Genomic DNA, 115,343 nt, shown 5'->3' with positions numbered 1-115,343 from the left:
GTTTTGTAAAAGGCCGGCGGCCTTTTTCGGGAAGGTCTGTCGTTCTTTTAAATATTCCTCTATCTTTCACCCGAAAGGCTGATCAATACAGGGATCTGACAACCGGGTGAAAGGTGAAGACCGGGGTGAAAACAAAACATCGCACTTTGCTCGACAAAACATTGCACTTTCGGAAGACCTTTGAACGGTTAGGAATTAACGCCGCCGGGTGATCAAGCGGAAGAGCTCGCCAACCCACAAGACCAGGGAGGTCGAGCCGAGGATAATGCCCCAGTCGCGCCAGCTAAGCGGCACCACACTGAACATCTCCCCACCGAACGTAACAATCAGGTATTGTCCCACCAGAATAAACAGGGCAACCAACAGGAACGTCTTGCTTCCCGGCAGATTGGCGAAGGCAGAGGTTTTCTCCAGGAAGGCTTTCGCATTAAACATATTCCAGAACTGGAGCATGACAAAGAAGGTGAAGAACCAAGACAGGCGATAAGGATCAAGCCCTCCGTTCATCCGGAAATACACCAGGATACCGACAAGCACAGCCACGAAGAGTATGCCGACACTCAGGATCGTATAGGCCATTGGGGTGGTAATAATAAAGTCACCGCCTTTCCCACTCTTGCGCGGCCGGTCTTTCATCACCTTCTCATTCGGAGGCAGCGAAGCCAGGGCGGCAGCGGCAAAGGTATCCATGATCAGATTGACCCAAAGCATCTGGGTGATCGTCAGTGGCGACTCCGTGCCCAAGAGCGAACCCAGCAGTACGATCAGGCAGGCGGCCACGTTGATAGTCAACTGAAACAATAAGAACTTCTGGATATTCCGGTAGAGCGAGCGTCCCCACATCACCGCCCGGGTGATGCTGGCAAATGAATTGTCGAGGATCGTAATGTCACTGGCTTCCTTGGCCACGGAGGTACCGTCGCCCATCGACAAGCCCACCTGGGCTGCCTTCAATGCCGGCGCATCGTTCGTGCCGTCACCGGTGACTGCCACTACGGCGCCTTTCTTTTGCAAGAGTTGCACCAAGCGCTGTTTGTCGGTCGGACGGGCCCGGCACATAATGCGTAGATCCAATACCCGGTCCAGGGCTTCCGTATCACTCAATGCCGCAAAATCGACTCCGGTAATCAGGTTGCGCTCCGTAGCCTCTTCATCCCAGATACCGATCTGGCGACCGATCTCTTTGGCCGTTCCGGGCGTATCGCCGGTGACGATCTTGACATCAATCCCGGCTTCCAGGCATTGTTCGACCGCCGCCGGTACGTCTTGCCGTATAGGATCGGAGATGGCCACGATACCCAGAAACACCAGATCGGTATCCTGCAAGCGTCCGTCGACGAAGAAGGCCTGTTCCGTCCCCTCGTCGATAAGCTGATAGGCAAAACCCAGGGTGCGCATCGCCTGGTTCTGGTAGGCCAGCAGTTGGGATTCGATCTTGTCTTTACAGGTTTCGGTGGGCACCTTTACGCCATCGATTTCGACCTGACGACAGTGCCCCAACACGATCTCCGGCGCCCCCTTTACATATAATACTTTTTGCTTCAATAGCGGAGATTCAACGATCGTCGCCATATACTTCCGCTCCGTGGAGAATGTCAGTTGCTCGACAACGGAAGCTTCTTCGCGCAGTTCCAGGTAGTTCACGCCCTGACCGTTGAGCCACAACAAGAGGGCGGCTTCCGTCGGGTTACCGAAAGACTTGACCTTCTCCTCGGCATAATCCAGGAAAGCGGTCGAATTGGCGGATATACCTTCTTTGATCAGGTGGCTCAGGCGGTCGTCGCCCAGCGTCTGGGCAGGCAGATTGTAGAAATTCGTTTGGTGTACCTGCATCTGGTTTTGGGTCAGCGTCCCCGTCTTATCCGTACAGATCACCGTGGCGGCACCCATCGTTTCGCAGGCGTGCATCTTGCGCACCAGGTTATTGGTCTTCAACATCCGGTTCATACTCAACGCCAAGCTCAGGGTGACGCTCATCGGCAGGCCTTCGGGCACGGAGACCACGATCAGTGTGACCGCGATCATAAAGATATTCAGGATATCGCCCACCAACTCCATCACGGGCACGCCTTGTGAAGCCAGTAATAACTTCGTGAGCAGAGCGACGAAAGTAAGTCCCGCCACCGTGTAGCCGGCTTTGCTGATCACGCCCGCCAATCCTTTCAACTGGATCTGTAGCGGCGTTTCGATCTGGTTATCGATCTGGGAACCTTCGTAAACTTTGCCATAATCCGTGGCATCGCCCACGCGGTCGACCTCAATGATGCCATGACCGTCGACGATCGTCGTTCCCCGCATCAGCATATTGGAGGGGTAAGTCGCTTCATCGTCAAAGTCCGCTTCGTCAGTCGTCTTGGAGATGATAGGCTCCCCCGTCAGGGTCGACTCATTCACCTCGAGCGAGACCGCCTCCAACAGATGGCCGTCGGCCGGGATCTCATCGCCTGTCTCAAGCACCACAATATCACCCTTAACAATCTCTTTCTTTGGAATCTGCGAGATGTTTCCGCCACGGATCACTTTGACGGATACATCATCATTGACCGTATTCAGGATATCAAACGCCCGGTTGGCCTTGGCTTCGAAAGCAAAGCCCACTCCGGTAGCCAACAGGATAGCAAAAAAGATCCCGATCGGTTCCAGGAAAGCCTTAAACCCGGACGCATCCGGTCCCCAGCAATGCACGCCGGCGATAACCATAGAAAGCAACCAGGCCACCAATAGGATCCGGATGATCGGATCGTTGAATTTCTCAAAGAATTGAGTCCATAAAGAAATCTTCTTCGGAGGGGTTAGTAAATTATCACCATAAAGACGTCTGTTTTCTTCTACCTGTTCCTTTGTCAACCCCTCATAAAGATGTTTCTTTTCCATATACCTAATTGTTTTATCGGGACAAAAATACGTAAACTTACTGCATTCACCCAAACTTTCGGGCAATACAATCTGATCATATAACAGTTGGGAAACAGATTTGCTTATTTAATCTGTATTTTCTTCACTTGTCGCAGAATCCGCCCGTCCGAAGTCAATCCTTCGAGTACGACGGAATAGGTGGTAGGGAAGTCGGAGGCATAAAAGTCAAAGGCTGCCTCTCCTTCTTCGGAAAGAATGATATCGGGCTTCCAATAGAGGGTGGTCCGATAGTCGGGATTAGTCAGATGCCGGGCTTCTTTCGTCTCATAGCGAGGCGCATAAAACTCTGCCGGCCGCTGATAACCCAGAGGAGTGTACAGGCTGTAATTATATTTCTCCCTGTCGCTTGCGCCTTTCCGGGTAGTAATACTAATGGCTCCACCCATACCGAGCATGCCAAAGATAGCCGCTCCGCCGTCGCGGGTAATATCAATACTCTCGACCTCGCGGACGGAGATCATCTCCAAAGGGGAATCGGCTTGGGTCTGCATAGTCTCAGGCCATCGGTAAAGTGTACCGTCAATAAAGACAAGAGGGGGTGTGGGCTTGAATGTGGGGGGGACAATCTCTACAAAGCCATTACCAGAGACTCGTACACCGGGCAGTTTACGAATCAGATCGGTAACGAACATGGGATGCGAATCTTCAAAGTCTTCCCGGCGTACGGTGATCTCAGCGCCTAAGTTCTGCCAGTGCTGCAGCCGGGCTTCTTCCCGTTTCCTTTGATAGCGGGAAGCGGTTATCAAGACCTCATTCAAATGAATGACTCGCATATCATCGTCGTATTGCGCACGCTGTTCGGCCTTTGTGATAAATAGATCTTCGGTTGATTCTTTGGCTCTAATTGCTTCCACCACCGGACTTTGCGGTGCATGAACCAATGCCGGATAGGATTCCAGCTCCAGATCGAGGTGAATCCAACTACTTCCCCGCTTACCCAATGCTTGAATAAAGTAAGTCGTGCTGTCGGGATACTCAAAACCCTGAAACCGGAAACGGCCTTTCTCGTCAGTAAAAGCCGAGCCATAGTTGCCATCGACCACCACGGAGATATGGCTGTCGGCCAAAGGTTTGGAGCGCATCAGGCTTGCCGCTTTTCCGGAGATCTCTTGCGTGGTCTGGAAAGGGATCTGCGGGTAAGCCGGATTCCCTTTGAGCGTTTGCGGCACATCATACCTTCGCCAGCCGTGCGTCAGCATCAGATAGTCCAGCGCCGTAGCCGCATACAGATCATCCTGCAGATAATAAGCCGGGTTTTCGATATATCCACGCAATTCGGAAGAGAGTAACAGGCTCGACAGAATGGTTGTCGCAGTATCAATTGCCAGGTCTTGGTCGTCCGTAATGGCTACCGACAGATGACCGGTCAATGGATTCCCTTCAATATCCGTTACAGAGAGGGAGGCAAGGATATTCTCCCGTGTTTCATACACCTCTTTATCGGTTTGCAACACCGTTTGGGTGCCATCATTATGTTTACTGAATACCAACCGTTCGCTCAACGGATTCATTTGTCCGTCGAAGAGTATAAACTGGATCACACCGGCGGGAAGTTGCTCTTCCGTGAATGTCAGGACCTCTTTATTCACATCCCAAGCAGAATAATAGAGCAGCAAGCCACGACAGTGCACAAATAGATAACAAGGGATGTCCGGACTCTGCTTTGCCTTTTGCACTCCGACCTGTAGTTTGCCGTTTCGCCACACGGCAGTCAACGCGTACGCCTGAGGATGGGCGACGGGCAATTCAAACGACTTCTCCATTCCGTGGGTATTGCTGCACTTCAGAAAATAACGCTTCCCTTCTACCGGGATATAACTGAATGCACCCATTCCGGCATGTAGTGTTTGAGCGGATAAGATCTCCACCCCGTCTTCGTCTACCAAGTGGCCCGAGATCATTTCCGGATAGCCGTTTTTATTCAATGTCTTAAACGCGACCTTGCAGGGTACGCCCGCCAACAGGTTGCCCCCTTCGGGGAAAAAAGAGACATCGTACTCCTCTTCCTGCTTTTCGGCTTTTTCTTTCTGCCGGGTTGGGGCAGGTTCTGTAACCGAGGATAATAGGTTAGCGATACGGATATTCTTCTTGAAGAAATAGTCATCACCCAGATTCTCCATATACCGGGTGTAAGCGCGAAGTGTATAATCCCCTTCCGGAATCAATTCCGAAAGAAAGAGGTGCCCATATAACAGTCCCTCATCCGTGGGTCGGATCATCACCCGGTTGACCAGCGAATCGCACGCATCGATCAACTCCACATACACATAACGACTGAAGGTTGCGTACTGATGGGTAGCGGCATCCGCAACGTATGCTTTGAACCAGATTCTTTCACCGGGTACATACAGATCCCTGTCGGTATGCAAATGGATCTTTTCCTGCGGATAAGTAATCAACTGAGACATCAGGCTCTCTTCCGCTTGCTGAAAAGAGGTATTTGTTTCCATCTGCCCCAATAACAGGTGCGGAAACAACACACAAAGTGATATGAGCCGGAGAATGTATTTCATTTGTCTACAAATATAAATAAACTCCCGACATAAACTTAAACTTTTCAACAAATACAATGTTATATTTATAACAAGAGAGGTGATGAATAGTTTCAAGATTCCCTCATTGCCCCAATCACTTTTACGGGGGAAGGGAAACGATTGCAAAACGTCAAATAAAAGGTATTATGAAAAGGTTAAAGTCTATGTTCTTCTTGGTTTCTATTCTATTGATCGGAGTTGTTCAACCGACGATGGCACAAAGCAAACAAGAGAAAAAAGAACAAAAGCAAAAGGAAGTAAAGGAACTACTGGAAAGTGGATATTATACGATAGAAGTGGAACGGGCGTTGCCCTTGAATGGGACGCCGGTCAACCTGACCTCGTCGTATACACTGGAAATGCGCGGAGATTCCGTGATCTCTCATCTGCCCTATTTCGGAAGGGCTTACAATATCCCGTATGGAGGTGGCGACGGCTTACGCTTTGCCAAATCCCTAACCGATAAAAATATCACGTTCGATGATAAAGGCACGGCGGATATCCGATTCGAAGTCCGGACGGATGAAGATAAATTCACTTATACGGTCAAGGTCTTCAATGACGGTTCGGCAACCATCTTCGTGCAACCGGTCAATCGGCAGAGCATTACTTTTCAAGGAAATCTGGAACTGTGATTCTAATGATTAAATGATTTACTATGAGTCTGCATATACAATATACTCGGGTTCATAGTAAATCATTTAATCATTAGAATCAAAGTTCAGACTTTCCTTGAGAAGTATCCCTTTCTTGTAAGCGTCGATTGACTTTGGCGGTAAACTCATGGTTCTTAAGTCCCCAGTCCGGTGCGATCAGTAGTTCTTTCGGCGACTGGGAGACAAAGCGTTCGACTACGATGGAAGGGTTCAATCGTTCCAGGAAATCGATAACCAATTCAACATAGTCATCGGCAGTGAACAAGGTGAAATGTTCGGGATATTCTTCATATTCTTTCCCCATGCGGGTCTGGCGGATCAGTTGCAACTGATGGAGCTTCAGTGTCGTCAGGGGCAGTTTGGATAAGACATCCGCGTGGTGCAGGATCTCTTCCCGGCTCTCTCCCGGCAATCCCAGGATAATATGCGCTCCGGTATAGATGCCGTTCGATGCGGTTCGGACAATCGCATTCCGGGCCTCTTCCCAACTATGTCCCCGGTTGATCCGTTCAAGGGTGACATCCGATGTGGTCTCCACCCCGTATTCCACCAGGATAAAAACATCACGGGAACGTTCCGTCAGGTACTGCAGTAAGTTATCCGGCATACAGTCGGGCCGGGTCCCGATAATCAACCCGACGACACCCGGAAAGGCCAGAGCTTCTTCATACTTTTGTTTTAGGATTTCCAGTTCACCATAGGTATTCGTGTAGGCCTGGAAATAGGCCAGGTATCTCATCTCCGGGTATTTGCGGGAGAAGAAAGCGACACCCTCTTCGAGTTGTTGGCTGACCGACTTCTCTGTCCGGCAATACTCCGGACTAAAGGTCTGGTTGTTGCAATACGTGCAACCGCCCCAGCCCTTCGTCCCGTCCCGGTTGGGACAGGTGAAACCGGCGTTAATAGAGATCTTCTGCACCTTAAAAGGAAACACCCCTTTCAGAAAATCCCCGAAATCGTTATAGCGTTTCATATTCAATTACGAATTACGAATTAAAAATTACGAATTAATTAGTCAATTACGAAGTAGCTATCTCATTCGTAATTCGTAATTTTTAATTCGTAATTGACTCTCTCAGTTCCTCCTTCAGGAAGCCAGCCGTAAAGCCGACTCCGCTTTTGACCAGTTCTTCGGGAGTTCCGGCAAAGAGCAGTTGTCCGCCGCGCCGGCCGCCTTCGGGTCCCATATCGATCAGGTAATCGGCGCTTTTGATCACATCCAGATTATGCTCAATGACAATGATGGTATTTCCTTTTTCCACCAAGCGGTCAAGGACACCCAACAACACCCGTATATCTTCGAAGTGAAGCCCTGTCGTCGGTTCATCCAACACATACAAGGTTTTGCCCGTATCTTTCTTGGCCAGTTCCGTGGCCAGCTTCACCCGCTGGCTCTCTCCGCCGGATAAGGTCGTCGAAGGCTGGCCCAGTTTGATATATCCCAAACCGACATCCTGCAATACCTTGATCTTGGAAAGTATATGGGGTACATTCTCAAAGAACTCAACGGCCATATTGATGGTCATATCCAATACATCCGCGATAGATTTCCCCCGGAAGCGCACTTCCAACGTCTCCCGGTTATATCGTTTACCGTGGCATTCCTCGCAGGGTGCCAATACATCGGGCAAGAAATTCATTTCGATAGTCTTATAGCCATTCCCTTTGCAGGTCTCACAGCGTCCGCCCGATACATTGAAAGAGAAACGTCCGGGTTTATACCCCCGCACTTTGGATTCCGGCAGTTCGACAAACAGATTCCGGATATCGGAGAAGACACCGGTATACGTCGCCGGATTACTCCGCGGCGAGCGCCCGATCGGCGACTGATCCACATTGACAATCTTATCCACGTGTTCAATCCCCTCTATGGATCGGTAAGGCAACGGATCCTCCAAGGAACGATAGAAGTGTTGCGACAGGATCGGCTGCAACGTATGATTGATTAATGTCGATTTGCCGCTACCCGATACGCCGGTCACACAGATCAATGTGCCCAACGGGAAAGTTACATCCACGTTTTGCAGGTTATTGCCCGAAGCGCCTTTCAAGACGATCTGCTTGCCGTTCCCTTTCCTTCGTTCGGCGGGAATAGCGATCTCCCTTTTGCCGTTCAGGAATTCCGAGGTCAAGGTATCCACCTTCAACATCTGCTCGGGCGTTCCTTCAAACACCACTTCTCCACCTTTTCGCCCGGCCATCGGCCCCATATCGACCACATAGTCGGCACTGAGCATCATATCTTTATCGTGTTCCACCACAACCACCGAGTTGCCCGTGTCGCGTAATTGTTTCAATGAATTGATCAGACGTACATTGTCCCGTTGATGTAATCCGATACTCGGTTCATCCAGGATATACAAGACATTCACCAACTGGCTGCCGATCTGTGTGGCCAAACGGATCCGTTGGCTTTCTCCGCCGGAGAGCGTCGCCGAAGCCCGGCTAAGCGAGAGATAATCCAATCCGACATCCAACAGGAAACTCAAACGGGAACGGATCTCTTTCAGGATCTCTACGGCAATCTGTTTTTGCTTGGTATCCAGTTGATCGTCGATCCCCTGCAGCCAGGCATAGAGTTCCGAGATATCCATTGCCGCCAGTTCCGCGATATTCTTTCCGGCGATCCGGTAGTGTAACGCTTCTTTATTCAGCCGTTGCCCTTTACATTCCGGGCAGGTATTCATCTTGATAAACTGGCCGGCCCATTTCTGTGCCGTCGCGGAGGCGTCGCTATCCTGTTGCATCATAATGTATTTGGCTACCCCTTCATAACTCAGGAAATAGTTCGTGCCTCCGATAGCCTCATTCTTGATCTGCAAACGCTCATCCGTTCCGTTCATGATCTCGTCGATCGCATCTTCCGGGATATCTTTTATCGGTGTCTTGATGGTCACACCGTGTTTCTCACAAAGCGCTTCGATCTGCCAGAAGATAAGCGCATTCCGGTACTTACCCAAGGCGGCGATCCCTCCATGGTAAATACTCAGGGAAGGATCGGGCACGATCTTTTCCATATCCAGGATATTGACTTGTCCCAACCCCTTACATTTGGGGCAGGCGCCCTGCGGAGAGTTGAAAGAGAAGTTATGGGGTGCCGGTTCGCTATACGAGAGTCCGGTCTCCGGGTCCATCAGGCGGCGGCTGTAGTGGCGCACTTCTCCGACTTCGCCATCCAGGATCATGATCAAACCATCGCCCTGCTTCATCGCGACCTTCAGGCTTTCTTTCAGGCGTCGTTCATCCGTGCGGGCGACTTTCAGTTTATCGATCACCACCTCTACGCTGTGCATCTTGTAGCGGTCGAGCTTCATCCCGTGATAGATCTCCTTGATCTCGCCGTCGACTCGCACATTCAGGTATCCTTTCTTGCGAAGCTGTTCGAACAGTTCTTTATAATGTCCTTTACGGTTACGCACGACCGGCGCCAGGAGGTAGATCTTTTCTCCTTCGTATTCATCCAGAATCAACTGTAAGACTTTCTCTTCGGTATATTTCACCATCTTCTCCCCGGTCAGATACGAATACGCCTCACCCGCCCGGGCATACAACAAACGGAAGAAGTCGTAGACTTCCGTCGTAGTACCCACCGTCGAACGCGGATTGCGGTTGGTCGTTTTCTGTTCAATGGAGATAACTGGGCTTAAGCCGGTGATCTTATCCACATCCGGACGTTCCATATTGCCCAGGAAATGACGGGCATAGGCCGAGAAGGTCTCGATATACCGCCGTTGCCCCTCGGCGAATATCGTATCGAAAGCCAATGAAGACTTCCCACTTCCACTCATGCCCGTAATCACAGTCAGTTTGTTCCGGGGAATAACGACATCTATATTTTTCAGATTATGCACCCGGGCGCCCAACACGATAATCCGGCCACCCTCGATATTTTCTTTTTCTGTTTCTCTATTCATTGTTCTTTAAAACTATCTACTAAACCCACTATCTTAGCTCCTCGCCTGACCAGGCGAGGGGACCATCTCCCCTTAAGCTCTCCTCCTTTTCAAAGGAGGAGAGCTTAAGGGGAGAGGGGGAGGTGGTTAGACTCTTTTATAATTCTTATTCACAAACATTTAAGGATCTAACCACCTCCCGGCTCGTACCTCGCCGTACTCCTCCTTTTCAAAGGAGGAGAGCTTTAGGAGACTTTTGAGTCAGTCCCAGCTGCATGGAATATCTACTACTTTATCAATTATCAATTATCAATTGTTGCCATCCACCGTCCACGCCGGGTTATGCACATACGTGTTCGGGGTTCGGTAATACATCTCTTCTTCGCGGGGGATTTGTAATTGGAATGTCTTTCCGCCGGTCACCAATTTACGGTCGCGCAGCCAGGGGTTGAAACGTTTCAGGTCGGCGTATGTTACTCCTTTCTTCTTGGCATAATCCGCCAGATCGGGGATATCGGAAGAGACCGTTACCGCATCGCACGCGATCGGTTTATACAGATCTTTGGCCCGGATCACAAAACCATACCGATACGGATTCTCAAAGATCAACTTCATTGCCATGATCCGGTAGATATAGCGGGTGGTTTCCTGTACGACCCAGAGATCCATACTGTGATCTACATACTGCTTCGTCAGTTCGCCCGAGATCCGTCCCATGCCGGCATTATACGCAGAGGCCACCGTTGCCCAATCGCCGTACTTCGCATACGCTTCTTTCAGGTACTTACACGCTGCAACGGTTGCTTTTTCCACATGGCAACGCTCATCCACGGTCGGAGTGATGGTTAATCCGTATTGTTTTCCCGTGCCTTCGAGGAACTGCCACATACCAACCGCCCGCGCAGGCGAGGACACCCGCGGGTCTAGATTGCTCTCGATCACGGCGAGGTATTTGAAATCATCCGGCACACCGTTGGCCTTCAGGATCGGTTCGATCACCGGGAAATAATAGTTCGCCCGCTTGAACAACAATAAAGTTGTGGAATGAAAATAAGTGAAACTGGTCAGTTCCCGATCGATCCCTTCATACATATTATAACGGGTCAGGTCGTACGCCGTCCCGCAAAACTCGATCGACGCCGGTGTCTCGGGTGTGACCGTCATTGCCGAAACGACCGGCCGCTTTTCGCGTACCTGGCTGGCATCATTCGAACCCAGCGACAACCACAAAAGCGAACAGATAAACGCTCCGGCCAACATCGCCACGATAGATTTACTCAATCCTTTCATCCTGTATGGTTTTTGAGCGGAGAATATTGATATCTCCGGACTTTTTATACTTCTTCCCGTCGGAGCCTTCCGCTTCTATCACATAGAAATAGACGCCCGGCTGCACATATTTGCCTCCTTTCTTCCCGTCCCATCCCTGAGCCGGATCCGTCCAATGGAACATCTGCACGCCCCAGCGGTTGAAGATCCAACCTTTAAACCGGGTGATCGACTTATACGCCACGCGGAACTCATCGTTCACCCCCGGCGTAGTGCCCGGAGAGAAAGCATTGGGTATCTCGATCCACGAATCGGCCACATCGATATCATATTCCACCGAAACGTCCGAACAGGTAGCCGTCCGGTCGGAGACCTCCAATACCGCTTTATACTTTCCGGCTTCCCGGAACGTATATTCCACTTCTTCGCCCGTATAGCGGAGCAACGGATTATTCACCCCTTCTTCATCATCCGTACGGTAAATGGTCCAGAGGTAAAAAGCGGCTACCGGATCATTCGCGATCGCCCGGAAAGAGACCGTCGCTGGAGCCGACAACCCATCACCCCCCGAATTCCCGCCCGGATAGTCATCCAGGATTAGGGTCGTATCCGCATGGGCTTCCACTTTCACGGCTGGGTAGACTTCCGTCGTGATCGTTTGCCCTTTTCCGAAATGGGTGGCAAACGCATCGCCCGTCAACTGGAAACCGGTATCACAAAGCGGAGCCGCCAATAAATTGTTCTTATAGGGATCAGCCACCGACAGATCGATGCGTTTCGCATGAAAGTTGCGGTCTGCCTCACTCCATTCCAACGTATTATAACTGATATCGAACGAACGGTTCACAGTCGCCGGGATCCCGCCCGGATTAATATAAACCAGATTGGGGATGGGCTGATCGCCAGAGAGTTGCACAAACGAACAGGGATTCGACGAGGTAGCCTCCAATTGGTTCACCGTATACCTATATTTACTGTAATCGATCAGCCAGACACAATACGAGGTGGGGATCGACTCCTGTTCCACAAAGTAACCATACCCTTCACTCAGTCCGGTGATCGTCGAGGTTGTCCCGTTCTGGGCCGATCGGCTGATCGGTTCATTTTCCAGGATACGGTTTTTATAGCGATACCACTTATGCGCCGTGGAGGCCGAGGTGTACGAGATCTCCACCCCTTCCATGCCATAGACAAGCCATACTTCGATCCGGTTCAGTTTATCCTCCAATACCTTCAGCGGACTGCCTTCGCCTCCCCTTACCGTATATTGGGCGAAGCATGCCAAACTCAAACACAAAAAGCACACCAAAACGCCTGGCTTTCTATATTTTTTCACTTGCATATACATTCTAATTAGCTTCCAAAATTAGTATTTTATACCGACATACACTATCTTTGTCCCCAATATTCCAAGCAAGTAATCATCATGATCCGTATATTTATACTGATATTTCTACTGGGGTGTCTGCCTTTTTCCCCTTATGCGCAGGTGAACAACCGGCAAACTACAAATACTAACGTTCAAGGGGATGATATATTTTACCATACGATCGAACGGGGCCAAACAGTCTATGCCATTGCCACCATGTATGGTGTCAGTGTCGAGGATATCTACCGCCTCAACCCCGGGAGCGAAAAAGGAATACGAACCGGCGACACCCTGCGCATCCCGCAGCGGGATATTGCCGTAACGCCTGCCGAAACCGACGATAACTACACCTACCACACGATCCAGCCCAAAGAAACACTTTATTCCCTCTCGATCCGATACAAGGTCAAAGGGGAAGATATTATCCGGGCCAACCCCGGCCTCTCGGTCGAAACCTTCCAGATCGGCAAGAACATCCGCATCCCCGCCATGCGCATCGAGACACTGCCTGTGACGGAGAAGAAGACCGTGCAGAAAGAAATGGAATATACCGTGCAACGCCGGGAAACCCTCTACCGCATCTCCCGAAAGTTCGATGTGCCCAGCTCCGAACTGATCCGGTTGAACCCCCAACTGAAAGACGGACTGAAAGCCGGCATGGTCATCAAGATACCGGTTGAAACCGAAGAGATCGTGACCGAACAGCCTAAAACCGCCGGCGAAAGGGAAACCAACGCCCTCCTGGATGAGCCGAAACAGATCAAACGGGTGGATCGCATACAGGTGGCCCTGCTCTTGCCGTTCTCTACCGGCGATGCCAAGGCTGCTGCCCGGTTTATCGAATACTACGAAGGCCTGTTGATGGCCGTCGACAGCCTGCGCAATACCGGCTGTTCATTGGAATTATCAGTCTACGACACCGGCGACGGAACGAGTAAGATACAGAACATATTAAAAGAAGAAGCTTTGAATCGGGCGAACCTGATTATCGGCGGTGTGCAGAACGACCAGATCAAAATGATTGCCGACTTCGCCCAGGAAAAGAATACGAAATATGTTATTCCTTTCACGTCGAAGAACGACGATGTACTCTCCAACGCCTTCGTCTATCAGGTCAATACGCCGCACTCCTACCTCTACGCCAGAGCGGCACAGGCGGCTTGTAAATTATTCAACCAGGACAATATCATCCTGATCGCCACGCCCGGATTGGAAGAGAAAACGGAATATATACAAACCCTGAAAGCCGAATTCGAGCAGCAACAGATCCCCTACAAAGAGATCACCCATCAAACGGAGACCTTTATCACCGATATGGAGCAGGTACTCGACCCGGAAAAAAGAAACATCGTCATTCCCACATCCGCCACATTGGAAGCCCTGAACCGGATACGCCCTCACCTGCGTACCCTCTCGGAGATCTCCACCGAAGAGCGTCCGGCCTACAGCATCAACCTCTTCGGATACCCCGACTGGCAAACCTATACGCAGCAGACCTTGGAAGACTTCTATGCCTTGAACACCTATATCTATAGTAATTTCTATGCCGACAATCTCTCGCCCGATGTGCAGTATTTCTATACGAAGTTCAAAAACTGGTACAGCAAGAATCTGATCAACTCGCACCCCAAATACAGTATCCTGGGCTTCGATACCGCCATGTTCTTCTTTGACGCCTTGCGCAAACAGGGAGCCAATTTCGAGAACAACCTGAACCGGATCCATTATAAGAGTGTACAGACCGGGTTCCACTTCGAACGCGTCAACAACTGGGGCGGGTTTATCAATACGCATATCTTTATTGTCCAATACCGGAACGACTTCACCGTCTCCCGAAACGAAATCTGATGATGTGATGAAGAACATAAGACGTTACACTTTCTTATTCGTTTGCCTGATCGCGTTTCTCGGGGTCCGGGCGCAGAACACTTTCCAACGGGAGTTTGCGGTCGGTTTTGGCGGAGGGGTGAATTTCTCTCAGATCGGTTTTACCCCCAAGGTAAACCAGGGCTACCTGCAAGGCCTGCATGGCGGGGTAACGGTGCGTTGGATCACCAATAAAAACCTGGGATTGACGGCCGAGATCAACTTCGCCCAGCAAGGGTGGCAGGAAGATTTCTCGGAAAGCACCGACGGCGCTCACTTCAACTACAGCCGTACGATCAATTACGTCGAACTGCCTTTTATGACCCATATCTATGCCGGCAACGGACGGGCGCGCTTTATATTTAATGTAGGGCCCAAGCTCGGTTACGCCCTGAGCGAATCGACCGACACCAACCTCGGTGGCGCCACCCCCGGCAACCACCGCAACGAACAACACGATATGCCGCTCGAGAACAAACTCGACTGGGGCATCTGCGGAGGACCGGGAGTCGAACTGCGCACCGGCCTGGGCACCTTCCTGCTCGAAGGCCGCATCTACTTCGCCCTGGGTAATATCTACGGCAACTCCAAAGCCGACTTCTTCCCCAAATCCAACGGCATGACCTTCTCTGCCAAACTCTCCTATCTGATTCGAGTGAAGTGATCTTTGGATCCCGCCAGCCCCCCCCTTTCCAAAACATTGCGCTTTGGCCGGAAAAACATTGCACTTTGGCCGACAAAACATTGCGCTTTGGCCGAGCAAAGTGCAATGTTTTTTTGAGAAGGCCTACACATAAAAGTTTTTACCCCGGTCTTCACCTTTCACCCTCCATCGAGATCCCTGTATTGATCAGCGTTTCGGGTGAAGGCTTGGAGGAGGATGGAGGCTCCCCAAAAAAGGCCGGCAGGGTTTTCCAAAAGGCCGCCGGAGTTTTCCAAAAGGCCGGCAGGGTTTTTCCAAAGGCCGCCGGCCTTTTCCGGGAAGGTCTGACGTTTTTTTAAGTATTCCTCTATCTTTCACCCGAAACGTTGATCAATACAGGGATCTGGCGACCGGGTGAAAGGTGAAGACGGGGGTAAAAACTTTTATGTGGTAATCGGATTTTCTTTGTAAACTTGCTAAAAACGTACACAGTGTTCGATACCGAACACTGCGTGCGTTTTGTTTTCTATTGACTCTTAGCGGTTTATCTGTTTGGCACGTTGTTTGCTTTTTGCAGGGCAGAATAAACATATACGTAAAATGGATAGAGAAATATCAAAAGACGTGCGCCGCAAAGAGGCGATCAAGCAGTGGTCGAAGGTGGGTATTGGCCTGGTGGCTGCCGTCGCGGTGATTGCCACTGTGCTTTCGGTGATGCAGACGTCGCTGAAACGCAAAGACCTGACGATTTCGAAAGTCGATGTCGGAACCATTGAAGTTTCCGCCAGCGCATCGGGTAAGGTGGTGCCCGCATTCGAAGAGATCATCACTTCGCCGATCAACTCCCGCATTGTGGAGGTCTATAAAAAGGGGGGCGACCACGTGGAAGTGGGCGACCCGATCCTGAAATTGGACCTGCAGACCGCCGAGAACGATTACAACAAACTTTTGGATGAGCAGGAGATGAAACGCCTGCAGTTGGAACAGTTACGCCTCAGTACGCAGAGCAAACTGTCCGAGATGGAGATGAAATTGAAAGTCTCCCGCATGACCTTGAACCGCAAGGAGGTGGAGCTGCGCAACGAACGTTACCTCGATGAACTGGGTGCCGGCACGACCGATAAGGTTTTGCAGGTCGAATTGGATTACAATGTCAGCCAATTGCAACTCGCCGAAGACGAACAGAAATACGAGAACGAGAAAGCGATGACCGCGGCCGATCTGAAAGTGAAAGAGCTGGAATACAGTATCTTCCAAAAGAGCCTGGCGGAGATGAAGCGCACCTTGAATGATGCGCAGGTACGCTCGCCGCGCAAAGCGATCCTTACCTATATCAATAATGAGATCGGCGCGCAGGTGGCACAAGGCAGCCGCCTGGCGATCGTGTCCGACCTGACACACTTCAAGATCGAAGGGGAGATAGCCGATACCTATGGCGACCGCATTGCTGCCGGCAGCCGCGCCGTTGTCCGCATCGGCAACGACCGTCTGAACGGCGTTGTGAGCGATGTCACGCCGTTGTCGAAGAATGGGGTGATCTCTTTTAGCGTGCAACTGGAAGAAGATAATCATACCCGCCTGCGTTCCGGACTGCGGACGGATGTGTACGTGATGAACGCGATCAAAGAAGAGGTGAAGCGCATCGCCAATAGCTCGTACTACCTGGGTAAAGGCGAATACGAACTGTTTGTGATCAACGGCGATCAACTGTTGAAACGCCGGGTGGTATTGGGCGACAGCAACTTCGAGTTCGTCGAAGTCGTGAGCGGCCTCGAGCCGGGCGACGAGGTGGTCGTTTCGGATATGAGCAGCTTTAAGGAGAAGAATAAATTAAAAATTAAAAATTAAGAATTACGAATTACGGATAAACGCTCTCCATTCGTAATTCGTAATTCGTAATTCGTAATTAAACTAACGAAGTTATGATAACAGTTTATCTCAAACAAGCCTGGCAGATGCTCAGGGAAAGCCCGTTGGTCAGTACGATTTCGATTGCCGGCACGGCGCTTTCGATCGCGATGGTGATGGTGCTTGTGTTGATCTATCAGATTCAACTGGCCAATTATGCGCCGGAGAAAAACCGCGACCGGATGTTGTATGTGTATGGCACCCGCGTGGAAATGGGAAACGGCAACAACCGCAATAACGGTACGATGTCTGCCGAAGTCGTCAAAGAATGTTTTTATGCATTGAATGGTCCCGAGGCGGTGACCGCCATTACGGAGTCGAGTCTGCCTGTCTCGCTTCCTTCCAAGCGATTGTATAAGGAATACCGGATGAAGTCGGTGGATACGGGCTTCTGGAAGATATTCGATTTCAACTTCCTATATGGGGAAGCGTTTACGGAAGCGGACTTCAACTCGGGTCTGCGCAAGGTCGTGGTCAGCGAGACCCTGGCGCGCGATATCTTCGGACAGACGGATGTGGTAGGCGAAACCCTGGTGATCAGCTTTAAGAACTATACGATCTGTGGTGTGGTGAAAGCTGTCAGTACGGCAGCGAAAGATGCCCATGCCCATGTATGGCGGCCATACACGACCGACAACACCTTGCTTTCTTCCCCAACGAACTACGGCGAAGGCATGACCGGCCCGTTCTATGTGTTGATGTTGGCGAACAGCCGGGATGATTTCGATGCGATCCGAACCGAATTGAAGCAGCGGACAGAGCAGTATAACGCAGGCAAAGTGGAGTATCGGGTTAGCTTCCCGCAAGGGATTATCACCCGCACGGAGATTGCCCTGGGCGCGAACGGATTCAACGAATTCGACCCCAAACCGGTCTATACCCGGATCGGCTTGTTATTGCTTTTCTTCCTGTTGGTGCCGGCGTTGAACCTGATGGGCGTCGTGCAGTCGTCCGTGCAACGTCGCCGGGCGGAGATCGGGGTGCGCAAAGCTTTTGGCGCGACGAAGAACCGTCTATTCAGCCAGGTATTGTCGGAGAATCTCGTCACCTCCCTGATTGGGGGCGTACTGGGCTTTGGCCTCTCTTTCCTGCTCTTGAACGCTTGTAAAAACTTCCTGTTGCCGGAAGAGCCGATGTTGAACGCGGATATGCTTTTCCAACCGGTCACTTTCCTTTTGGCATTGTTGATCACGCTGGTGATGAATGTCTTGAGCGCCATTGTACCCGCCGCGCGCATTGTACGACAGTCGGTAACGAACGCTTTGAAAGAGAATGAAGAGTGAGGAATGGCTTTGCCCAATTAATCATTAATAATTAACCATTAATAATTAGAAAACGTGTTTAAGCAAATCATAAAAACAATCTGGCACCAGCGCCGGGCGAATGGATGGATCTTCGCCGAGATCTTAGTGGTAACGGGGGTGCTTTGGTATATGGCCGATAATCTGTTGGTGGAGTATAGTGTGTACAATCAGCCCCTGGGTTATGATATCGAGAACTGCTGGCGATTGAAGCTGGCCAATCTGAATAGCGACGCGGAAGGATTCGTGCCGGCGGAAGAGTTGACCACCACGCAAGGGGAAGACCTGCGCACGTTGATGGATCACCTGCGGCGGGAACCCCTGGTGGATGGCGTATGTGCGACTTATTACTCCTGCCCCTATGCTTTCGGTAATTCCTGGACCTCCCTCGAACCGATGGATGGTGATACGGCGGTTGCGCGGACACAGAGTTATCACGTCCGCCGGGTGACACCCGAATATTTCGATGTCTTCCGGGTGAAAGACAAACAAGGCAATGCCATCACGCCGCAACTGCCCGCCGGCGAAGACTGCTTGGTGATCAGCAAAGATATGGAAACCCGCTTTTTCGGCGAAGGAGCCGAAGGGAAAGGCAAACGGGTGAAATACTATGCGGAAGGCGAGAGTCATCCGATCGTGGCCGTCTCCGAACCGATCCGGTATCATGAGTTCAAAATCAGTGAACCCTGTTACTTTCAGGTGCTTGCAGCCGGCAAGTATACAGAGAATGTCGAGATGTTCGGTGCCCGTAGCGCGGAGGTCTGTGTGCGTTTTAAGCGGGCGATGACACAGGACGAACTCTATGCCTTCCTGGAGTCGATGGGTGGAAGACTGACGGTGAACAACCTCTATGTCTACGGCGCTATGGCGCTGAGCGATCAACGCGAGATATTACTCTCGGACAAGATCAATACGGCAAAGATTCAAATCGCCCTGATCTCTTTTATGCTGATCAATGTCTTCTTCGGTATTATCGGCACGTTCTGGCTGCGTACGCAATACCGCCGGGGCGAGATCGGCCTGCGCGTAGCATTGGGCTCGAGCCGTCAGGGCATCTACCGCTATATGAATGAAGAAGGACTTTGCCTGTTGGTGTTGAGTCTTCCCGTATTGTTTATCGTGGCGGCGAATATGATCTACTTCGATATCCTCGAGAGCGTGCGCATCCCGATCACCCTGTGGCGTATCGTTTCGGTCTGCATCGGCTCCTATGTCTTGATGGGATTGATGATCTGCCTGGGTATCTGGGTACCCGCCAAGAAAGCCGCCGGACTGGCTCCGGCAGAGGCGCTGCGGTATGAGTGATGCCGGATGGCTCCCCTCTCGAGGGGGGCCGGGGGTGTGTGACGAGCCGCAGGCGAGCAAGAGTAAACAAAGAATTAAACATTAATAATTAATCATTAAACAGTAAAAAAGTCATGATTAAACTGACAAACTTAGAGAAGATCTATCGCACGAAAGAAATCGAAACGGTAGCTTTAGAGAACGTAAATCTGGAAGTACAGAAAGGGGAATTCCTGAGTATCATGGGTCCTTCGGGCTGTGGTAAATCCACCTTGTTGAATATCATCGGGCTGTTGGATACACCCACCAGCGGGATCATCGAGATCAATGGCATCAACACCATCAGTATGAACGACAAGCAGCAGGCGGCTTTCCGTAACGAGCAGTTAGGCTTTGTGTTCCAGAGCTTCCACCTGATCAATTCATTGAATGTATTGGATAATGTGGAACTGCCTTTGCTCTACCGCAAAGTATCCGCTTCGGAACGCCGCAAAGCCGCACAGGCGGTATTGGAACGTGTCGGACTAAGCCATCGTATGCGTCACTTCCCGACACAGCTCTCCGGCGGTCAGTGTCAGCGTGTGGCCATCGCCCGTGCCATTGTCGGTAATCCCGATATCATCCTCGCCGATGAGCCGACCGGTAACCTGGACAGTAAGATGGGTATCGAGGTAATGGATATCCTCCATACATTAAATAAAGAAGACGGCCGCACCATCGTCATGGTAACGCACAACGAACACCAGGCGAAACAAACCAGCCGCACGATCCGCTTCTTCGACGGACGGCAGGTGCAGTAACCATTATGATACGGCAATATCTCATACAAGCATTGGCTACGTTGAGGGAGAATCCGCTTCTTAGCTTTCTCTCCGTCGCGGGCACGGCATTGGCAATCGCTATGATTATGGTGTTGGTGATCTCTTTTGAGGTGCGCACAGCCAATTATAGGCCGGAGACCAACCGCGACCGGACACTTTATGTGACGCGGGGAATCTATGAGCAGCCGCACGGTCAGTCAAGCGCTTATTGTTCTTTTTCGCTGATCCGGGATGTCTTTTATCCGCTTCAGACACCGCAGGCGGTTACCGCCGTGGCTTCTGAGAATGCGATGCTGATCTCTACTCCTGCCGGTGAGAATGAATACAAAGCAGATGTGTCGTATACGGATGAACGTTTCTGGACGGTCTTCGATTTCCGTTTCCTTGCCGGCAAACCGTTTACCGAAGCGGATGTACAGAGTGGCATTAAAAAAGCGGTGATCAATGAAACACTCGCCCGCGGGCTGTATGGTACGATCGATGTCGTAGGCAAACCGGTCTTGATGAGTTATACCGAATATATCATCTGTGGGGTAGTGCCTGCGGTTTCGACGCTTGCCGAAGCGGCTTACGCGGAGGTCTGGTTGCCGCATACCACCACGACTTTCCCGGGGGATGTGGGAACTGAATATACGATCGGCAGTTTCAAATGTTATATCCTTGCCCACACCCGTTCCGACTTCAAAGCGATCAAGGAAGAGAGTGAGCGCATGATGGAGCAATTCAATGCGAATCTGCAGAACGGTACGTTTCACCTCAGCGGACAGCCAGAGACACATTTTCTTCAGATGTACCGGCAAGGGAAAAAGCAGGCGGATGTGTTCGCAGTCATTCTGCGCTTTGCGATCGTGCTTTCCATTCTCTTATTGGTTCCGGCGATTAACCTTTCGGGCATGACCCTCTCCCGTATGCAGAAACGAATGCCCGAGATCGGGGTACGCAAGGCTTTCGGTGCGACCACCAGCAGTTTGTTAGTGCAGGTGTTATCGGAAAACCTGATACTGACCATTATAGGTGGGTTGGCAGGCTTGGCATTGAGCTATTTATCCGTCACCCTAATGAGTGATTGGCTATTAGCGACCGATACGAGCAGTATCCGGGAAGGGGTAGCCTCGATCAATGCGGAGATGGTGATCAATCCGATGGTGTTTGTTTATGCGTTCCTGTTCTGTTTGGTCTTGAATCTATTCAGTGCCGGTATCCCGGCCTGGCGTACTTCCCGGCAGAATATCGTAAACGCGCTTCATGAAACCGCACAAAACTAAAGGATATGTTTCAACAGATCATAAAGATAATATGGAGCCAGCGTAAGGCGAATGCCTGGATCTGGGCGGAGATGGTTCTGGTGTCGGTTTGCCTCTGGTATATCACAGATGATCTCTATACCCGCGCCAGCCTTTATTTCTCGCCCAAGGGCTATGATATAGCGGATGTGTATGTGATCGACCTACGTACGCTGACCGATAAGAATGAACAGTATCGTCCCCAAGAGGACTATGGAACCACCCTGGGCGAAGATCTATTGACGCTGATCAATCGGATGCGGAGCTATCCTGGTGTGGAAGCTGTCGGTATCTCGCTTGCAGCCCTGCCATATTCCTATTCGCGCGACTATTCCAATATGGTGCGTATCAACTACGAGACGAACGATACCCTGAATGCAGGCGACTTGCGTCGTATCAATGCAACACCCGACTATGTGCGTGTGTTCCGCTATGCGACGCCGGAAGGGAATACGGAAGTGTTGGCGGAGAACCTGAAGTTTAATACTCGTCTGATAACCACGGAAACAGCCGATCGGCTCTTCCCCGAAGGGAATGCCACAGGGAAGCTGATCAGCTACCAGAGCGACAGCACCGAGATGCGTGTCGGTGGGGTGATGGCTCCAGTGCGCTTTGGCGATTTCGACACGTATTCACCCACCTATATCCGGCTGCTTCCGGAGAATGTGATTGCATCAGACCTGGATCTGTTTGCCTTTGGCCGTCTCGATATTACCTTGCGGGCCAATCCTTCCACTGGTAAGGCTTTTGCCGCGAATTTCAGGAAAGAGATGCGTGACCAACTGCGTTATCATAATATTTACCTGTTGAATATCCGTTCGTACGACGATATCCGTGCCCGCTATATCCGCAGTGATCTGAATGAAACGAAGATGTATCTGGCAGCGGTATTCTTTTTATTGGTCAATATCTTTTTTGGTGTGGTCGGCACGTTCTGGTTTCGCACCCAGCATCGCATGGGCGAGATGGGATTGCGTATTGCCTTGGGTTCAACCACAGGCAACCTGCGGGGCCTGTTGATCGGTGAGGGCCTTTTAATCCTATTATTCGCCGCCCTTCCGGCCGCTTGTATTGCTTTTAATATCGGCTTTGTGGAGATTGTCAATGTAGAGATTATGCCGTTTACCTTGGCACGTTTCCTATTTTGCCAAAGTATCACTTTTGTGTTGATGGTATTGATGATCACTGTTGGGATCTGGTTCCCCTCCCGTAAAGTCATACACTTACAACCGGCAGAAGCATTACACTATGAATAAAACTAACAATTAAGAATTATGATACGGCAATATCTTAAACAAGCCTGGCAGCTATTGAAGCAGAATCGCTTCTATACGGGAATTTATATCCTGGCGACTGCTTTCTCCATTGCGTTGGTGATGGTGTTGGCTATTGTATTCTATATAAAGATCGCCAATGTTTATCCGGAGACCTGGCTAATCCTTGCGCTTATGGTCGTTTTGGCGGTATGGTATCCCGCCCGTTCGGCAAGCCGGATGAAACCGGTAGAAGCATTGAGAGATGAATGATCTATTTACAATAATAATTAATAATTAGCCTAATGCTACTAATCTATCTGAAACAAGCCTGGCAGCTATTGAAGCAGAATCGCTTCTATAGCACGATTTATATTCTGGCGACAGGGCTTTCGATCTCGCTGGTGATGGTATTGGCGATTGTACTCTATCTGAAGGTGTCGAATGTGTATCCGGAGAGTGACCGCGACCGGATATTGGTCGTTCGCTACGGCGAAGCGGTCTATCCCGATGGCAATAGGGGGGTAAACCGCCTCTCGCTCGAGACCGTGCGCCAATGTATCTATTCATTGCAAACGCCCGAAGCAGTGACCGCCATCTACGAGGCCTACGGATCAGTCTCGGTGCAGCCCGACGACCGGGCAGAGAATGAATCGGGCACGGTGAAGTTCGTGGATACGGGCTTCTGGAAAGTCTTTACCTTCGCGTTCACCGAAGGGCAACCTTTTACCCAGGCGGATATGGACGCGGGCATCAAAACGGTGGTGATCAGCGAATCGTATGCCCGGAAGATCTTCGGCACTACCCAGGTGACGGGTAAGTATATCCGCATCGACTTTGTGCCTTACCGCATCAGTGGCGTGGTGAAAGACGTCTCTTATGCTGTCGATAAAACCTATGCCGATATGTGGATGCCCTATACGGCACATCCCTCCCTCAACGTAGGCTGGGCGAATGGCTTGGGCTTCTTTGCCGCGTATGTACTGGCTCCGCATGGGGAGACTGCGAAGGTTGAAGAAGAGATCCGTTCAAATATCAACCGCTATGCTTCTACTTTTACCGAAAACACCTTCTCGGTGAACGGACAGCCCGATCCGTATTGGCTGTCGATCTTCCGGTTGAGCAACCGGCAGGACGTGGATGCTACGCGCATCGTGTCGACCTACCTATTGATTCTTCTGGTGTTGTTACTGATCCCATCGGTCAGCCTTTCCGGCATTGCCGATTCGCAGATGGAACGTCGCCTGGCCGAGATGGGCGTACGCCGTACCTTCGGCGCCTTACAGGGAGGTTTGATGAAGCAATTGGTGTTGGAGAATATGCTGCTCACCTTCCTGGGCGGACTGACGGGGCTGTTGTTCTCGTATCTCTTAGTCTATTTCTTCCGTCGCTGGATCATCCATATCGGTACCGGGCAGGTGTTTGTCAATGCCGTACCCCAGGGTGTAGATGTGGCGCTTTCGCCTTCCATGTTGATGAACTTCTCGGTGTTTTTCGTGGCCCTACTGCTCTGTCTGGTCTTGAACCTGATGGTTACGCTGCTTCCTGCCTGGCGGGCTTCCCGTCGTCCGATTATCTATTCACTCAATAATAAATAAGCCATGATAAAGAATATTTGCAAACACTTATTGAACCGGTGGAAGAAGAACCTGTGGATTACGTTGGAATTGTTGCTCGTGTTCTGCCTCACCTGGTATATGGTTGACTACTTCTTTGTCCTGGGATATAATAAAAGCCTCTCTTCCCACCGCGATCTGGCGCATACCTATATGGTCAATATCGGTAGCCTGCCACAGAACCATGAAGACTACCACGCGGAAGACGACGAGCCCGCCGCGCGTTATGCCAACTACCTGCGGGTGATCAACCTGTTACGTGACAACCCGGATGTGGAGTCGGTCGCCCTGGCTTCCGACTATTCCGCGCTCTCGGCTTTGGGCGCGCTCAACGAAGGGCGCTACCGTAGCGTGACGGATACCACGGTGGTTGCCGAAACGCAGGTGATCCGCTTTGTCGCCGACGAAGACTACCTGAAGGTCTTCCGCCATTCGAAAGCAAATGGCAAGACGTTGGTGTCGACCCGCGACTACGACTGGAACGATCCGGCGAACATCCTGATCTCGCGTATGATGGAAGAGAAACTATTCCCCGGCGAGTCGGCCTACGACAAACGGATCGAAGCGGTCGACCAACCGGGTGTACAATACCGCGTGATCGATGTATTGGATGATATCAAGCACTTCAATTACCTGCGCCCCTACGGCGTGGTCTACCTGCCCGAGCGATTGAATGAAACGAACCTGGGCGGAAAGATCATTACCATCCGTTCGCGCGATGGCCTTTCGGAGGCACAGTTTATGGCGACCTTCAAGAAAGAGATGAGTACCCGCCTGCGCGTGGGTAATTATTACCTGGGCGGACTGAACTCACTGGCACAGATGGCGGAAGATACCGACTACCGTGCCGGTAAGACAAACGAGATACGTATGAGCACCGCCCTGTTGCTGTTTCTGTTGGTGAATATCCTGTTGTGTGTGTTGGGTACTTTCTGGTACCGCGTCAACGTGCGCCGGGGAGAGATCGGCATCCGCCGGGCGATGGGTTCCGACCTGGTCGGTATCCGTAAGCTTTTTATGCTGGAAGGGCTCTTGTTGTTGACGATTATCGTCGTGCCGGCCCTGTTGATCGAGGTGCAGTTTATCTTCAGTGGAGTGATCACGACCCTGGGGCAGGACGTCAAGTCGTATGGTAGTTACCTGCCTGACTCTATGGGTCTGCGCTTCTTGATTACCAATATCCTCACCTGGTGCATCCTGGCGGTGATGGTGTTGTTGGGGATCTGGTATCCCACCCGTCAGGCCAGCCGGATGAGTCCGGTGGATGCGTTGAGGGATTAATCATTAAACATTAATAACATGCTACTACTGTATTTCAAACAAGCCTGGAACCTGCTTCGGCAGGAGAAGTTATTCAGCTCCATCTATGTGGTGGGGACGGGACTGTCCATTACGATTGTGATGGTGTTGTCGATTGTGTATTACATTAAGATTGCCAATATCTATCCGGAGATGAACCGCGATCGGACGCTGATCGTCAAGAGCGCAATGGAGAAATACAAAAACGGGGGCACCGGCAGCTCTGCCATCTCCCGGAAGTTTATCGATGAATGCCTGCGTCCGCAGGAAGGGATAGAAGTGCTCTCGGTCACCGTGCGGGATTGGGAGGAACATTATATGCAATATACAAACAGTAAAGAACAGACTCAGGTCATCCTCAAATATGTGGATGTGCCTTTCTGGGAAGTATTCTCTTTCCGGTTCATCGAAGGAAAACCGTTTACAGAGGCCGACTTTGAGTCCGCCATTGCTACGGCAGTGGTCTCCGAATCGACGGCAAAGAAGTTGTTTGGGCGCACCGATGTGGTGGGCGAATACGCCAGTATCGACTTCCGGCAATACCGGATCTGCGGGGTGGTGCGCGATGCCTCGTATGTGACCAGCCGCACCTATGCCAACTTCTGGATTCCCTGTACCCTACAACCGGATTACGATCGTTCGTTTGGCAATTCCGGCTACCTGGGCAGTCTGGAAGCCGTGATACTCGCGTCTTCCCTGGAGGATATCGATAAGATCAAACAAAACACCCGGAACTGGGTGGAGCGTTTCAATCGGGCGGATGAGGAGGTTGAATTCTCCTTAGTGGGACAACCCGACCAGCATTGGGAGTCGACGTTCCGTTTCTGGTCGAACGTCGGTCCCGACTTCAAGAAGATCGCCTGGCAGTATAGCCTGATCTTCCTGGTCTTATTGTTGGTTCCGGCGATCAGCCTGTCGGGCATGACCGACTCGCGCATGGAACGTCGCCTGGCGGAGATGGGCGTCCGACGGGCTTTCGGCGCACCGGTTGATAACCTGATGGGACAGGTCATCTCTGAGAACCTTCTCTTCACCCTTTTGGGCGGCCTGGCGGGTTTATTTTTCTCTTATATCCTGATTTTGTTGAGTGCCGACTGGATCATGACGATTGGCAGCAACTTCGTCGACCTGCCGCCCGAAGGCACGAAAGTGCTCTTTACGCCCGGTATGCTATTGAACCTGCCGGTCTTCTTTGTGGCGTTGAGCGTGTGCTTCGTCTTGAACCTGTTGACGGCGGTGATCCCCGCCTGGCGGGCTTCCCATAAAGATATTGTCTATTCGTTGAACGCAAAACAGTAAATACCATGTGGAAATCGATCGTAAAACAGATGTGGAACCGGCGACGCAGCAATGCCTGGATCGCCATTGAGTTGTTGTTTGTCTTCTGCCTGACCTGGTACATTGTGGATTACCTGTTTGTGTACAATTATAATCTCTCGATCCCGACCTATAGGGATGTGCGCAATACCCTGCAAGTCAATATCTCCGAACTGCCTGCGGAACATCCCGAATACCGGGCCGAAGAGAGCGAAGGCGAAGCTTTGTTGCAAAACTACCAGCGCTTGATCCAGGTGATCAAAGACTATGCCGGCGTGGAAGCGGTCGGTATTTCGTATGGCGGCGCCTCTCCCGGCACGGGCAGCTACTGGGGTATGGGCGTTTTCCTGCCACCCGATACCACCCGTATTGCCAACGGACAGCGGATCACTGTTGATCCGGCGTACGACTTTTTCCGCGTCTTCCAGTACACCGCCGACCGGGGCAAACGACCGGTCTCGACCGCCGACTTCGACTGGGGCATACCCAATGGCGTTGTCACGGGTAAAGCGATCGAAGACATCCTGGCGCCGCAAGGCTCGATCCTGGGCAAAGAAGTGGAGATTTGGAAATGGGATGACGACCGCTTTGTCGTTACCGGCGTGATCGACGATATCAAACGCTTCGACTACGATCGTCCGCAGGGTAGCTTCTACGTCGCCCGGACCTTAGCGGCGGATAATGTGCGCAACGCGGAGATCTCTATCCGTCACCATGCCGGGGAGAACACCCGGGCGTTTCGCGACCGGTTCAAAACGGAGCTGACCGGGCGCTTGCGCGTGGGTAACTTCTACCTCCTGAGTGTGATTCCTTATACCACCATCGCCGAGAATTCGAAACAAGGCTTCGGCGTGGCCAACGAGATCAAACTGCGGATGTATATGATGATCTTCTTCCTGTTGAATATCCTGCTCTGCATGATGGGTACGTTCTGGTATCGCATCAACCAGCGCCCCAACGAGATCGGCCTGCGCAAAGCTGTCGGCGCGACGGGACGCAGCGTGCATACCCTATTGGTATTGGAGGGTATCTTCCTCTTACTCTTGATCACGCTTCCCGCAATGCTTATCGAATACCAGTTCGTGCATACCGACCTGATCGACACCATGGGCCGCCGCGGCGAGATCAATACCGCCTACCTGCCCGACCGCACCGCGGAACGTTTCCTCTTGACCAACGCCATCACCCTGATCATCATGATACTGACCGTCACCGCCGCCATCTGGCTACCCGCCCGCCGCGGCGCTTCCCTGGCTGCTGCCGACGCACTGCGCCATGAGTAAGGGGAAAAAGCGGTGCAAGAGATCGCTCGTGAGGCTTGCGACGTAACTTTCTGAAAATGAGCTGTTCATGTTTTGCTCAGAAACTACCGGTAGTTTGCGCACCAACTACCGGTAGTTTGTCGACAAACTATTAGTAGTTTGCGCGCAAAGTTCCGGTAGTTTACCACATAAAAGTTTCGCACCCCCCTTTCACCTTTCACCTGGTCGCCAGATCCCTGTATTGATCAACGTTTCGGGTGAAAGATAAAATAATGTCTTAAAAGAACGACAGACCTTCCCAAAAAAGGCCGCCGGCCTTTGGAAAAACCCTGCCGGCCTTTTAGAAAAGGCCGCCGGCCTTTTGCAAAACTCCGGCGGCCTTTTCCGGGGAGCTTTCATCCTCCTTCAATCCTTCACCCAAAACGCTGATCAATACAGGGATCTGGCTGTTGGGTGAAAGGTGAAAGGGGGGTGCGAAACTTTTCTGATATTTAATCCGTCAAAAAATATAAAACAAGTATGCTATATCGCACGCGGTGGGCAGGAGGTGATCCAGCCTCGTTTCACGTTCCACGGCTATCGCTTCCTTGAGATTACGGGGATCGACAAAGCCCTTCCGCTTACGGCGGTCAAAGGGGAAGTGATCAGCTCTATCCATGAGTTGGCATCGGCCTACGCGACCTCTAACGCGAAAGTCAATAAGCTTTGGGAGAATATCACTTGGTCGACGTTTGCGAATTTCCTGTCTATCCCGACCGGCGAGATGACCTACGCCCGGGGGCATTACGATTCGATGTACGGACGCATCGAGAGTAGCTGGGAAAAGAAAGGCGACAAATATCATTATCGTTTTGTCGTTCCGGCAAACACCTCCGCCACGCTTTATCTGCCGGCGGTGACGTTGGAACAAGTGAAGGAGAAGGATCGCCCGACCGGTCTCTCCGAAGCGGTCACTTTCCGGACTGTTGCTGATGGGAAGGTTGTATTGGAATTGCAATCGGGTTGTTACGAATTTGTGGTGGAATAAATCATGGTTTCTCGTTTACTGTGCTTATCTTTGTTCCTGCAAATCGAAGATAGGATGCGCCTCGGCATAAGCAAACAAGTTTGCTTCTGCGCTCGGCTTTCACTATCTTTGTGCCAGATAAATAGAGAGATATGAGGAAGGTAGGGCTTATATGGTTGGTGATAGGGCTTGTTGTGACTTCTCTTTCGGCCCAAAAGGTTGATTTTGGAGTAAGGGCGGGCGGTTCGTACGCCTCGCTTGTGCAGAAAGTGGGCACAAAATATGAATCGGGATCCAAAATGGGCTTTAGCGTGGCCGGTATGGCGGATATCCCTTTGACTTTCATCTACAAACGTCTTTCTTTCCGTCCCGAGATCGCCTTTGTCAATCAAGGCGGGTCCTGGTATTCGGGAGCGGATCTGGAAGGTATGGCTTTATTCAACAAATGCTGGTACAACTCCTTGAATATTCCGTTGAACATCGCTTTTACGTTCCCCTTCTATGATTTCCGTATCAGCCTCTATGCCGGTCCTTCTTTCGACTTTGCGCTCTTCGGCGAGATGAGCAGCCGGGAAACCGATGTCAAACTCACCTTCGGCCACTCGGAAGAAAAAGACCTCAAACCGTTCGACCTGGGCGTAAACATGGGCTTCGCCGTCGAATACAACCGTTACTTCTTCTCGATCAACTCCAACCTCGGCACCCTCGACCGCCGTGCCGTCAAACGCGAAGGCGAATCCTCCGTCTTCCAAAACAACGTCACCTTCTCCCTGGGCTATTTCTTTCGGTAGGGGAAAGTCCCTCTTTTACGTAGAAAGTGCCCTCCCTGAGCATTTGTACTTTGACCGTGAAGTACTAATGTTTCTAAAATACCACCGAAAAGAAAGCAATTTATTGTATCTTTGAGATTAAGATATAAAAAGCAAGACTATGACTACCGTTGAGTTAGCACTAAAACAATCGCTTATCCGGAAATTAATACAAACGGATGATCAAAAGGTATTGGAAAAGATCCAACACCTATTGAATCGAACCGCATCGGAAGAGAAAGAAGATGTCTTGTATTTCTCAAAGGAACTGAAAGAAAGAATCAATTTGGCGGAACAACAACTGCAAAACGGCGAACTGATAGATCAAGAGGACTTAGACGTAGAAGTAGAGAAATGGCTCGCAGAATAATTTGGACTAAGGACGCCAAGTCGACTTTGCATGAAACGCTTTCTTATTATCGCACACGCAATGGGAACAGCAAGTATAGCCGAAAGCTCTATGACGCATTTAAGAAAGATCTTCTTTTGGTTGCGCAAAGCCCGACAATAGGCGGGAAGACCGAAAAAGAGAATATCCGCTACATCATTCCACATCCCGACTATATGCTCTTTTATCAATATGATGGGAAGAAAGTAGAGGTATTGGTCTTATGGGATTGCCGGCAAGATCCACAGAAATTGAAATCCTACTTCATAAAAACAAAATAAACCGCCAGGATCAGGCAGATAAAGGCGGCCAGGTGGTTCCATTGGAAGGATTAAGTCATATAAAAAAGCTATCCCCCGGAAGGAATAGCTTTTTGGATTTATTCTTGTAAGTTTGTTTTGGGGCGAATTATTTCAATGCCGCCAGGGCTTTCTTGATGCGGGCGATGGCTTCGATCAGGTTCTCGTCGGAGGTGGCATAAGAGAAGCGCAGGCACTTCGGCGCGCCGAAAGCAGTTCCGCCTACGGTGGCTACGTGGCCTTCTTCCAAGAGGTACATCGCCAGGTCGCCCGCGTCGTTGATCCGGCGGTCGCCAAAGCTTTTACCATAATACGAGTCAACCTCGGGGAAGAGATAGAAGGCACCTTGCGGAACGTTCAGTTTCATGCCCGGAATATCTTTACACAGATCGACTACCAGGTCGCGGCGGCGTTGGAAAGCGATGCGCATCTCTTCGACACAGCTTTGGTCGCCGGCAAAAGCAGCTACCGACGCTTTCTGTGCGATCGAGCTGGGACCGGAGGTATATTGTCCTTGCAACTTATTGCAAGCCTTGGCAATCCAGAGCGGAGCGGCAACAAAGCCGATACGCCATCCGGTCATTGCATACGCTTTAGACACTCCGTTGATGATCGCTACCTGGTCTTTGACTTCAGGGAACTGAGCGATGCTCTCGTGGCGTCCTACATAGTTGATATGTTCGTAGATCTCGTCGGCAATCACCACGATGTTCGGGTGTTTGGCCAATACTTCGGCGAGGCCTTTCAGCTCTTCGCGGCTGTAGACACTGCCTGTCGGGTTGGAAGGTGAGCAAAGGATCAACGCTTTGGTGCGCGGGGTGATGGCGGCTTCCAACTGTGCCGGCGTGATCTTGAAGTCCTGCTCGATGCCGGCTTCGACAATCACATTCTTTCCTTCGGCCAATTTCACCATCTCCACATAACTCACCCAATAAGGGGCGGGAACGATCACCTCGTCGCCGGGGCCTACCACACAAAGCAATACGTTACATACCGATTGCTTGGCTCCGCCGGAAACAATGATCTGATCCGCCGTATAGTCCAGATCGTTCTCCCGCTTCAGCTTGTCGACGATTGCTTTCCGGAGATCCATATATCCCGGAACCGGAGAATAGAACGAGAAATTGTCGTCAATGGCTTTCTTGGCAGCTTCTTTAATATGATCAGGCGTGAAGAAATCGGGTTCTCCCACACTTAGATTGATCACATCTACTCCCTGAGCCTTCAATTCCTGACTCTTTTGCGACATCGCCAGGGTTTCCGAAGGCGACAAACTTGCTAAACGATCTGATACTTGCGTCATACGACTAATTATTTATGTAAATATTAAACAATGCGCGACAAAATTAATCATAATTCGTCTAAAAGCAATCTTTTTGTTATTTAATATTGTGCAATTGGTGTCCCATGCGCTCTTTTTTGGTCTTCATATAGAACGCATTGAACGGATTGGGCGTGATCTCGATGGGTACCACCTCATCGACAGTCAGTCCGTAGGCTTCGAGTCCGACCCGTTTGACCGGGTTGTTGGTCATCAGCCGCATCTTCGTCACACCAACAGCCCGAAGGATCTGTGCACCTACGCCATAATCGCGTTCATCGGCCTGATGACCCAGATGAAGATTGGCATCAACCGTATCCAGTCCCTGCTCTTGCAGTTTGTAAGCTTTCATCTTCTCCATCAATCCGATGCCGCGGCCTTCCTGGTTGAGGTAAACCACGACTCCTTTGCTTTCTTCTTCGATCATCTGCATGGCTTTGTGCAATTGCTCGCCGCATTCGCAGCGCAGCGATCCGAAGATATCCCCGGTAGCACACGACGAGTGTACGCGCACCAATACCGGCTCTCCTTTTTCAATCTCTCCTTTGATCAAAGCGATATGTTCCAGCCCATTACTCTTCTGACGGAAAGGAATCAACCGGAAATGGCCGTATTCGGTCGGCATATCGACCTCTTCGCCTTTCTCAACGATCGATTCGGTCTGCAAACGATAAGCGATCAGGTCGCGGATGCTGATAATCTTGATGCCGAATTTCCGGGATACTTTGATCAGGTCCGGCAGGCGCGCCATCGTTCCGTCTTCATTGATAATCTCGATCAAGGCGCCGGCGGGATAGAGCCCGGCTAAACGGGCAAGGTCGACGGTCGCTTCCGTATGTCCCGAACGACGCAGTACCCCGCGGGAGCGGGCGCGCAACGGGTTGATATGTCCCGGGCGTGCCAGGTCGGTCGGTTTGGTGTTCGGATCGGCAAGGGCCAGGATCGTGAGGGCCCGGTCGGCCATCGAAACGCCTGTCGTGCAACCTTCGATCTTATCGACCGTCACCGTGAAAGGGGTGTCGTAGATCGAGGTATTTTGTTGTACCTGCATCTCCAGTTCCAATTCCTGGCAACGCTCTTCAGTGATCGGTGCGCACAATACCCCCCGGCCTTCGGTCAGCATAAAGTTTACCTTTTCCGGCGTGATCTTCTCGGCGGCGATGATAAAGTCGCCTTCGTTCTCGCGGTCTTCGTCGTCGACCACAATCAAAAACTTCCCTTCCCGGAAGTCTTTAATTGCCTCTTCTATCGTATTTAATTTGATTTCGCTCATGTCGTTTGCCTTTGTTTAAGTTCGCTGCAAAAGTACGACATTTATTTGAACATATCGAGTAACTCCTGGCTTGTTCGTTGTACGACTTTCACATCGTGAAGTAAAAGCTTGCGTTTGTAGATGGCCAACAGGTAGATCGGCAGCCCCACCGGGAAGAATATAGCAATCGCCATCCCGATCTTTGGCGTGATACGGATATTCAACTGATTGTATCCGGACATGATCGGGTAGTCCATCAGTTTGTTCAAGATCAGGATTTGGTCGGAATTGGCCAACTCTTCCACGATTTCTTCCACCTGATCGGACAAAACATTTACCGAGTCGTCTTTTCCTCCCTGTTTCCAGAAAGTGAAATAATTGATCCAGCGTGTATGTTTGGTGATGTAGTTCTGCGTCTGATCGAATAGCAGATGTAATTTGGCGGCGACCGCTTCGTAGTCGGGTGCGAAGATGATCACATCTTTCATCTCGACCTTACGGTTCGAACGTTTGCCGATCAGGTTTTTCAATGCGTTGATATAAGTGTCTGCATTGAGTATCACCGAGTCGTTTACGGCTTTATAGGTCAGGAACACGCCCATCGGAGTCAGGACGGCCGCACTCAGCCACATCCCTTCCCAGGAAGCCCAAACCCCGTCGCGGGCCATCTTGTAACCCATATTATCAATAATGTAATAGAAGATAAACAAAAGAACGGAGATAATCACCGGAACACCCAATCCCCCCTTCCGAATGATCGCCCCCAGAGGCGCACCGATAAAGAAAAAGAGCAGACAAGCGGCCGAGATCGTGAATTTCTTATGCCATTCGGTCTGATGGCGGCGCATCTTGGCGGCTTCTCCTCCGATCGTGGTTGCTCTTATATAATAATCCTGCCGGACATTCTCCGCCGAATTTTTTGCCCGGTTTAACAAGGTCGCTTTATCGGCCGGAGTCTTGGCATTATAGATTTCCTCAAAGTGCAGGTTGATCGTTTCTTTCTTTTCCGCTTTGGCGGTTTTCAGAATCTCCTGAAATCGATCCACTGCCTCTGGCGTTTCATCCGGATTATGGTCGCGGTTGACAAAGTTTCTTTTATACGAATTGTCATATATGCCTTTGGAATTGACGGTTTTCATGCTGTCGAGCCGGACCGTCATCGAATCGATGGACGTTTGCAGGTCGGTCAGGTTCTTTCCGATATATTGATTTTGCAAGAAACCTTCGTCTGTCGGTGTGAAATTAGCATCGAACTCGATCAAAAACTCTTTTGTGCCGAAAGTCTCCCGCCGGTAAGGCACAGCCGTTTGTCCCCGTCGGGCCGATGAGGTCTCTTTGTTCAGGTTCTCAAACGACTCGCCATTGAATAGCGTTAATACCAGGAACAATTTATCTTCCGAAGTCTTCAGCCGGCCCGAATCAGCCAGGATCACCCGCGCGTTATTGAAGCCATTGGAATAATCATAGATCATCATGTCTTTCAATGATCCGGTATTTTTATCTTTAGACTTTACATATACATTGTATCCGGTAATCTCCCCATAGAAAGAGCCTTCCGGAATATCCAGTTCCGGCGATTTCTGACGAATACCATAAAGCAGAGAGTATAATTTTACCTGGACCACAGGCATGGCGTTGTTCTGGAAGAAGAAAGCCCCGACACTCACAAAGACCATCAGGATAATCAACGGTTTCATAATCCGGATCAGGGAAACACCGGCCGATTTCATCGCCAACAGCTCCAACTGTTCACCCAGATTTCCGAAAGTCATCAACGAAGCAAGCAGAATAGCCAAAGGAAGTGCCATGGGAATCAATGACAGGGCGGCATACAGAAACATCTCTGCCAGGACGGTCATCTCCAACCCTTTCCCAACCAGGTCATCGATGAAACGCCAGATAAACTGCATCAACACAATAAACAGACAAATACCGAAGGTCATAATGAACAACGGCAGAAAAGTCTGAAACATGAATGTGTATAATCGTTTTATTCTCAACATTGCCAATTTCGGGTTGAAAGCGCAAAAGTAGTGCAAAAAACGATAGGATGCGTACAGAACATTGTGAAACTAAACTAAATCCCTAACGTACGCTTAAGCATTTCGACCTGCGAATCCCAAAGATCGATTGCGTCTTCTTTCTCATCCGGTTCGGCGAAATCGGTGATCTCCAAAGCCGTTGCTCCGGTCAGTTCTACCGTATGGATCTTAAATTCAAAATAGCTGTTCTCATTTTCATCTTCCACCCAACGGTAGCGCACACTAATTTCCGGTTTGACCGAAATCACCTCGGCCTCTTCTTCGTCTTTATCCCATTTGAAGGTATAAATCGAATTGTTGATAAATACATCATCTGCAAACCAGGCAGACAATCCGGGGGGGGTCGTCACATGGTTCCACAGGCTACGCCGCGAGACTTTGTCAAAAACGTACTCTATATGAAACTTCTCCTTTTTCATCGGCTCCATCATTTTATATTGCGCACAAGGTACAGAGAAAAAATGTAATCTGCTAATATCCCCCCATTAAAAATGCATCTTAATTCTCCCTCTTTCTCAAAGACATCTCCTTTCGGGCGCTATTTTTTTTTGAAAAAGGTTGCAAAAGCAAAAAATAACCTCTACTTTTGCCCCCGCATTCCGCAAATGGCGAGATAGCTCAGCTGGTTAGAGCGCATGATTCATAATCATGAGGTCCCCGGTTCAATCCCGGGTCTCGCTACGAAAAATGAAGCAGTTACTGAAAGGTGGCTGCTTTTTTTGTGTTTGGTGGGGTGCCAAAGGGGCGCCTATCCGGGGTCATCCCGTAATCCGTAGTATGTGTTGCATGCTATACTGCAAAACATACCCGGTGGGCTTCGATGGGTGCGGTGATGTTGTTTCCTTTGTAAATCAATCTGTGTGTAATTCATTTAATAGATATACTATAATGATACAGGTAAACCGTCTTTTGTTGTTTTGTTTTTGTTTTTTTCTGGCGCATGCGGTCCAGGGGCAAGAGATTGTTCCCGGTGCGATCTGGCCGGAAAGACTGTTTCATCTTTATGGCCGACCGCTGGCGCCCGAAACATCCGTCGGATCACGCTATATCTGGTTGCCCATTCAGTATGAAGATGGACTTCCCGTCTTGCGCTGGCAGGATCGTTGGACGATTGGCGACTAAAGCAACGCCTGCTTCAGATCCGCCAGGAGGTCTTCGATATGCTCCGTTCCGATAGAAAGCCGGACAGTTGCCGGTGTGATTCCCTGTCGGGATAGTTCTTGTTCGCTCAGTTGCGAGTGGGTAGTCGTGGCCGGATGAATAACCAGCGACTTCACATCGGCTACATTGGCCAACAGCGAGAAGATCTTCAGGCGGTCGATAAAGCGGTGAGCTTCCTGTTCGCCTCCCTCGATCTCAAACGTAAAGATAGAACCGGCACCTTGTGGGAAATATCTTTTGTATAAGGCATGGTCGGGATGCTCGACTAATGCCGGATGGTTGACTTTCCTTACTCTCGGATGATTTCTCAGAAACTCCACAACCTTAAGCGCATTTTCGACATGCCGTTCCACCCGCAACGAAAGTGTTTCCAATCCTTGCAATAATAGGAAAGCATTGAGAGGGCTGATCGTAGCTCCCGTATCACGCAATAAAACCGCCCGGATGCGGGTGATATAGGCGGCCGCTCCTGCTGCCTGCGTGAAGCGGATGCCATGATAACCGGGATCGGGCTCTATCAGTTGTGGGAACTTCCCGGAAGCTTCCCAATCGAATCGTCCGGCATCGACAATCACTCCACCCAGGGATGAACCATGGCCTCCAATGAATTTAGTGGCCGAATGTACCACAATATCCGCTCCATGTTCAATCGGGCGGATCAGGTAGGGCGTGCCGAATGTATTATCGATAATAAGCGGTATCTGATGGGCATGGGCTATGGCGGCGACGGCTTCGATATCGATAATGTTTGAGTTGGGATTGCCGAGTGTCTCAAAAAAGATCGCTTTGGTATTCTCCTGAATGGCTTGCTCGAAATGGGAGAGATCGGAGGGATCGACAAAGGTGGTGGTTATCCCGTAGGCGGGTAATGTGTTTGCCAGCAGGTTGTAGGTACCTCCGTAAATGGTTTGTGCCGATACGATATGGTCGCCTGCCTGTGTGATGTTTTCGAAGGCATAGCTTATCGCCGCCGCTCCGGAAGCTACGGCAAGCCCGGCAACCCCACCTTCGAGTGCCGCCACGCGTTCTTCGAAAATGCTTTGGGTAGGATTGGTCAGGCGGCCATAGATATTGCCGGCGTCTGTCAGTCCAAAGCGGGCAGCAGCATGTGCTGAATCGCGAAAGACGTACGAGGTGGTCTGGTAGATGGGTACTGCCCGTGCGCCTGTTGTTGCGTCCGGTTCTTCCTGTCCTGCATGTAATTGCAAAGTCTCGAAATGTAAATGTTTTCTTTCCATGTCCTTTCTTTTGTTAGGATTGTTAGTATTTCTTTCTGGCAAAGGTAGGATGCGTGGAAATATCAAACAACGAAATGATGAAATATGGAAGATATAACTATATTTGCTTCTTCTATCAGTGGGTATGTTCTGTTGTTGATGGCAATGGACTACCTAAAAAGAATTTTATTCTATGGATACTTTAGATAAGACCGATCTGCAGATCTTACGGATACTGCAGGAAAACTCCAAACTGACCACCAAAGAGTTGGCCGCCCGGGTTAATCTTTCCACTACTCCTGTTTTCGAACGGCTCAAGCGGCTCGAAGCGGAGGGCTATATCAAGAAATACGTTGCGATACTGGATGCCGAGAAGCTGAATTGCGGCTTTGTGGTCTTCTGCAGTGTGAAACTGAGCCGGTTGAACCGGGAGATTGCCGAGGAGTTCTCTCATTTCATCCGGCAGGTGCCCGAGGTAACCGAGTGTTACAACATATCCGGGCAATATGATTTCCTGTTGAAAATCCATGCGCCGGATATGAAGTCCTACCAGGAGTTTATTCTCAACGTATTGGGTACGCTCGATAGTTTAGCGTCGCTGACCAGCACCTTTGTGATGGCCGAAATCAAGCATAACTATGGCATATCCATTTGAGTTGGGAACAGCTTACTAAAAGATCTTCAATCCAATGATACCCACGATGATCAGGAATGCGGAGAAGAGCCGCATCAGACTCGTTGAATCATTGAAAAAGAGAATGCCTATCGCGAGTGTGCCCACCGCTCCGATGCCTGTCCATACGGCATAAGCTGTGCCGATCGAGATCGTTCGCTGGGCCAGGTAGAGGAAGAACCCGCTCAGCGCCATAGAGATAACCGACATTGTGATGAAAAGAAACTTGTGTGGGGTTACCGAGGCCAATTTGAAGCCAAGCGGCCAGCCGATTTCGAATACACCCCCTAAGAAAAGGAATAACCACGCCATAACTGTTGATCTGTAGATGGTCGTCCATCTGTTCTTCTGCTGTGGTCGGTCGTCCGACGCGGCAAAGATACTTGTTTTAGGGGATAAGATGGCTATTTGCGTTTGTTTTTTCTCGGGATTGAGTTTTGCCACCCCTTGGCAAAACTTTGCCTACGTCATGGCAAAACTTTGCCACCGCCTTGGCAAAACTTTGTCTACTGCATGGCAAAACTTTGCCACCGGCATGGCAAAGTGTGGCAAAGCCTTACTTTGCCCGTTTTATCGCATAACATTCGTTATCCAGCACCTCTCCGTCGTAGCGTTGCTCGGCCAGGCTGAGCAGGCCTTCGTATTGGAAGCCAGACTTCTTTAATACGTTCTTCGACCGTTCGTTGTGCGGATAACAGTAAGCAGAGATCAGGTCGAGTCGCAGTTCTTCGAAGCCATAACGCAACAGGGCCTGAACAGCCTCGGTCGTCAATCCTTTGCCCCAATGCCCTTCATCGATGGCATAACCGAGCATGCGCGTGCGATCGTTCTGTCTTTTGGGATCGGGAATCAGGCCGATAGTGCCGAATAGCTTACCTGTTTCTTTCAGGATCATGCCAAAGACCGATTCTTGCCCGAGAAAGACGACTTTCATCACCTCACGAGTCTCTTCGATACTTCCATGCGGTTCCCATCCGGCATGAATCCCCACATTCTTATTCTGCGCGTACGCATAAATCTCCTCCGCATCGCTTTCCACGATCGGCCGAAGCAGGAGGCGGGTGGTTTCTATGTTCATTTGTTTTATTCTTTTATTGCATTGATAAACTCGCCGAATCGTAAGATTCGTGTGCTATTTATTTTATTGAAGAGGAGATGTTCGAAATCTCTCTGTTTTTTGTTTAAGTCTATAGTTTCAAGCAATTTGTTTGTCGCGTCTTTGAACTCCTGCAGGCTACCGATCCCGCATCGCTTTTGCAGAAAATCATAGTCGGGCTGAGTCTGGGACAAAAGAAACATCAAGTCATAAAAGTCACGACCTTTCGCCCGGGCTAACATGGCGGTAATCTTCATACTGCATAAGACGCCATCCGATGGAACCGGGAACGGAAAGAAAAATCCACAGCCCCTGATATCTGCCATGACGGGTTGATAGGCAACTCCCTGATTCTGGCTCTCTACCTTAATCAGAAACCGTTCTTCCTTGTGTCCGCTTAATCCTAAGTCGAACAACAGTTCCGGGAAATGAATGTTGCGTCGGAATGCTGTTAATTTCGGATTGTCTTTGTCGCGCGTTTCCACACGAAGTCCTGAACGTTCAAGATACTGGATTATCCCGTCCGTCATCTCCATAAATTCTTCCTTCGAAAGCTTTTTGCAATCAAAATCCAGGTCTTCAGAGAAACGGTCGATCCCTTTGACCAAACGGAGGTTCGTCTCGCCGATAAAAGAAATCTTCTGTATGTAGGCTGTGGACGAAAGATAGTCCATGATCATCAGTTGCAGGTACTCTTTCAGGATATGTTTGTCGAAAATGGAATTTTCCCGGATCTGTGCCGGGAAGTAATTCTTGATTTGCTCTATCTGTATCATAGGTCGTATGTTTTGAATAACAGCTTAATCCGTTGGTCGAGGGCTTTACTTTGGAATCTTTCTGCAAACTCCATAAACAATTCGGTATTGAGGTCGTTTTGCAGATAATATTCATCCAGCCGTAATTCTTCCATTTCCTGTTGGTTGTCATAGAAAGGATAAAGATACAATAGGTCAAGCAAGGCTTTCTCGGGCATTGCAAACTGTATCGTTCGGTTATCTTTCATAGGCTTCAGGTCATAACCAAAGATCAGATCCTTCTTCAAGGAATGATAGGAATATTCCCCAAAATCATTTGTGAAAGCCGTGGTCTTGAGCGATGTCACACTGGTTATTTGCACAACGGCTTCCGGTATCATCCCGTAAAAGGATAATGCCGTGTGCAAACTGATATAAGAAGGCCTGTATATCCGGTTGGCGAAGTAGAGCGGATAGTCCGGCTTCCCTTTGTATTCGGGAAAGGTATAATAACCTTGCTTCAGCCGGACAAGATAACCTTTCTTTAGCCAGCGTGTGATGTTATTACGGTCGAAATCCGGTTGCCATGCGAATACCTGATAGGTATTAAAGCATGCCAAATCAAACATCTTATCCTTAAATTCAAAGAAATTCATTCGTTTTATTTCTATTATTCAGCAAATATAGTGAATTATAGAAATAAAACAACAACTCCTATAAAGCCATTGCCCGATTTTTTTACCTTTGTGATTGAATCAATAGATGGTGTGATGAAAAAGCTTTGTGCCCTTGTTTGTCTGAGTTTGATAATCAATTATTCCGGTGTTGCTCAGGAGGTTTCTCGTCGGGATTCGCTTGTGGCTGATTTTACGTATCTGGTGAAACTGCTGGAAGATAGTCATCCGGATCCGTACACTCATTTTGGCGGGAAGGTTTTCTTTCATGAGCAGGCTGCTCTTTTGAAGGATGAATTGGGGGCGAAGGATTATACTGTTTCCGAGTTTGCCGATAAGGTCTCCGAGTTCCTGGCCAACTTGCAGGACGGGCATACGTATGTGAGCCTTCCGCAGTCGTCGGTGAGGGACCTGAAAAGATATCTGCCTCTTCAGATGCGGGTGATTCCCGACGGGTTGATACTTAGTGGCTTGCCGGATGAATACAAAGAACTGCTGGGGAGTCGTGTGGAGCGTATAAACGATTGCTCGGTCGATCAGTTGCTTAAACGAACGGCGGCGATCGAAGCCAGTGAGAATGTGTTTGGCAGTTATGCACACCTGGCCGCCAGCTTTTCCCATCCGGATATCAATACCAAATTGTTTCCCGAACCCCAGGAGAATGTGAATCTGACGGTTGAAACGGCTGACGGTGAAAAGAGAACGTTCGTATTGCCTTTTATCGGTCGCGAAGAGTGGCTGAATCGGGAATGGGCGAAGCTCCCGGAATGGGAGAAAATACCGGCGGGCAACTATCTCTCATATAACTTCCTGGACGAGAGAAAAGAAGTGATGTTTTTCAAACTGACAAGCGTCATGGCGCGTGAGAACTTCGAATACGTCCTCGATCGTCGATGGCCGGGGGCATACGATCAGTTGAAGAGCTTCTATGATTGGACGTTGAAAAAAGAGATGCCGGCCGATACGTTGGCGGCGTTAGCGGGTGTTCCTTCTTTGTCGGAAGAGTTTTATAATCTGTTGTCCGAGATGAAAAGGCATAAGAGCAAAGCGTTGATTATCGACCTGAGGCTAAACGGAGGGGGCTGGACGCCGATCACCCTGCCTGTACTTTACCAGCTCTATGGCGATGCGTATCTGAAAACCGATATGGAAGCCGTTACCTATAAATATGTATCCGATTTATACCTCAAGAAACAGAATATAAGCCTTGAGCGGTTGAATAAAATGTATCGTGGGAGTTATGCGTTGGGCGATTATATAAAGGTAAAGAATGCGGTCTGTGACACCTGCGATATCCGTTCCTTGCGTCAGCGCTTCATCGACCAAAGCATGTGCAGCAACCGCGACGTATTGACCCAGCAAGAAGGGCAGCCGATTTATCACCCAGGGAAGATATACGTACTGACAGACGAATGGACCTTCAGCGCGGCTTTTCACTTTGCCTTTTATCTCTGGAAAATGGGAGCGACCGTAGTCGGCGTCCCCAGCATGCAAGCCCCGAACACCTATATGGAGCAAACGCCTTTCCGCCTTCCGGCCACTCAACTGGAGGGCTCCATCTCCAATTCCCTGCAATTGTTCCTGCCCGTAAACGATCGTCGCGCTAATATCTTCTGGCCGGATATCATGCTCACCTACCCGGATTATCAACAGTATAAATTTGATAAGCATGCAGAGATCCTTTATTTGTTGGATCAGATGCGATCTAATTAGTGAAGTGTATATGTAAATCTCTTATTTGATCATTCAAGTCTTTGAGATTGCTTACCAACTCTTCAAATGAAACGGATTCTCCATATATCATGTGCAGGCGCATATTCTCGTAGTCAGCTTCCCACTGGTCTATAATGGAATATGGGGGAATGATGTTAAGAGTTTTCGAATAAAGTGTGTCGTAGTCAAATCGATGTAAACCGATAAAAATGCGGCGATGCTCTATCACCTGACGGTAAAGTTTGGCATCGCCAGTAGCACGTTTGGCTATTGGCGTTTTCAACATTTGGCCAATGTCATACATATGTCGTGACATCCGTTCCACACGAATCTGTTCCTTTGGCTTGGCAAACTCCTCATGCAAAAGGAATATTTTTTCAAGGAAAGTGCGTTCGGGAAGGACAGCACGTACATTGAACTTCGGTTCTGTAAAAGGTGCTTTCGGATAGACTTGGTCAATCATTGAGTCAAGATATACTTCGCTCACCGGGTCATTCATAGACCTACCACTCACCTCTACTTTTACTTTGGGAAGTACGTACAGGCCGTCTTCTCTATCAATGGAAAAACTCAAAACGGAATCATAGTTGATGTTTATGGTCTCCGGGTCGGTGGTGGAGATGGGGGTTATATCAACATTTACCCGGAACTTGTCTTCGGCGATGCCGTTTTTACGCAACTGTTCAGTCAAATCGTGCTGCATAGTCTCTCTTACAAAGCTACAAGTGGCGCGGCGCAATTTATCATTGATTTGTGTTTTTGACAATGAACCGCTGAAGCCAAGATATTCCCTGTCAATGGCAATGTCTATATCTTCCGAAAATCGATCAATCAGGTGCCAACACTTACTTAGTGATGTCCCTCCTTTGAAAGATAAGTGCTTGGCGTATGGCAGGCAAAACATGGCGCGGAGTACTGCAGTTACCCACCAGTCCTTTTCAATTACCTCCCGCTGTCGTATGTTTAGCTCCGTAGAAACGCGGTCGAGTATATCCGTGCGGTCTTCTCCTGACAAATCGATAAATTTCACCGTTGCAATATCGTTTTTACCCATGTTGGAGCAAGCACTATATCGTGTTTGAAGTCTTGTTCCGAAACATGTTCTGTTATCATATTCTTTATTTTTGTCACTTGTGCTTCCGTTATCTCCTTTTCACCAATTTCCCGCATGGCAAGTACGGCCAGTTGCATCAGCTTAGAGTGGTAGGCAAAGTTGCCTAAATCGTTGCTATGGCGGAATGTTATATTTTTCCCCTCACCAAATTTGACCTGTCGTGCAGAGCCATCCGTTATATATACGATATTAGCCGGAACTTGCGTAGACAGACCAAGTTTATTGAGAGCGTAGGCCCCGGTTGGTATGATGCGTGCATTATCTCTTTGCGCAATCTTTAAGGCTATAGCATCCAGTGATGGTTCACGTAGTGTCCCATCCCACTTATCATATAATGGTATATAATAAATACCTTTTGCAAAGCGATGCAGCTTTCCATTACGGCACAGACGGCTTAATCCCGAACGGACAGCATCAGGAGTGCCACATGTTATGAAATCATCAGGAATGATAATTGTTCCATCTTTAGCTTGTTCCACAATGTCGTACATCGCCTTATAAGAACTGTTTGCACTCATAAATCTAAGTTTTGCCACAAAGTTACTACTTTTTTGTGGCATCTGCCGTTCTTGCAGGATCCATATTCCACATATTCTTGACTTTATTCTCGGCGATATCGTTCATGTAACGATTGAAAGAAAGAGTGTGATGCCTGAAGATCACCTGCCGAACCACTCTTTGAACTCACTTACCCGTGATTTGGTGACCAGGATTTTATCTTTTGTGGGTACGATAAGGTTAACGGACAATCGTCCGTTGAACCAGTAATCCATATCTTTCACCGCTTCTTTGGCGATGATATATTGCCGGTTGGCACGGAAGAAATGGGCGGGGTCAAGGTCGTCCGTCAGTTCTTCCAGGGTGTGTGGAATAATAAAGGTGTTATTTTCTTTGGTAAGTGCTTTTACTACTCCGTTTTCGATGTAGAAGCAGGCGATGGACTCCGTAGGCAACGGCAGGAGTTTACTTCCTTTATTCGGAATGAGGAAGTAATTTTTGTATTGCTTTTGCCGGTTCATCGATTGGATCAGTTCCGATAGTGAGTGATTCTCCGGCGGGTTGGCTTTTGTGAATGAACGTAGTTTCTCGAAGGCGCGTTGCATGTCTTTTTCTCCAATGGGTTTCAATAGGTAGTCGATGCTGTTTACTTTGAAAGCACGGAGCGCGTATTCGTCGTAAGCGGTGGTAAAGATGATCGGACAATTGATCGTGACATGTTCGAATATCTCGAAAGCGGAACCATCGGCCAGGTGAATATCCATAAAAACAAGGTCCGGCATGGGGTTCGTCTGTAACCATTTGATGCTTTCAACGATCGAATCGGCAATCCCCACGATACTGCATTGGGGCGCCATATCGGTCAATAAGGTTTTCAGGTTGTTGACCGCCGCCTTTTCGTCTTCAATGATCAGTGTTTTCATGGTTGCCGGGATTTATTAAAGGAATGCTGACGCAAAACGTCTTTTCATTCCTGTCAATTGTAATTTCTTTATCAAAAAGCAGATGGTAGCGCTTCACCAGATTGTCCAGTCCAATGCCCGTGCCCGAGCTGTCGGTGCGTTTGGGTTGTCTGGGATTGCAGACATGTAACATACCATCGTCGGTTGTACGGATGCTGACTCTTAGCGGATGCCGGTTGCTGATCTCATTATGCTTGACGGCATTCTCTATCAGTACCTGCAACGACATTGGCGGAAGCAGGTGACTGTTGAAATGTTTGTCGGTTTCTATTTCAAAGACGAGATTGTCCTCGTAACGCATTTCCAACAAGAAGGTGTAGCCTTCGATAAATTCAAGTTCCCGGGCAAGCGTGGTATGCTTTGAATCGTTCTCCTGGAGCATATACCGAAGTACGTTGGATAGTTCCTGGGTATAGTTTTGTGCTTTCACCGGTTCCTCGCGAATCAGCGAGCGCAGGGTATTGAGCGAGTTGAAAAGCATGTGCGGGTTTAATTGGCTCTTGAGCGACTCGTACTGACTGAGGATATTCTCGAGTTTCAGTTGCTGGTTCTCCAACAGGATCTTTTGCTGCCGGCGAGTGATATAAATAATGTAACAACTACCGGTCACTACGCCCGAAATAATAAAATCGCGAATGGGGTGTAGATAATGGTGCGCGGTAGATTGCACAGCCAGTATATCAAACGACTGATGCAAGTGGTAGAATGCATTGCTTAATAGCGTACTCGCCAGCCAACAGAGTAGAAAGGAAAGTATGAGCTTTTGCCAACTGATCTTTGCTGTTGTTTCGTTGAACCGGAAAACGACCGTTGTCAACCAGAAAAGGAAAAGAAGCGCCACGAAGGAAAAGAAGATTTCATTGATGACTTCTAATGTTTGAATACCCGGAAACACATTGTGGTTCTCGAGCCCTCCCAGTAAGTCTATCAACTCAGGAATATGAATCAGAAAGCTTACTGCCACCGATATGATAACCAGTGACCACCTGTATTTCGTTCCGTATTTCTTTCCTGCATCGGTCATGACAGACAAAAGTAGTTATTTTTGCACAATCCTTGCGTTAACATACATGCCTGGACGAAACAATTCGTTGTTTTCCATCACCTTGGCATAGACCTCGAGTGAGCGGTTGACGTTATCGACAGCCTGTCCGACGGAAATGATCTCACCTTCAAACGTTTCATCGCCCATGCCGTTGACCCGGAACGTGATAGGGCAGCCCGTTTTTATTTTACCCAGGTCTTTTTCATAGGCCATCAGTTTAATCAACGTATTGTTTTTATCGATAATCTCACAGAGCGCTTCTCCGGCCGCGATATGTTTGCCGAGATTCATCTGCAGGTTGGAGATATAACCGCTTATGGGAGCATATACTTCGAGTAAAGGCATAATACCGTTTGCTTGTAATGCCTGCACCGATACGCCAAATATACTTAGTTGTGCCGCTGCGGCCTCTTTCCGGCTTTTCATCGACAGGTAATCGGCTTTGCTTTGCTGGAATTTCTTTTGTGAGGCCGCTGCTTCGCGGGCGAGAATCTCCTGCCGCTTGTATTCCGCTTCCAGGAAGTCGCATTGGGCGGCCGCGTCGAGATAGTTCTGCTGCAGGTTGATAAACTCCGGATTTTCAAGCGTAGCCAACAATTCACCTTTTCGTACGTATTGGCCGGGCAACAGGGAGGTGTTTTTCACTATGCCGTCGATCGACAGGGATACGGAGGCGTGGCGTTGTGGCGAAAGTACAAAGGTCCCGTTGAATGTCACGTCCTTCGCCAGTGATGTGGCGGATGTGACGGCATCCGTCGTTAACGAGTCGTTGACTTCCGGTTCAACCGCAATCACTTCTGTTTTTATTTCGATTGCTTCTTCGGCTTTCTTGTTCCCGGGACTGCTGCATGCTACGGTAAATAACAAGGCTGCTACTGATATATAAATCGTTTTCATCGTTTCTTCAATTAGTTATTATATAATTCATATTCCAATGCAGATACATTGTATTGATAAATCATTTCTATATACGATTGTTTTATTTCCAATGCGCTGTTCATGCTCTGTATAAAATCACTGATATCCGTTTCACTGTATTTCAATTGCAGTTGGGCAGCGTGTATCATCGCATCCGCTTCGGATAGGGCAGAGGTTTCGAAGAAACGAATACTCTCGCCGTACTTGCGCAGGTCTGCTTTCAGTTCATACACTTTGTTATTCAGTTGACGGATATTATCTTCCGCTTCATATCCGGCGATACGGGCTTCCAGTTTGGCCTGTTTTACCCGGCTCGACTGCGCGTTGAATACAAGCGGAAGGGAAATGCCGACCGTCCAGGAATGTAATCCTTTGTCGGGCAGGATATTCTGTCGTTGATAACCCACCGAGAACTCGGGGAAGAAACGGCTCCTTTCGATAGAAACCTGCGCCACGGATTCGGATTGTTTGCTGTTGAAGTAGGAGAGGTGGTCGTAAGAAAGCTCCGCCTGCATGATATCCGCATCGTATTTCTTTAATAAGGTATCGGCCGGAATGACCGGAACATCGGAAAAACAAACCCATTGCAGACGGGCGGCAGCGACCTTAAACTCTTCTTCTGCCTGGAATACTTTGTTTTTCATCGAGGCAGCCTGTGCCGAAGTCATATTCTTTTCCAATAGAGTAATCTCCCCTTGTTGATAGCGCAAGTCGCCGGTGTGCAGAAGCTGTTCCGCCAATTGGTTCTGCTCGCCCATCATTTGCTTTTTATGGTAGGCGTACTGGTAATAGGCCCAGGCGCGTTTGGCTTCGGCGGTCACCTCTTTTTCTACCATATTGCGGTAAAAAGTAGCGGTATTTGCCTGATGTTTTACTAACGAGTTCCGATAAAAAGGGGTGACAAGCGAACCGATCGCTTGCGAGATACCCAGTTCGCGGTCGTTGCGGTTGGTGCCGTTGAGCTGTCCCCAGGAGTAGTCGAACGAGGTATTCCCTAAATCCCACGTTTCGCCCCGGGTGGCTTTATGGCGATCGATAGCGGTTGCGGCGGCTTTTAACCGGGGATTGTTCTGTTTAGCCATACTAATCACTTCATCCAGGGTGACTGTTTGTTGCGCCTGCATACCACCGGATATCATCAATAAGAGAATAATCAAGCCGGCAACGGGCGTAATGTTTCTTTTCTTCCATTTACGCATAGACACGTTAAACACACCGATAAGCCGGTAAAACACCGGAATGATAATAAGCGTAAGGAATGTCGATACCAATAATCCACCGATAACGACCGTTGCCAACGGGCGTTGCACCTCAGCCCCCGCCGAAGTGGCTATCGCCATCGGTACAAAACCGAGCGAAGCGACCAAGCCTGTCAGGAATACAGGGCGCAATAGATGCGGAGTTCCTTTCTTTATGATTTTATCTGTTGCCATTTTATAAGTAGTTCCTTTTGATAATGCTTTGAAATGATTCAACATCAGGATACCGTTGAGCACCGATACGCCAAACAATGCGATAAATCCTACTCCTGCCGAGATGCTGAACGGCAATCCTCTGATCCAAAGAGCCAATACACCGCCGATCATCGACAGGGGCACGGTGCTGAATACCACCAAAGTATAGGTGAGGCTGCGGAAAGCAAAGAACAATAACAACAGGATAAGCAATAAGGCGATGGGAATAACAACGAGCAGTGTGTCGATCGCGTTTTGCAGGTTCTCGAACTGTCCGCCGTACTCGAAATAATAGCCGGGTTGCAGTTTGATGTTTTCATCCAATACGGTTTGTATCCTTTCTACTACCTGTTGAATATCGGCATCGCGCACGTTCACGCCAATCACGATCCGCCGTTTGGTGGCATCGCGGTTTATTTGCAGGGGACCGCTGATAAGCTCCACCTGTGCCAGTTCGGTCACGGGGATTTGTATGCCATCGGCGGTGCGGATAAAGAATTTATTGAGGTTGAAATCCTCCACTTTCTCGTGGTCGAGGCGCACAACGAGGTCGAAGCGGCGTTCGTTTTCAAAAACGGTTCCGGCAACTTCTCCGGCATAGGCGGTACGGATGATATTATTGAGTTCTTCCACATCCACACCGTACCGCGCCAGTTTACTGCGGTCGTAGTTGACCACCAACTGCGGCAGACCCATCGTTTGCTCCACCAAAACATCGTCGGCGCCCGGCACCTGTTTGATATATCGGGATGCCTCGCGAGCTTTGGCGTAAAGTTCTTCCATATCTTCGCCATACAATTTGATGGCGATATCGGCTTTGGCGCCCGTCATCAGTTCATTGAAACGGAGCTGGATGGGCTGGCTGAAGTTGAACTCGACATCCGCAATCGTATCCAACGCGGCTTTCATCTTCTCCACCATCTCAGCGCGCGAACCGGCACTTGTCCATTCCTTAAAGGGTTTCATCACAATCATGATATCCGCGTCTTCGATCGCCATCGGGTCGGTAGGCACCTCTGCCGTACCGATCTTTGCCACCACATGTTTGATTTCGGGGAATTGATGCATCAGTATCTTTTCCGCCTGATCGGATGCTTCGATACTGCGGGTGAGCGAGCTACCGGCCGGCAGGGTCATCTGCATGGCAAAGTCGCCCTCGTCGAGCGTCGGGATAAATTCGGCTCCCAGTTTGGTAAATAATAATAGGCTACCTCCCAATGCCAGGAAGGCGATAGCCAGAGTTGTCAGGCTGAAACGCAGGCATCGTTGCAACAGTCTGCGATATAGTTTGTTCAAGCCATCGAAAAAGCGATCGGCGAAGGTACGTGTTTGCCGGATTGTTTTCTTCAAAAAGAGGGAAGCCATCATAGGCACGTAGGTGAGCGACAGGATCAACGCGCCGATAATACAGAACACCAATGTCTGCGCCATCGGGGTGAAGTATTTGCCTTCGATGCCTTGCAACATCAGGATCGGGAAGAAGACCAACAGGATGATCAACACGGCAAAGGTAGCGGAATGTACCACGCCTTTCGTGCCGTTCACAATTTCATTGTCCATAGATTGGGGCGATAATTTCTGCCCGTAGAACTGCTTGGTGTAGAGGTGGGCCAGTATGCCTTCGACGATCACAATGGAACCGTCGACCACGATACCGAAGTCGATCGCCCCCAGGCTCATCAGATTGGCCGATACACTAAACAGGCGCATCATAATAAAACCGAAAAGCATCGATAAAGGAATGACGGAGGCCACGATCAGTCCCGCCCTGATATTGCCAAGGAAGACGATCAACACCAGAAAAACAATCAAGGCACCCTCCACCAGGTTACGGATCACGGTGGATATATTGCGGTCGACCAGTTCGGAGCGATTCAGGTAGGGTTCTATACTCACCCCCTCGGGCAGCATTTTCTGCACGAGCTCCACCCTTTTCTCCAGTTCGGCAGTCACCACATTGGCATTGGCACCTTTCAGCATCATCGCGATACCACCCACACATTCGCCTTGCCCGTCTTTGGTCATCGCCCCGAAACGTTTGGGGGAACCATAACGTACAACGCCGATATCATCGATATGAATGGGGATGCCGCCGCGGTTGGTAATGACAACCTGCTCTATATCCGTGAGGCTTTTAATCATCCCTTCGGAACGAATATAATAGGCTTTACCCGCTTTTTCGATGTAGCTCCCGCCGGTGTTCTGGTTGTTTTTATGGAGGGCTTCAAATACTTCACCAATAGTGATATTCAAGGAGTAAAGCGCATCGGGATCGACCGCTACTTCATATTGCTTCAGGTATCCGCCAAAACTGTTTATCTCCACAATGCCGGGAATACCCGAAAGTTGCCGCTTGACGATCCAGTCCTGTATCGTGCGCAGTTCCATGGCATCGTAGCGGTCTTCATAACCCGGAGCCACCTCCAATACATACTGGTAAATCTCGCCCAATCCGGTAGTGATAGGCATCAATTCAGGTACGCCAAGGTCCGCGGGTATCTCGCCCGAAACGGTTTGAATTTGTTCGTTGATTAGTTGCCGGGCATCCAATGTAGGCACATTCTCCTTGAAAACCACCGTCACTAGCGACAGACCGAAACGGGAAACGGAACGGATCTCCACCACATTCATAATGTTACTCATCGCCACCTCGATGGGGAAAGTAATCAGTTGCTCCACTTCCTGCGGGGCAAGCGTAGGCGAAACGGTCACGATTTGCACCTGATTGTTGGTAATATCCGGAACAGCGTCTACGGGAAGAGTCAACATGGCATAGATACCCGCCACAAGGAGTATCAGCGTCATAAATCCGATCAGGAGTTTCCGTTTGACCGAAAAACGTATTATTTTATCAAACATACAAAATAGTCGTTAATGATTTGTATGTAAAGGTAGGGCGGAAAGCCTTCGGTTAGAACCGGGACCTAAGTGAACTGGCCCGATTGGGGGTTGAAGTGAAGGATTGTTACCCTTGATTTAACAAAGAACATAATAGCCAGTATATCAACTTATTCGAAGGGGTATTCATTTGTTGATAATTATCAACAGATTTGTTGATAGTTATCAACAGATCTGTTGACAATTGTCAACAAATGTGTTGACGGTTATCAACAAACAAATACTCCCGGCAAAAAGGGAAAATAGTCCTGTGTTTATTTATTTGCATACAGGCCTATCCGGTTCCCTTTCAAGTTTGCCGGGACATTTGATTGTAAAAAAGGACATTAACTACTGATCCGATTCATCATTCCGCCAATGTTCGGGTTTGTTCAATCTTCTTTCCGATATAGAACACATAACCGTAATAGGCTTTGTACTTATTATACAATACCTCTTCGCGCCGCTGGTTGTATATCAGACTCTCTACTGTCTCGTTGCCGGGATACTTCTTCAGGAAATCTTCCTGAGCCTTGTGGCAGGGGGCGAAAAAATGCTCCGTCCAGCAGGTTTCAGGGATAACGAAGGTAGCGACAGGAATATATCCTGCTTGTTGCATTTGGGCAACTTTGTTAGGAATCGTATCGATCTCCGGATAGTTTTCCATCCAGAACTGGTTGATCTCATCGGGGCGCTCATCGGTAAACCATGTAGCTTCCGAGGCAGCGATGTAGCCGCCTGTTTTCAGGTATTGCCGCCATTCGTTCAGTCCACGTTCGAAGCCGATGTTATAGATCGCACCTTCCGACCATAACAGGTCGAGCGATTCTTTTTCAAAAGGAAGGGCGTCGGTCATTGAACCAATGATGCCTTTCATCCGGTTTTGCAATCCCAGTTGCTCGGCGTTCCGGTTGAAGATTTGAATAAAGTCAGGGAAGAGATCCAGTGCGGTGATCTTACCCGGCACATACTGAGCTAAAGTAACCGTCTGTCCACCCGTACCGCAGCCGATATCGGCAATGCGGGAATCTTCGGTCAGGTTGTCGATGAAGTCCAATGCCCGACGCGTTGTTTCGGGGCTTCCCGGCCCTTGACGTTCTACTTGTGCGAAGTATTCGCAGATTAAACTAAAGTCGAAATCGTATATTGTTTTGTTTTCGTTACTCATGATGATAAAATTGATAGTTTAAAATTAAATTGAAAATCGCTTAGCAAAGCGTAAAACAAAGTTGAAAATGATCAAAGCGATCATTTCCCCTTTTTAGTATATATATATGAAAAGAACTCGGGCAAGAGCATGCCAGAGCCAAAACTAAGGGATAACCTTGACAGGACGTCAAAGGTTATTTACTACACCAAATCCTTCTTTGTTGTTGTCATAGACCGCAAATGTAATACCAATGGATCGATTTCACGCCATCTTTTCGGAATAATTTCACAACACCTTATCAAAATCTTATTTCGGACGAAATCCACATATTTAATGTATGAAGTAAAAGATGCAGTAAATCATCCCCAGATTAAAGGCTGAATGGCAAAGTATGGCGCCCAATAAAGAGCCTGACTTATATCTGCAAACAAAGAATAACAAGCTAACCAGGAACATACTGAATACCCATAATATTGCCGGGACGGCGAAGAAGGTCCATTCATTATTGATAAACACCAAGCCGAAGTGGGAGAGATGGGTGAGTGCAAATGCACTGCTATCGATGATCGAAGCCTTTGTTTTTCCAAGGGATTTGGCGAAACTCGCATGAACGATTCCCCTGAAGAACAGTTCTTCGCCAATCGGACTGAAGATCATTCCCGTTGCAGCCATTATAAGAAACATCGTTAGCTTATCTTTTCCGTTTATGCCATCGGGGATATTATAAGATTCGCCGATATACACATACCCGTTTTCGTATGAATCGCCATACAACCACTCTCCTGCAAAATAAAGAGCGACACTAAAGATCAATCCGATAGCCATAGCAATCAATAGCCATGAATAGTTGCGCGGGCAGGTCAAACCAATAGCTTTCCGTCCCTGTTTATTCAGAAAGATAAATGGAATAATTGCCGAAGCCAGCATAATCAAACCGATATAACTGTAATCTGCCTTCTCATTGGCCTGCAAAACCAGGAGAAAGCGAGGAATACAGATCATGGCGATTAGAAACAATCCGAATTTCCAATCGTAACGAAAAAACTTTCTCCACAAAGGCTTTAATTCATGTCCCATATTCTCAAATGTTTTCCTGTTTTCTACTCGCTCGTTACTCATTCCGTTTTCGATTCATTTTTTTTCTTTTATAGGAATCCATATTTCACTATATGCATAGTCTTTTTTCAACTCATCCATTTTTGTAAAAGAAAACGAGGGATTGTCAATCAGTTCGTAATTGGATGATAGAAGCCATTCTGAGTAAATCCTTGCCCAAGTCTGTTGCAAAGTTGAGGGAAATAAACCCTCGTTTGGGAATACTGCCCACAAACCTGCTTCAACGGATAATTTTTCTAATTGCTTACTCACTTCCTCACTAGACATCACGCCAATCATATGGGTTAAATCACCTTCTTCTTTCATAAACTTAGCATCAGCATCATAAGAAATATTGAGTATTTCAAATGGTGCAATGTTTTGAATCTCACGCATTTCATTCCTCTGCTCTTCTGTGATACTTTGTATAAGTTTTACAATTTCATTATTAACTCCTTCAAATTGCATTGGTATACGTTTACTCACTCCAAAGAAGTTGAATGCAGGTTTGTTTTCGATTCTAAATTCCATACTGATTCCTCCTGTAATAACTATTTTAAATGAAAATTTGGGGAACATTTTGCTTGTCTTTTTCTTGATTACATCTGATGGCAAAAGTCCACTCCATTTCTTAAATGCACGGGTAAATCCGTCTGTTGACTCATAACCATACTTGAAAGCCACATCAATAACTCGTTCCCCTGCCAGTAAATCTTTGTTGGCTTCCGACAATCTTCTGTTTTTAATGTATTCACTAAGCGTCATTCCTGATAGATAAAAAAACACTTTTCGGAAATGAAAATCAGAAACTCTTGCATAGTCAGCAACCGATTCAAGTGATATCTCATCGGTCAGATGCTCTTCTATATAATCAATCACTCTATTTAATTCTTCTAACATACTTCTTTATTTTACGACAAAGTTACGGTTACTTTTATTTTCTCGGCCGACTATTTTTCACCAATTTAGTCGGATTGGCAAAAAACAGCATCTAAGTCTTCCTGTTGAATTTGTGTCTTTTGTTGGCTTCTCCTGCCTTTAAGTGATACAGCAAAGATGGAAATAAATTTGTAGATTTCCTAGTTGTTATTTTGTTTTTCGCGCAATAATACATATTATTGTGTATCTTTGTGCGTAAAATAAAACAAAGGCGGGACCATGAGTAAATATATCGAAGAATTCCATAAGCTCAAAATCTTCCATAAAAAAGATATTGTTGCATTGACCGGTGACGAAAATGCAGCAAAAGAACTTTTACGAAGGTATAAACAGCAAGGGTTAATATCACAAGTAAGACGAGATCTCTACGTTGCAACGGATTTAGCTACAAAAACCAGTTCTGCTTCAAAGTACGAAATAGCCAGTCAAATAAACTCTTCTTCTTACCTATCTTATCATGCTGCATTGGAATATCATGGTTTGGCTCATCAGGTATTTTATGAAATGCAGGTTTCATCCAAAGAAAGGTTCAACAACTTTGAGTACGATGGAATTAGTTATATTTATTCGGAATCGAAATCAGATGCCGGGGTTATTATTCCTCCCGCTGATACACTAATCAGAGTAACCGATTTGGAACGTACTGTTTTAGATTGTATTAATCAAATAGACCGAAGTGGAGGACTGGAAGAAATGATAGCATGTTTTGCCCTTATTACTTATATTAATGAAAATAAACTACAAGACTATTTGAAGCAATTCAACAAACAGGTTCTTTATCAAAAGACAGGATTTGTTCTTGGCTACTTTCAAAAGGAAATGAAGTTAAGTGATGCTTTCTTTGATTTTTGTAAATCCAAGATTGGGAAAAGTATCCGTTATCTGACAGATCAACAGGAATCCAATGTGTATTTTAGTGAATGGAAGCTTTACGCTCCTAAAAACATTCTTTCATTTTTAGAACAAGGAGGAAACGTCAATGTATAATTATAGCAAAACTGATTTGGAGAGAATCGCTTCCGGTACAGATTTTATCCGGGATAATCTGGAAAAAGTATTCCGCCTTTGTGATATCTTGAAACACTTAAATGAAAACCCGTTATTTGCCGAACATTTAGCATTAAAAGGAGGAACCGCAATTAACCTGACAGTTTTTAATCTTCCACGCTTATCGGTTGATATCGATTTGGATTTTACCAAAGAGTGTTTACGGGAGGAAATGATGACAATTCGGGAGAATATCAATCAGGATTTTCTGAACTATATGTTTACACAAGGATATGCTTTGAGTCCTAATACTAAAAGTCCGCATTCTCTTGATTCATGGGTGTTCTATTTTCAGAACGCAGGAGGGAATAAAGATAACCTGAAAGTAGAGATAAACTATTCTTTGCGAAATCATATCTTGCCAATAGTTGAAAAGAAAGTGAATATAGACTTTCTACAATTTGACTCTGAAGTAAAAACACTTTCTACCCTTGAACTATTTGGGAGTAAAATTAAAGCTCTTATTGAGCGAACAGCTCCCCGGGATTTGTATGATATTCACAACATGTTGAAATATAATATTATCCATCCTGATGAGATGGATAAACTCCGCAAAATTATACTATTCTATCTTGCTGTAGGAGGAAGTGATAAACCTTCAAACAGCTATAGTTTTGAAAGTATTGACAACTTGAAATTTGCACAAATCAGAAGCTCTTTACTTCCCGTCCTTAAGAAAAGCGAACGGTTTGACTTTGAATCTGCTAAAGTAGAAGTGAAAGTGTTTCTTCTAAAACTGATGGTATTTACCGAAGATGAAAAGTCGTTTATCGAGAACTTCAACAACAATGTTTATCGACCGGAATTATTGTTTGAAGATGCTGAAATTGTAGAGCGAATTAAAAACCATCCAATGGCAATTTGGAAAATGAGGAATAACAAATAAAAAAAAGTCTCCTAAAACCATGTTTTAGAAGACTCTTATTGTTTTGTGAAGTGGGCGTTGACGGATTCGAACCGCCGACCCTCTGCTTGTAAGGCAGATGCTCTGAACCAGCTGAGCTAAACGCCCGTAAATTGGGAGTAGTAATTGTCGGTGACCGGAAAGTGGGCGTTGACGGATTCGAACCGCCGACCCTCTGCTTGTAAGGCAGATGCTCTGAACCAGCTGAGCTAAACGCCCGAAATTACTACTATTATTGTCCTATCGCTCTAAGACGGTGCAAAGATAGATGTTTTTTTATAGCCACCAAACTTTTGACGCAAAAAATAAAGTTCGAATCTATCGATAATAACTGGAGCCGTTGCGTCTTGTTTTTTTATTATTTTTGCTGTGAAGTAAAATATTTATGAAATGGCCAGGATAATCTTGTTGACCGACTTCTCTGAAGAATATGCAAAGGATTTGTTGAAAGGGATTGTAAAATATTCGCTGGAACATTCTCCCTGGGTATTGTGTAAGATGCCTCATTCCTATCGGGTGAAGAATGGGGTGGAGGGAGTTTTGAGTTGGGCGAAGGAGTGGGGAGCCGATGGGATTATTGCTCAGTTTTATAATACGGATAATGTAAGTATATTCAAGGAGAATGGTATCGCTGCCATTGCTCAGGATTTTAAAGAACGTTTTACGGAGATACCCAATATCACCGGCGATCATCATCTGGCCGGGCGAATGGGGGCTGATTATTTTATACAGAAAGGCTTTAAGAATTTTGCTTTTTACGGCTTCCGGAATATTGTCTGGTCGGAGGAACGCAGTGAGGGCTTTCAGGCTGAATTGGCCCGGCATCGGAATGGCTATAGTTTTTATGAGTATCAGAACGAGGATTTTCTGGAGTTATGGTATTATGATTCCGAGCCTTTGATCGATTGGCTGAATAAACTCCCGAAGCCGATAGCTCTGATGGCCTGCGATGATAACCAGGCACATCAGATCAGTCAGGTTTGTAAACAATGTGGCATTAAGATCCCGGAAGAAATATCCTTATTGGGCGTGGATAATGACGAAGCGATCTGTACACTATCCGACCCGCCTTTGTCTTCCATCCACCAGGCCGTGGAGAAGGGAGGATACGAAGCAGCGATATTGATGGAGCGTATGATTCGTAATCCGCGAGGCGAATATGAGGATATCGTGGTGCAGCCAACGCATATCGTAACCCGGCAATCGACCGACATCTATTCGACCAGCGATAAATACATCTCTGTCGTCTTGCAATATATCCACCAGAACTCAAATAACCGGATTACGATCTCCGACCTTACCGACCTTGTGCCTTTGTCGCGCCGGTTGTTGGAAAACCGTTTTAAGGAAGTGACCGGTTTGCCTGTTTATACCTATATTATTAACCTGCGTATTGCGAAATTTGCCCAGAAGTTACTCGAGTCGAACGACTCGATTGTTGAAATTGCTTCGGATATGGATTTTATCGATTACAAGAACTTCTCCCGACAGTTCAAGAAAATCATGGGGTGTACCCCTTCTTCTTATCGCGATGTTCACTCTCTTTTATAGGTTTATGAAATTTTTGCGTAATATGAGGATATTATTACGTAAAAGGAGTTCTTAATATCTGTATTATCTACTTACTTTGTGTAAATAAAAAACCCGACGTCTTTTCTTAGAGGATAAGGAGAGATGATGATAACCGGTTGAGAGTGAATGTTTCATGCGCTCTGTCCGGAGGATGTGTAAATCAAAACTTAAAGAAGCGTATTTATGAAAAATTATTAAAAACCCAAATTGATTCCGCAACGGAATAATTCCTTTTTGTGATAATAGAACCGCAGTCTTATGGACTGGTAAACGATGTATGCTATAGCCTTATGTTATACATATTATTAAAGAAGCGAAGAAATACTTAGGTAGTATAGGTTAATCACTAAATCAAAAAAAAGAATGAAAAAGCGAGTTTTAAAGACGATCTCTGTACGTCTTGTATGTGTTGTTTTTCTACTGAATTGTTTGGTTGGGCTGATGGGAGCTATGGCGGCTCCTGATGCAAATGGGACACACTCTTCACCCGTATCCCAGCAATCGACAAGAAAGATCTCCGGTCTTGTCAAAGACCAGGTTGGCGACCCGATAATCGGGGCTAATATCTTTGTGAAAGGATCCACTCAGGGAGTTATTACCGGTTTGAATGGGGATTTCCAATTGGATGTTCCTCAAAACGGGGTGGTTGTGATTAGTTATATCGGTTATCTGACTCAGGAAATTACGATTACGAATCAGACTAATCTGAACATCTTACTGATAGAAGATACGCAAAAGCTGGAGGAAATTGTGATCCTTGGATATGGAGCACAGACACGGAAGTCTGACCTCTCGGCTTCGATCGGTATCGTAAAAGAGATAGAGACACTGAAAGGTCGTCCGGTTGCCTCAACCGAATCCATGCTTCAGGGGCAAATACCGGGTGTGACAGTGGTGGCGCAAGGGGGTGACCCAACTGCGACTCCTTCGATAGTCATCCGCGGGCAAGGTTCGACCTCCTCGGAGAAGGTCCTGTGGGTAGTCGACGGAGTTCCCGGTGCTCCATTGAATACGAATGATATTGAATCTATTGTTGTATTGAAGGATGCTGCTTCTGCCGCTATTTATGGGGCACATTCGGGTTCTGCCGGGGTTATCCTGGTGACCACAAAAAAAGCCAAAGCCGGAAAACCTTCTCTCGCATATGAAGGAAGTTTCGGTGTACGCCAGGCAAGTAATCTGCCGCAATCGCTGACCATAGAGCAACAACGCCAGGTGGTGAATACTTCGTATGGTGCTGCCGGACAAAGTATTCCTTCGGGCTGGGATCCTTCGGTTAATCCGGAAATAGCAACTACCCGTACCGATTGGATGGATGAGGTTTTCCGCAATGCAATTTTTCAACGTCATGATGTGTCGCTGAATGTTGGAACAGAAGATTTCACCAATCGTATTTCATTGAATTATACGAGTGACGAAGGTACGCTTCGGGGCACCTACAAGGATGTATTGAGCATGCGTTATAATGGTTCGTATAAATTGAATAAATACGTGACAATCAGTGAAGATTTCATGTATCGCAAGAAAGATAACCGGGGAACAGATACCAGTAGCGGTTATTCCGGCGTAATCCTTTCCGCACTTTATATGCCACGAAGCGCCGTCCCGTATTATGAAGATGGTTCTTATGGGGGCGTCTGTGCCCGTGATGGGATCGCAGCTATTCACGGAGACGTGGTTAATCCGCTGCGTACATTGATGGCCAATACGCAGGAAGATAAGACGAATTATGCTTCCAGCTCAACCATCTTGCAGGTGAAAGACATTATTCCGGGACTGAAATTTACCAGCCGCTTTACTTACCGTTATGAAGATTGGTATTATAAGAATTTTACTCCGATATCCACAGAACCGGGAAAACCGAACGGGGTGAACGAACTTTCGTATGAAACGGCGAAATCGACCTATTGGGAAACGGAAAATACCCTTACCTACGATAATACTTTTGGAAAGCATTCACTCGGCGCTTTGTTCTCTACGACTGCCGACCAGTTCCGTAAAAAAGGATTTACTGCCGGAGGACGTAATTTCAACAATGAGAATGAGATCTATCAATATCTGAATTATGCCTCGACGGCCGTTACTTCAACAGATTATTATAAAGATCCGGATAATAATGTGGCTTTGATCGGGCGATTGTCTTACAGTTATGATAACCGCTATTTTGTGACAGCTTCCTGGCGCCGTGACTATGCCGGCCGCCTTCCCGAAGGGAAAAAGAGTGGGGATTTCCCTGCAATCACTGCCGGATGGAAAATCTCAGAGGAGAGTTTCTTCCCTAAAAACGATGTGCTTACTTTCCTGAAAATGCGTGCCAGCTGGGGACGTATCGGTAACCTGGGATCTATCGCTACGGCTTATGGTAGCCCGACTCTTTCCAAAGACGGGAATAATGATGGTAAGCAGGTCGGAAAAGACGCCACCATAACCACCAACCTCCTTTATTTGAAAACGGCCTATAACAGTAATCTGACCTGGGAAACTTCCGAACAGACAGACCTTGGTCTTGATATGAACTTCCTGAAGGACCGTTTGTCTTTCTCTATGGACTTCTTCTATAAACGTACGGTAGACCTGATCCAGTCTCAGACTTCCGGTTGGCCGAACTATATGGGTGTAGAGCCGAAGCTTATCAACCAGGGCGAGATCCGTAACCGCGGTTTTGAATTTATGTTGAACTGGAATGATAATGTAACCAAAGATTTCTCTTATACGATCGGCGGAAACTTATCCCTTCTTAAAAACTGGGTGGAAGATATCGGTGTGACCGATGATAAAGGTGAAAAGTCAGTATGGGCGCACGATGATGGTTTCAGAGGCACCTTATATCCTTACCAGACAGCCGAAGGCCAACCGCTTTATACATATTACGTAATCAAAACGGATGGAATCTTCCAGAGTGATTCGGAAGCTGCCGCTTACGTGGATACGAATGGTAACCGGATCCAACCGAATGCAAAAGCCGGCGATCTGAAGTTTATCGATCAGAATGGCGACGGAAAGATTGATACCGAAGACCGGGTGTATATGGGCAGTTATATGCCGAAAGTTACCTTCTCTTTGATGGGCGGCTTCACCTATAAGAAATTAACCTTCAGTATGATGCTTCAGGGAGCGGCTAAGACAAAGGTATTTAACGCATCCCAGTTTATTCTTTTGAATGAAACACAGGGTAACTTTAACCGTTGGGATAAGATCCTCGACGCCTGGTCGCCCAGCAATACCGGAAGCAATATCCCGCGCATATCCAAAGAAGATGCAAACGGAAACTTCGAGACATGCTCTGATTTTTATCTGGAAGATGCCTCCTATCTGCGTATAAAGAATGTGACATTGGCATACGATCTGACCGATATCTTGCGCAAAGCCACTTGCTTTAGCGATCGTAAAAGCGCGTTGACGGTTTATGCCAGCGGGGAAAACCTGTACACCTTTACCGGCTATTCCGGAATAGACCCGGAAGTTGGCGGCAAAGGGCTTGATGCAATGAAGTATCCGGTATCCAGAGTGTTATCCTTGGGTATAAAACTGACGTATTAATATCGATGCACAACGTGCGATTGTGAGTTTAACATATCAATAAAATAAATAGACGTATGAAAAATTATATTATAATCCTATCTATATTAATAGGACTGACAACTACTTCGTGTTCTGACTTTCTTGAGGTAACACCGGAGGGTACACCCAGTCAGGGAACTTTCTTTCAGACTGATAAGGACGCAACGGACGCCATAGATGCCTTATACTGGATTATGGGAAAGGAAACGACATTCGGCCGCGACCTGTTTTACGAACAAGCCGGGGGAGGAGATGACTTCGTATGGGGACGTTCACGCGGATTTAACAGCTTGGCAAACTTCCATTTCAACGGCGATGAGAGCCCGTTGACCTCAAACTGGAAGATGTTTTATGACTATATTGCCCGTGGAAACTGGATTGTATCTTCTTTATTGAAAAAAGGAGTAGACAATTTGTCGAGTGTGGAAAAACGGAGCTTAGGCGAAGCGTATTTCATGCGGGGCTGGTGCCATTTCATCATGGCTTATCGTTACGGACGCGCCGATCAGGGTGTGCCTTTCGTTCGCTATGAAGATTATGATACCTACAATTATGAGATCCCGGATCAACAGGCGACTGTCATGAAAAACTATGAATTGGTCATCGACGATTTGGATAAGGCAATGACTTATCTACCCTATTTCGAGGAATACAGCACCGATGACTGGGGACGTGCGCATAAGGCAGCGGCTATTGCCGTAAAGGTGAAGACGTATGCCTATTGGGCTTATCATGATAACTCGAAATGGGCGCAAATACCCGAATTGGTCAATATGCTTGAAAATGATTGCAAACGCGGTCTATTGGGTGACTTCGCCGAGGTATTTAAGATCGCGAACAATTGGTCTAAGGAATATATCTGGTCTGTGACGTCGAATGGCGCAAGCGAGGCCGGAAGCGAGTTCCCGGGTGTTGTGTTGGAGAATAAAGGATGGGGCAAATATAATGGTTGGGGATATATGAAACCCACTTTAGGTTTGTTTGAAGAGTTTGCCGAAGGCGATACCCGACGTGCGGTTACCATGCTTGAGTATGGACAAACCTTTACTTTCCTGGGCGAAGAGATGCGTTTTTCTTCCACCTCCGATTATGAAGCCGGATTTATGCTGAATAAATATATGGAACCGTTCTCGTATGGCACGAATGGCGATATGACGACCAATTCATATATTTCACAGAATGGTAATGACCCGACAACCGATTTGAATTTACCTCTATTCCGCCATGCCGAAATGGTTCTCTTTAAAGCGGAAGCGCTTATTCAGTTAGGACGAGGAGGGGAAGCGGCAACCGAACTGAATCGCCTGACCTCACGCGCAGGACTGGGCAATAAGTATACCAATGCAACGATGGAAGACCTGATGCATGAGCGCCGTTGCGAATTGGCCGGAGAATTTACCGATCGCTTTATGGACCTGAAACGCTGGAAGCAATATGATAGGCTGAATGCACCCAAGTACGGACGTCATTATGAAGACCGGGGTGATCCGGATGCTACATGGACAAAAATACAGATCTGGCCATTGGGCGAAGAAACACGTATATTCGAGCCTGAGTATGATATCGTATTCCCTTATCCGACACAGGAAGTCACCAAGGCTGCCGGTCGGTTAAAACAAAATCCGATAGGGAATTGATCTGACAATTAGCTCGGACATTCCGGAGCCTATTAGTGAAACACCAGTGCTTTGCGAATGAAGCACTGGTGTTTTATTCGCAAAATGCTAATTTTGTAAGGAAAAGAGTACTGATGAAAAAGATTCACTTATTATCTGTCATTTGCCTGTTAGGGGTAATCAGTTGTATCCAGGAGGAAAAGAAACCGATTGATTATGTCGATCCATTTATTGGGACCGGTTTTCACGGACATACCTATCCGGGAGCCACGGCGCCTTATGGAGCGGTGCAATTAAGTCCGGATACCCGAAAAGGGAACTGGGATGCCTGTTCCGGATATCATTATAGTGATAGTACGATTATCGGCTTTTCTCATACTCATCTGAGTGGGACGGGCTGTATTGATCTGGGAGATATTCTTTTTCATCCGACCACCCGAGACCTCAATCCTACCAATAACGGATCTGTTTTTGAACCTTTATCTTTTTCTCATAAAGATGAAAAAGCTTCTCCGGGTTATTATTCGGTTTACTTTCCCGAAGAAGGTATTCGGGCGGAACTGACGGCAACAACGTATACCGGAGTGCATCGTTATACGTATGATAAAGGGAAAAAGCAACATTTGATTATAGACCTGGCTCATTTGCTCGAAAATGAAGTGATTGATATGGTCGCTGTTCATCAAACCGCATCCAATGAAATATCCGGTATGCGCAGGACACAAGGATGGACTCCTAATCAGTATATTTATTTTGTTGCTCAATTTTCTTCCGACTTTCAGGATGTTACTTTTATGAGTGACGGCGAAATACAATTACCTGCGACAGACTCTGATAGTCAAAACCGGCAGGTCTTACTTTCTTTCGGCACTTCGGATGGGACGCCGATTGTAGCTAAAGTCGGGATCTCTATCGTAAGTGAAGACAATGCCCGCCAGAATATGCAGGAAGATACCCGGGATTTCAATTTCGATGTTATTCATGCCGAAACACGGTCGGCGTGGGAAAATGCGCTTTCCGATATCACTGTGGAAGGGGGAAGCGAAGCCGACTTAAAGATTTTTTACACCGCACAGTATCACACCAAGATCATTCCCAATATAGTTAGCGACCGCAATGGTCAGTACCGTCGTCATGATATGGCGATTGCGCAAGCCTCTCCGGGAAGTGAACAATATTCTACCTTTTCTATCTGGGATACTTTTCGTGCCTGGAACCCATTGATGACCCTGGTGAATCCTGAATTGGTCAATGCTATGATCCGTTCTTTTCTTGAAGTATATAAAACTACCGGCGAATTGCCTATATGGCCTTTGTCTGCCGGTGAAACAGGAACAATGATCGGCTATCACAGTGTTTCGGTCATTGCGGATGCTTATCGGAAAGGGATCCGTGACTATGATGTGGAACTGGCATTCGAAGCGATGAAACGGTCTTCGGATATAAACAGTAAAGGATCAGATTACTATGTGAAATATGGTTTTATACCTTCCAATATCAAGCGTGAATCCGTTTCCTGTCTGTTGGAATATGCGTACGATGATTGGTGTATTGCCCAAATGGCCAAGGAATTGGGAAAGGATACAGATTACGAAACCTATAAACAACGCGCATTATCTTATATTCATGTCTTTGATGGATATACCCGTTTCTTCCGTGGAAAGAGAATGGATGGAAACTGGGATAATTCTTTCAATCCTTTTGAACCGGGAAGAGCCTATACTGAAGCAACGGCATGGCAATACCGCTTCTTTGTTCCTCATGATGTGAACGGAATGATACAACTTTTCGGCGGGAAAGAAGAGTTTACCGCCCAACTGGATAGTTTGTTTCTCGTGGAATCGGCAGTAGAAGGAGAGATGGTGGATATAACCGGATTGATCGGTCAATATGCACATGGAAATGAACCGAGCCACCATATGGCCTATTTGTATAATTATGTCGGGCAGCCCTGGAAGACTCAGGAAATGACCCGCCGTATCCTGAAAGAAATGTATTTGCCTACTCCGGAAGGCATTATCGGAAACGAAGATTGTGGACAGATGTCGGCATGGTATGTATTCAGTAGCCTCGGCTTCTATCCCGTATGTCCCGGAACTGGTGAATTTGTATTCACTGCTCCCTTGTTTAAAAAGGCGACTATCCGGTTGGCCAATGGGAAACGATTAACTATCGAGGCTAATTCATCTGCAAAAAATATTTATATTGAACAGGTAAAACTCAATGGACGGGAGATTGAAAAGAATTTCCTGACTTATGAACAGCTTATGGAAGGCGGCCTTTTGGAATATCATCTTGTCGAACAACCGAACAGGGGGAGAGGAGTGTCGGAAGAAGCTTCTCCTTATTCGCTGACAATGGAACCAGTGGTGTCTATCCCTTATACAACAAAAGATCTATATCTGTTTGTCGGGGAGACAATGGTTGATCTGGGTACGGCTACACCTGGGGCAACGATCTGTTATACCCTGGATGGAACCGAACCCAATCGCAATTCTACCCTTTATAAAGAGCCATTCCACCTGTCAGGTACAAGGACTATCCGGGCAAAAGCTTTTAAAGAAGGATATCAGCCAAGCCGGACTTTTTCTATTGAAGCAACGAAAGCTGTTTTCGATAATCCGCGAATAATGAAAGGGAAAGAAAACGGCACTGATTATCGCTATTACGAAGGTTACTTCCAATGGGTAGCCGATATCGAAAAAACACCGGTGAAAGCGCAAGGAATTATGCCTTCGCCTTCTATTGAAAGTGCCCGCCAGGAAGATCATTTCGCTTTTATATTTACCGGATATCTGTGGGCGCCTGAAGATGGGATTTATGAGTTTATGACACGTTCGGATGACGGAAGTGTATTGTATATAAACGACAAAAAGATAGTAGACAATGACGGATCGCATGCTGCCATTATGGCGAACGGGCGGATCGCGTTGAAAAAAGGATATCATACCTATAAGTTGATGTATTTTGAAGATTATGAAGGGGAACATTTGAGTTGGGGATGGAAGACGCCTTCTTCCTCTGCTTTTGAAGCCATACCCGAATCTAATCTTTATATAAAGTAAAGGAAAATAGAAAATAGTAATGCCATGAAACACAGATGTGAAAGTTTTAATAAAAGAGGAATAATATTTTTCGTCCTGTTCGTTTTGTCCCTGCAACTGGTTTATGCACAGGACGTATTGCTTCACTCTCATAATGATTATCGTCAGCGTGTGCCTTTCTATCAGGCGTATGCACAGCAATTCTCTTCCATAGAAGCGGATATTTTTGCTACAGATAAAGCCGATGAACTGTTGGTTGCCCATGACCGGAACGAGCTATCCACAGCACCTACGTTAGACGAATCTTATATTGAGCCCTTAGTGAAGCTTTTTCGCAAGAATAAAGGAAAAGCCTGGCATGACTCCGATAAAACCCTGGTGTTATTGATCGATCTGAAAACGCTGGTCGATCCAACATTGGACCGGTTAATTCAAAAGCTACAGCAATATCCTGAAGTATTCGATCCGACGGTCAACCCTTTGGCCGTGCGGGTAGTCATTTCCGGTAACCGTCCGAAGCCGGAAGACTTTCATCGATACCCGGCAATCATTTCTTTCGATGGAGATCAGACCGGTTATACTGCCGATCAGTTGGAGCGGATTGCTATGATCAGCTTGAATCTGCGTGATTATACCCACTGGAACGGGAAAGGAACGATCATTGATTCCGAATATGCCCAGGTGACAGAAGTGATCCGCAAGGTACATTCCCTGGAGAAACCCATTCGCTTCTGGGGAACGCCGGACGGAGTAACTGCATGGAATACCTTTTATACGATTGGGGTCGATTATATCAATACCGATGCACCGGAAGCCTGCGCGGCCTACTTCCGTGATTTCCAAAAGAAGACTTACCGCATCAATACCGCAGATCAGAGCGAAGACGATCTGGCACGCGCCACCCGGTTAGACAAGGCTACTGCAGGCTTTGAGGGGTTCCGGACGAAAAACCTGCAACTTGCGAAAGGAATTGAGACCTATCAGCCTACGTACCGGAACGACGGAGACAATACGGTGGTCCGGAATGTAATTTTCCTGATCGGCGACGGGATGGGACTGGCGCAGATCTGTGCGGCCGACGCGGTGAATAAGGGGCTGACGATGTCGCTTCTGAAATATGTGGGCTTGCAGCAAACCCAGGCCGACGACGCATGGACGACCGACTCGGCCGCGGCAGGCAGCGCCCTGGCCACAGGCAATAAACACAAGAACCGGCATATCAGTATGGGCACCAATGGCGAAGTCTATCCGTCGCTGACTGATATTTTCCATGCCAACGGATATGCTGCCGGCGTGGTCACATTGGGCAATCTGGCGGATGCCACCCCTGCAGCCTTCTATGGCCATTCGACCGAAAGGGATCATTCCGATGAAATCACCGCCTGGCTGTTGGATGGAAAGCTAACCGTGTTGAGTGGCAGCGGCATGCGTGAACTGACCAAGCGTCAGGACGGCATCGATCTGGTGGACGACCTGCAAAAGAAAGCGGGCTACCGCATCGCTACGTCTATAGCCGATATGAACGCCCAATCCGGGAAAGTGATCTGTGTGGATGAACGAATGGAACATGCGGCTACCGGAGAGACTATCGGCCTATTGGCAGATGCAACGCGCGAAGCCATCCGCAAACTGTCGGAAACAAATGATAAAGGCTTTTTCCTGATGGTGGAAGGCGCGAAGATCGATTACGCAGGACATGCCAATTCCCTGCCCGGATCGATCCTGGAAACATTGAGTTTTGACCTGGCGGTAGCCGAGGCTTTGAAGTTCGCCGACAGCAATGGAGAGACAATGGTGATTATTACCGGCGACCACGAAACCGGAGGCCTGAGCCTTGTTGACGGCGATAAGAATGGCGGAGGGATTACCGTTCAATACACGACGGATGATCATACACCCATCATGTTGCCGGTCTTTGCCTATGGCCCTCAGGCGAATAAGTTTACAGGCGTCTATCCGAATACGCAGATCTTCCATACTGTATTGGAAAACGTGGAGTTGGGGAATGTTAGTGCCAAAGAAAAACTGGCTTTCCATGACGGGAAGTTCCGCATTGTGCAGTTCACCGACTTGCATTGGAGCCATAACTCGCCCAATTGTGCCCAAACAGCAGCTACCATCCGGGCGGTATTGCAAGCGGAAAAGCCGGATGTGGCGATCCTGACCGGCGATGTCGTCACGGATGCGCCGGCAGCCGAAGGCTGGAAAGCCATTGCCGCCCTGTTTGAAGAAGCCGCTATCCCTTTTGCCGTTACGATGGGGAATCACGATGCCGAAGCCTCTATCACCAAAGCGGAAATTTATGAGATCCTGGCTGCCTCCCCTCATTTTGTAGGCGAGAAAGGGCCGGAATATATCAAAGGCTGTGGTAACTATGTCCTGCCGGTCTATGATTCAAAAGGAAAAGGGACGGTTGCCGCTTTGCTCTATTGCCTGGATTCCAATGATTATCCGTCGGCAAGCAAGTATGGACACTATGACTGGATCCATTACGATCAGATCGACTGGTATCGCCGGCAGAGCCTGAACTATACGCGTGCCAATGGCGGAAAGCCGTTGCCCGCTTTGGCTTTCTTTCATATCCCGATCCTGGAGTATTATAATGTAGTAGGCAAAAACACAACCATAGGGAATAAAGAAGAGGGGATTGCTTCGCCACTCATTAATACCGGCTTCTTTTCCTCTTTGATCGATCGGCAGGATATCATGGGTGTCTTTACCGGGCACGATCATGATAATGACTATATCGGGATCGAGCAGGATGTCGCTTTGGCTTTCGGGCGGGTAACCGGTGCGGATGCCTACGGCAAATTTGAAAGAGGCGCCCGGGTTATCGATCTCTATGAAGATAAATTTAAGTTCGATAGTTGGATCAGAACTCCTTCCGGCACCGAATTGACTTATTATTTCCCTTCCGGATTGTCGTCGATCGATGAAGAGAATATGGAATATCTCCCGGCAAAACCGGTAGAACCCCGGAAGCAAGGTGTAGCCTATACCTATTATGAAGGGAAATTCAAACATACGGACCAGATGCGCTCCGGCGTAAAGGTGAAAGAAGGTACGATGCCGAATATATCTATCACCGGAGCTCCGGCGGAAGACCATTTCGGGTATGAATTTCGTGCCTGGATCCGGATCCCGGAAAGAGGTGTTTACCGCTTTTATACGTTCTCCGACGACGGATCGAGGTTGTTGATCGACGGGAATGTGGTTGTCGATAATGACGGTTCGCATAACTCCCGCCGGAAAGACGGGAAGGTCGCTTTAGAGGCCGGTTTCCATGAACTGAAAGTCTTGTATTTCGAGGATTATATGGGGCAGGTACTGGAAGTCGGTGTTTCCAGTCGGGATATCCGCGAGACGACCCTGCCGGATTATTTCCTATACCTCCCGGAGAAAGAGTGAAAGATTTAGATAAAACCAAATAAAATAATTAGATGATGAAGAAAATACGATTATTATGGCTTCTACTGATAGGCTTTGTGTTGACCTCTGCCCTGAAAGCACAGGAAGACGAAACGCGGCCCAAGTACAATCTGCCGTATAAGAATACCTATGTGAAGGAACCCTTGGTTACGGAGAACGAATACCGGATTACCAAGCCGAAGTATCTGGAACCTAAAAGTTTTGCCGAGGCCAAACAGATTCTCCCCAATCCGATATGGGACGGGCATGCGAAAGAAATCGAGATGTATTGGAAAGCCTGGGAGATCGCCGTCGGCAATATCCGGCAGGTAGAAGAGGGCTCCGGCTTTGTTTCTCCTTATCTGGATGTGGCTTATAACGGGAATATCTTTATGTGGGACACTTCGTTTATGATGATGTTCACCCGTTATGGCTATCATTATTTCCCTTTCCAGCACTCACTGGATAATTTCTATGCCAAACAGCATCCCGACGGCTTTATCTGCCGGGAGATCATGGTCGACGGATACGATTGTTTCGAACGTTACGACCCGACCAGTACCGGTCCAAACCTGATGCCCTGGGCAGAGATGGCTTATTTCAAGCAATATGGGGATATGGAACGCCTGCATAAGGTATTCCCGGTGCTTTGCGCCTATTACAAATGGCTGAAGCTGAACCATACCTGGCCGAACGGGACTTATTGGTCGAGCGGCTGGGGAACGGGTATGGATAATATGCCTCGCGTAGAATCCAAATACAGTATGATCTACAGCCACGGGCACATGGTGTGGCTGGATACGAACCTGCAACAACTGTTTATGGCCAACCTACTGTTGGAAATGGGCTTTTACCTCGAGCGCTGGCAGGAGATCGAAGAATTTGAAGATGAAATAAAGATGTTATCGGCCTATGTCCGTGAAAATCTTTGGGATGAGGAGAAAGGATTTTTATTTGATCAGTATGCCGATGGCCGCTTGAACACGACAAAAGGGATCGGAGCCTACTGGTCTTTGTTCACCGATGTGTTGACCAAAGAGCAATTAGACCGGATGGTCGGTGAATTGAAGAACCCCGAAACGTTCAATCGCCTGCACCGTGTACCTTCTCTTTCTGCCGACAATTCGAAATACAATCCGAAAGGCCGTTACTGGCAGGGTGGCGTTTGGCCGGGAACGAACTATATGGTGATCACCGGCCTCGATCAGAAAGGATATACGGACCTGGCGAAAGAAATCGCCGCCAATCATTACAAAAACGTGTTCGAAGTGTATAAAGAAACCGGAACGTTCTGGGAATATTATGCACCCGAAGCCACTGAACCCGGATTTATGGCCCGTAAGGATTTCGTGGGCTGGACGGGATTACCCCCTATCGCCGGGTTTATCGAATATATTCTGGGTGTCCGCTCCGATTACTCTGAAAAAGCATTGCTCTGGGACATCACCCAATTGGAAGCGCATGGGATTGAGCGTTATCCTTTCGGCCCGGAAGGTTTGATTACGTTGAAAGTGAAGAAAAGAAATTCGGCGGACGAAAGTCCTTCCGTTACAATAGAGACTAATGTGTCCCTGGAATTTACCCTGCAGTGGGGAAAAGGGAAGAATAAAAAGGTATCGCTTCAACCGGGCACGCATACGCTCTAATAACATACGCACATGAAAATAGGAATTGATTTAGGTGGCACAAATGTACGTGTCGGCATAGTTCATAATGGAGAAATTATTCGGAGCATATCGGAGCCTTGTCGTGCCGATCGACCGGAGAGAGAAGTGTTGGATCATCTGATCAGTATGATCCGGGAGTTGAAAACCGATCAGGTGGAAAGTATCGGGATCGGCGTGCCCTCGGTGGTCGATGCCCAACAGGGGGTTGTGTATAATGTGGCGAATATACCCTCCTGGGTGAAGGTCCCGTTGAAAACGATTCTGGAAGAGGAATTCCGTATTCCGGTGGCCGTAAACAATGACTGCAACTGTTTTGCTTTGGGCGAGTATAAGTTCGGCGAAGGTGTGGGATATAAAGACCTGGTCTGTGTAGCTTTGGGCACGGGAGTGGGCGCCGGTATTATTATTGACGGGCAACTGTATAACGGCCAGAACACAGGCGCCGGCGAGATCGGTTGTCTGCCCTATCTGGCACATGATTATGAATACTATTGTGGGAGTGCTTTTTTCTCCAAAGAGAATAACCTGACCGGAAAAGAAGCCTTCCAGATGGGATTGCAGAAGGAGGCTCACGCCTTGGAACTGTGGCGACAAATAGGTGCCCATATCGGGAATCTGATGAAAGCCATTCTGTTCATGTACGACCCACAAGTTATCATCCTGGGCGGAAGTATCTCGAATGCCTATCCCTTTTTCTCTTCTGCCATGTTCGAAAACATGAAAGACTTCCCTTATCCGGAGACATTGGAACGCATCCATATCTCCACTTCCCGGAAAGAAAATATAGCACTATTGGGCGCTTCCGAATTATAAAAGGGAGGAGTGAGATACTTCTCCCCCTATTTCCCGAAAAATCCGGTTTTGTTTCACCATTTTTTTGGTCTGCAACAAAAGTTTCATGCGGTAGAAACTTTTGTTTCATGCCCGGGAAACTTTTGTTTCATGCCCGAGAAACTTTTGTTTCATGCCCATGAAACTTTTGTTTCATGGCGGGAAATTTTTAAAACAAGGGGAGAATTTTTTAAAACAAGAAGAGATTGGCTTGAAAGCTCCCTTGTCGCCTCTTTGCGATGGCAGCGGCGATCAGTCGGTCGATGGCAAATTTGCCGGGGCCGGCGATATACAGGATGACGAATGCGATCAGGTAGATAAACGCCAGTTCTTTTACCGCGAAAGGATCGGCTCCGTGTATGACGAAGAAAGCGACGGCTATAGTAAAGATCATAGGAATCAAGACCAGGCGATAGAAAAAGCCAAAGATAAAGGCTATGGAACAAGCCACCTCACCAAATATGGCCAAACCCAGCGACACGGCGGAGCCCACACCCAACGGATCGGGAAACGTAGCGGAAAGTTCCGAGAAATTCATCCACTTTTGTATGCCATGACTCATCAACAAGACACCAAACAATAGACGAAAAGCAAATAATAACAAGGAGAATCCCAAACCATCCGGTTTGTTCGGAAATAAAAATCGGATTATTGATAACATAATTTCTTTATTTAATTTTTTACATACGCTATTACTCTCGTTTATAAAACAGCAAAGCGGAAGAAAAGGTTGTATTGCCTTGAGTGTGGTAGAAAAATAGTTATCATTCTGCTTGTTTGTGATAGAAAAATGGTTATCTTTGTGAGGTTGACAAGGAAGAATAATAATAACCAAACTTAAACAGAGATCGCCTATGACCATGAAAGTAAAGAAAGTCATTGATCTCTTAGAAAGAAACGGATGGGTTTTCCTTAGGATGAGAGGAGACCATCGGATATTCGGAAAAGAGGGTGCAAGAAGGCCGATTGTTATTCCGGGAAACCTCAATGACGATTTGAAAGACGGCACTCTGGCTTCGATTTTGCGGGAAGCAGGGCTTAAATAGTTCGTGTTTTCTTAGGGAAACGGATGGACCAGCAATTATTATCAGTTAATTCGTAAAAAATGGGAAATCAGAGTAAAACATTGATCGTAGTTGTCGAAAAAGCAGACAATAACTTTTCGGCTTATATTCAAGGAGTCGACGGTATCATTGCTACGGGCGCAACCTTCGAGGAGATCAAAAGGAATATGGCAGACGCTATCGTGGCTACCATCGAAGAATGTCGGGAGTTCGGATACGAATTGCCTGAAGAACTGTCGGGAGAGTACGCGTTGGTTTTTAAGATGGATGTGAAATCTTTGTTGGAGTTTTATAATGGTATCTTTTCTAAATCGGGTTTAGAGCGTATAACAGGCATAAACCAAAAACAATTATGGCATTATGCCTCCGGCATGCGTAATCCAAGGCCGGAGCAGACATTAAAATTGGAAACAGCCTTGCATAAATTGGGTGAGGAATTGTTATCTATCCAACTATAAAACGCAAAAAAGCCGCTAATTAAGCGGCTTTTTTTGTACACCCGGCGGGAATCGAACCCACATCGTCGGAACCGGAATCCGATATTCTATCCATTGAACTACGGGTGCATGTCCGAAAGACTGCGCAAAAGTACATATTATCTTGCAGTTTAGCAAAAAGTATGAAAGATTTATTGATTTTGATATTTTGCACGGAACTTCGGATGAATACCTTTCGTTTTGTGAATTAAAACAGGTTGTTTGCTTGCTATTTTGATCTTAATCGCTATCTTTGCCGCTCATAAATGTTATGCATAAAACACAATAAGAATGAGTTATCTAATAAAACCGGCTGGGTATAAAGCAGTGCTTAATCTTTGTCAGACTGAATTGGGTATTAAGCAGATCAAAAGTTTTTTCCAGCAGAATCTCTCCTCCGAATTGCGCCTGCGACGGGTCACTGCTCCTTTATTTGTATTGAAAGGTTTGGGTATCAATGATGATTTGAACGGGACGGAACGCGCTGTGACGTTTCCGATCAAAGACCTGAACGATGCGAACGCCGAGATCGTACATTCGCTGGCTAAGTGGAAGCGGCTGACGTTGGCCGATTACCAGGTGGAAGAGGGCTATGGTATTTATACGGATATGAACGCCATCCGTTCGGACGAGGAACTGGGCAACCTGCATTCGTTGTATGTCGACCAATGGGACTGGGAACGGGTGATGCGGGCGGAAGACCGTAACGTTGCTTTCCTCAAGGAGATCGTTCGCCGGATCTATGCCGCGATGGTGCGGACCGAATATATGGTGTACGAGATGTTTCCGCGCATCAAACCTATTCTTCCCCAACAGATCGCGTTTATCCATGCGGAAGAATTGCTTCAACGCTATCCCGACAGCACACCGAAGGAGCGGGAAGATGCGATTGCCAAAGAATACGGCGCCGTGTTTATTATCGGTATTGGTTGTAAGCTGAGTAATGGAGAAAAACATGATGGTCGCGCTCCTGACTATGATGACTGGTCAACGATGGGCGAGAACGGATTGCCGGGCTTGAACGGTGACTTATTGGTTTGGGATGAGATCCTGGGCCGTTCATTGGAATTGTCGTCCATGGGTATCCGGGTAGACCGGGAAGCGCTATTGCACCAATTGCGCTTAAGCGGTGCCGAAGAACGGGCTTCGCTCTTTTTCCATCAACGCTTATTGAACAATGAACTGCCCTTGAGCATCGGTGGGGGGATCGGTCAGAGCCGCCTTTGTATGTTCTATCTTCGTAAAGGACATATCGGAGAGATCCAGGCCAGTATCTGGCCGGATGATATGCGGCAGGAAGCGCTGGAGGCAGGGATGCCGCTTATTTAGTTGAAAGTTGAAAGTTGAAAGTTGAAAGTTGAAAGTTAGTAAAGAAGATATTATCTTTAAGCCCTGAACGTGGTTTCAGGGCTTTTTTGTGGGCCTGTCATTATCAATTATCCATTATCAATTAAATAGTCGTGAACGTTAAGATTGAACAAAGTTGGAAAGCGCAGTTGGCGCCGGAGTTTGAGAAGGCGTATTTCGGGCAGTTGACAGAGTTTGTCCGTCAGGAGTATCAACGGGGGACGGTGTATCCTCCGGGAAAACATATCTTTAATGCCTTCGAGCATTGTGCTTTCGACCGGGTAAAGGTTGTGATCCTCGGGCAGGATCCGTATCATGAGCCGGGGCAGGCGCATGGCCTTTGTTTTTCGGTGCAGGATGGTACTCCTTTCCCTCCGTCTCTGGTGAATATCTTCAAGGAGATCCAAGCAGACCTGGGCGTTGCGGTGCCCCAAAGCGGGAATCTGACCCGTTGGGCCGATCAGGGTGTCTTATTGTTGAATGCCACGCTGACCGTTCGTGCCCACCAGGCAGGCTCGCATCAGAACAAAGGGTGGGAAGCTTTTACGGATGCCGTTATTCATCGCCTGGCTGAGAGCCGGGATCATATTGTTTATATCCTCTGGGGTTCGTATGCCCAGAAGAAAGGGGCGTTTATTGATCCTTCGCGCAACCTGGTGCTCAAGTCTGCCCATCCTTCCCCATTATCTGCCTATCGCGGATTCTTCGGCAACAAACATTTCAGCAAAGCCAATGATTATTTGATTGCGACTGGGCAGGAGCCCATCCTTTGGTAAGACAATTACGAATTACGAATTAAAAATTACGAATATTGGGAGTTCCTTTTAATTTGTAATTCGTAATTTTTAATTCGTAATTGCTTAGTACCACGATTGTGCATCCCGATAGTTGCTGCTCTGATTGTATTTCAGGTCTTTCAACAGGGATGAGCTGACGGCGATAGAGAATTGGTAGGATTTGTAAGGCCCGACAGGCACGAAGCTGGCCGACATCTGGAAGCAGTGCAGGTTACGGGTCAGGTTACAACTCATATACGAGATCTTGTTGTTATCGAAGTCGTACGTGGCATTGAAGTTAAAACTCCAGTTCTTTGTCGGTTGTATGTTCCCGTTGAACGACAAGCTGTGCGTGATGCCGTATTTGTATTCCAATGTTTCGGGATTGAACTTGGCGCGGTCGTAGGCCAGGCGCATACTATAGCTGAACGAGAGGCTCCACGGGATCTCCGTGATCAGATAGCCGTCGCTGTCGTATTCGCCCACTTCTTTTTTGGCTTCCAACAGGTGCTGCCGGCCTCCTGTGCCCGTCTCCTGATCGGGCATCTCGCCAAACGGATCATCGGGATCCATATTCATCGGATCGCCATTCACGCCCAGCCCGTCCGGAGTGGAGCCGGTGGTGCTTTTGTCTTTCCCTCTGCCGAGCAGTTTCTTGAAGGTGTCGTTATTGAAAGTGTACGAGAAGCTGGTCCCGGTCGACATCAATCGTCCCAGTCCTTTGCCGGCAGCCCAGCGCGTTTTGTTCTGTCGTTGCAGGCCGGTTATCACTCCATCGGCATTGGTCACGGGGCGGTAGGTGTAGGTGTCGAAGGTTGCGTTCAGGTTGAGTGTATAACTCTTGGTCAATTTCAGGCGTAGGCCGGTACTCAGATCGCTCCATTTGAACGAGTCGGCCACCAGGTTATAGCTCATGCCTAGGGAGAGTTTATCGATCAGACTGACTTTCTTCGTGCCGATGGAATCGTTGGTGTTTACCTTCATCTCCACATTGTTGTCGACACTGAAGTTCAAGCTTCCGCTCTTTCCCCGCCCGGGGACGCCAAACTGGTTGTGGGCGAAAGGCGAATACTGTCCCGTCACCTCTTTCCCGTCGCTGCCGACGTAGGCGTAGTTCTCGTAATAGCCATAGCGGGAAGAACCGAAGTCGGGTGTCGCGCTAAAGCTGACCGAGGGCTCGAAACGGTGGCGGATCCAGCTGATCTTCGTCAGTTTCTCGAAGAACGGCAAGGGCCTGAAGTCTCCGTATATCGTCGTCGAAGCGGAAATGGATGCGCTGTAGTCGTACAAACGATAGAAGCCATAGATCGTATCGACCGGCGCCAACGCTTGTTTCTGCGGATCGTATTCCTGTTCGATCTTATTGGTGTACCATCTTTCTTTATAGTTGAACGAGGGAGAGATGTTGATGTAATTGAATACGTTGAAGTTGGCACTGATGGGGATGGTATGCTGCATCGCGTTCTTCCAGTCTTTCACCAGGCTGGATTTGAGAAACTGGTCCTCTTTCGTTTCGATACTGTTGCGCAGGTATCCGGTGTAACTCATGGAGATCTTTTCGAACCACTTTTCTTTTCCGACCGCGTTCTTCCGTTTGAAAGGATAGATACGGCTTACGGTCATGGAGATATCCGGCATGGTCACGGCCAGTGTCGAGTCTTTCGAGCGTTGGTTCACGCTTAAGGTACCGGATAAGGAGATCGGACTGTTGGGGAAACGCTGGGTGATGTTGACCGTCGATCCCTTGTTGTTCTGTGTCGCATTGGCATAACTGCCGGAAGCGCCGGGATAGTAACTGCCCGTATTGTTGCGGTCGTAACTGGAAGTCGCAAAGTTCACGCTGGCCGAGATCGAACGGAAGGGATTGGCTTTCGCATCCTGCGTATGGGTCCAGGTGAGTTTGAAGTCTTTGCTCTTATTGTATTCCGAAGGCACCTTCTTGTCGCCAGTCACGGTCACCAGGTAGGAGGCATTGAAGCTTCCCGAGTATTTATATCTTTTCCGGTACGACGAACGGGCGGCCAGCCCCCAGGATCCTTTGGTATAGATCTCCCCGGTGAGCGCCAGGTCCATATAGTCGCTGATGGCAAAATAGTATCCTCCGTCGTGCAGGTTGAATCCGCGGGTCGATTCATCGCCATAAGACGGCATGATGATACCCGACTGGTAACTGCTCGAGAAAGGGAAGAAAGCAAAAGGCAAGACAATCGGAAACAGCGGCACATCCTCGATCACCAGGTAGACCGGGCCGGTGACAATATCCTTATGCGGCCGTACCTTGGCCTTGGTCATCTTGATGTAGAAGTGCGGATGATCGTGATTGTCGCAGGTAGTATACCTTCCGTTGAGCATGTTCATGTCGTTGTTGGGCATCTTCTTGGTCTGGTTGGCCGTCACGTATCCTTCACCCTGCTGGGTGATCACGTTACCGATAAAGCCTTTGCCCGACTTGAAGTTGTAGCGCATGGTTTTCGATTCGTATTGCTCTTCTCCCTGCTTGAATATGGGGTATCCGAATTCCATATCGAGCGAATCGAGCCCGAAGGTGGCATACACGATGCTACTGTCCATACTCATCTCGATCACTTCGGATTGCAATTCGATGTTCATGTATTTCACGTCTCCCTCGCCGTAGAGGTACGCCCAGTTGCCGGCAGTCATCACGATCGAGTCGGCCGCCGCGTATTGCACGGGCGCTTCCAGCATTGCCGGTTTGCGGGAGATGCTATCAGTAGCCTGTGCCAGGCTGTCGGCCACGAGCGCCAGGGAGTCGGTCGGAAGGGATAAGGAGTCTGCTGCGAGAATCGTATCGTCGATTATAGCTTCTTCAACGGGAGTGACAACCTCCTGAGCGTTTAATTTATTCGGGATACTTCCGGCGATAAGGAAAAAGAAGAGTAGGGAGCAATAGACAGAACAAGGGTGCTGAAAAGGCGTAAGGCATTCCCATATCCTATGGAGAGTGCCTTTCAACTTCCATTGTTTACTATCTTTTATCGACCAATAGTCACTCTTCATTCCCGGTTTAACTATCCGTTTTACTTTTAGTTGTTATGCTAAACAGCATGCAAATGTATAATAAATAAACGACCTCCCATGATAGAATTACCCTAAAAAGAGTTTACACCACGTTTCAAAACGTTTAACGGTTTCGTCTCCGTACTTTGAAAGTCCCCGTACAATCTTATCGACAGGCTTCTCTTTGTCTAATTTTGTCTTGCTGTAGAATTTATCGGCGAAGCAGATTAGCTGTTCTTCCATGCTGACCGGAAGCATCTCGCGGTGCGGAAGGGGCAGTTGCCCGTCTACGATCATTTGCAGGCTCAACCCGGTTCCGGTATGTCTTTCGCACACCAGGGCATGGCGCGGATAGCCGGCCTGACGTACGAGCTCAGCGCCCAGATAACCGTGGCAGATATATTCCGCCTCGCCATGACAGCCGATCGAAGGAGCATGACAACGGAACATGCCGATATCATGCAACATCGCGGCCTCTTCGATAAAGGGATGGTCGAGATTCATTTCCGGATGTTGCCGGGCTATTTGTAACGCTTTATCCGCTACGTTTCGGCTGTGTGCCAACAGAATACGGTGTGCTTCCGAGTCGGTCGGATAGTATGGAGTGATCAGTTCAAGCGGGTCCATATATTCTTTTGATAAATATATGGTGCAAAGATAATATAAATCTTCTTTCCCCCATTTATGCCGGGGAAAGACTTCCCTTGCCGACGGGGCGATGCCGGCCGAATAAATTTATTCGGCCAAAATGGGATAAAAACGATTCGTAGATGTTACCTTTGTGTCAAGAAAGTGAAGACTTAATGATACGATCAATGAGGGATAAGATTTTATTTGTATGGCTTTGTTTACTGATCTCTGTAGGCACCAGTGCGCAGGAAACAGTCCGGTTGGGCGCCGAGCGGATGGATGTTCTGCTCCCGATGTTAGAAGGGAAAAGGGTAGGGCTGGTAGTCAACCAAACGTCTATTCTGGATAACCGGCATACGCATCTGTTGGATGCCTTGCGTGCCGAAGCGGTCGATGTGCGAAAGGTTTTTGCTCCGGAGCATGGTTTCCGGGGGACCGACGATGCCGGCGCCACGGTGAAAGATAGCCGCGATCAGCGAACCGGGGTCCCTATTGTTTCCATCTACGGGAAAAACAAAAAGCCGACGGCCGAGCAGTTGGCCGATCTGGATGTTGTTGTTTTTGATATTCAGGATGTCGGTGCCCGTTTCTATACCTATATCAGCACGATGCACTACGTGATGGAGGCCTGTGCGGAGCATGATAAATTGTTTATCGTCCTGGATCGCCCCAATCCCAATGACTTTGTCGACGGACCTGTGCTTCGCGAAGGGTTTACCTCTTTTGTCGGTATGCATCCGATCCCGTTGCTCCATGGGTTGACCGTCGGTGAATTGGCTCGCATGATCAATGGCGAGAAGTGGCTGAAGAGCAATCCGGATACCTGCCGGTTGGCAGTCGTCACCATGGAAAACTGGCGGCATGGCGATCCCTATTGGTTGCCGGTCAAGCCGTCGCCCAACCTGCCGAACGATCAGTCGATCCGTCTTTATCCTTCCCTCTGCCTGTTTGAAGGAACGAATATCAGTGTCGGGCGAGGGACTTATTTCCCGTTCCAGGTACTGGGTTCACCCGATGAGACGCAGGGAAGTTTCACGTTCCGGCCGATCTCTTTGCCCGGCTTCGATACCAATCCGTTGCATAAGGATAAGTTGTGTTATGGCACGGACCTGCGCGAATATGCTTTTGCCGGCGGTTTTACCTTACATTTTCTATTGGAATATTACGAAAAGGCCGGAAAGGACAAAGCGTTCTTCTTTAGCCGTCCCCAATGGTTCGATCTGTTGGCCGGCTCGAAGGATCTGCGGCTCCAGATGATCAAAGGCCTGACGGAAGAAGAAATCCGCGCCGGCTGGCAACCGGAGCTGAAAGCTTATAAAGAAATGCGGAAGAAGTATTTGCTTTATAAGGATTATTAAGAGCTCATAAGAGCTTATAGGAACTCATAGGAACTCATAGGAACTCATAGGAACTCATAGGAATTCATAAGAACCTTACACATAAAAGTTTTGACCCTGGTCTTCACCTTTCACCCTTCACCGAGATCCCAGTATTGATCAGCGTTTCGGGTGAAGGGTAAAGGAATATCTTAAAAAAAGCGACAGCTTCCCGGAAAAAAGCTGCCGGCCTTTTGAAAAACCCTGCCGGCCTTTTGCAAAACTCCGGCGGCCTTTTGGGAAACTCCGGCGGCCTTTTTCGAGGAGCCTCCAGCCATGAGGGATCGCCATAATACCTTGTCAACAATTCTTCACCAAGCCTTCACCCAAAATGCTGATCAATACAGGGATCTGGCGATCGGGTGAAAGGTGGAAGGGGGTGCGAAACTTTTATGTGTAGCCTCTTACTGCTTCGCAATGACCAATAACGTATTCCCCGAGCCATCGATCAATAACAGTCTGTTTTTATCTTTGTCGGCTTTTACGCCTTTGATCTGATCGAACGTTTTGAAGATCTGTCCTTCGACTGCCATGTTCGGACAAGCCATCATCGTGGCGGCTGCCGGGGCTAAGGTGAAGGAGGATATGTTTTTGCTGTCCGGCTTGATCGACGAATTGAACGTGTTACAGCCTGCGTTTCCATGCACTTTGTTTTCCGCCATCTTAAACTCGATATACGGCATCTTCTCCTGTTCAATCTTCGTGCCGTTGACTTCTACTATCGTCCACTTGCCGTCGAGCTTCTTGGTGTCGACCTTTACCTCTGAACATGCACTCATTGCTCCCAACAAAACCGGGAGGCTCATCATAAAAAACAATACTTTTTTCATACCTATTCTCTTTTAAATTCGTTGTAAACTGTTTCCTTTAAGACGCTTTTTGCGGTTGATTTGTTTAGAAAATCCGATAGATTTAGCGAACATTAACAAAGAGTCGGGGCCTTACGGCCGTTGTTTTCCCATTTTTCCGTAAGTTTGCATGATATGAATAAGATCAGTATTTGGATCGTAGCAGGCCTGTTATTACTCTCATTCTCTTGTAAGCGAAACGCCCAGCCTCCTGCGGATGAAGAAGCCATAGTTGCCGATACGTTGACCGGAAAAGATTTCCGGTATGGCGTATGCATCGACTCGTTGGATGTCTATGAGTATCAGATTAAAAACGGTGACAATATGGCGGCGATCTTCGGACGCCTGGGTTTCTCTGCGCTTGAGGCCGACCGGATCACGCGTGCCTGCTCGGCCGTGCTCGATCCGACCAAATTGCAGGCGGGCCGGCATTATGCGACCTTAACGACCCGCGACACGGTGCCTATTATTCAATATATCGCTTTTGCCAAGACCTTGACCGACTATGCCGTGATCGATTTCACGGGCGATACCATCATTTCGTATGCCTACGAAAAACCAATTACTTTGCAAAGGCGCTACGTCGAAGGCGTATTGAATACCTCGCTTTGGAACTGTTTGCAGCGCCAGGGCGTAAACCCGCTATTGGCGGTCCAGATCGCGGATGTTTATGCCTGGGAGATTGATTTCTTCGACGTGAAAGACGGCGATTCGTTCCGCGTGCTCTACGATGTCGCTTTTATCGACGATACGACGGAGCTGAAGATCGCCTCGATCGAAGGCGCCATCTTCAATCACCGGGGCAAGGAGTTTGTAGCCGTGCCTTTTACGCAGGACAGTGTCTTTGAATACTTCGACCACGAAGGCAACAGCCTACGCAAGGCCTTCCTGAAAGCGCCACTCGATTTCTTCCGCATCACTTCCCGCTTCTCCAACGCCCGCTTCCATCCGGTATTGAAGCGTTATCGGGCGCATCATGGCGTGGATTATGCTGCCCCTGTGGGCACACCGGTGAAAAGCATCGGCGCCGGTTCGGTCGTAGGCAAAGGGTTTCAGGCCGGCGGTGGTGGTAACTTTCTGAAGATCAAACATAATTCCGTGTATACGACCACGTATATGCACCTGAGCCGTTTTGCCCCGGGTATGCAGGTGGGGAAGACCGTGCAGCAGGGCGAGGTGATCGGTTATGTGGGGTCTACGGGGCTCTCCACCGGGCCGCATCTCGACTTCCGGGTGCATAAGAACGGGCAGCCGATTGATCCGCTGAAGATGGAATCGCCACCCTCCGAACCGATCCGACCCGAGTTGATGGATAGTTTCCGGATCATCAAAGAAAAAGTTTTTGCCGAATTGGATCGTTTTCGTGTCACATCTCAGGCGGAAACACCGTCTTCTTTAGTAGTGACAGAAGAAATAGAGTAATTATCAATAAAAATCTACCCCAATGAAGTTCTTAGGAAATATCATCTGGCTTCTCTTCGGAGGAATTATTACTGCGATCGAGTACACCATCTCCAGTTTGCTGATGATGATCACAATAGTTGGTATCCCTTTTGGTTTGCAAACCTTAAAAATGGCCCGTGTGGCGCTGTGGCCTTTTGGTTGTAAGATCACGGATAAGGGAAATTCGGGAGGGTGCCTGAACCTTTTGATGAATATTCTTTGGCTTATTCTCGGAGGTTTTTGCATCTGCCTGACGCATCTGTTCTTTGGGTTGCTGCTTTGTATCACAATTATCGGGATACCCTGGGGACGGCAGCATTTTAAGTTGGCCGCATTGGCGTTATCGCCTTTTGGCAAGACTATCGATTAGGGTTCGGGGGCTTCTCTCTCTCTTACTCGATAACCTGCAACTTTTCTTTTGCTTCCGCTCTGCTGCAGGCATTGAAGTGCCACCATTCATACCGGATGGTGCGAAATCCGGCGTCTGTCATCACCCGACGAAGGAGGCGGCGGTTGTTGAATTCCTCTTTGCTAATCTTTCCGTTTTGCACTAATATTTCTTCTTTATTCGTATGTGCCTCTTCCCCGAAGAAATCTACCGCTGATCCCATCGGTAGGGGAGTCCCTTCGGCATCAAGAATCGAGACATCCACTGCCATGCCGTAATTATGCAGCCCGCCACCGTTGGCCGGATTGCTTACGTAGTTGGTCTTATCCGTGCCCCGGACGAGGCTCCACATCTTTCGTTGGACAGCCATCGGACGAGCGGCATCGTAGACAATCAGTGCGTATCCCGGATGGATCTCGCGCAGCAGCCGTTGGGCTTTGCATAGTTTCTCCGCCGCTTCGGGGCGGAGCCAGGCTTGGGTTATTCCGGTATAGACTGCTTCGCCCATAAAGTTCTCCGGGCAGGCATACATCAGGTGTATCCGGATCGTCGGATCCTTCTCGGCGATATTGACGTATCCGCGGGCCGGCAATAGCGTATCCCAGTCCTGGGCATAAGCGGAGGATAATGCGAATAGGCAAAGGCAAAACCAATAGATCCGCCTCATCCTTCGATGGTGATTTGGGATACTTCAACCGGATCTTGCAGGAAGAGGGAGGCCGCTTCGGCAAACTTCTCTTCAGACTCCGTCGTCATAAAACGGGATTGGCTGCCTTTCGTCAGTCGTGCCTCCATCTCAGGATGGCGCATAAGGTAGTTCTCCAGGCTGGCAGCCACATATTCGCCCTGGGCGAGCACATGGATATGTTGAGGAATAAACTGCTTGATCTTATCCCATAGGAGCGGATAATGCGTACAGCCCAGAACCAGTGTGTCGATCTGCGGATCGGCAGCGAGGATATGATCCAGATGTTTCCGAATGAAATAGTCAGCTCCGGGCGAGTCGTACTCGTTGTTCTCAACCAGTGGAACCCACATCGGGCAGGCTTCGCTCGTCACGGTCATGTCCGGGAATAATTTTTCGATCTCGAGCGTATACGATTGGGAGGAAATGGTTCCGGTCGTGCCCAAGATGCCGATATGCCGCGTCCGGCTCAGTTCGCCAAGTACTTCTACCGTCGGACGGATGACACCCAACACCCGGCGATCGGCATCCCACCGGGGCAGATCTTGCTGCTGGATGGTACGTAATGCCTTGGCCGAAGCCGTATTGCAGGCCAGAATAATCAGTTGGCACCCTTCTTCAAAGAGCCTTTCGACGGCCTGGCGGGTAAACTGATAGACCACATCAAAGGAGCGGGGACCATAGGGTGTCCGGGCGTTATCTCCCAGATAGATATAGTCGTAGGCCGGCATCCGTTTGCGGATCTTATCGAAGATGGTAAGACCGCCATAGCCGGAATCAAATATGCCGATAGGGCCGGGAACTTGTGCAAACATAGCCTTTCATTTATATGACAAAGGATGCCTTTTACTAAAAGCATCCTTTCTTATCTTCATTAAAGCCGGGATCAGATTCCCAGTTTTCTTTTTACCAGCGGAGTCGCGTCGATTGAAGTATCACCGGTGTACAGTAATGTACCTGCGTTGACTATATAGGTGTACTTGTTTTCAGTACCCACATCATTGATCGCTTTCATCATCTTCTCCTGTACCGGTTTGAACAGCTCTTCCTGCTTTTGAGCAACGGTTTGCTGAGCTACCTGATACAACTGTTCCATACGTTGTTGGAGGTCTTGAATCTCTTGCATTCTTCTCAAACGGATATTTTCTGTCAAAGAATCTTGTTGTTGAACAAACGCTTGGTATTTGTTTGTATATTCTTCGTTCATACTTTTCAATTCGTTCTCGAATTCCAGGTTCAGATCCTCGAGTTGTTTATTCATGGCAGTCAATTCCGGCATAGCCATCAATATCTCCTGCGTATTCACAAACGCGATCTTAACCTCCTGAGCGAAAACTCCCAACGGAAGCAGCATAATAACCACAAGGGCGACAAGTTTCTTCATCTTCTTTACTGTATTACTTTTGTTATTAAATTCCTGATAAAGTGCACAAATGTACGGATTTATTTTGAATATCCTAATTTTACAAGTACTTCATTACTAATGTCAATCTTGGGTGAAGCGAAAATAACACTCATGGCCGAAGCGCGGTCGACCACCAGTTGATAGTTGTTCGCTTCCGAGATTTCTTTCACCGCATTATAGACTTCGTCCTGGATCGGCTTCATCAGGCTTTCCCGGCGTTTGAATAGTTCGCCTTCGGCACCGAAATACTTCCGTTTGAGATCCATCGCTTCCTGTTCTTTCTTGATAATCTCTTCCTGCCGTTTGTCTTTCATCTCGGCGGAGAGGAACACCAGGTCGCTCTGGTAGGTCTTATACATATTCTGCGCTTCCTGCTGGATCGCTTCGACTTCGTTCTGCCATTTCATCGAGAGCTGGCTGAGCTGTTCGTTCGTCATTTCGTATGCGGGAATATTCTTCAGGATATACTCCATGTCGATCAATGCAAACTTCTGTGCCATCGCGCCGACAGTACTCAATAGCGTCAGCGCGCATATTACCATCATCTTTTTCATAACTTTCTCCTTTTTAAATTACACAACCGTTGAGTTATTACATAGACTGCAAATATAACAGAGGGTTTAGCAAATAGGCTCTAAATTACGTTAATTAAAATTCCTGACCTAAGATAAAGTGGAACTGACTGCCGCCCCGTTCGTTGCTTCCGAAGTTCGGTTTGTCGAATCCATAGGCATAGTCGATCCCCATCAAACCGATCATCGGCAGGAAGATACGCACACCCACACCCGCCGAACGTTTCAGGTCGAACGGATTGAACTTGGAAATGCTTGTCCACGCGTTACCGGCTTCGATGAATGCCAATCCGTAGATCGTAGAGGTCGGTTCGAGTAAGAAGGGATATCTCAATTCCATGCTCAGGCGGGAATACGCGTATCCGTAAGAGCTGTATCCTCCGTTACCGGCGATTGTTCCGTTTTCGTATCCGCGCAATCCGATCGTTTCGGTGGCGTAGGTACTGGAATAGCCCGACATCCCGTCGCCCCCCATGTAGAAGGTTTCGAACGGTGAACGCTTCGCTTCCGTGTAGGAACCCAACAGCCCGTATTCGGCGCGGGCCATCAGGACCGGCGTACGTTTGATGCCCGAAGTCAATGGGATCAATGGAACGAAAGTCTTGGCTTTGAATTTCCATTTGTGGTATTCGATAAACCGGTATTTGGATTGATCGTCGCTGCTCATGGCGGCGTAGTCTTTGTTGTCGAACAGCGAGTAGGGCGGCGTGGCGCTCACCGAGAAGGTGAACTGCGAACCGCTACGCGAATACAACGGGTTGTCGACCGAGTTACGCTGCAACATCAATTCGATATTGAAGTTATGGCACGTACCGTTGTTCACCAGGAAGTAGTCCCAGTCTTTCATCGTGTACATCTGGTAGTTGAAGGTAGCCATGAACTGGAAATAGTCATCGGGCCAGTTCAGACGCTTTCCGTAGCCGGCAGCGATCCCGAACATGGTGATGTATTTATCGGGGTCGTAGGCATATTCGTAATTGCCGTAGTTGCCATATCCGCCGTAGTTGCCGTAGCCACCGTAACCGTAGCCACCGTATCCGCCGTATCCGCCGTAGTTGTAATAGCTGTACGGATCGTAATAGCTGTTGTTGCTCAGGTAGCTGCTGCTGATATCCGTTTGTTTGGAGAAATACGCACTTACGGATAAGGTATTCGGGCGTTTGCCTCCAAACCAGGGATCGATAAACGAAACACTGTAAGCCTGGTAGTAGCGTCCGTTGGTCTGTCCGCTCAAGGTCAGTGTCTGTCCTTCTCCCTGGGGAATGATGCCTTTGTACGTATTCGGATTCAGGAAGTTCTTCATGGAGAAGTTGGTGAACTTCAAGCTGACCTTACCGATCACCCCGGTCTGTCCCCAACCGGCAGAAAGCTCGACCTGGTCGTTTGCTTTGGATACCAGATTGTATTCGATGTCCACTGTCCCGTTATCGATATCAGGCAGCGGGTTCGGCACCATATTCTCCGGGTCGAAGTGACCCATCTGCGCCAATTCGCGCAAGGAACGCATCAGGTCTTCGCGGCTGAACAGCATGCCCGGTTTGGTTCGCAACTCACGGCGTACGACGTCTTCATACAAACGGTCGTTCCCGTTGATGATGATGCGGTTGATCGTCGCCTGCGGCCCTTCCTGAATACGGATCTCAAGTGAGATCGAGTCGTTCTCGACTTCGATTTCGACCGGATCGGCCTGGAAGAACAGGTAACCCTGGTTCATATACAGGTTGGCAACCGCATCGTCTTCTATATTTAAGCGTTCGCCCAGTTTCTTCTGGTTGTAGACATCCCCGGCTTTCATGCCCAGGACGAATTCCAGTTGCTCGGAGGGGTATTTGGTGTTCCCGACGAAGTTGACGTCTTTCAGGAAATACTGCTGCCCTTCTTCGATATTGAGGAAGATATCGACCGTTTTTTCATTGTGATTCGCCACGCTATCCATGACGATCTTGGCATCGCGATACCCCAATTCGTTATATTTGGTGATGATATTCGCTTTATCGTTTTCATATTCTTCGGTGGTGAACTTCTTCGTGCTGAACATCTCTTTGATGCTCGTGATGAAATCGTATCCCCAATCCGCTTTCTCATTGGTCTTTTTCATCGCTTTCTTCAGATCTCGGTTCGCTAAAGCTTCATTTCCTTCGAAGAAGATGCGATGAATCTTGGTCTTTTCGTTTTTGTCGATATAAATATCAATCGCGACTTCCCCGGCATTGGTCAGGTCGTCTTTCTGGCTGATATCGATTTCTACATTCTTAAATCCTTTGCCGTCGAAATAGCGTTCGATCACGATCTTGGTCCGGTCCAATACGTTCGGAGTCACCTGGAAGCCTTTGCGGAGGCCTACTTTCGATTCCAGGTCGTCGCGTTCGCTTTTTTTGATCCCGTGGTAGGTTACCTGCGATATTTTAGGGCGGGGTTGCAAACGGAACTCCAGCCAAATCTGGTCGCCTTCAATCTTTGAAGCCAGGATCTTGACATCCGAAAAGAGACCATGTCGCCAGAAACGTTTGGTCGCCTGTGCGATCTCTTCCCCGGGCACGAATATCTCATCGCCTACGGAGAGGCCGGAGAAACCGATCAACAAATAATCTTGATAATTCGGCATACCGGTCACCTTGATATCCGCAATCTTGTATTTGCGGGGTGACGAAGTATACGAAATGACCGGTAGCTCAGCCGGTGCTTCAACTTCTACTTGGGTGGTGTCTTTTTCCTGTGCCGAAGCACTAACAGCGAAGCCCAAGACAATCATCAATAACAGCACTAATCTTTTGTACATATTTACAACTATTGTTTATAGTTTATTTGCTCACTTGTTTTGCCAAAACGTCTTTCCCGTTGTTGGTAATACACGATCGCTCCATACAACTCCTCTTCTCTGAAATCGGGCCAAAATATATCGGTAAAATACAATTCTGCATAGGATAGTTGCCAAAGCAGGAAATTGCTGATCCGCTTTTCTCCGCCGGTCCGCACCAATAGATCCGGGTCGGGAATGCCAACTGTGGTCAGGTGGTTGGATAATTGCTCTTCTGTAATGTCTTCTAATGCCAACCGGCCGGCTGCCACTTCCTGTGTCATCCGGCGTGCCGCTTCGGTGATTTCCCAGCGTGAGGAATAGCTCAGGGCAAGCGCCAGGGTGGTCCCGGTATTGCCGGAGGTCAATTCGATGCATTCCAGCAAGGTGGCGCGCACGTCTTCCGGCAGGCGGTTTAAGTCCCCGATGGCTTTCAGCCGGATGTTATTCTTCATCAGGTCGGGAGTCTCTTTTTGGATTGCCGAGACTAACAGGCTCATCAGGGCCTGCACTTCTTCGGTCGGACGATTCCAGTTTTCGGTAGAGAAAGTATATACAGTGAGGTATTTCAGTCCGATGGTGGTTGCCGCTTCCAATACTTTACGAACAGAGACAACACCTTCCTGGTGCCCATAGCTGCGGTCCTTTCCCCGGGATTTCGCCCAACGTCCGTTTCCGTCCATGATGATTGCGATATGCCCGGGCAATCTGTCTCTGTCTATTTCGTTTATTAGCGACATTTTTGTTTTTTCTAATAGCCGGTAATGCTATTGACGTTGTTACAGGGTCTGTTTCGTGGCCCGAAGTCCCAGGTAACAGAGAACATCAAACAATTATACCAGTCTTTATTCTTCCAAATACTACTGTCTATTTCGTACGGATCATCCAATTCATCGACTCCTTCCAGCCCGTCTCCTAAGAGTTTGTGGACCGAGAACTCAAGTCCCAGATTGATCCTGTTCTTAATTTTATATTTCAACCCGACGCCGATCGGAATATTCGCACTGGCCAATGTCTTGTTCCCGCCTGGCGCAACCGTAACCCCCAACCCCAACAAGATGTAAGGTGTCAGGCGTTTCGTGTTCAGGTAAGCGAACTGGTCGCTATACGGGAAAAAATTAAACTCGGCCTGTCCGCCCAATTCGATCAGGTTTCGGCTGAACGAAAGGGGTCCCTCAAACGGGAACGCATTGTCGAGCCCGGATGTGTTGCCAGAAACCCGAGCCCACATCAGGTCCGCTTTAATTGCCCATCGGAAGTTTGCGTTATACCGAAAAACACCTCCGAAAGCCGGATTTATCCCTTTAAAGGCGGATGTCTTATTGGCATCACCCATATAGGTACTCATGCCTGCCATGCCGCCGATCTCATATTTATATTCCTGCGCCCGAAGCGTCGGGAATATGCCTGCGAGAAGGATTATCAGGAGGATACGTTGAAAAAAAGTTGAAGTCATACGTTTGCTGTTATATACCACACTTCTTTTTTAACGTTCAAAACCTCTCAAAATTATGCAAGAACATGTAAAACCACAGAATTACGAGATCTTTCCGCGTCGGGAAAGCACTCATTTCAGATCATAGACCAACCGGTTGATCCGGCCGCGCCAGATCTCCTGCATCACATTACCGCGGGAAGACATCTTGCCTCCGATAATGTTCAGGTACTGATCATCGCCGACAATCAACGTGCCGAATCCTCTCTCCCGGTACACTTCCGGTAAGATAATCATCGAGTCCACTCTGGCCCAGCTCACGCCTTTGTCTATGGTTTCATAAATATCTTTATACGCTTTTCCTGCGGCGTCGATACCGCCGATCAGGTATATCTTATCGTCGTACGCTTTCACCATCGGTCCTTCCATCCGCTCGAAATAGTGTGCGTTTTCATCCGTCAATAAAGCCCAGCTCTTCCCGTCGAGGGTTGCCCACGCACTGTTTACCAGTTGGTTGTCCGCCGTACGTCCGCCCACGATCATGAGATACTCATGGTACATGGAGTAGAAATTCTCATAGCCGAAACCGGTCAGCGGGAATCCGGCAGGCACCTCGTCGCCGACCGCCCATTGCTGATTCTCATCCATGGCCGAGAAGTGGAGTGTTCCGTTCTCCTCAACGATCGTAGCCAGGACGGAGCCCTGGTATTCTTCTTCGTTTATTCCACCGATAAGATAGGATACGTGCGGGGTGTTGCGGACGGCTTTCCATTGTTGTCCGTCGGTCGATTGGTAAAGCGTCCCGATGGCGGAGGGTACGTATAGTACGCCTTCATATTCACGCAGTTGGGGAATATAAATCTGGCCGGGAGGTAGCCCTTCCAGCGGTATTTCGGTCCACTTCGCCAGGTTGTTCGCGGGCGCATAATAGAGGCGGTAGGGTAGGTCCGTACCGGCAGGTTCTCCATACAGGAAATAACATTCTTGTCCCTGATAGGTATGGTGAACAACCCTTTGCTCTTTCATGGTCTGTGCCGTCAGGTTCGTAGCATATAACGACCATTCCATGGTATCGGGCACCAACTGGTGGATGTTGATTTTCGTTTCGTAGGTCTTCGACACCGTACCGTCGTAAGCCCAGACGACAAAACGCACCGGCTGGGAGAAATCCAATGAATCGGAGGCGTTCCATTCGATGGTGTCACCCACGGCTTCCTGCATGACCTGAATCGAAGATACGGCCGAAGAGTTGGCATATTGGATCGTGCAGACGGCTTTGCCCATCACTGTTCCATACGGAAGCGAGTCTATATTGAAAATAAGACCGCTCAACTGGTCGATTGTAAACTTTACATTCGACAGCTCTGTAATCGAATCGTTCGCCAGGGTGAAAGAAGCGATCTGACAATTCCTGGCTAATTCATACTCGTATGAATAATTATCATCCCCCAGACAAGAAGACATCAACCAAACCAAGCATCCAGTAATTAATACGAATAATTTACTTTTCATCCAAACTAAGTTTCTTGCATATAAAGCCACAAAAGTAGAAACATTTTTTGCTTTATACCTAATTCTCTGCAATATTTATAGAATTTTAGGGTCCGGATCAGCCATAGACGCCTTTATTATTGGAAAAATCAGCCGATTTTTCCCCTATTTTTTCGACGCGTATAAATGCCTGTATTTAAGTGCATTGCCGGGAGTAGTTATTTGTTGATAATTGTCAACAAATGTGTTGACGGTTATCAACAAGTGAATACTCCCCCGGAGAAGAAAATATACTCCGGTTAGAAATTATGCGTATAGGATAGGATGGTATCGCCGGTATCCGGGAGCTTTTGGGAGCCGGTGAGGGTATAAGGCGATACGGACCGGCAGATCTCAGGCGCTTTCACTCCTTCGTGCAGGTGGCGGGCGACCACTTCGACGCGGGCTTCATCCCAAAGGCCTTCGGACAGAAAGCTTTGCAACAACCGGGAGCCGCCTTCGACCAACAGGGAATTCAGCTTTTCTTCTTTCAGGTAATCCAGGATCTGTTGCGCGACGGACCGGGTTGGGTGGAGTGGAATATAGGTGATATTTTTGCTGTTTTGTACTTCCCGCGAGGTAAAGACTACGGTCGGGATCATTCCGTCGAGTAGGTGGTAGTGCGAGGGAATGCGTAAGTGGCGGTCGATCGTAAGCCTGACCGGTGAAGGCCCTGCCCAATGGCGAACCGAGAGCGAAGGATTGTCGAGTAATGCCGTGCGCGTGCCGACTAAGATCGCCGACACTTCGGACCGGAGTTTATGTACCTGCCGGCGTGACTCAGGCGACGACAGGACGACGGGCGCAACGGAATAGTCGTCGCGGTGGCGGTCGATAAATCCATCGGCGCTTTGGGCCCATTTTAATATAATGTAAGGACGTCCTTTTTCCTGAAAAGTCATAAACGCTTTATTGAGCTCCCGGCATTCGGCTTCCAGGATACCGGTTGTCACTTCGACTCCGGCTTTGAGCAGCATACGCACGCCTCTGCCGGATACTTCGGGAAACGGATCGAGGCAGCCGACCACAACGCGGGCGATCTGTTTGCGGATGATCAGCTCGGCGCAGGGGGGTGTCTTGCCGTAGTGCGAGCAAGGTTCGAGGTTGACATATAAGGTGGAATCTTTGAATAGCGATTCGTCGCGAACGGAAGCGATGGCGTTTACTTCGGCATGGGGCTCGCCCAGGCGGCGATGGAAGCCTTCTCCGATAACCTTTCCTTTATGTACGATCACGGCACCTACCATGGGATTGGGTGCGGTGAATCCTTTCCCCTTTTGCGCCAGCTCGATGCAGCGCGCCATGTAAAAACTATGGTCTTTGTTCATTTCCTTTAATAATTCAAGGCAATATTAAGAAGAAAAAACGATAAAAACGAATAGGGCCGGTTTATTCGGGAAGAAACTATTATTTTTGTGAGGCATGAAAGAGATACAAGACCATATCAGAGGAACACTCAAAAACCTTTACGCTGCCGAAGAAACGGAAAGTCTGATGCGGATCATCCTGGAGCATGTCTGTAGAAAGCCGTATTCGCGGATCCTGATCGATGGCATTCACCCCTTCAGCCCGCAGCAGCAGGAACAAATCCATCGGATAGTCGACCGCTTGCTCCTGGCCGAACCCATCCAATACGTATTGGGCGAGGCTTTCTTTTATAACCATACTTTCCGGGTCGATAACCATACGTTGATCCCCCGTCCCGAGACGGAGGAACTTGTCGGTTTGATCCTTTCGGATTATACGGCGAAAAAAGAATGCCGGATCCTGGACGTCGGCACCGGTAGCGGGTGTATCGCGCTTTCTCTGGCGAAACATCTCCCGCAGGCGCAGGTGGTGGCGTTGGATATCTCTGCCGGAGCGCTCGAGGTGGCCCGGGAGAATGCCCGTTTGCTGGACGTCGGGAATGTGTCTTTCGTGCTGGCGGATATCCTGGCTGCGTGCGACTGGCCGACGCTGTTGGGCGGGGCGTTCGATTGTATGGTGAGTAACCCCCCTTATATATTAATGGAAGAGCAGGCGGCGATGGACCGGAATGTGTTGGACTACGAACCGGCCGGTGCTCTGTTCGTGCCGGATGATGATCCGTTATTGTTCTACCGCGCGATCGCCGCCCTGGGGCGCGCTTTGATCCGACCGGGTGGCGGCCTTTATTTTGAGATCAATGCCAGGTATGGTCCTGAACTGGTTGCATTATTAAAACAGATGGATTATCAAGAGATCGAATTGATCCGTGACCTTGCCGGCAAAGACCGGATTATAAAAGCCAAACGATGAAACAGTTGACTGAAGCCGAAATGCTGCACAAGGCAGCCGCCTATTGTTCTGCCGCCGAACGGTGTCGGCAGGAAGTGGAGAAAAAGATTGTCGCGGCAGGATTCCCGCCGGACGTGACGGAGCGTATCCTGGAGCGGTTGGTTCGGGAGAAGTTTATCGACGAAGTGCGGTTTTGCCGGAGCTTCGTGCACGATAAATTGCGGTTTAATAAATGGGGACGTATACGGATCGGCTATGAACTGCGGATGAAACGTATCCCGAACCCCCTGATTGCCGACGCCCTGGATGAGATAGACGAAGAACTCTATCTCCATATGCTGCAAACGCTCCTGAAAGACAAAAAGAAAACAGTCAGGGGAAAGGACAACCGGGATACCTTTTATAAACTACTTCGTTATGCCGCCGGACGTGGTTTTGAAAATGAATTGATCCTAAAATGTTTACATCAATCGGGCTATGATGAAGAGGCAGATCGTGAAGATATGGACTGATGTCCTTAATCTGTTCTACCCCAACCTTTGTCTTCTGTGCGAAACGGCGTTGGTCGAAGGGGAGCAGCAGGTCTGCGCCCGCTGCCTGTGTGGCCTGTCGTATACCGGCTTTTCGGACCTGTCGGATAATCCGGTAGCTCATCTGCTGATTGATAAGGAGCGGTTGGTTTTAGCAACAGGCTATCTCCGTTTCGAACAAGGCGGCGGGGTACGGCGGTTGATTCATGCGCTGAAGTATTACGGCAATAAAAAGCTGGGTTATGTTTTGGGGCGATATGCCGCACGGGAGTTGCTTCATACGGATCCTTCATTCGGTGAGGCTGACGTATTACTGCCTGTTCCGCTTCACCCCCGCAAATACCGGAAGAGAGGGTATAATCAGTCGGAATGGATTGCGCGGGGAATGGCTTCGGTCTTGCAGATCCCGGTCTGTACGACTGCCGTTCGCAGAGATATTATGACGGAAAGTCAGACGGGCAAGATCGGCTATAGCCGCTGGGAAAATGTGGCCGCCGTCTTTTCCGTTTCCGATCCGGACCGGCTCAAAGGGAAGTATGTCTTATTGGTCGACGATGTGATCACGACAGGGGCGACAGCCGGCGCTTGCATCGATGCTCTTTCATCTGTGGAAGGAATAAAAATCAGCTTTTTCACCTTGGCTGTGGCCTTACAGTGACTTCCGCCTTCCGTCTTCCGCCGGATGTCTTCTGCAAAATAAACGTTAATGCGTAATGCATTGACGTTTATTTTATCTACTTTTGTTGGCTGACATAATATTTACTATTTGGTATGAAAACACTTGAAAGACTAGTTGCTGAGAAATTATTAAAGATTAAGGCTGTCAAATTGCAACCTGCAAACCCTTTTACCTGGGCTTCCGGGTGGAAGTCTCCCATTTACTGCGATAACCGGAAGACACTTTCTTACCCGGAAGTGCGTACGTTTATCAAATTGGAGCTGGCCCGTGTAATCAGTGAAAAGTATGAGAATGTAGATGCTATCGCCGGAGTTGCCACAGGAGCTATCGCACAGGGTGCGTTGGTGGCCGACCTGTTGGGACTGCCTTTTGTATATATCCGTGCCACCCCGAAAGACCACGGCTTGGAAAACCTGATCGAAGGAGAACTGAAACCGGGATCGAAAGTGGTTGTGATCGAAGATCTTGTTTCAACCGGTGGCAGTAGCCTTAAGGCGGTACAGGCCGTACGCAATTTCGGCTGTGACGTGATCGGTATGGTGGCTATCTTTACCCACGGTTTCCCGGTGGCTGAAAAACAATTCAAAGAAGCACAGGTTACCCTGACCACCTTAAGCAATTACGACGCGGTGATTGAGATCGCTGTCGAAACAGACTATATCGATCAGTCTGAAATCGCTACCTTGCAGGAATGGCGGAAAGATCCGGCCAACTGGAAGCCCTGATTTAAATAAACCTAATTAAGAATGACTGAATTTGTAAGCGAGACGAAACAAGTCCCGTACAATGATGATCGTATCTTCGCGATGCTATCCGATCTCTCCAACCTGGAAAAGGTGAAGGATCGCATCCCGCAAGATAAGATCAAAGATTTTGAATTTGATAGCGACTCCTGCAGTCTTACCGTTGATCCGGTGGGGAAAGTCACGTTTCATATCGTGGAGCGGGAACCCAACAAAACAATCAAGTTTACGACAACGAACTCGCCGGTTCCTCTCTTTTTGTGGATACAATTGAAGCAGGTGGAAATAGGGGATACCCGGATGCGCCTGACGGTGCGTGCCGATCTGAGCCCCTTCCTCAAACCGATGGTCTCTAAACCGCTGACTGAAGGCTTGGAGAAAATCGCGGAGGTATTGGCGAAGCTACCTTATTAATTGATAATTGACAATTAAAAGTGAATATCGCAGACGACTCTTCTGCTCTAATTAACAATTAATCATTAATCATTAATCATTAATCATTAGTCCATGAAGCTTTGGGAAAAGAATGTCCGGGTGGATAAAGCGGTGGAAGCTTTCACCGTCGGGAAAGACCGGGAGATGGATCTTTATCTGGCGAAATACGATGTGTTGGGTTCAATGGCCCATATCCGTATGCTGGAAAGTATCGGTCTGTTGCAAAAAGACGAACTCGACCGCTTGTGTGCTGAACTGAGGAATATCTACGCCATCGCCGATCGCGGACAATTTGTGATCGAAGACGGCATTGAAGATGTGCATTCGCAGGTAGAGCTATTGTTGACCCGTCGCCTGGGCGATGTGGGCAAGAAGATCCATAGCGGGCGTTCGCGCAACGACCAGGTATTGCTGGACCTGAAGCTCTTTACCCGGGCACAGATCCGCGAGCTGACGGAGCTGACGGCTGAACTGTTTCAGGTGTTGATTTCCCGGAGCGATCGCTATAAAGACGTGTTGATGCCCGGTTATACCCATCTGCAGGTGGCGATGCCTTCCTCTTTCGGGCTTTGGTTTGGCGCGTATGCCGAAAGCCTGGTCGACGATCTGCAACTGATGCAGGCAGCGTATAAGATAACCAATCGCAACCCCCTGGGATCGGCTGCCGGATACGGCTCCTCTTTCCCGTTGAACCGCGAGATGACCACGCAACTATTGGGTTTCGACTCCATGGATTACAATGTGGTCTACGCCCAGATGGGCCGGGGAAAGATGGAACGGACTGTCGCTTTTGCTATGGCAGGCATTGCCGGAACACTGTCCAAATTGGCATACGATGCCTGTTTGTTCAATAGCCAGAACTTCGGCTTTATCAAATTGCCCGATCAGTTTACGACCGGCTCCAGCATTATGCCCCATAAGAAAAATCCGGACGTGTTCGAACTAACACGGGCCAAATGCAATAAGATCCAGGGCTTGCCCCAACAGATCACATTGATCACCAACAATCTCCCTTCCGGTTACTTCCGCGATCTGCAGATCATCAAAGAAGTGTTCCTGCCCGCTTTCGATGAACTGAAAGACTGCCTGCGCATGGTCACTTTTATGATGCAGGAGGTGGAAGTCAATGAACATATTCTGGATGATCCGAAATATGCTCTTCTTTTTAGCGTTGAAGAAGTAAACCGCCGCGTATGGGAAGGTATGCCTTTCCGTGATGCCTATAAAGACGTAGGGCTGGCGATCGAAGCCGGAACGTTTGTGCCGGATAAGACCGTTAACCACACCCATGAAGGCAGTATCGGGAATCTTTGCAACGAACACATCAACCTGTTGATGCAACATGTCCTGGATGGTTTCTCCTTTGAAAAAGCGGTCGGTGCGGAAAATGAATTAATAAACGGATGAAATGAAACGTTTTTGGTGTTGCCTGGTGGTGTTGTTGATCGTTTCGTGCACGAAAACGGAAGAGGCTCGGATTCCTCTTCAACGGGTTTATCTGGAATTGGATCTGACGTTTGAGGATAAAGAACTCCTGAATCTGACCTTCTCCAAAACTTATATACGTGGCACCTCCAACCTTTCCGAGAAGGAATACACCGGCTTCGGCGGCGTCTATGTGTATTACAGCCCGCAAGGATATTACGTGGCCTACGACCTGGCCTGTCCCGTTGAAGCGGTCGCCTCTACGCGCATCAAGATCGAAAAGCAAGGCGACGCCCACGCCATCTGCCCGCAATGCAAAACAAAGTACGACCTGGAATCCGGCTATCCCTTGGAAGGCATAGGCACCTACCGCCTGCAACCCTATATCATCTCTCGCCCGAGCGCTTCCAAATTGATTGTCCGGAATTAATTTTCGGGATAAAGATTTGCACAAATAAAAGATTTATCTACCTTTGCACACGCAAATGCGAAAGTAGCTCAGTTGGTAGAGCATAACCTTGCCAAGGTTAGGGTCGCGGGTTCGAATCCCGTCTTTCGCTCATCTCTTGATGAGAAAGGGATGCTCGGATGGTGGAATCGGTAGACACGAAGGACTTAAAATCCTTTGGCCATTGCGGCTGTGCGGGTTCAAGTCCCGCTCCGAGTACAGCGAGCAAAAATACGAATCGCAAACATATTGTTATACAATGGTTTGCGATTTTTGTATTTTATAATTGCACAACATTTGCACAACTCCCACATTGGAGATGCTTAAATAATGGATGATATGCGATAATGTCTTGTCGTATATCAATTGTCGTATATCAAAGAATACAAGAATATTTGTCAGGTTGTAAGTTTGTTGGTATATTTGTCGCAGGCAACAACCTAAAATGGAACAGTATAAATGGGAAGTTTGGATAATATAAAAACAGAAAGCACTAACTATGGCGATAATACTATCACGACTGTAATGATACAGACGAGCAGTTACACAGCTATAGCTGAGCAAATAGATTCTGATGGTGAGTATAATTTACATCAAGTTTATGTAGCATCATCTGGTAATGGAATTATGGACTTTCTTACTGGAGAGAAATACAAAGAAGCCTTAAATATGCTTATTACTGCTGTTAATAACAGAACAATTGAGCGTAATTATTTTAAGTTGTATTGTGATCTTCTGGATGGAATCATAAGTGAAGGCGATTTTGGAAAGGAAATAGAAGAGAATGAGTCAGAATACGTTATAGATGAATCAGAGGAGCCTTCTGTGGAAAAGTTAAAACTAGCTATAGCTTTGTCTGATAAGCTCAAAAATGTGGATAGCGTCACTGATTTGTCCGCTTTATTCTCTTTTAATCCTGAAAGTCTAAACAGCTTAGTTCGATTGTAATGGCAAAACATGTAAGAGAAGGTGATTCTATAGCAGCGGATCATGCTGATGGAGATACCCGAGATTTCAAATGGAAAAGACTGGTAAAGCACCCGGTCGTAGGGAAAATAATGACCTTATATGAATGTGATAGAAACTCATATATGCAAATTGTAAAGGTTTACAGCGGTGATACTGAACATCTGAAAGGTTGTTACTGCGATTTGGGCGATGAATTGAACGCTGATGCTATTACTATTTATGTGGATGCTATTCCAAGGATTAAGCCTAAGATTATAAACAAGTCTCACAGGCACAAAGCACAGGAATTTAAGATCAGAAATAAGTGTTTTGGTACTATAAAAACCCCATTAGATACTTTGAGGAAATTTTTAAGTTTGCCGGCTCTAGAAGATCAAAAAAAATTAAAATAATAATATAAGCAATATGGATGTCGAACTTTTCACATTGTGTGACTTTGCACAAATAAATCAGGAGAAATTTACCATTGTAGGTACGTTTAATTCCCTGTTCCCTCAAGTCTTCCCCTTTAGATATAGTTCTTTCTACGTAGCTTGCAGAATTCGTCTTGAAAAAGGGGAGGAAGGTGATAAGGCATTTTCGTTTTCCATTAGAGAAAATAAACCAAATGGGAAAGATCTGATAACACCGGTAAAGGGAGATATTCATGTCGTCCCTGATGATAATATTGATGCTTATATTTCTAATTTCGTATTATCATTTAACAATATCGAATTCACGGAGCCTGCACATTATAATGTTGTTTTTGAATGTTGTGGATTTAAAAAAACCATTCCTCTTTTTGTGAAAAAAACGTCATTATAATTTGCAAATCTTGCTACAACTTACGAAAAGCTGTTAATCGACAGCTTTTTTTGTTTATAGGCGGCACGAATCACCCCGAAAAGCTGCAAGCAAATGGAGGAGTAAAACATCAGTGCTTTTGCAATAAAGACCAATATATTAAACCTCATACACTTGAGGTTTAAGTAAGCCCTTTTTGTATATGGCTATAAATAAGGAGAATTTATAGTAATAATTTCAGCAAAAGTTCCATGGCATATTCTGAATCCAACAAGTCATATTCCGTTAGATCGTAACATATCCTCTCTTCTTCCATTTCAAATTCTTTGGGAATAAACATCTCATGCCTAACTACCCATAAATCTCCGATTTGAGTTAGCCTCTCCAGAAAGTCTTCATACTTCCAATCGTTGATAGCCTTTAAGGCTTCTTGCTGTTTAGAAAATGAAAGTAACCACCATACGCTACCGTAAATAGTTTCAAGAAATTGCCTCCCTCTTAATATGTACAGTTCATCTCTATTATCTAGGATGTATAGGGTGCAACGCTTGAAGTCATTCTTGCTTTTCACTAGCACAACTTTCTTGCAACTACCCGTTGAACTGGTGCATTTATAATATTTGGAGCTTTCACGAGTAGGTTGAAGATTGGGCATATTGATTTGCTTTGGCTTTTCTGTTAAGACTGCTCTATCAATGCAAATATTGAATTCGCCAAAAGCAAAAGCCGCAATAGAACGGGGAGGGTAATAGAAGACTATCCCACAATCTGCTATATAGATATCTTCTGAAACAAAGAATTCATCGACCAATATACCCTTCTGCTCTAACTCCTCTTTTGAAGAAGCTCCTTGCTGCCTCATAAGAGCATCCAGCAGTATAGGATATATCTTGTCTTTAGACTCACCGGGAAATATATCGGTAAATTTTAGTTGCTTGTTTTTGTCAAGGTCATAGGTGAAGTATTTGTGACCATAATACCCATGCATAGCTCCCAGGTTATACCCTTCTATCGCTATACTAAACGTGATAATATTATCTTTACTGAATATTCTTTTTATATCAATAATCTCCTCTTCATACCATGTGGCTGGAAACTCTCCGTCATTATAGTCATCAGAAAACTGACTACACCAATCTTCTATCTCCTTTTGCTTCTTATCAAGTTCATTTGCGGCATATTCATCCAGAGCCTCCTGAGGCGAGGTTGTAGGTTTGTAGGCCTTTCCTAAGCAAACGCTTAACAATTCACTTTGCAGCTTTGATAGGTCATAACCCTTGTAGCTGTAAGGAAACTCAATAGATACCTTACTACGTGCATAGGGGTTATTATCTTTTTGCCTGAATAGCCATGTCTTGTCAGAAGTATAGGCTTTGAAGATTTCTTTGTCTTTTTGTACAACTTGTGATTCATTTGTTCTAGCCTCGTTTGCCTCTTTCAAAACCTCAAAATCCTGTTTGTCTATTATGAGAAACAAAGCCAAGCCACACAGCCCAAATACAAGAACCGATAAAACTATGATTAACCATAGGTTAGATTTTTTCTTTGGAGCAGGCTTCACGATTTTAGGGTCTTTCCTCTCACCTGATATGTTTATTGGTTCTCTCCGGTATGAACCTCTTTGGTTTATGTTCATGGTGATTGAATTTATAGTTGGTTACCTGAGTATAATTTGTCGTTGTACCTATTTATGGATATGGCTCCCCATATAAAGCACGCTATTGCCCATATAACACTCCAAAAAATCCAAATGATATAAGAAATGCTTCCACCTAAAAGTATGTCCATAAAAGGAACTATTAGGTATTCACTATATAGGTAGACTGTTAAGGCAATGCTGCAAATGTATGCGAGTGCAATTATAAAGAACCCCGAAATAGAAGAATACAATAAACCAAACACACCAAAGAAAAGGATAAGGAAGAATTGTAGTAGAAGGCTCTTAGGAGAGCGAACCACGATGTAGTTTGGCGTCTGGCTTATGTAATTATTAACTACGACAGGTTGAGGAGAACCATGTCCTTCTCTTTGAACCTGAGCGGGCGGTCTATTAGAATAAATCTGCATTTGTCCCGGTACGTCTAAACGTGCATAACAATATACGCATTCTTTTCTCCAATCTCCGTTTACAGACCCACATTCTGGGCACTTAATCATTGTCTCTCCCATTGTCTCTTTCTTTTAATATTTCGTTATTAATCCTTTTTCTAGTTGCCATCTTCAAATTCAGCCAATCCATTTTAAGCCCCACTACGGCAATCGGATTGCGAAAAACAAAGAGAAGCCCACAGGCGATGAAAGAATGCCGCGTTCGAACTCATTTTGCATGGAGGGCAACTCTATCTATACATCCAGAACAAACACAAAAAAAGTGGGCTGCCGTCCACTTCTCGTAAGGTATCGCCAAACACCTGCACACAAATAGACAAACAACCCACCTATGGCGAGCTATCTGTACCTAAGTGTGCACTTTAGTGTAAAATTGGCGATTTTAACGAGAAAGGCACTTTTACTTTTCCACAAAAATGTATCCCTAAGGATGTTACAAAGATAACTTCTGTTTGAGGAAATTGTTCATTTTTGGGTGATAATTTCCCATTCTATTTGTCTGTTGTTTATTTAGCGTATAAATGATGCTTCTTGCAATACATAAAGAAAGTTGCGATGGAGGAATTCGAGCAGCTTGCGAGGCAATGGTCGTATTGGCGGTCGCATCTCCATTTTTGATATTTAATTGATTGCATACTAACGATATGGAACAAGTCACGTCCAGATTCTCCAAATTCAGCCGCCAAGGACTGTCCTATCGCGTACCAAACCAAGTATTTTTCAGCTATATTTATTTTGTTAAGCATGATTTCTGCTATTAACTTCCGCACTCTATATGACGTTATTTCTTTAGACATGTCATCACCAATATTGATGGTAAGAGATTTTTTTTCTATTCCCATAAATCTGCTGTACTGACCTGCGGTTGGACAATAGTAGGGCGCTGGATCATAGCTAACAAACCTTAGTCGTGCTACATCTTTACATGCTTTGTCAATATATATATTCTTCTTCTTGAGGTCATGCTCAAGTGCGTAGAAATGTTCAAGATGCTTATCTGGGTATTTTATCCTGAAAAGCATAAACAAGCCATTGCCACTAGTTGATAATCCGGCATAGTATAGTCCATCCATTCCTGAAACGGATTGTTTTGCTATATCCCAATCTGAAATGTGAGGATTGTCTTTTCTATCTATATCCATGCAAATAATTCCGCTATGATGTATCAAGCCTGAATTACATCTTTTACTGAATACTCCACTAGGAGTAATGCAAGGGAGCATACTCTTCAAAATATAGATGCTGCCTTTTTTCTTAATTTCTCTTATGCCAGTTACCATCTCGATGTATTCTTGTGAGGGAAAAAGAAACTTTGATAGCTTGATTGTGTCATCAGGTATACTCTCTGAGAAACAACGAAAAAGTGACACATTTTCGAGTTCTCCTGAATTTGCTCTTCTGCCTGAATAAATTCTTTTCATGATATATGGGTAATTTAAATATATTATTAATATTAATATAATTATAACAGACTGACATTTGAAAACAATAGCACTTATTAGTTATTAGCGATCGTATGTAGCGGTTTGCCACCATCGTTGATCGCTAATAACCCAGAACATAAACTTTATTGATGTATTAGAAAGTAATTCTATTTCGTCTCATCTCTAGGTAGATAATTGCCTCTGTATTCTTGTTTGTACCTAGCGAAGTATTTTCTTTGATTTTCGTCTATACTTGATTTGAAGAAGCGGAATATCCCCTCCTGTTCAGTTGATGAGAAAGTGGGCTCCTCTTTGTCGAAGTTGTACTTGATGAGAGTTCTTATCAATATACCTGCATCTTCATCTGTTCCTGCAAACAGAAAATGTATCATACTCTCACTAATTAGTAACCCTGGCTTATGATCATTTTTCATCACTCTTTCCTCCATTCATAATATTGTTAATATCTTTCATTCTATAACGTCGCTTACCTCCTATTTGAACAGGTGTCAAATAGCCTCTTTTAGACCATCTCCATAGGGTTGACTGATCGACGTCGAAAATTTCGGCAGCTTTTTTAGGGGAGATATGGATATCTACTTTCGTATCCATTACGGATTGTTCTAACTGCATCTTAGCGTCTTTTATAACCTCTTGATGCCATTCTTTAAGATCATTCATAGAAACAGCCAACGTTATGCTGGGATTGTTCCTGAAAAGTTCATCTAGTTTCATAATTGTCTTAATTAGTTATACTTTTTATGAATATTTTCTGGAACAAAGTTAAACTGGAGGAATTGTGGCAAGGTTGTGGTTAGATATGCTTTTTTCAAAAAAAACAATAAACACAAAAAGATAATACACAGTACGTTGTGCTGTCTTTTAGAAATATTAACAATTGGTTTTTGTGGTCAAGTTGTGGCGCGAGGTTTTATTTTAATGCATTTGCTTCCTTCTGCCACCTCTCGTCAATATTCCCGGTACAACGAGATGGGGTTGTCCCTATACTTTTAGCTGATTTTCTATACCAACTTTGATTCTTACCCATAGCCTCATGCAGAATGCGTACAATGTATCTAAATCTTGTAATCCTCTTAATCTTTTTCTTTATTTCTGAAAAATCAGCAGCAGACACACACACTAAAAAGTCATGTAGTTTTATATCTTCAGAAAACACATCTGAATCAACACAAAAGCTAAATATTCGTTCTGCTTTTTGAGGGTCATAATCAAAAGTATCTCTGTCTTCACGCCGTGCATTTTGTTCTGTTCCCTGCCATTCATTTATAACCTCCACATAGTCGCTTTCGCCAGCTTCACGCTTGGATTCATAGTGCTCCCCCGCAATAAAATGCATACTTTCACTAGAGATGGAGTTCTCGTCAAAATCTGTATTAATTTGCCTGTAATTATTTTCATTAAGCAATTCAGGCTTCCAATAGTGAGGGATGCTACTTCCTTCATAATGATTTAGGGCATTCTTCTGAATAGTCTTTAAATCTATATTATGTAAAAGACAGATTTGACTTAAATCCTCCATAAAATTATCAAGCAATAACTTTAATCCTAAGAGACAATTATGGGGTATATATGCTTTGTATTCTTTATAATGATCCGCTTCTAATTCATGAGCAAATCTTCGACTTTCTATCATTTCATCCATGTAGGTAAGAACAATGCTGGGATTCTCACTCTTCATCAACTCTCTTCTTTGGATGAAATTTCTAATTTGAATATATTCTTCTCTATTTAATTCATCTTTATGAAAAAGCTTGTTATAAGGGATGAAGGAGGTTATAACTTCTTTGATAAAAACTTCCTTTGAAGTGGGGTATTTATATAAAACACCCTTAATCTCATCCCTTAAAGGTTTCGTTATGCGCTTATAGTCTGGACAATTCTTTCGTTGCCAATCTTTTATAGCAATGTCATCTTTAGGGTATATTATGTGATACAAGTCTTCCAATTGCCTGTTGTCAGCTACTGTTAGTTGCGGTTTACACACGGCACTTAAACATATATGCCAGCCACCGAATAATAAACCAAATTTATCGAGTTCAATCCTTTTCATTAGTTTACTCCAACGATTTAACAAGTTCGATCTTCATTTCTTCATCAATCTCCCGGTAACGGGCAAAAGCTTTGCTACCTTCTTTATGACCCGAAAGAGAGCCCACTAAATTAGGGTCTTTTACTTTCTTGTACAAATTTCCAACAAATGTTCTTCGGGCTAAATGAGATGAGGCTATCTCATTGATAGGTCTCTTTTCCTCCTGTCTTGTTGTTGAGTTTAATACGGTAACGATTCTTGTAATTCCGGCAGCAGTAAAAACCTCTTTAATAGCCTCGTTGTATTTCTGTTCAGAGATGAAAGGCATTAAGCGTCCCTCTGTGTCAACATTATCATATTTTTTTAGGATTTCCTTTGCTGTATCATTCAGCGGCACTCGAACAGTTATAGGGTGTCCGTCTTTTGTTTTACGAGGGATATACTCTACAGCATTGTTAATTATACTTTCTCTAGTCATTTTATAGTAATCTCCCATTCTGCAACCTAGCAGGCATTGTAAGATGAAAATATCACGTTGTATGGCGAGTTGAGGCCTATGTGACAAATCCGTACTGTATATCTGGTTGCGTTCTTCTATTGTGATATAGTATGGAGTACCGTATAAGTCGGGCTTACTCTCATAGTTATCAAATGGTCTATTCGTTGTAATGTTATTCTGATTACACCAATTAAAGAATGCACGAAGCTTGTTGAACAGAGCGTTAATCGTATTGGTGCCTCTCGGCCTAGGCTTTGGTGATTTCTTAGAAGAGTTTATTATGGCGGGAAACTCGTCGTAGATATCTTTATGCTCATCATAAAGTGTATGTTCATTCCGTAGGAAGTTCTCAAAATCTTCGATTGTATCGCTACTAATACTATGTATATCTAACTTAAAATCGACATTCTCCTCAACAGAGGCGATTAGTTCGTATCTCTGCAAAGCTCTTCTCAATACCATGAAGTTCTTCTCTCGTACATCAGATAACTTTCGCTTCTGTAAGAAATCGTCAAATAAAGAGAAAAAGACACTTTCCTTTGATTGGTACTTGCCGGGATTCAATTTCTTGTCAATTTCTTGTTCTAACCACTCCGAAGTAGCATCTTTCTTATTGTTGACAGAATTATATATGTCTAGAATCATGCTCTTCCTATGTGACACGGCATTGTTAACCCTAAGCCTTTCCTGTGAATCAAATACAACCTTGGCTTTTATCTCGCCTTTATTGTTATCCCATACTAATGGTGGAACTTCTATTTCACTTACATGAAATATCTGCACCGACCGCCCATCACTTAAACGGAATCGAATTTTAGTTCGTTCAGACCTCTTGTTTGAGGTTCTTATAAATGCTTTTACTGTTGCCATAATATAAACTTGGTTGTGCAAATATAATCAACTTGCACAACTCTTGCACAACAAAATGCAAATAAGTGCATTCTTGTGCATTATTTATCAAATGTGTAAACTGTTGATATATTGCATATATTTGGCATGTATTCTATGGGTCTGCCGATTACGAACTATCCATTTTGCATACACAATACTCCCGCTCCGAGTACAAGAAACGCTCATAATCGACTGATTATGAGCGTTTAGAATTTTATTCAGGGATAAATTGAGGGATAAGAAATGTTACTCCACTACTTTGCGTTCATTTTAAGCTTAACGAAAGCTCTCATCATGGGATTTTTAAATGTATAACGTGTGCTTCTCCCTTTTCCTAACTTTGTGAGTATTTCTGCACGATTTGCCTTGGCAAGCTCATTAATACAATAATGTAAATCTGAATTTTTCACATTATTTTTAGTTATTTTATTGTATTCTTTGACAATGTTTGTGATTGTAAATGAGTTAAATTCATCTAATTCACAATTAGCGCAAGCATAAAGAATAAATTTCCATTTATTGCTACTACTTGAGGAGGATATTGCTTCCCTGAAGGAAATTCTCAATTGTTCAGAAGTATTATCAATGCCTTTGTTTATTGCAATAGTCAAATATGTTTCAGTAAAATTGTTTTTGTCGTTTTCGATTAATTCTAGACAACCATATTTACACAATAAATGTATATAATGAGGAAATCCTGAAGAAAACTCAACAATTTTATCCAAAACTAATTTGTCCATTTTTAGGTCAAGAAGTTTTAATCCATTATTGACTATCTCTTCGCACTCATCTTTTCTCATTCGAGGCATTTTTACTTGCTTCAGACATCTTTCAAGCGACAGGTGGCTTCCAATTAGAGCCTCGACACTCTCTGCTATTCCAACTAAGATTATCGTTGTGTTAGTGTTGTTATCTGAAAGAGATTTGATGAGGTCTGCAAAAAAATGCCTAGTATTTTGATCTGCAATGTTGTCGAATTCATCAAAAATGAACATGAGCTTATAATCACTCCCTAAATCATTTAACAGATTTACTATTTGATTTGTCTTTAAATCACTATATGATGATATCAATGATTTCATTGATATCATTTTACTCTTACATTGAGCATTAAAGCCTATTCCGTTTATGGTTTGAGAATATTGTATTTTATCCAATGCATCTTCCCAAAGGGAACGATACGTATGTCTTCTATCACAAGTGATTTTTATTGGATAAATATTAGTAAATGATTTGTACATTATATTAGCCAAAGATGTTTTTCCAACACCTCGCTCACCATACAAAATAGCATGCTGTCCTTTTTCGTTAATAGCATCGATTATTTTTGTTAGTTGGCTCATTCTTCCAAAAAAGAAATCTTTCTCTTGAATTGGCTGTATCGGAGAAAAGACCTGATTCAAAATTGCTTTTTTTTGTAATTTATCCATAATCCGAGATGAGTTTACGTAAAAATAAAACCTATTTTATAACTTGAGATTGAGCATTATTTATTAGTTCGTTCATGGACATCATGGGTAATGGGAATTCAGAAAGCGAGCTAGATCCTGTTCTTGAGTAAATAATCCCTCGCATAGTTCCAATGGCAATATTTATTAAAGTTGGCAGAAAATCCACTTCTAAAGAAAAAGAATTCTCATTTTGAATTTTTACAAGGCTTCTTAAATCTTTCACATGAAATACAAAACGATTTTCAGCTTCTAGAATTAAGGCTTGAGTATCAAACTCTTCATATCCAACAGATAGGTCTATATTAAAAAGATCTTCTTCCAAATTATATGAAAAATTCCATTTAACAAGAATCTTATAAGGGAGTTTCCCCTCTTCCAGCGCTTCGCGGTTACACTTAAAATCCAAATTGCAGTAAAACTTACAGTCTTGGATTTTATTTAAGCTGATGCTTATTTCTTTAAAACCAGAATTTTTATTTTTCATATTATTGTCTCTGAAATTTAAAATAAAATATTATCAGGCAATCTTCTTATAGATTCCATGGAACTACTATTACATGCTATTTGATATTTCGAAGTACTAAGATCTTGTTTAAAACATATCTTCCCCTCCGGATTAATTTGACCTATATGTTTTTCCTTTAAATAAATTTGTTTTTTATCAGGAATAGTGAATGTAATACTAATAGGATTGTTTTCTGCGGATTTGTGCCTATATAAAATCTCAAAATCAGCAATAGCCTCTTTTATTTCTGAAATAGATTTTGTTTTTGCTGGGACATAAAGTAATCTTACATTTAGAGCGATACTTATTTTAGCGATAGTCTCTAATGTAAAATTATGAGTGCCTTTTAGCCATTTACTAATCTCCGACTCACGTTTGCCCAATAGCTTAGCAAAATCTTTTTGTGAGATATTTCTTTCTTCTAAAATATCACGGACTCTATCAGAAATGTCAAATGATAATGAAACAAACTCTTCTACATCTTTTGCTACTTCTTGCAATCTGCTTTCTAGTAAATTTGCTTTTTTCATTTTCTATATTTTGAATTTTAGAACTCCGGTTAATTTTTCATTGTCATCTATAGCCGTTTTCCCAGAGTTAATTGATTTGTTAATTTTGATTTGAAGTTTTTTTAATTGCTCCACGTATTGCGATAGTACGGGGCATTCTTGCCATTTTTTTACACGTTTGACATCGCCATTTCCGAAGACAATTATAGAATCTGAAATGCGGATGCAATAAAGTCTCAATCTATTACCCTCTATTGGGATTGCTCCAACACCATCACCATATGAGCCTTCTGGCTTAAAATAGCGTTCTAACGCTCCATTTCTGATGATCTTTTTTATTGCAGCTAGTATTATGTCAATATCTCTCTTGTATTCTGAATTTGAAGGAAACTTCTCTAGAAATTTTTCTAGTTCAAGTTTTTCTTCTCCTTCATTTCTTATAGAGTAAATACTTATTTTTTCTTGTTCAAAATATAGCTCTAGCTTACATTCCACTTCTTCACTTTTAAGTAAATTATTTGCAAAGATAGGTAGCATATTTCGACAATGCAAGTTTTTCTATCGAAAATACACTCAAAAGTGAATATTTAACATTATTTGGAAGGAAGCGCCTCGTGTTAGAGATGAATTTTCTATCTTTGCCTCTGAAAACGAGCGGATTTATTCTGCAAAGACATATTAGCTTAGCGTTCACGTAATCTCGTAGAAAAAAAACTAACACTTTTCAAGCAACAATCGAGAAAACTGTGCAATCTGTCGCATAGGCGTGGGCTTGCCTTGCTCCGATTGTGGGGCATGCCAGTCCTTCTACGAACTTGGTGAGTACCATGTATTCTTTTTTGTAGTTATGTGAAATGCTGTTGCGAAATAGTAAATTCAATTCAAATTGCCGGTTATCTTTTTCAGAGCTATTACGCTTTTAAATCTACTATTTGTTTCAAAATTGGCAGTTTGACAAAATTTATTTGATGCCGTCGATTGTTGTTACTTTCTAATTCGCTATTTTTGCTTGTAAGGTAACTGCAGAATGAATCCACAAAGGAGAGAGCCCGTTTTTGCTAATATTTTGTTGAATGCTATGATAATAGACCTTATGATGGAATTACAAAGAGCAAATGTATATCAGCAGGAAATCTACCAATACTTGGAAGATTATTTTCCTAACCTCTTTGAGAACAAAGAGGAGGTGAACGAAATAATTGTAACCCGCGCCCAGGCTGCTAAAGCTGCATTTGAAAAAGCGGATAACGATGGATACAGCACTTTAGAAGCATTGGAGAAAGCAAATGAAGCACTTCATCAAGGCTTTGAGTTTTCTCCTATCGCTTACATTAAAACTTTCTACGAGGAAATTAAAGATGAAGTTCTTGATAATGACCATGCTTGCAAAATCCTTAAAAAGGCTGTTGGCTTGTTCCACCAATACGGTGTGGATTTTGAAGGAACTGAGAAAGAGTATGAGTTACGGGATGAATTGGCGTTATATATTTGAGATTTATGTAATATCTAAGTTAACTAGTGCCAACAAATTAGAATGAGCCATTACGAATAGATTATGAGAGCCTATTCCTATTTAATCGTACTCAAAGTGCTTCAATGTACTTTTTGAGTTTCTTTATAGCAGCAAAATAGATAACCAAATCTTTACTAATGAAGTCCAAATCTGTACCTCCCAAATTGTGTTGTATGCAGAAATTTATATTCTCAAACAAACTGGAGTTTTCTATATTTCCCAGCATATCAATAAGTTCATCATCAAGAATGATGAAGTATTGAGAGCGAACTCTTGTCAAAGCTGTATCTACGACTTCTTTATGAAAAAAGAAATGATTATACCAATTGCCAGGAATAACTAACTTGTTTAATTCATCAAGTTTGGGAGGAATGGTTAAAGGGTTTATAAGATTACATGCGCGAGTTATATCTTCGAGAGAGGAATTTTCATCAATATGGACAGCTGTTGTTTTTGATATAGTTTTCATAACTCTTTCAGCGTCAGATACTATTTGTCTTAGATAAAACTTCAGACTGGGAGCAGTAGCTTGCTTATTGTAATATTCCTTTGAGTAAACTGTCAACAAGTAAAAGATATATGCTGTAATAAAGGAGAATAATAGATTATAGAATATTCTACCAATTTTAGACGCTCCTTTGAATGCTTCTTCTATGTCAAACAGATAAAAATCAAACACAAAAACAAGTATTACCGCAATTATTGCAGCAGCCAAAAGAGGTTTATTCAAACCATTCCAGTAACGACTGATATCTACTTTGTTACCCATAATTCCGACCTTTAATAGTTTACTGATGTAAATATAGAAAGGAATACTTCTTCTGAAGTTCTTTATGGTGGAAAAATTTCAAGTTGCATATAGGTGAATGCTCGAGGTGCCGAGAGAAGTGGATCATGCTTAGTTTTGGTTGAGTAGAAGCCCCTACTATAAAATAGTTATGACAGGGATATTTATTCCCCTATGCTAGACGCTTTATCAAACCCAATGCTAATTTTCAACTGAAGACAAACTTCTACTGTAATCTTTTACATCAAACTTCTTAACCCATGCAGAACTTCAAGCAGTGAACTGTTTGGAGATAGCATTTTTTTATATCTTTGCTGTTGCTACTTAGGTAGCAATATGTGAAATATTAGAAAAAAGCATTAGCTTTTATTCTTGGATACTGAAAACTGGCACTTTTCTAAGGCAATCCAAAAGAGTAAAAAGTTGATGTCTGTGCTATACTGCATGGGCTTTAACTTTATTCTTGGTTGCCGGGTATGCCAGTACCTCAGTATCAGAATAGGTTACTGTCCCATGCTTTCTTTGTTTATGGTTATGAAAAAAGTAATAATACTAATAACAGTTATGAACATCCTGCTGCTATCCTGCGGAGATAACGAAAAAGATGTTCTTGGAAGTGAAGAATACAAAGTAAATTATGAAGCTTCGATAGATAAGCCGGACCTGTATGACTTGAAAGTCGTTTATACTGTAGGTAATGCTACTTCGGCAACGGATACGAAGAACATCAAAGAGGAAACAGTACCTTCGCCATTCTCCCATGAATTGACCTTAAAAGCAGGAACGTATGTTTCACTTTCCGTTCACCCGGTTTACAAAGGGGAAGGTGTTGATAAAAACGAGGGGAAAGCGACCGGAAGCATAACGGTCAATGGACGGAAAGAGATTGAAAAGACAAATAACACATTGGTTACTTTAGGCCTTGTATTAGGTATTTGATTACGTAATTGTTTAGCTACATAATCAAAGGATTGTATAGCTAAACAATTCTATAGTTGAACAATTGTATAATTATTTAAATATCAGATCATGAAAATATTAAAAGTGTTTTTACTCATAACTTTCTTCCCCTTAGTTATATTGTATTATTTTCTGAGGTTTTTTAGTACAGCCATCCTGGGCGGAATTTTAGGCGGGTTTTTGTTTAGAGAATAATTTCAACTAAAATTGATGATGAAATATTAGAGAGATTTAGGTTAAACAGGAACATCATCCTTAGGCTTCAAAAGACCTTTTCCCAAAAATATTTTTCAGAGATGCGTTAAAATTATTTCTTTGAAATAACCCTACGATAGAAGGCAGGAATACGTTTGTGGCCAAAAAATGATATTTTTGGGGTACAAACGTACATCTTGCATTTTACAAATCATAACTCTTTCAAACGAGAAATCAGAAAGGCCATAGGAGTGTGAATTTTCCCATTACTATTTCTCACTTCAAATATAAAAGTCCAAATAGGATGCCCTTTTTCTCCAAAATTTGACTTTTCGATAATAAAATTATTCTCTTTTGGACTACCATTCATTTGGGATAAGAAATTTTTTAAACCATCCCAATTTCGTTCAACTCCATCTTTAGGAGGATCACATTTCAATAAATTTTCTTCCTCCTTAACCTCCTCAAAGAGGAGGGTTTCTTTTGTTTTAGTCTTATTTGTTTTATTTGCGATTGCCTCCCGATCGCCTCCCGATTGCAGGGCGATATTTTTCCCCCATCGTACTTGATTCCCTTTTTTGCCTGCTTCTGACAATGCTCTTTTCTTTTCAAGATATGGCTGCATTCGCCGATTAAGGCTTTCCGAGAAGAAAAAAGTATCATCTTTAATCACAAATAAGTCATATACATTTACTACTGTTTTCATTTTCTCTGCTGTTGTATTATATCGTCTTGCCAGAGCAGGGACTAATTTTAATGGGTACTTGAAATCAGGCTGTTCACGCAAGGTTTCCACTAATACCCAAAATATTCCATAACCCTCTAATCCCAGTTGTTCGATTAATAACACACACTTTGGATCATCTTTTGCATTGCAATCATGTGGGAAGTAATATGCATCTTTTAAGGTTTTCATACTTTTTGCATGTTATTATTTCTTCTTGCTGCATCTATTAACTCTGATTTGAGATAGAAAACACGATTTCCTAGCTTATACCGATTGATTATCCCACGCTTCGACCAATTAATAATTGTTTGAACGGTTACCCTGAACAGGTTTGCTGCTTCAATTTGTGAAATTCTATCCACATCAAACTCAATCTCTTTTTTCTGAATGATCTGAGGAGTTTCTTCTTGATTCAATTTTATTATAATTGAACCATCCGTGTTAAGCTGTATATTTTCAACAGCTTTAAGTTGCTTAAAATTTGTTTTTGCCATATCACTTTATTTTTATGATTTGATGGCAAACGTATTCTGTCTTGGTCGCAACCCAGTTAAGGAACTTTGGGTAAAAATACTAACAATCAGTCGTTTAATATTAATTTAACAGTTTCCCCATATTTCCTCAATAGGATTTCCAGAGTTTCCTGTGTTCCGAGATATCGTTCTATTGTAGATTTTGATAATTGAGTTTCTGCTATTTCATACTGGAAATATACTGACAACACAGTATAGAAGTTGTCCTTGTTCCCAATTAGTTTTTCTTTCTGGCTGCCGATAATTGCGCAGAACAACTTATTCGCATCTGAATATTTTGCAATAGATTTGTTTAATATGAAACGAGTAATATTCCTATCATAAGAAGAGTATTTCTCATGCATTTGATTCTTAAGTGTTTGCATGAATATATAAATATTTTCTTTTGCTATATCCTCGTTTATGTACTTAAAGAACTTGTACATTATCTCCATAAAGAAGCCTTCATCCAATATTGTACTCTTTTTCAAATCGGGCAATTCGATTTCGCTCCAAAAATCTAATTGATAATGACATAAAGCAATACTTATCTCTTTTCTTGGCACTAGCTCAATT

Annotated in this window: 98 protein-coding genes, 6 tRNA genes and 3 pseudogenes (1 of these 107 running past the window's edge); 54 read left to right on the top strand and 53 right to left on the bottom strand. The window is 46.5% G+C overall.

Annotation, left to right across the window (positions count from 1 at the left end):
- Window positions 1-195: 195 nt before the first annotated feature.
- Window positions 196-2,874, bottom strand: a complete 2,679-nt coding sequence (locus tag M2133_RS03785) for a calcium-translocating P-type ATPase, PMCA-type (RefSeq protein ID WP_277464630.1) — start codon at window positions 2,872-2,874, stop codon at window positions 196-198.
- A gap of 104 nt (window positions 2,875-2,978) precedes the next feature.
- Window positions 2,979-5,429 (bottom strand): TonB-dependent receptor plug domain-containing protein, encoded by a 2,451-nt coding sequence (locus M2133_RS03780; protein ID WP_277464629.1) that lies wholly within the window; start codon window positions 5,427-5,429, stop codon window positions 2,979-2,981.
- Window positions 5,430-5,596: 167 nt separating this feature from the next.
- Between M2133_RS03780 and M2133_RS03775 the strand changes: the two genes are divergently transcribed.
- On the top strand, window positions 5,597-6,085 hold the full coding sequence (locus tag M2133_RS03775) for a DUF4251 domain-containing protein (protein WP_277464628.1): 489 nt from the start codon (window positions 5,597-5,599) through the stop codon (window positions 6,083-6,085).
- A gap of 79 nt (window positions 6,086-6,164) precedes the next feature.
- Here M2133_RS03775 and M2133_RS03770 read toward each other — a convergent pair whose 3' ends face one another.
- From M2133_RS03770 to M2133_RS03755, 4 genes are all read right to left on the bottom strand, one after another.
- A complete protein-coding gene (locus tag M2133_RS03770; protein WP_277464627.1) occupies window positions 6,165-7,079 on the bottom strand; it encodes a TIGR01212 family radical SAM protein in 915 nt (304 codons plus the stop codon).
- 82 nt (window positions 7,080-7,161) lie between these two features.
- Window positions 7,162-10,020: an excinuclease ABC subunit UvrA gene (gene uvrA, locus M2133_RS03765; RefSeq protein ID WP_277464626.1), complete on the bottom strand. Its 2,859-nt coding sequence runs from the start codon at window positions 10,018-10,020 to the stop codon at window positions 7,162-7,164.
- A 288-nt stretch (window positions 10,021-10,308) separates the two neighbouring features.
- Window positions 10,309-11,259 (bottom strand): lytic transglycosylase domain-containing protein, encoded by a 951-nt coding sequence (locus M2133_RS03760; protein ID WP_277464732.1) that lies wholly within the window; start codon window positions 11,257-11,259, stop codon window positions 10,309-10,311.
- A 13-nt stretch (window positions 11,260-11,272) separates the two neighbouring features.
- Complete coding sequence (locus tag M2133_RS03755) at window positions 11,273-12,610, bottom strand: gliding motility-associated C-terminal domain-containing protein (RefSeq protein WP_277464625.1); 1,338 nt, start codon at window positions 12,608-12,610, stop codon at window positions 11,273-11,275.
- A gap of 84 nt (window positions 12,611-12,694) precedes the next feature.
- Here M2133_RS03755 and M2133_RS03750 point away from each other — a divergent pair, with 84 nt between their 5' ends.
- The 18 genes and pseudogenes from M2133_RS03750 to M2133_RS03665 all read left to right on the top strand — a co-directional run bounded on the left by M2133_RS03750 (window position 12,695) and on the right by M2133_RS03665 (window position 30,974).
- Window positions 12,695-14,485, top strand: coding sequence for a LysM peptidoglycan-binding domain-containing protein (locus tag M2133_RS03750; RefSeq protein ID WP_277464624.1), 1,791 nt, complete (start codon window positions 12,695-12,697; stop codon window positions 14,483-14,485).
- Window positions 14,486-14,492: 7 nt separating this feature from the next.
- Entirely contained in the window at window positions 14,493-15,167 is a 675-nt protein-coding gene (locus M2133_RS03745; protein WP_277464623.1) for a porin family protein, read from the top strand.
- Window positions 15,168-15,746: 579 nt separating this feature from the next.
- Window positions 15,747-16,994 carry an efflux RND transporter periplasmic adaptor subunit gene (locus M2133_RS03740; RefSeq protein WP_277464622.1) on the top strand — a complete coding sequence of 416 codons (1,248 nt, stop codon included), beginning with the start codon at window positions 15,747-15,749 and terminating at the stop codon, window positions 16,992-16,994.
- Between the two features lie 74 nt (window positions 16,995-17,068).
- Window positions 17,069-18,337 (top strand): ABC transporter permease, encoded by a 1,269-nt coding sequence (locus M2133_RS03735; protein WP_277464621.1) that lies wholly within the window; start codon window positions 17,069-17,071, stop codon window positions 18,335-18,337.
- Between the two features lie 54 nt (window positions 18,338-18,391).
- Window positions 18,392-19,660: a multidrug ABC transporter substrate-binding protein gene (locus M2133_RS03730; protein WP_277464619.1), complete on the top strand. Its 1,269-nt coding sequence runs from the start codon at window positions 18,392-18,394 to the stop codon at window positions 19,658-19,660.
- Window positions 19,661-19,773: 113 nt separating this feature from the next.
- Window positions 19,774-20,439, top strand: coding sequence for an ABC transporter ATP-binding protein (locus M2133_RS03725; protein ID WP_277464618.1), 666 nt, complete (start codon window positions 19,774-19,776; stop codon window positions 20,437-20,439).
- A gap of 5 nt (window positions 20,440-20,444) precedes the next feature.
- Window positions 20,445-21,725, top strand: a complete 1,281-nt coding sequence (locus M2133_RS03720; protein ID WP_277464617.1) for an ABC transporter permease — start codon at window positions 20,445-20,447, stop codon at window positions 21,723-21,725.
- A 5-nt stretch (window positions 21,726-21,730) separates the two neighbouring features.
- Entirely contained in the window at window positions 21,731-22,999 is a 1,269-nt protein-coding gene (locus M2133_RS03715; RefSeq protein ID WP_277464616.1) for an ABC transporter permease, read from the top strand.
- Window positions 23,000-23,017: 18 nt separating this feature from the next.
- Entirely contained in the window at window positions 23,018-23,269 is a 252-nt protein-coding gene (locus M2133_RS03710; protein ID WP_277464615.1) for a hypothetical protein, read from the top strand.
- Between the two features lie 32 nt (window positions 23,270-23,301).
- Window positions 23,302-24,594, top strand: a complete 1,293-nt coding sequence (locus M2133_RS03705) for an ABC transporter permease (protein ID WP_277464613.1) — start codon at window positions 23,302-23,304, stop codon at window positions 24,592-24,594.
- Window positions 24,595-24,597: 3 nt separating this feature from the next.
- On the top strand, window positions 24,598-25,893 hold the full coding sequence (locus tag M2133_RS03700) for an FtsX-like permease family protein (RefSeq protein WP_277464612.1): 1,296 nt from the start codon (window positions 24,598-24,600) through the stop codon (window positions 25,891-25,893).
- An 18-nt stretch (window positions 25,894-25,911) separates the two neighbouring features.
- Window positions 25,912-27,210, top strand: a complete 1,299-nt coding sequence (locus M2133_RS03695) for an ABC transporter permease (RefSeq protein WP_277464610.1) — start codon at window positions 25,912-25,914, stop codon at window positions 27,208-27,210.
- Window positions 27,211-27,215: 5 nt separating this feature from the next.
- Window positions 27,216-28,511, top strand: coding sequence for an FtsX-like permease family protein (locus M2133_RS03690; RefSeq protein ID WP_277464609.1), 1,296 nt, complete (start codon window positions 27,216-27,218; stop codon window positions 28,509-28,511).
- Between the two features lie 502 nt (window positions 28,512-29,013).
- Window positions 29,014-29,247, top strand: a pseudogene (locus tag M2133_RS03685) (family 78 glycoside hydrolase catalytic domain); the annotation flags it as partial.
- 6 nt (window positions 29,248-29,253) lie between these two features.
- The gene (locus M2133_RS03680; protein WP_277464731.1) at window positions 29,254-29,517 is read left to right on the top strand and encodes an alpha-L-rhamnosidase C-terminal domain-containing protein; all 264 of its coding nucleotides are present in this window, start codon (window positions 29,254-29,256) and stop codon (window positions 29,515-29,517) included.
- Window positions 29,518-29,648: 131 nt separating this feature from the next.
- Window positions 29,649-30,287 (top strand): porin family protein, encoded by a 639-nt coding sequence (locus M2133_RS03675; protein WP_277464608.1) that lies wholly within the window; start codon window positions 29,649-29,651, stop codon window positions 30,285-30,287.
- A 139-nt stretch (window positions 30,288-30,426) separates the two neighbouring features.
- The gene (locus M2133_RS03670) at window positions 30,427-30,675 is read left to right on the top strand and encodes a hypothetical protein (RefSeq protein ID WP_277464607.1); all 249 of its coding nucleotides are present in this window, start codon (window positions 30,427-30,429) and stop codon (window positions 30,673-30,675) included.
- Window positions 30,660-30,974, top strand: a complete 315-nt coding sequence (locus M2133_RS03665; RefSeq protein ID WP_277464606.1) for a type II toxin-antitoxin system RelE/ParE family toxin — start codon at window positions 30,660-30,662, stop codon at window positions 30,972-30,974. Before M2133_RS03670 ends, M2133_RS03665 begins: the two co-directional genes overlap by 16 nt.
- Window positions 30,975-31,101: 127 nt before the next feature.
- Here the strand turns inward: M2133_RS03665 and M2133_RS03660 are convergent, their stop codons facing one another.
- The 4 genes from M2133_RS03660 to M2133_RS03645 all read right to left on the bottom strand — a co-directional run bounded on the left by M2133_RS03660 (window position 31,102) and on the right by M2133_RS03645 (window position 36,026).
- Window positions 31,102-32,295, bottom strand: coding sequence for a pyridoxal phosphate-dependent aminotransferase (locus tag M2133_RS03660; RefSeq protein WP_277464605.1), 1,194 nt, complete (start codon window positions 32,293-32,295; stop codon window positions 31,102-31,104).
- 76 nt (window positions 32,296-32,371) lie between these two features.
- Window positions 32,372-33,586 carry a bifunctional 3,4-dihydroxy-2-butanone-4-phosphate synthase/GTP cyclohydrolase II gene (locus tag M2133_RS03655; protein ID WP_277464604.1) on the bottom strand — a complete coding sequence of 405 codons (1,215 nt, stop codon included), beginning with the start codon at window positions 33,584-33,586 and terminating at the stop codon, window positions 32,372-32,374.
- Window positions 33,587-33,627: 41 nt separating this feature from the next.
- Window positions 33,628-35,538, bottom strand: coding sequence for an LptF/LptG family permease (locus M2133_RS03650; protein ID WP_277464603.1), 1,911 nt, complete (start codon window positions 35,536-35,538; stop codon window positions 33,628-33,630).
- A gap of 104 nt (window positions 35,539-35,642) precedes the next feature.
- Window positions 35,643-36,026 (bottom strand): START-like domain-containing protein, encoded by a 384-nt coding sequence (locus M2133_RS03645; RefSeq protein ID WP_277464602.1) that lies wholly within the window; start codon window positions 36,024-36,026, stop codon window positions 35,643-35,645.
- Between the two features lie 188 nt (window positions 36,027-36,214).
- Between M2133_RS03645 and M2133_RS03640 the strand changes: the two genes are divergently transcribed.
- Window positions 36,215-36,288: transfer RNA gene (locus M2133_RS03640), tRNA-Met, on the top strand.
- A gap of 298 nt (window positions 36,289-36,586) precedes the next feature.
- Window positions 36,587-36,729 (top strand): annotated as a pseudogene (locus tag M2133_RS03635) (beta-glucanase); the annotation flags it as partial.
- Here M2133_RS03635 and M2133_RS03630 read toward each other — a convergent pair.
- Window positions 36,726-38,006, bottom strand: a complete 1,281-nt coding sequence (locus tag M2133_RS03630; protein WP_277464601.1) for an O-acetylhomoserine aminocarboxypropyltransferase/cysteine synthase family protein — start codon at window positions 38,004-38,006, stop codon at window positions 36,726-36,728. The pseudogene M2133_RS03635 and the gene M2133_RS03630 overlap by 4 nt on opposite strands.
- A gap of 172 nt (window positions 38,007-38,178) precedes the next feature.
- Between M2133_RS03630 and M2133_RS03625 the strand changes: the two genes are divergently transcribed.
- Window positions 38,179-38,640 (top strand): Lrp/AsnC family transcriptional regulator, encoded by a 462-nt coding sequence (locus tag M2133_RS03625; protein WP_277464600.1) that lies wholly within the window; start codon window positions 38,179-38,181, stop codon window positions 38,638-38,640.
- A 15-nt stretch (window positions 38,641-38,655) separates the two neighbouring features.
- Here the strand turns inward: M2133_RS03625 and M2133_RS03620 are convergent, their stop codons facing one another.
- The 4 genes from M2133_RS03620 to M2133_RS03605 all read right to left on the bottom strand — a co-directional run bounded on the left by M2133_RS03620 (window position 38,656) and on the right by M2133_RS03605 (window position 41,144).
- Window positions 38,656-38,970 (bottom strand): multidrug efflux SMR transporter, encoded by a 315-nt coding sequence (locus M2133_RS03620; RefSeq protein WP_277464730.1) that lies wholly within the window; start codon window positions 38,968-38,970, stop codon window positions 38,656-38,658.
- A 244-nt stretch (window positions 38,971-39,214) separates the two neighbouring features.
- Window positions 39,215-39,736: a GNAT family N-acetyltransferase gene (locus M2133_RS03615; RefSeq protein WP_277464599.1), complete on the bottom strand. Its 522-nt coding sequence runs from the start codon at window positions 39,734-39,736 to the stop codon at window positions 39,215-39,217.
- Window positions 39,737-39,741: 5 nt separating this feature from the next.
- On the bottom strand, window positions 39,742-40,530 hold the full coding sequence (locus M2133_RS03610) for a nucleotidyl transferase AbiEii/AbiGii toxin family protein (RefSeq protein WP_277464598.1): 789 nt from the start codon (window positions 40,528-40,530) through the stop codon (window positions 39,742-39,744).
- The gene (locus tag M2133_RS03605) at window positions 40,527-41,144 is read right to left on the bottom strand and encodes a hypothetical protein (RefSeq protein ID WP_277464597.1); all 618 of its coding nucleotides are present in this window, start codon (window positions 41,142-41,144) and stop codon (window positions 40,527-40,529) included. Before M2133_RS03605 ends, M2133_RS03610 begins: the two co-directional genes overlap by 4 nt.
- Before the next feature lie 114 nt (window positions 41,145-41,258).
- Here M2133_RS03605 and M2133_RS03600 point away from each other — a divergent pair, with 114 nt between their 5' ends.
- The gene (locus M2133_RS03600) at window positions 41,259-42,875 is read left to right on the top strand and encodes a S41 family peptidase (RefSeq protein ID WP_277464596.1); all 1,617 of its coding nucleotides are present in this window, start codon (window positions 41,259-41,261) and stop codon (window positions 42,873-42,875) included.
- Here M2133_RS03600 and M2133_RS03595 read toward each other — a convergent pair.
- The 9 genes from M2133_RS03595 to M2133_RS03555 all read right to left on the bottom strand — a co-directional run bounded on the left by M2133_RS03595 (window position 42,868) and on the right by M2133_RS03555 (window position 54,888).
- The gene (locus M2133_RS03595; protein WP_277464729.1) at window positions 42,868-43,905 is read right to left on the bottom strand and encodes a nucleotidyl transferase AbiEii/AbiGii toxin family protein; all 1,038 of its coding nucleotides are present in this window, start codon (window positions 43,903-43,905) and stop codon (window positions 42,868-42,870) included. The genes M2133_RS03600 and M2133_RS03595 overlap by 8 nt on opposite strands.
- Window positions 43,902-44,525, bottom strand: coding sequence for a DUF6088 family protein (locus tag M2133_RS03590; RefSeq protein WP_277464595.1), 624 nt, complete (start codon window positions 44,523-44,525; stop codon window positions 43,902-43,904). Before M2133_RS03590 ends, M2133_RS03595 begins: the two co-directional genes overlap by 4 nt.
- A 123-nt stretch (window positions 44,526-44,648) precedes the next feature.
- Window positions 44,649-45,410: a LytTR family DNA-binding domain-containing protein gene (locus M2133_RS03585; RefSeq protein WP_277464594.1), complete on the bottom strand. Its 762-nt coding sequence runs from the start codon at window positions 45,408-45,410 to the stop codon at window positions 44,649-44,651.
- Window positions 45,391-46,473, bottom strand: coding sequence for a histidine kinase (locus M2133_RS03580; RefSeq protein ID WP_277464728.1), 1,083 nt, complete (start codon window positions 46,471-46,473; stop codon window positions 45,391-45,393). Before M2133_RS03580 ends, M2133_RS03585 begins: the two co-directional genes overlap by 20 nt.
- Window positions 46,474-46,488: 15 nt before the next feature.
- Window positions 46,489-47,391: an efflux RND transporter periplasmic adaptor subunit gene (locus tag M2133_RS03575; RefSeq protein WP_277464593.1), complete on the bottom strand. Its 903-nt coding sequence runs from the start codon at window positions 47,389-47,391 to the stop codon at window positions 46,489-46,491.
- A gap of 11 nt (window positions 47,392-47,402) precedes the next feature.
- A complete protein-coding gene (locus M2133_RS03570) occupies window positions 47,403-51,725 on the bottom strand; it encodes a CusA/CzcA family heavy metal efflux RND transporter (RefSeq protein ID WP_277464592.1) in 4,323 nt (1,440 codons plus the stop codon).
- 385 nt (window positions 51,726-52,110) lie between these two features.
- Window positions 52,111-52,911 carry a class I SAM-dependent methyltransferase gene (locus M2133_RS03565; protein WP_277464591.1) on the bottom strand — a complete coding sequence of 267 codons (801 nt, stop codon included), beginning with the start codon at window positions 52,909-52,911 and terminating at the stop codon, window positions 52,111-52,113.
- 312 nt (window positions 52,912-53,223) lie between these two features.
- Window positions 53,224-54,012, bottom strand: coding sequence for a type II CAAX endopeptidase family protein (locus M2133_RS03560; RefSeq protein ID WP_277464590.1), 789 nt, complete (start codon window positions 54,010-54,012; stop codon window positions 53,224-53,226).
- Window positions 54,013-54,024: 12 nt separating this feature from the next.
- Complete coding sequence (locus tag M2133_RS03555) at window positions 54,025-54,888, bottom strand: AraC family transcriptional regulator (RefSeq protein WP_277464589.1); 864 nt, start codon at window positions 54,886-54,888, stop codon at window positions 54,025-54,027.
- 258 nt (window positions 54,889-55,146) lie between these two features.
- On the opposite strand from M2133_RS03555, the gene M2133_RS03550 reads away from it, so the two are divergent.
- The gene (locus M2133_RS03550) at window positions 55,147-55,914 is read left to right on the top strand and encodes a hypothetical protein (RefSeq protein WP_277464588.1); all 768 of its coding nucleotides are present in this window, start codon (window positions 55,147-55,149) and stop codon (window positions 55,912-55,914) included.
- Window positions 55,907-56,860 (top strand): nucleotidyl transferase AbiEii/AbiGii toxin family protein, encoded by a 954-nt coding sequence (locus M2133_RS03545; protein ID WP_277464587.1) that lies wholly within the window; start codon window positions 55,907-55,909, stop codon window positions 56,858-56,860. Before M2133_RS03550 ends, M2133_RS03545 begins: the two co-directional genes overlap by 8 nt.
- 51 nt (window positions 56,861-56,911) lie before the next feature.
- Here the strand turns inward: M2133_RS03545 and M2133_RS03540 are convergent.
- Window positions 56,912-56,986: transfer RNA gene (locus M2133_RS03540), tRNA-Val, on the bottom strand.
- Window positions 56,987-57,022: 36 nt separating this feature from the next.
- Window positions 57,023-57,097, bottom strand: a tRNA-Val gene (locus M2133_RS03535).
- Window positions 57,098-57,268: 171 nt separating this feature from the next.
- Between M2133_RS03535 and M2133_RS03530 the strand changes: the two genes are divergently transcribed.
- From M2133_RS03530 to M2133_RS03495, 8 genes and pseudogenes are all read left to right on the top strand, one after another.
- Window positions 57,269-58,429, top strand: a complete 1,161-nt coding sequence (locus tag M2133_RS03530) for a DNA-binding transcriptional regulator (RefSeq protein ID WP_277464586.1) — start codon at window positions 57,269-57,271, stop codon at window positions 58,427-58,429.
- Window positions 58,430-58,813: 384 nt separating this feature from the next.
- Window positions 58,814-61,990 carry a TonB-dependent receptor gene (locus tag M2133_RS03525; protein WP_277464585.1) on the top strand — a complete coding sequence of 1,059 codons (3,177 nt, stop codon included), beginning with the start codon at window positions 58,814-58,816 and terminating at the stop codon, window positions 61,988-61,990.
- A 56-nt stretch (window positions 61,991-62,046) separates the two neighbouring features.
- Window positions 62,047-63,648, top strand: coding sequence for a RagB/SusD family nutrient uptake outer membrane protein (locus tag M2133_RS03520; protein WP_277464584.1), 1,602 nt, complete (start codon window positions 62,047-62,049; stop codon window positions 63,646-63,648).
- Between the two features lie 113 nt (window positions 63,649-63,761).
- Window positions 63,762-66,692, top strand: coding sequence for a GH92 family glycosyl hydrolase (locus M2133_RS03515; RefSeq protein WP_277464583.1), 2,931 nt, complete (start codon window positions 63,762-63,764; stop codon window positions 66,690-66,692).
- A gap of 24 nt (window positions 66,693-66,716) precedes the next feature.
- A pseudogene (locus M2133_RS03510) lies at window positions 66,717-68,495 on the top strand (alkaline phosphatase); the annotation flags it as partial.
- A 159-nt stretch (window positions 68,496-68,654) separates the two neighbouring features.
- Window positions 68,655-70,079: a PA14 domain-containing protein gene (locus tag M2133_RS03505; protein WP_277464727.1), complete on the top strand. Its 1,425-nt coding sequence runs from the start codon at window positions 68,655-68,657 to the stop codon at window positions 70,077-70,079.
- A gap of 32 nt (window positions 70,080-70,111) precedes the next feature.
- The gene (locus tag M2133_RS03500; RefSeq protein WP_277464582.1) at window positions 70,112-71,725 is read left to right on the top strand and encodes a trehalase family glycosidase; all 1,614 of its coding nucleotides are present in this window, start codon (window positions 70,112-70,114) and stop codon (window positions 71,723-71,725) included.
- Window positions 71,726-71,737: 12 nt separating this feature from the next.
- Window positions 71,738-72,559 (top strand): ROK family protein, encoded by an 822-nt coding sequence (locus M2133_RS03495; RefSeq protein ID WP_277464581.1) that lies wholly within the window; start codon window positions 71,738-71,740, stop codon window positions 72,557-72,559.
- Between the two features lie 208 nt (window positions 72,560-72,767).
- On the opposite strand, the gene M2133_RS03490 is transcribed toward M2133_RS03495, so the two are convergent.
- The gene (locus M2133_RS03490; RefSeq protein WP_277464580.1) at window positions 72,768-73,238 is read right to left on the bottom strand and encodes a DoxX family protein; all 471 of its coding nucleotides are present in this window, start codon (window positions 73,236-73,238) and stop codon (window positions 72,768-72,770) included.
- Between the two features lie 193 nt (window positions 73,239-73,431).
- Here M2133_RS03490 and M2133_RS03485 point away from each other — a divergent pair, with 193 nt between their 5' ends.
- A complete protein-coding gene (locus tag M2133_RS03485; RefSeq protein WP_277464578.1) occupies window positions 73,432-73,623 on the top strand; it encodes a type II toxin-antitoxin system HicA family toxin in 192 nt (63 codons plus the stop codon).
- Window positions 73,624-73,682: 59 nt separating this feature from the next.
- A complete protein-coding gene (locus tag M2133_RS03480; RefSeq protein ID WP_277464577.1) occupies window positions 73,683-74,099 on the top strand; it encodes a type II toxin-antitoxin system HicB family antitoxin in 417 nt (138 codons plus the stop codon).
- Between the two features lie 36 nt (window positions 74,100-74,135).
- On the opposite strand, the gene M2133_RS03475 is transcribed toward M2133_RS03480, so the two are convergent.
- A tRNA-Arg gene (locus M2133_RS03475) sits at window positions 74,136-74,207 on the bottom strand.
- Window positions 74,208-74,408: 201 nt separating this feature from the next.
- Here M2133_RS03475 and asnA point away from each other — a divergent pair.
- Both asnA and ung read left to right on the top strand, forming a co-directional pair.
- Entirely contained in the window at window positions 74,409-75,446 is a 1,038-nt protein-coding gene (gene asnA, locus M2133_RS03470) for an aspartate--ammonia ligase (protein ID WP_277464576.1), read from the top strand.
- A 131-nt stretch (window positions 75,447-75,577) separates the two neighbouring features.
- A complete protein-coding gene (ung, locus tag M2133_RS03465) occupies window positions 75,578-76,240 on the top strand; it encodes a uracil-DNA glycosylase (protein ID WP_277464575.1) in 663 nt (220 codons plus the stop codon).
- A gap of 84 nt (window positions 76,241-76,324) precedes the next feature.
- Here ung and M2133_RS03460 read toward each other — a convergent pair whose 3' ends face one another.
- Both M2133_RS03460 and M2133_RS03455 read right to left on the bottom strand, forming a co-directional pair.
- A complete protein-coding gene (locus M2133_RS03460) occupies window positions 76,325-79,258 on the bottom strand; it encodes a putative LPS assembly protein LptD (RefSeq protein WP_277464574.1) in 2,934 nt (977 codons plus the stop codon).
- 87 nt (window positions 79,259-79,345) lie between these two features.
- Window positions 79,346-79,885 (bottom strand): HDIG domain-containing metalloprotein, encoded by a 540-nt coding sequence (locus tag M2133_RS03455; protein WP_277464573.1) that lies wholly within the window; start codon window positions 79,883-79,885, stop codon window positions 79,346-79,348.
- A 278-nt stretch (window positions 79,886-80,163) separates the two neighbouring features.
- Between M2133_RS03455 and M2133_RS03450 the strand changes: the two genes are divergently transcribed.
- Entirely contained in the window at window positions 80,164-81,246 is a 1,083-nt protein-coding gene (locus M2133_RS03450; RefSeq protein ID WP_277464726.1) for a DUF1343 domain-containing protein, read from the top strand.
- A 422-nt stretch (window positions 81,247-81,668) separates the two neighbouring features.
- On the opposite strand, the gene M2133_RS03445 is transcribed toward M2133_RS03450, so the two are convergent.
- Window positions 81,669-82,094: an META domain-containing protein gene (locus M2133_RS03445; protein ID WP_277464572.1), complete on the bottom strand. Its 426-nt coding sequence runs from the start codon at window positions 82,092-82,094 to the stop codon at window positions 81,669-81,671.
- 153 nt (window positions 82,095-82,247) lie between these two features.
- Here M2133_RS03445 and M2133_RS03440 point away from each other — a divergent pair, with 153 nt between their 5' ends.
- Both M2133_RS03440 and M2133_RS03435 read left to right on the top strand, forming a co-directional pair.
- Window positions 82,248-83,534 (top strand): peptidoglycan DD-metalloendopeptidase family protein, encoded by a 1,287-nt coding sequence (locus tag M2133_RS03440; RefSeq protein WP_277464570.1) that lies wholly within the window; start codon window positions 82,248-82,250, stop codon window positions 83,532-83,534.
- Window positions 83,535-83,556: 22 nt separating this feature from the next.
- Window positions 83,557-83,925, top strand: coding sequence for a YccF domain-containing protein (locus M2133_RS03435; RefSeq protein ID WP_277464569.1), 369 nt, complete (start codon window positions 83,557-83,559; stop codon window positions 83,923-83,925).
- Window positions 83,926-83,947: 22 nt separating this feature from the next.
- On the opposite strand, the gene M2133_RS03430 is transcribed toward M2133_RS03435, so the two are convergent.
- From M2133_RS03430 to ribD, 9 genes are all read right to left on the bottom strand, one after another.
- Window positions 83,948-84,610, bottom strand: coding sequence for a M15 family metallopeptidase (locus M2133_RS03430; protein ID WP_277464568.1), 663 nt, complete (start codon window positions 84,608-84,610; stop codon window positions 83,948-83,950).
- Window positions 84,607-85,443 (bottom strand): glutamate racemase, encoded by an 837-nt coding sequence (gene murI / locus M2133_RS03425; protein ID WP_277464567.1) that lies wholly within the window; start codon window positions 85,441-85,443, stop codon window positions 84,607-84,609. The genes M2133_RS03430 and murI overlap by 4 nt, the downstream gene beginning before the upstream one ends.
- A gap of 71 nt (window positions 85,444-85,514) precedes the next feature.
- On the bottom strand, window positions 85,515-86,012 hold the full coding sequence (locus M2133_RS03420) for an OmpH family outer membrane protein (RefSeq protein ID WP_277464566.1): 498 nt from the start codon (window positions 86,010-86,012) through the stop codon (window positions 85,515-85,517).
- A gap of 59 nt (window positions 86,013-86,071) precedes the next feature.
- Entirely contained in the window at window positions 86,072-86,587 is a 516-nt protein-coding gene (locus M2133_RS03415) for an OmpH family outer membrane protein (protein WP_277464565.1), read from the bottom strand.
- Between the two features lie 94 nt (window positions 86,588-86,681).
- Window positions 86,682-89,384: a POTRA domain-containing protein gene (locus M2133_RS03410; RefSeq protein WP_277464564.1), complete on the bottom strand. Its 2,703-nt coding sequence runs from the start codon at window positions 89,382-89,384 to the stop codon at window positions 86,682-86,684.
- A gap of 8 nt (window positions 89,385-89,392) precedes the next feature.
- Complete coding sequence (locus M2133_RS03405) at window positions 89,393-90,142, bottom strand: isoprenyl transferase (protein WP_277464563.1); 750 nt, start codon at window positions 90,140-90,142, stop codon at window positions 89,393-89,395.
- 11 nt (window positions 90,143-90,153) lie between these two features.
- Entirely contained in the window at window positions 90,154-90,858 is a 705-nt protein-coding gene (locus M2133_RS03400) for a DUF6089 family protein (protein WP_277464562.1), read from the bottom strand.
- Between the two features lie 111 nt (window positions 90,859-90,969).
- A complete protein-coding gene (locus M2133_RS03395) occupies window positions 90,970-92,349 on the bottom strand; it encodes a DUF6242 domain-containing protein (RefSeq protein WP_277464561.1) in 1,380 nt (459 codons plus the stop codon).
- Between the two features lie 278 nt (window positions 92,350-92,627).
- Window positions 92,628-93,695 carry a bifunctional diaminohydroxyphosphoribosylaminopyrimidine deaminase/5-amino-6-(5-phosphoribosylamino)uracil reductase RibD gene (gene ribD, locus M2133_RS03390; protein WP_277464560.1) on the bottom strand — a complete coding sequence of 356 codons (1,068 nt, stop codon included), beginning with the start codon at window positions 93,693-93,695 and terminating at the stop codon, window positions 92,628-92,630.
- A gap of 94 nt (window positions 93,696-93,789) precedes the next feature.
- Between ribD and prmC the strand changes: the two genes are divergently transcribed.
- From prmC to M2133_RS03330, 12 genes are all read left to right on the top strand, one after another.
- Window positions 93,790-94,644, top strand: a complete 855-nt coding sequence (prmC, locus tag M2133_RS03385; RefSeq protein WP_277464559.1) for a peptide chain release factor N(5)-glutamine methyltransferase — start codon at window positions 93,790-93,792, stop codon at window positions 94,642-94,644.
- The gene (locus tag M2133_RS03380; RefSeq protein ID WP_277464557.1) at window positions 94,641-95,135 is read left to right on the top strand and encodes a regulatory protein RecX; all 495 of its coding nucleotides are present in this window, start codon (window positions 94,641-94,643) and stop codon (window positions 95,133-95,135) included. The genes prmC and M2133_RS03380 overlap by 4 nt, the downstream gene beginning before the upstream one ends.
- Window positions 95,101-95,811, top strand: coding sequence for a phosphoribosyltransferase family protein (locus M2133_RS03375; protein WP_277464556.1), 711 nt, complete (start codon window positions 95,101-95,103; stop codon window positions 95,809-95,811). The genes M2133_RS03380 and M2133_RS03375 overlap by 35 nt, the downstream gene beginning before the upstream one ends.
- Before the next feature lie 113 nt (window positions 95,812-95,924).
- A complete protein-coding gene (gene pyrE, locus M2133_RS03370; protein ID WP_277464555.1) occupies window positions 95,925-96,557 on the top strand; it encodes an orotate phosphoribosyltransferase in 633 nt (210 codons plus the stop codon).
- Between the two features lie 21 nt (window positions 96,558-96,578).
- The gene (locus M2133_RS03365; RefSeq protein WP_277464554.1) at window positions 96,579-96,989 is read left to right on the top strand and encodes an SRPBCC family protein; all 411 of its coding nucleotides are present in this window, start codon (window positions 96,579-96,581) and stop codon (window positions 96,987-96,989) included.
- A gap of 93 nt (window positions 96,990-97,082) precedes the next feature.
- Window positions 97,083-98,417, top strand: coding sequence for an argininosuccinate lyase (argH, locus tag M2133_RS03360; protein ID WP_277464553.1), 1,335 nt, complete (start codon window positions 97,083-97,085; stop codon window positions 98,415-98,417).
- A 1-nt stretch (window position 98,418) separates the two neighbouring features.
- On the top strand, window positions 98,419-98,865 hold the full coding sequence (locus tag M2133_RS03355) for a hypothetical protein (RefSeq protein WP_277464552.1): 447 nt from the start codon (window positions 98,419-98,421) through the stop codon (window positions 98,863-98,865).
- A gap of 57 nt (window positions 98,866-98,922) precedes the next feature.
- Window positions 98,923-98,995, top strand: a tRNA-Gly gene (locus M2133_RS03350).
- 22 nt (window positions 98,996-99,017) lie between these two features.
- Window positions 99,018-99,102: transfer RNA gene (locus M2133_RS03345), tRNA-Leu, on the top strand.
- 240 nt (window positions 99,103-99,342) lie between these two features.
- Window positions 99,343-99,831 (top strand): hypothetical protein, encoded by a 489-nt coding sequence (locus M2133_RS03340; protein WP_277464551.1) that lies wholly within the window; start codon window positions 99,343-99,345, stop codon window positions 99,829-99,831.
- Entirely contained in the window at window positions 99,831-100,244 is a 414-nt protein-coding gene (locus tag M2133_RS03335; protein ID WP_277464550.1) for a hypothetical protein, read from the top strand. The genes M2133_RS03340 and M2133_RS03335 overlap by 1 nt, the downstream gene beginning before the upstream one ends.
- A gap of 13 nt (window positions 100,245-100,257) precedes the next feature.
- A complete protein-coding gene (locus tag M2133_RS03330; protein ID WP_277464549.1) occupies window positions 100,258-100,656 on the top strand; it encodes a hypothetical protein in 399 nt (132 codons plus the stop codon).
- Window positions 100,657-100,858: 202 nt separating this feature from the next.
- Here M2133_RS03330 and M2133_RS03325 read toward each other — a convergent pair whose 3' ends face one another.
- From M2133_RS03325 to M2133_RS03285, 9 genes are all read right to left on the bottom strand, one after another.
- Window positions 100,859-102,271, bottom strand: coding sequence for an RsiV family protein (locus tag M2133_RS03325; RefSeq protein ID WP_277464548.1), 1,413 nt, complete (start codon window positions 102,269-102,271; stop codon window positions 100,859-100,861).
- Window positions 102,272-103,250: 979 nt separating this feature from the next.
- Window positions 103,251-104,165, bottom strand: coding sequence for a BT4734/BF3469 family protein (locus M2133_RS03320; protein ID WP_277464546.1), 915 nt, complete (start codon window positions 104,163-104,165; stop codon window positions 103,251-103,253).
- Window positions 104,166-104,591: 426 nt separating this feature from the next.
- Window positions 104,592-104,903, bottom strand: coding sequence for a helix-turn-helix domain-containing protein (locus M2133_RS03315; RefSeq protein WP_277464545.1), 312 nt, complete (start codon window positions 104,901-104,903; stop codon window positions 104,592-104,594).
- 196 nt (window positions 104,904-105,099) lie between these two features.
- Window positions 105,100-106,239, bottom strand: coding sequence for a hypothetical protein (locus tag M2133_RS03310; protein ID WP_277464544.1), 1,140 nt, complete (start codon window positions 106,237-106,239; stop codon window positions 105,100-105,102).
- A gap of 4 nt (window positions 106,240-106,243) precedes the next feature.
- Window positions 106,244-107,587: a site-specific integrase gene (locus tag M2133_RS03305; protein WP_277464543.1), complete on the bottom strand. Its 1,344-nt coding sequence runs from the start codon at window positions 107,585-107,587 to the stop codon at window positions 106,244-106,246.
- Between the two features lie 275 nt (window positions 107,588-107,862).
- Window positions 107,863-109,038, bottom strand: coding sequence for an ATP-binding protein (locus tag M2133_RS03300; RefSeq protein WP_277464542.1), 1,176 nt, complete (start codon window positions 109,036-109,038; stop codon window positions 107,863-107,865).
- A gap of 31 nt (window positions 109,039-109,069) precedes the next feature.
- Window positions 109,070-109,543, bottom strand: a complete 474-nt coding sequence (locus M2133_RS03295; RefSeq protein ID WP_277464541.1) for a hypothetical protein — start codon at window positions 109,541-109,543, stop codon at window positions 109,070-109,072.
- A 17-nt stretch (window positions 109,544-109,560) separates the two neighbouring features.
- Complete coding sequence (locus M2133_RS03290) at window positions 109,561-110,094, bottom strand: helix-turn-helix transcriptional regulator (protein ID WP_277464540.1); 534 nt, start codon at window positions 110,092-110,094, stop codon at window positions 109,561-109,563.
- Window positions 110,095-110,097: 3 nt separating this feature from the next.
- Window positions 110,098-110,610: a hypothetical protein gene (locus M2133_RS03285; protein ID WP_277464539.1), complete on the bottom strand. Its 513-nt coding sequence runs from the start codon at window positions 110,608-110,610 to the stop codon at window positions 110,098-110,100.
- Between the two features lie 556 nt (window positions 110,611-111,166).
- Between M2133_RS03285 and M2133_RS03280 the strand changes: the two genes are divergently transcribed.
- Window positions 111,167-111,565, top strand: a complete 399-nt coding sequence (locus tag M2133_RS03280) for a DUF1896 family protein (RefSeq protein ID WP_277464538.1) — start codon at window positions 111,167-111,169, stop codon at window positions 111,563-111,565.
- 91 nt (window positions 111,566-111,656) lie between these two features.
- Here M2133_RS03280 and M2133_RS03275 read toward each other — a convergent pair whose 3' ends face one another.
- Window positions 111,657-112,355: a hypothetical protein gene (locus M2133_RS03275; RefSeq protein ID WP_277464537.1), complete on the bottom strand. Its 699-nt coding sequence runs from the start codon at window positions 112,353-112,355 to the stop codon at window positions 111,657-111,659.
- A gap of 552 nt (window positions 112,356-112,907) precedes the next feature.
- Between M2133_RS03275 and M2133_RS03270 the strand changes: the two genes are divergently transcribed.
- On the top strand, window positions 112,908-113,312 hold the full coding sequence (locus M2133_RS03270; protein ID WP_277464536.1) for a hypothetical protein: 405 nt from the start codon (window positions 112,908-112,910) through the stop codon (window positions 113,310-113,312).
- Window positions 113,313-113,739: 427 nt separating this feature from the next.
- Here the strand turns inward: M2133_RS03270 and M2133_RS03265 are convergent, their stop codons facing one another.
- From M2133_RS03265 to M2133_RS03255, 3 genes are all read right to left on the bottom strand, one after another.
- The gene (locus M2133_RS03265) at window positions 113,740-114,444 is read right to left on the bottom strand and encodes a Lin1244/Lin1753 domain-containing protein (RefSeq protein WP_277464534.1); all 705 of its coding nucleotides are present in this window, start codon (window positions 114,442-114,444) and stop codon (window positions 113,740-113,742) included.
- Complete coding sequence (locus M2133_RS03260) at window positions 114,441-114,749, bottom strand: helix-turn-helix domain-containing protein (RefSeq protein ID WP_277464533.1); 309 nt, start codon at window positions 114,747-114,749, stop codon at window positions 114,441-114,443. The genes M2133_RS03265 and M2133_RS03260 overlap by 4 nt, the downstream gene beginning before the upstream one ends.
- Window positions 114,750-114,835: 86 nt before the next feature.
- Window positions 114,836-115,343 carry the 3' end of a hypothetical protein gene (locus tag M2133_RS03255; RefSeq protein WP_277464532.1) on the bottom strand. The gene runs 635 nt beyond the window's last position, so the window shows 508 of its 1,143 coding nt (coding positions 636-1,143); its start codon lies off the right edge, out of view — the gene reads right to left on this strand; the stop codon is at window positions 114,836-114,838.

The sequence above is a fragment of the Parabacteroides sp. PF5-6 genome, from assembly GCF_029504695.1.
GTDB lineage: Bacteria > Bacteroidota > Bacteroidia > Bacteroidales > Tannerellaceae > QVMG01.
The sequence above is the reverse complement of the archived record's forward strand: the minus strand, read 5'-3'. Positions and strand labels throughout refer to the sequence as shown.

Coding starts and splice junctions, on each gene's coding strand:
- M2133_RS03620 (WP_277464730.1), bottom strand. CDS start 38,970: ATGGCGTGGTTATTCCTTTTCTTAGGGGGTGTATTCGAAATCGGCTGG.
- M2133_RS03335 (WP_277464550.1), top strand. CDS start 99,831: ATGGCAAAACATGTAAGAGAAGGTGATTCTATAGCAGCGGATCATGCT.
- M2133_RS03480 (WP_277464577.1), top strand. CDS start 73,683: ATGGGAAATCAGAGTAAAACATTGATCGTAGTTGTCGAAAAAGCAGAC.
- M2133_RS03495 (WP_277464581.1), top strand. CDS start 71,738: ATGAAAATAGGAATTGATTTAGGTGGCACAAATGTACGTGTCGGCATA.
- M2133_RS03295 (WP_277464541.1), bottom strand. CDS start 109,543: ATGAAAAATAAAAATTCTGGTTTTAAAGAAATAAGCATCAGCTTAAAT.
- M2133_RS03525 (WP_277464585.1), top strand. CDS start 58,814: ATGAAAAAGCGAGTTTTAAAGACGATCTCTGTACGTCTTGTATGTGTT.
- M2133_RS03380 (WP_277464557.1), top strand. CDS start 94,641: ATGAAACAGTTGACTGAAGCCGAAATGCTGCACAAGGCAGCCGCCTAT.
- M2133_RS03490 (WP_277464580.1), bottom strand. CDS start 73,238: ATGTTATCAATAATCCGATTTTTATTTCCGAACAAACCGGATGGTTTG.
- M2133_RS03415 (WP_277464565.1), bottom strand. CDS start 86,587: ATGAAAAAGATGATGGTAATATGCGCGCTGACGCTATTGAGTACTGTC.
- M2133_RS03615 (WP_277464599.1), bottom strand. CDS start 39,736: ATGAACATAGAAACCACCCGCCTCCTGCTTCGGCCGATCGTGGAAAGC.
- M2133_RS03705 (WP_277464613.1), top strand. CDS start 23,302: ATGCTACTAATCTATCTGAAACAAGCCTGGCAGCTATTGAAGCAGAAT.
- M2133_RS03445 (WP_277464572.1), bottom strand. CDS start 82,094: ATGAAAAAAGTATTGTTTTTTATGATGAGCCTCCCGGTTTTGTTGGGA.
- M2133_RS03440 (WP_277464570.1), top strand. CDS start 82,248: ATGAATAAGATCAGTATTTGGATCGTAGCAGGCCTGTTATTACTCTCA.
- M2133_RS03740 (WP_277464622.1), top strand. CDS start 15,747: ATGGATAGAGAAATATCAAAAGACGTGCGCCGCAAAGAGGCGATCAAG.
- M2133_RS03770 (WP_277464627.1), bottom strand. CDS start 7,079: ATGAAACGCTATAACGATTTCGGGGATTTTCTGAAAGGGGTGTTTCCT.
- M2133_RS03575 (WP_277464593.1), bottom strand. CDS start 47,391: ATGAAAACGATTTATATATCAGTAGCAGCCTTGTTATTTACCGTAGCA.
- ribD (WP_277464560.1), bottom strand. CDS start 93,695: ATGAACAAAGACCATAGTTTTTACATGGCGCGCTGCATCGAGCTGGCG.
- M2133_RS03750 (WP_277464624.1), top strand. CDS start 12,695: ATGATCCGTATATTTATACTGATATTTCTACTGGGGTGTCTGCCTTTT.
- M2133_RS03340 (WP_277464551.1), top strand. CDS start 99,343: ATGGGAAGTTTGGATAATATAAAAACAGAAAGCACTAACTATGGCGAT.
- M2133_RS03300 (WP_277464542.1), bottom strand. CDS start 109,038: ATGGATAAATTACAAAAAAAAGCAATTTTGAATCAGGTCTTTTCTCCG.
- M2133_RS03365 (WP_277464554.1), top strand. CDS start 96,579: ATGACTGAATTTGTAAGCGAGACGAAACAAGTCCCGTACAATGATGAT.
- M2133_RS03435 (WP_277464569.1), top strand. CDS start 83,557: ATGAAGTTCTTAGGAAATATCATCTGGCTTCTCTTCGGAGGAATTATT.
- M2133_RS03760 (WP_277464732.1), bottom strand. CDS start 11,259: ATGTTGGCCGGAGCGTTTATCTGTTCGCTTTTGTGGTTGTCGCTGGGT.
- M2133_RS03785 (WP_277464630.1), bottom strand. CDS start 2,874: ATGGAAAAGAAACATCTTTATGAGGGGTTGACAAAGGAACAGGTAGAA.
- M2133_RS03585 (WP_277464594.1), bottom strand. CDS start 45,410: ATGAAAACACTGATCATTGAAGACGAAAAGGCGGCGGTCAACAACCTG.
- M2133_RS03270 (WP_277464536.1), top strand. CDS start 112,908: ATGAAAAAAGTAATAATACTAATAACAGTTATGAACATCCTGCTGCTA.
- M2133_RS03420 (WP_277464566.1), bottom strand. CDS start 86,012: ATGAAGAAACTTGTCGCCCTTGTGGTTATTATGCTGCTTCCGTTGGGA.
- M2133_RS03780 (WP_277464629.1), bottom strand. CDS start 5,429: ATGAAATACATTCTCCGGCTCATATCACTTTGTGTGTTGTTTCCGCAC.
- M2133_RS03485 (WP_277464578.1), top strand. CDS start 73,432: ATGACCATGAAAGTAAAGAAAGTCATTGATCTCTTAGAAAGAAACGGA.
- M2133_RS03275 (WP_277464537.1), bottom strand. CDS start 112,355: ATGGGTAACAAAGTAGATATCAGTCGTTACTGGAATGGTTTGAATAAA.
- M2133_RS03290 (WP_277464540.1), bottom strand. CDS start 110,094: ATGAAAAAAGCAAATTTACTAGAAAGCAGATTGCAAGAAGTAGCAAAA.
- M2133_RS03280 (WP_277464538.1), top strand. CDS start 111,167: ATGATGGAATTACAAAGAGCAAATGTATATCAGCAGGAAATCTACCAA.
- M2133_RS03745 (WP_277464623.1), top strand. CDS start 14,493: ATGAAGAACATAAGACGTTACACTTTCTTATTCGTTTGCCTGATCGCG.
- M2133_RS03550 (WP_277464588.1), top strand. CDS start 55,147: ATGAGTAAATATATCGAAGAATTCCATAAGCTCAAAATCTTCCATAAA.
- M2133_RS03630 (WP_277464601.1), bottom strand. CDS start 38,006: ATGGAAAGAAAACATTTACATTTCGAGACTTTGCAATTACATGCAGGA.
- M2133_RS03695 (WP_277464610.1), top strand. CDS start 25,912: ATGCTACTACTGTATTTCAAACAAGCCTGGAACCTGCTTCGGCAGGAG.
- M2133_RS03650 (WP_277464603.1), bottom strand. CDS start 35,538: ATGTTTCAGACTTTTCTGCCGTTGTTCATTATGACCTTCGGTATTTGT.
- M2133_RS03690 (WP_277464609.1), top strand. CDS start 27,216: ATGTGGAAATCGATCGTAAAACAGATGTGGAACCGGCGACGCAGCAAT.
- M2133_RS03355 (WP_277464552.1), top strand. CDS start 98,419: ATGAAACGTTTTTGGTGTTGCCTGGTGGTGTTGTTGATCGTTTCGTGC.
- uvrA (WP_277464626.1), bottom strand. CDS start 10,020: ATGAATAGAGAAACAGAAAAAGAAAATATCGAGGGTGGCCGGATTATC.
- M2133_RS03735 (WP_277464621.1), top strand. CDS start 17,069: ATGATAACAGTTTATCTCAAACAAGCCTGGCAGATGCTCAGGGAAAGC.
- M2133_RS03305 (WP_277464543.1), bottom strand. CDS start 107,587: ATGGCAACAGTAAAAGCATTTATAAGAACCTCAAACAAGAGGTCTGAA.
- argH (WP_277464553.1), top strand. CDS start 97,083: ATGAAGCTTTGGGAAAAGAATGTCCGGGTGGATAAAGCGGTGGAAGCT.
- M2133_RS03675 (WP_277464608.1), top strand. CDS start 29,649: ATGAGGAAGGTAGGGCTTATATGGTTGGTGATAGGGCTTGTTGTGACT.
- M2133_RS03755 (WP_277464625.1), bottom strand. CDS start 12,610: ATGCAAGTGAAAAAATATAGAAAGCCAGGCGTTTTGGTGTGCTTTTTG.
- prmC (WP_277464559.1), top strand. CDS start 93,790: ATGAAAGAGATACAAGACCATATCAGAGGAACACTCAAAAACCTTTAC.
- M2133_RS03545 (WP_277464587.1), top strand. CDS start 55,907: ATGTATAATTATAGCAAAACTGATTTGGAGAGAATCGCTTCCGGTACA.
- M2133_RS03560 (WP_277464590.1), bottom strand. CDS start 54,012: ATGAGTAACGAGCGAGTAGAAAACAGGAAAACATTTGAGAATATGGGA.
- M2133_RS03715 (WP_277464616.1), top strand. CDS start 21,731: ATGTTTCAACAGATCATAAAGATAATATGGAGCCAGCGTAAGGCGAAT.
- M2133_RS03460 (WP_277464574.1), bottom strand. CDS start 79,258: ATGAAGAGTGACTATTGGTCGATAAAAGATAGTAAACAATGGAAGTTG.
- M2133_RS03665 (WP_277464606.1), top strand. CDS start 30,660: ATGGCTCGCAGAATAATTTGGACTAAGGACGCCAAGTCGACTTTGCAT.
- M2133_RS03410 (WP_277464564.1), bottom strand. CDS start 89,384: ATGTACAAAAGATTAGTGCTGTTATTGATGATTGTCTTGGGCTTCGCT.
- pyrE (WP_277464555.1), top strand. CDS start 95,925: ATGAAAACACTTGAAAGACTAGTTGCTGAGAAATTATTAAAGATTAAG.
- M2133_RS03775 (WP_277464628.1), top strand. CDS start 5,597: ATGAAAAGGTTAAAGTCTATGTTCTTCTTGGTTTCTATTCTATTGATC.
- M2133_RS03655 (WP_277464604.1), bottom strand. CDS start 33,586: ATGAGCGAAATCAAATTAAATACGATAGAAGAGGCAATTAAAGACTTC.
- M2133_RS03285 (WP_277464539.1), bottom strand. CDS start 110,610: ATGCTACCTATCTTTGCAAATAATTTACTTAAAAGTGAAGAAGTGGAA.
- M2133_RS03625 (WP_277464600.1), top strand. CDS start 38,179: ATGGATACTTTAGATAAGACCGATCTGCAGATCTTACGGATACTGCAG.
- M2133_RS03320 (WP_277464546.1), bottom strand. CDS start 104,165: ATGAAAAGAATTTATTCAGGCAGAAGAGCAAATTCAGGAGAACTCGAA.
- M2133_RS03660 (WP_277464605.1), bottom strand. CDS start 32,295: ATGACGCAAGTATCAGATCGTTTAGCAAGTTTGTCGCCTTCGGAAACC.
- M2133_RS03315 (WP_277464545.1), bottom strand. CDS start 104,903: ATGAAACTAGATGAACTTTTCAGGAACAATCCCAGCATAACGTTGGCT.
- M2133_RS03260 (WP_277464533.1), bottom strand. CDS start 114,749: ATGGCAAAAACAAATTTTAAGCAACTTAAAGCTGTTGAAAATATACAG.
- M2133_RS03570 (WP_277464592.1), bottom strand. CDS start 51,725: ATGTTTGATAAAATAATACGTTTTTCGGTCAAACGGAAACTCCTGATC.
- M2133_RS03265 (WP_277464534.1), bottom strand. CDS start 114,444: ATGAAAACCTTAAAAGATGCATATTACTTCCCACATGATTGCAATGCA.
- M2133_RS03605 (WP_277464597.1), bottom strand. CDS start 41,144: ATGAATTTCTTTGAATTTAAGGATAAGATGTTTGATTTGGCATGCTTT.
- M2133_RS03610 (WP_277464598.1), bottom strand. CDS start 40,530: ATGATACAGATAGAGCAAATCAAGAATTACTTCCCGGCACAGATCCGG.
- M2133_RS03670 (WP_277464607.1), top strand. CDS start 30,427: ATGACTACCGTTGAGTTAGCACTAAAACAATCGCTTATCCGGAAATTA.
- M2133_RS03645 (WP_277464602.1), bottom strand. CDS start 36,026: ATGAAAAAGGAGAAGTTTCATATAGAGTACGTTTTTGACAAAGTCTCG.
- M2133_RS03565 (WP_277464591.1), bottom strand. CDS start 52,911: ATGAGTAACGAAAACAAAACAATATACGATTTCGACTTTAGTTTAATC.
- M2133_RS03430 (WP_277464568.1), bottom strand. CDS start 84,610: ATGAGGCGGATCTATTGGTTTTGCCTTTGCCTATTCGCATTATCCTCC.
- M2133_RS03455 (WP_277464573.1), bottom strand. CDS start 79,885: ATGGACCCGCTTGAACTGATCACTCCATACTATCCGACCGACTCGGAA.
- M2133_RS03520 (WP_277464584.1), top strand. CDS start 62,047: ATGAAAAATTATATTATAATCCTATCTATATTAATAGGACTGACAACT.
- M2133_RS03700 (WP_277464612.1), top strand. CDS start 24,598: ATGATAAAGAATATTTGCAAACACTTATTGAACCGGTGGAAGAAGAAC.
- M2133_RS03710 (WP_277464615.1), top strand. CDS start 23,018: ATGATACGGCAATATCTTAAACAAGCCTGGCAGCTATTGAAGCAGAAT.
- M2133_RS03720 (WP_277464617.1), top strand. CDS start 20,445: ATGATACGGCAATATCTCATACAAGCATTGGCTACGTTGAGGGAGAAT.
- M2133_RS03395 (WP_277464561.1), bottom strand. CDS start 92,349: ATGAAAAGTAAATTATTCGTATTAATTACTGGATGCTTGGTTTGGTTG.
- M2133_RS03325 (WP_277464548.1), bottom strand. CDS start 102,271: ATGAACATAAACCAAAGAGGTTCATACCGGAGAGAACCAATAAACATA.
- M2133_RS03530 (WP_277464586.1), top strand. CDS start 57,269: ATGGCCAGGATAATCTTGTTGACCGACTTCTCTGAAGAATATGCAAAG.
- M2133_RS03405 (WP_277464563.1), bottom strand. CDS start 90,142: ATGTCGCTAATAAACGAAATAGACAGAGACAGATTGCCCGGGCATATC.
- asnA (WP_277464576.1), top strand. CDS start 74,409: ATGAGTTATCTAATAAAACCGGCTGGGTATAAAGCAGTGCTTAATCTT.
- M2133_RS03400 (WP_277464562.1), bottom strand. CDS start 90,858: ATGACTTCAACTTTTTTTCAACGTATCCTCCTGATAATCCTTCTCGCA.
- M2133_RS03375 (WP_277464556.1), top strand. CDS start 95,101: ATGATGAAGAGGCAGATCGTGAAGATATGGACTGATGTCCTTAATCTG.
- M2133_RS03725 (WP_277464618.1), top strand. CDS start 19,774: ATGATTAAACTGACAAACTTAGAGAAGATCTATCGCACGAAAGAAATC.
- M2133_RS03515 (WP_277464583.1), top strand. CDS start 63,762: ATGAAAAAGATTCACTTATTATCTGTCATTTGCCTGTTAGGGGTAATC.
- M2133_RS03600 (WP_277464596.1), top strand. CDS start 41,259: ATGAAAAAGCTTTGTGCCCTTGTTTGTCTGAGTTTGATAATCAATTAT.
- M2133_RS03310 (WP_277464544.1), bottom strand. CDS start 106,239: ATGAAAAGGATTGAACTCGATAAATTTGGTTTATTATTCGGTGGCTGG.
- M2133_RS03500 (WP_277464582.1), top strand. CDS start 70,112: ATGATGAAGAAAATACGATTATTATGGCTTCTACTGATAGGCTTTGTG.
- M2133_RS03450 (WP_277464726.1), top strand. CDS start 80,164: ATGGATGTTCTGCTCCCGATGTTAGAAGGGAAAAGGGTAGGGCTGGTA.
- M2133_RS03580 (WP_277464728.1), bottom strand. CDS start 46,473: ATGACCGATGCAGGAAAGAAATACGGAACGAAATACAGGTGGTCACTG.
- M2133_RS03555 (WP_277464589.1), bottom strand. CDS start 54,888: ATGTTAGAAGAATTAAATAGAGTGATTGATTATATAGAAGAGCATCTG.
- murI (WP_277464567.1), bottom strand. CDS start 85,443: ATGTTTGCACAAGTTCCCGGCCCTATCGGCATATTTGATTCCGGCTAT.
- M2133_RS03330 (WP_277464549.1), top strand. CDS start 100,258: ATGGATGTCGAACTTTTCACATTGTGTGACTTTGCACAAATAAATCAG.
- M2133_RS03680 (WP_277464731.1), top strand. CDS start 29,254: ATGACCTACGCCCGGGGGCATTACGATTCGATGTACGGACGCATCGAG.